This window comes from Oricola nitratireducens, from assembly GCF_014904745.1.
Taxonomy (GTDB): Bacteria; Pseudomonadota; Alphaproteobacteria; order Rhizobiales; family Rhizobiaceae; genus Oricola; species Oricola nitratireducens.
In genome coordinates this window covers 1-112781 of the sequence record NZ_JACZCS010000011.1, presented here as the reverse complement: position 1 = coordinate 112781, position 112781 = coordinate 1, and the positions used below count along the sequence as shown (strand labels likewise).

Genomic DNA, 112781 nt, shown 5'->3' with positions numbered 1-112781 from the left:
ATCCGGCCGATCCTGCCGGACACCGGCGAGGTCACCTGCGAGGCGAAGGTCGTCAGCCGCGGCCGCACCATCGGTGTTTCGGAGTGCCGCGTGGTCGATTCGCGCGGGCGCATGATGGCCTTCGGCACGGAAACCTGTTCGATCTTCCCGGCCACCCGGATGACGGAGCGGAAATAGGAGCGGTCGACGGCGCGAAAATGGCGGGCCGCAGCAAAATATGCCGCCGTTGCACAGCTCGTCATAGAGGCTTCATACGCGCCCCATAGGTCTGGTCGCGGCCATGCGCATTAAGGCGTTGGCCAGGGATTCTTTGGACAATGGGAGAATAGCCATGCGGAAGCTCCAAACCATGCTTCTTGCCGCCACCGCGCTATCGGCGCTGACAGCGGCCGCCAGTGCCGGTGACATCAAATTCGCGCCTGTCGATGCGCCGAAAGAAGACGCGGCCAAGCGTCTGGTCAATGTTTCGCCGACCGTCACGATCGACGGTAATGCGATCAAGACCCGGTATCATGTGATCGCCCGTTCCGGCGACAAGATCGGCGACGCCGAGTTCGGTGTTCTGACGGACGCCTCGGGCGCCGCATTGCGCGATGGAGACGGCAAACCGATCGTTTCCAACGATGCCGATTTCACCTCGTTCCTGCCGGTCGGCGGCAAGCTGTTCTCGCTGACGCATTTCGAATCGCGTCCTGCCGCGATGTATCTCTCCGAGCTGAAGCAGGATTCCGACGGCAACCTGACGCCGGTTTCCTCGCGCCCGGTCGATTTCACCTCCGTCGGCGGCCTTTGGGTTCCCTGCGCCGGATCCGTGACGCCGTGGAACACCCATCTCGGTTCCGAGGAGTATCCGCCGGATGCGCGTTCTGTCGAGGAAGCCACCTCGCTTGACGACATCGACGGCTATTACCAGCCGATGGTCCGCTACCAGGGCGTCAACGACAAGCTGATGACGCTTGACGTCTTCAAATCCGTGTTCAAGCCCTACAAATACGGCTTCCCGGTCGAGGTCGCCGTCAGCGAAGACGGGTCGACCAGCGTGGCGAAGCATTACGCGATGGGCCGCGTCGCCGTCGAACTCGCCTACATCATGCCCGACAACAAGACCGCCTACATCACCGACGACGGCACCAATACCGGCCTGTTCCGGTTCGTCGCCGACACGGCTGGCGATCTCTCCTCCGGCGAACTCTACGCCGCCAAATGGAATCAGACCTCGGGCGAGGGCGCGGGCGCTGCCGATATCGAGTGGATCGGCCTCGGCCATGCCTCCGACAGCGAAATCCGCACGGCTCTGGCGCTCGACGTCGGTTTCTCCGACATCTTCGAAACCGCGTCCTACAACGACGACGGCACCTGCCCGGAAGGTTTCATGTCGTCCAACGCAGAAGCACGGGCCGAATGTCTCAAGGTGAAGCCGGGCATGGAAGCCGTCGCATCGCGGCTTGAGACCCGCCGTTATGCCTCGATGCTGGGTGCGACGACCGAGTTCCGCAAGATGGAAGGCCTTGCCTTCGATCCGGAAGCAAACCGCATGTTCCTGGCGATGTCCGAAGTGTCCAAGGGCATGGAAGACGGCGCCAAGCAGGACAAGGGTGGCCGCAACGATGTCAGGCTCGCCCAGAACAAATGCGGCGCGGTTTACGAACTGTCGATGGACGGCGACTACCTCGTCACCAAGGCGTCGAGCTTCCTGGAAGGCACGCCGCAGAAGATCGAGGAAGGCGACTACGCCGGCAACACCTGCGCCATCGACGGCATCGCCAATCCGGACAACCTGACCTTCATTCCTGGCTACAATACGCTGATCGTGGCCGAGGATACCGGTTCGGGCCACCAGAACGACGCGACCTGGGCCGTCGACGCGACGTCGAAGGAAATGACCCGGATCACCACAACGCCTTATGGCGCCGAGAACACCTCGGTCGATTGGTGGCCGGATGTGAACGGCTTCGCCTACCTGACCACGGTCGTCCAGCATCCTTACGGAGAGTCCGACGAGGACAAGCTGCAGGACCCGGCCGAAGCGCGCGCCTATGTCGGCTATATCGGCCCGTTCCCGGCCGTGAAGACCTCGGCAATGGCGAAATAAGACCGGCTACCCGCCTGTCAGAAACGGAAACGCCGGGCGGATCGCCCGGCGTTTTTTCATGCAACGACCGCGGAGGGGCGGGCGACCGGGCGTTCCTTGATCGGCCAGTGGACGGCGGCCGCGAACAGGCCGAGCGCGACGCCGAGCCACCAGACGGAATCGTAGCTGCCGAACATGTCGTACATGAACCCGCCGAGCCAGACGCCGAGGAACGAGCCGATCTGGTGCGAGAAGAATACGATGCCGCCCAGCATGCCGAGATGGCGCGTGCCGAACATGATCGCGACGAGCGCGTTGGTCGGCGGCACGGTGGAAAGCCACAACAGCCCCATCACGCCGGAAAATATGATCACCGTGGTGCCGGTCTGCGGCGTCAGCAGGAAGACGGTCACGGCGATGGCCCGGCCGATATAGATCAGCGAGAGGAAGGCGGGCTTGGAATATTTCTGGCCGATCACGCCGGAGGCGAGCGACCCGATGATGTTGAAGAAGCCGATCAGCGCGATGCCGATGACGGCGTAGCGCGCATCGATGCCGATATCGCCGATATAGGCCGGAAAATGCGCGGTGATAAAGGCGACCTGGAAGCCGCAGACGAAGAAACCGGCGGTCAGCAGCAGATAGCTGTGGTGGCCGAAGGCCTCGCGCAGTGCCTCGCCGATCGACTGGTCGACCTCGGACTGCTTCTGGCTGCCGGACGACGAGTTGCCGCGCAGCGGTATGGCGAGGATCGGCACGATCAGCATCATCGCCGACATCACCAGCAGCGAATCCGACCAGCCAAGGCTGTCGATCAGCATCTGGCTGAAAGGCGCGAACAGGAACATGCCGGCCGATCCGGCAGCGGTGCCCATGCCGAAGGCGAAGGAGCGCTGTTCCGCCGTGACGTTGCGCGCAAAAGCGGCGAGGATGATGCCGAAGGAACCGGACGCGATGGCGAGGCCGATGAGCAAACCGCCGCCCAGATGCAGAAACCAGATGCTTTGCGGCGCGGCCATCAGGAAAAGGCCCGACGCATAAAGGATCGCCGAAAGCAGCAGCACGCGCCATGTGCCGTGCTTGTCGGCGAGTGCGCCGAAAAAGGGCTGGCCGACGCCCCACATCAGGTTCTGGATCGCCATGGCGAGGCCGAATTCGGAGCGCGACCATCCCGTGTCGGCCAGCATCGGCAGTTGGAAGAAGCCCATGGCCGAGCGCGGTCCGAAGGTCAGCGCCGCGATCAGGCAGCCGCTGGCGATAATCAGCCACGGAAATTCCGGTTCTCGTCTTGAAATGGCCAGCGTGCTCATCGTGATCCCCTCTGGAGTGCCTGAGAGAAATAAGCCGGAACGGTTTGAAGGCCAAGCGGGGCTTTGCGTCCGGTCGATCAATTCGGTTGAAGGCTGGTTTAACGCCGCTTCATCTTCGGCACCTGAGGGAGGGCGGCGCCTGACGCAGGTAATGCGGAAACAATATAGCAATCCGTGTAATGAACCGGTTAGGCTTTTTGCGACATAGAGAAGTGGGGCGGGGAAAATAGAGGGCGGCATGATCACATTACTTCTGATCGGCGCAATTGTTCTGGTGTTCTGGCTGCTCAGCGTCGACCGGCGCGGCAGGCGGCTTGAAGCCCAGGTCGCCGCGCTGCGAGCCGCCCTTCAGGATGTCGGCATCGCGGTTGCGGAAACGGCGCGCGTCCCGAGGCCGGACTTCCGCGCGGATTTCGGCAAGGCGGAAGAGCCGGAAGAGGGCAAAAAGTCCGCCGGCGCCGCCGTTCCGGAAGCGGAGCCCGTCGCCATGCAGTCTGCCGCGACGCCGCCGCCTTTGCCGGCGAAGGCACAGGAAGCGCCCGCCCGCCGGCGCAGCGCCGCGGATCTGGAAAAACTGGTCGGCGCGAACTGGACGGTCATCCTCGGCGGCATCGCGATCGCGCTCGGCGCGCTTTTCCTGGTGCGCTACTCCATCGAGGCGGGCCTGCTTGGCCCGGGTGCCCGGATAGCGGCGGGAACCCTGTTCTCGGCGGCGCTATTTGCGGTCGGCGAATGGCTGCGCCGGCGCGACATGGCGCTGAAACTGCCGGTCTTCGAGAGCGCCGACATTCCGGGCATCCTGACCGGCGCAGGCGCGATCGCCGCGTTCGGCACGCTTTACGCCGCGCACGCGCTCTACGGGTTCGTCGGGCCGGCGGTCGCCTTTGTCGGCCTGACGGCAATCGGCATTGCGAGCCTGTTGCTGTCGGCCATCCACGGGCCGAAACTGGCGGCCATCGGCCTGCTCGGCGCTTACGGCGCGCCGTTGCTCGTCTCGTCGACTACCCCGAATGCGCCCGCGCTTGCCGGGCATACGCTGGTCGTCACCGCCGCGATCATGACGGTGTCGCGCCTGCGCAACTGGCTGTGGCTGGCGGTGGGCGGGATCATCGGCAGCACGGCCTGGGCTTTCATGACGGCGGCGATCGAGGGCACGACGGCGGGCTTTGCCGGCGGGGCGTTGCTCGTGGGCCTCGCGATCATCCATGTAGCAACCTTCGGCTGGGAAAAAGCGGAACGCCCGGTACCGCTCGCCGACCGTCCACCGGATAGCCCTGCGGTGACCGCATTAGCGCTGGTGGCGCTCGCCTTTGCGATGCACAGCGCCAGCGCCTATGATTTTCCGGCGATGAGCGCGGGACTGGCTACGGGCCTGGTGATCGTCGCGGCAGCGGGCGTCTGGCCGTCCTTTTCGCTCGCCTCGGGCGCGGCGGCGTTCATCGTCGTGGCCGCCGCCGTTGCCATCGACCTGCCGCTGGCGCGCTATCCCGGACTGCTCGGCGACGCGGACTACCGCACGGCCTTCATGCCGGCCGATGCAGCCACCTATTTCCTCGCGCTCGGTTTCCTGGCCGTGCCCGTCGGCGGACTGGCCATCTGGGCCGCCCGCCGCGCCGCGGCCACGGCGCCGCGTATGGCCGGCAACCTCGCGATTTCGGCGTCCGTCATCGCCTTTTTGACGATCATCGTTGCCTATCTCCGGATTGCCCCGTTCGAAACGAAAGTGCTGTTCGGCGTCGCCGCGCTGGCATTGGCGCTGTTGTTCGTCCTGCTGACGGAACTCTTCACCCGCGCCCGTCCGGACGACTGGTCCGCGCCGGCCCCGGCGGCATTCGCGGTGACATCGGTCGCGCTGGTTTCCTTCGCGCTCGGCGTCACGCTGTCGAAGACCTGGATGCCGTTCGGTTTCGCCCTGACGGCGGCGGGCATTGCCTGGGTGTACCGGGCACGGCCGTTGCGCGCGCTGCCGTTCCTTGCGATCGCCGCAAGCCTGCTCGCCGCTCTCGGTCTGTGGGCGAGCGCGCCGTTCCCCGGCGAAGTGATCGGCACGACGCCGCTCCTGAACAGGCTCGTCGTGATCGCCGGCCTGCCGGCCACGGCGATCCTGCTCGCCGGCGAAATCCTGCGCCGCAATGGCGCTGAACGCACCGGCGCCGCAGTCACCGCGATCGGCCTCGCGCTGCTCGGCTTTTTTGTCGGGCTCGAATTGCGCCACTGGATCCACGGCGGCGAAATCGTCGGTCCGTTCCGGCTCGCCGACATGGCGGCGCAGACGATCGCCGCGCTCGGTTTCGCAATCGGGCTCCAGCGCGTCGCCCGCTACACGAAGGCGAACGTCTACGATGTCGCATCCCTGGTCGCCGGCGGATTGAGCGCGGCGATGATCGCGATCGGCCTGTTCGTCGTCCACAACCCGCTGCTGACCGGCTCGGGCGTCGGCGACGGCGCGGTCCTGAACGTGCTCCTGCCGGCCTATCTCGTCACCGGCGCGCTTGCCGGGGTCGTGGCGCTGATGGCGCGCCCGATCCGTCCGCGCTGGTACACGCTCGCCTATGCGCTCCTGGCGGGCCTGCTCGTCTTTGCCTATTTCACGATGATGACGCGCCACGCCTTCCAGGGCAGCCGGATCGGCATGTGGCACCGCACCTCCGACATGGAGTTCTGGACCTATTCGGCCGTCTGGCTGGTCCTCGGCGCGGCGCTGCTTCTGGCCGGCCTGTTCCTGAAATCGATGCCCTTGCGGCTGGCCTCGGCGGCGGTCATCGCGCTGACCATCTGCAAGGTCTTCCTGCTCGACATGACGGCGCTGACCGGCGCGCTGCGCGCCTTCTCCTTCATCGGGCTCGGGGTGTCGCTGCTGGCGATCGGCCGGTTCTACCAGCGTATCCTTGTCAGGACGGGGAATGCACCGCCAGCCGAGGCCGGTCCCCCGGAACTCCCCGAAAGTGATGCGGGAACCGGTGGCCCGGCGTGACACCGTTGTTTAACCGGTTCGTGGTTTGCTCCGGCCGGCGACCGGAGTGAGCATGACTGCACAATCGCGATATCGGGCCATGACCGGCCGGCCCGGCAAGACGTCGTTCCGCCTTTCCGAAATTCTCGGTGCGCTTAGCCATGCGCTCGACATCACCGAGGGCCAGCCGGAAGGCCATTGCCTTCGATGCTGCTGGATCGGCACGCATGTCGGCAAGGCGCTGGGGCTTGGTCCACGCGAACTCGGCGATCTCTATTTCACGCTTCTGCTCAAGGATCTCGGCTGCAGCAGCAATGCCGCGCGCATTTGCGAGCTCTATCTGACCGACGACCTAACATTCAAACACGATTTCAAGACCATCGACGGCAGCCTCGGCGCCGCCTTGCGCTTCGTCTTCGCGAAGACCGGGCTGGAATCCGGATTGAGCGAGCGGCTGCGCGCCATCGTCAACATCCTGCGCAACGGCGGTGAAATCTCGCGCGAACTGATCGAGACGCGCTGCCACCGCGGCGCGGACATCGCCGCCAAGCTCGGCTTCTCTGATGCGGTTCAGGACGGCATCCGCGCGCTCGACGAGCATTGGGACGGCTCCGGCAAGCCGGACCGTCTCCAGGCCGGAGCCATTCCGCAAAACGCCAATATCGCGCTTCTCGCGCAGGTGGTCGACGTCTTCCTCTCCGAGCAGGGCCGCGAGGCGGCGGTTGCGGAGGTGCAGGCCCGCGAGGGAACCTGGTTCGATCCCTATCTGGTGGAGACCTTCCTGCGGGTGCAGGACGACGAGGGCTTCTGGGCCGGTCTCGCCGCCGACGATCTCGCCGAACGTATCTACGCGATGGAGCCGGCGGTGCAGGAGATTACCGTCGACGAGGCCTATCTCGACGATGTGGCCTCTGCCTTCGCCGATGTCGTCGACGCGAAGAGCCCGTTTACCGCCAATCATTCCAGCCGCGTGACGCTTTATGCCGACATGATCGCCGAGGAACTGGGCCTCGAGCCGGCACACCGGCGCTGGCTTCGCCGCGCCGCGCTCCTGCACGATATCGGCAAGCTCGCCGTCAGCAATCAGGTGCTTGACAAGCCCGGCAAGCTCGACGACCGCGAATGGCAAGCCATCCGCGAACACCCCCGGCACAGCGAACGCATCCTCGAACGCGTCTCCGCCTTCGCGGACATCGCGCCGATTGCCGGCGCACATCACGAGCGGCTTGACGGCAGGGGTTATCCCTATGGTCTGAAAGGCGATGAAATCTGCCTCGAGACGCGAATCCTTACGGTCGCCGATGTGTTCGACGCACTGGCCGCCGAACGGCCTTATCGGGCGGCGATGCCGGTCGCGAAAGCGCTGGAGATCATCGAGGGGGATGTCGGGACGGCATTCGATCCCGATTGCGTCGCGGCGCTGAAGAAGGGGCTCGCGAAATTGGGACCGGCGGCCGGAACGGCGGAAATCGCCGCCTGAAAAATGTCTCCGGCGTTGCCGCCGGAGACCGGGTCGAAAATCAGGCCGCTGCGTGGTGCAGACGCTGTTCGAAAAGCGCGTTGTCGGTCAGGCGATGCAGGTTCTTCGCGACGGCAAGCACGCCGAGATCGACGAGCGGCTCGACGATGATCACCGTCATGTAGGCGAGGCCGAAGGAGGCGACCTGCGCCAGGTTCGCCGCGCCGAAACCGTGGCCGTAGATGGCCCAGAACGCCACCCATGCGACGATGCCGCCCTGATAGGTGGTCGAAAGCGCGAGCGCTTGGCGATAGGCGACATCCTTGTAGGCGATGTCGGCGGGAATGATGCGTTTCGCCAGCATGCCCATCGCGAACAGCGGCACGATCAGCGTCGTGACGTTCATGCCGTATTGCGGCAGGTCGAACGGCGCGAAGAACAGGCCCTGGATCAGAAGGCCGAGCGCGAGCCCGATCGCGGCAGGTCCGCCGCCGAAGATCAGATAGAGCGTCGAGCCGAGAATCAGGTGGACTTCCGACACGCCGACCGGATGGTGCGGCAGCACCTGGAAGAAGCAGAAGACGAGCGCCGTCGTCATCACCGAGCGTGCGGCAAGCGATGCGACGCCACCGTTGCGGATCGTGTCGGCCGCCATCTTGCCCGCCAGTCCGACGGAGCCTGCGGCGGTTGCGTAGCTGAGGACAATCTTGGCGCCGTCGACGACGCCGGGTTCGATATGCATGGTCAGTTCCTTCCTGCACCCATCGTGCATTTGGAGGGCGGCGCGCCAAAGCGGCCGCCATTGCGGTTTTCCCGGGCAGGTCTCCTGACTCGCGCTTCGACGCCGTCACCCGCCTTCCCAGGTCAAACCCAGTGGCACAATGGATGCGGCTCACGCTCACAGTTGCGTGGGCAGTCACGGATCGGGCCCCCTTCGGGTCGTCCCTACCGTGTTCCCTTTTAATCCAGAAGGCTTGGCCTTCATGGAACCTGGGACTCGAACTGTAGACAAGGGCGCGCACGGATACAATCGCCGTTGCGGCCAAATTTGACGTCAGGCCGACATCGGCCGGAGCGGCGATCAGATGCTCTTAAGACTGACCCGCTTGTGGACGTCCTCGGCGGTTTCCACGCGTTCCGAGTACCGGTCGGTCAGATAGCCCGATATGTCGCGGGTCAGCAGCGTGAACTTCATCAGTTCCTCCATGACGTCGACGACGCGGTTGTAATAGGGCGACGGTTTCATCCGCCCGGCGTCGTCGAATTCCAGCCATGCCTTGGCGATCGAGGACTGGTTGGGAATGGTGATCATGCGCATCCAGCGCCCGAGAATGCGCATCTGGTTGACCGCATTGAAGCTTTGTGACCCGCCGCAGACCTGCATCACCGCGAGCGTGCGTCCCTGGGTCGGCCGTATGCCGCCGATCGGCGACAGTGGAAGCCAGTCGATCTGCGCCTTCATGATGCCGGTCATCGCGCCGTGGCGTTCCGGCGAACACCAGACATGCGCCTCCGACCACAGCGATAATTCGCGCAATTCCTGCACCTTCGGGTGGTCGGGCTCGGTCGAGTCGGGCAGCGGAAGGCCGTCCGGATCGAATATCCGCACCTCCGCGCCGAGCCGGTCGAGCACGCGCGCGGCCTCGTAGGTCACGAGCCTGCTATAGGAGCGCTCGCGCAGCGAGCCGTATAGCATCAGCACGCGCGGCTTGTGTTTGGACGGCGCGGTGTTGAACAGCGCTGCGTTGTCGATGTCGTGCAGGAGGTCGTCTGCCAGGTTCGGCAGGCTTGAATCGTCTTTCCAGTCCATGCGGCCTTCTAGCTTGCGTATGACGCGGCGAGGTCCGTCGCGCCTTCCATGGCGCCGATCGTGTTGAGCGCGGTTTTGAGATCCTTCGGGTTCATCTCCTCGAAGGGCAGGGTCATCAGCGCGCGGATGCGCGCCTCGAGCAGGCGGTAGGTCTCGGCGAAGGCCGCGCGGCGTTCCTCGGGCGCGTCGCCCTTGCCTGCGGGGTCGGGAATGCCCCAATGCGCCTGCACCGGCGCGCCCGGCCAGAACGGACAGGTCTCGCCGGCGGCATTGTCGCAGACCGTGATGACGATATCCATTTTCGGCGCGTCCGGTCCCTCGAATTCCGACCAGGACTTGGAACGGAAGCGGCCCGTGTCGTGGCCGTATTCCTTCAACAGCGCGAGCCCGTCCGGATTGGGCGTCCCGCGCGGCGTCGAGCCGGCGGAAAACGCGTTCACGCGGCCTTCGCCGAGCTTCGCCAGAATTGCCTCGCCGAGGATCGACCGCGCGGAATTGGCGGTGCACAGAATGAGAATGTTCTTCATGAAACTCACGAATGTGTTTGAAGGGATTCGACTTTCCGGCCGATATCGTCGAGTTGTCTTTGAAGCGCGAGGCTGTCGAGCGAAGCGATCGGCAGGCTCGTGAACACCGAGATGCGGTTCTTGAGCATGCGGAACGTGTCGGAGAAGGCGAGGCGTTTTTCGGCCTCGTTGCCTTCGACCGCGGCCGGATCCGGCACGCCCCAGTGGGCTGTCATCGGCTGGCCAGGCCAGACGGGGCAGGCTTCCGCGGCGGCCTGGTCGCAGACCGTGAAGACGAAATCCATCGCCGGCGCGCCGGGGATGGCGAATTCGTCCCAGCTCTTGGAGCGCGCGAAGGACGTGTCGAAATTGAGGTTTTCGAGCAGTGCCAGCGTATAGGGGTGGACCTCGCCCTTCGGGTGCGACCCGGCCGACCAGGCCTTGAACCGGCCCATTCCCTCGCGGTTGAGGATCGCTTCGGCCAGAACCGAGCGGGCGGAGTTTCCGGTGCACAGAAACAGCACGTTATACACTTTGTCAGCCATGCGGAGCCTCCCTAGCAAGCGCAGACGATTTCATCCAAAACCGGTTGGCAAAGCTGCGGATTGCCGCCGCAGCAGTCTTCCATCAGAAAGGCGAGCAGGCCGCGCATCCCGTCGAAATCGGCGAAATAGCGGATGACTCGGCCCTCGCGTTCGCTGCGCACCATGCCGGCGCGCGCCAGAACGGCGAGATTGGCCGACATCGTGTTTTGCCGGACGCCGAGCGTCTCGGCGATGTCGCCCGCGGCCATGCCGGCTTCGCCCTGTTTCACCAGCAAACGGAAGACATCCAGCCGCGTTTCCTGGGCCAGCGCGTGCAGCGCGTCGATTACATGTGACTTATCCATAATTCAAGAATTATTGATATATTGAAGAATGTCAATATCGGCGCAACAAACTGTCGCGTTACACGTTTCGTCTTGGTATCTCCGCAGAGTGGGATTAATCTTGACAATGCCAAGAAACGGGTTCCGGAAAGGGAAACTGGCATGACGATACACGCAGCCGGAAACGTTGCCGCGCCGAACGCGACGGAGATCGGCAGGCTGGCCGAAACGCAGCGGCGCTTCTTCCGCACCGGCGCAACCCGCGATCTCGATTTCCGCCGGCGCCAGCTTCGCACTCTGCGCGCCATGCTCGTATCCCACGAGACCGACATTCTGGAAGCGCTGCGCCGCGATCTCGGCCGCCCGCCCGCCGAAGCCTATTCCAGCGAGATCGCGGTCGTGCTGATCGAGATCGACACCGCGCTGAGGCGGCTTGCCGGCTGGGCGCGGCCGAAACGCGCGCGCAGCCCCCGGCTGCTGTTTCCGGCGTCGAGCCATGTCGTTCCCGAGCCGTTCGGCAGCGTCCTGGTCATCGGGCCGTGGAACTATCCGCTGCAGTTGGTTCTCGCTCCCGTCGTTGCGGCGATCGCGGCGGGCAACTGCGCCGTCGTCAAGCCGTCGGAACTGGCGCCCGCTACCTCCACTCTCCTCGCCGGCATGATCCGCAAGACCTTCGATCCGAACATTCTGGCGGTCGTCGAGGGCGGGATCGAACCGACACAGGCGTTGCTCGGTCAGGATTTCGACTATTTGTTTTTCACTGGCGGCACGAAGATCGGCAAGATCGTCATGGCGGCGGCTGCCGAACATCTGACGCCCGTGACCCTCGAACTCGGCGGCAAGAACCCCTGCATCGTCGCCGCCGATACCGACATGAAGACGGCGGCGCGGCGCATCGCCTGGGGCAAGTATTTCAATGCCGGCCAGACCTGCATCTCACCCGACTTCCTCCTTGTCGAGCGATCCGCCGAGGCGGCGTTCCTCGGCGCGCTCAGGGCGGCGCTCACGGAATTTTACGGCGCCGATCCGGCGAAGAGCGCGGACTATGCCCGCATCGTCAACGAACGCCATTTCGATCGCCTCGCGTCGTTTCTGGACCGGGGCAGGGTGGTCGCCGGCGGCGAGATCGACCGGGCGCAACGCTACTTTGCGCCGACCGTGATCGCCGATATTGGCTGGGACGACCCGGTCATGGCGGACGAGATCTTCGGCCCCGTTCTGCCGGTTGTCGTCTATGACGATCTCGATGCGGAGATCGCCAGGCTGCAGGAGCGGCCGAAACCACTCGCCCTCTACATCTTCACGGCGGACGGGAACCGCGCCGACAAGGTGCTCCACGGGGTGTCGTCGGGTGGGGCCAGCGTCAACGACATTTTCGCCCAGTTGCTCAATCTGGAACTGCCCTTCGGTGGCGTCGGCGACAGCGGCATGGGCGCCTATCACGGCAAGGCCGGCTTCGACACGTTCTCGCATCGCCGGGCGATCGTCCGGCGCGGGACATGGCTCGATCTGAAGCTGAAATACCCGCCCTACAAGACGTCGCTCGCTGTGTTCAAAAAGCTTTTGCCGCGCATCATGTAGCCGTTACGGCCACTGCAACACCAGCGCGGCGACGGCGAGATAGCGCAATGTCTTGGCGGCCGCGACCAGGGCCAGGAACGAGGGCAGGGGTTCGCGCAGCACGCCCGCGATGAGCGTCAGCGCATCGCCGCCGAACGGCATCCAGCTCAACAGCAGGCTCCAGCGGCCCCATCGGGAGTACCAGCGTGTCGCCCGCGCGAGCTGTGCCTCGCTCGCCGGAAACCAGCGGCGGTGCCGGAATTTCTCGATGCCACGGCCGAGCACCCAGTTGACGACCGCGCCCAGCGTGTTGCCGAGGCTTGCGGCGGCGAGCAGCGCCCAGACGGGGTGTTCCCCGCCGAGCAGCAGCGCCGACAGGCCAAGTTCGGATTGAGCCGGGAAGATCGTTGCGGCCAAAAAGGCGATCGCGAACAAGCCTGCATAGGCGCCGAATGCCGTCATGCCGGCGGCCGCGCCCGCAACCGCTCGAAAGTGCCGGATTTCGCTCTGGAACCCTCGATCGCCGGCATGTATACAACCCAAAAATCCATTACCTGCCAGCGTGATCGCATTGTTTGAAGTCTTTTCCGTAACCGGTCCGATCTATATCACCATTGCGGTCGGATATCTCTCCACGCGATTTGGTCTTTTTGCCGCTGGCGACATGCGGACGCTGGGGCGCTACGTGCTCTATCTGGCGTTGCCGGCGCTGCTGTTCCGGGCCCTGTCGCAAAAACCTGTCGCCGAAATCGTCAATCCTGCATACATCGCCGCCTATCTCGGCGGAACGGTGACGATGGTGTTGCTGGGCTATCTCGTCGTCCGCAAGGTGTTGGGGCAGGACCGCTCCGCCGCCACCTTCTCCGCCATGGGCATGTCGTGCCCGAACAGCGGTTTCGTCGGTTTTCCGATCATCCTGCTGACCTTTCCGCCGATCGCGGGCAACGTGCTGGCGCTCAACATGTTCGTGGAGAACATTTTCATCGTGCCGCTGCTGCTGATGCTGGCCGAGCGCGCCAAGGGGCAGGAAGGCCATCCTGTCGCCGTTCTCGGATCGGCGTTCGGCCGCCTTGTGATGAATCCCATCGTCATCGGCCTCGCGGCCGGTCTGGTGGTTTCGCTGAGCGGGTTGCACCTGCCGGCACCGGTCGTCAGGTCGGTCGACCTGTTCGCTTCTTCGAGCGCCGCCGTATCGCTTTTCGTCATCGGCGGCATGCTGGTCGGGCTGCCGGTGAGCGGGCTTGCCGACCGCATCGTCCCGATCGTCATCGGCAAGCTTCTTGTCCATCCCTTGATTCTCGTTGCGGCGATCCTGGTCGTTCCGCATTTGGGATTCGCACCGATTGAATCGCCGCTGCGCGAGGCTTTGGTGCTGTCGGCGGCGATGCCGATTTTCGGCGTCTATCCCATCTTCGCCCAGAAATACGGCGAGGAGGGCGTGGCTGCGGTGGCGTTGCTTGCGACGACGCTTTTCTCCTTTTTCACGGTCAGCCTGTTGCTATGGATGCTCCCGGCGGTTACCGGGTAGGCGGCTTCCCCCGAAAGGGTGGCTGCTGATCGGCAATCGATATCGGGCTCCTGGAAAATACCGGTAATGAGTGAGCAGGTTGAAGAGCCGTCCGGCGTGTCTCGCTACATCGCGCCGGTGGCGAAGGCGGCAGCCGCGATGGCTGTGTTTGTCGTCGCCATCTACGCGCTTCACCGGTTCTCGCGCGAGGTCAACTGGAGCGACGTCAAGACCGATCTGTCGGCGCAGTCCTGGGACAGCATCCTTCTCGCGGTCGCGGCGACGGGGCTCAGTTATCTGGCGATGGCGTTTTACGACGTGCTTGGAACCGCGACGGCGGCGCCCGGCAAGGTCCCGCCGCGCATCGCCTTCCTTGCCGGATCCACCGGCTATGCCGTCACCAACCTGCTCGGATTCTCGTGGTTGACCGGCGGCGCTGTGCGTTACCGCCTGTATTCCTCCTATGGTCTCGATCTCGTCGATATCGCCCAGGTGATCGCCAATGTGTGGCTGAGCTTCTGGCTCGGCCTGATGACGATCGTCGCGGCACTGTTCCTGTTCCATCCGTCCGGGCTTAGCGCCGCATTCCAGATGACACCCCAATTCGAGCGCGTCGCCGGAGTCCTGCTGGTGATCGCGATTGCGGTGTTTTTCGTCTGGCTCGGCCGCAAGGGACGCAGGATCCACGTCCGTTCCTACCAATTGCGGTTTCCGACCGGCTTCGTCGCCGCGTCGCAGACCGTGGTCGCCATCATCGACGTGCTCGGCGCGGCCCTGTGCCTCTATGTGCTGCTTCCGGGCGACTTGACCGGCAATTTCGCGCTCTTCTTCGTGGTGTTCGTCTCCGCGATGGGGCTCGGCGTCGCCAGCCATTCTCCGGGCGGCGTCGGTGTCTTCGAGGCGACGATCATCGGCGGCCTCGGCGCCATCGGCCGGCCCGACATGCTGGCCGGCCTCGTCCTGTTCCGGATGGTCTACTACGTGCTGCCCTTCGTGGTCGCCGCGGCCGTTCTCGCCAGCGCGTCGGTCTATGCGATGGGCCGCAAGCACCGCGACGCGCTGCCGACGCTGCGCCGCGCGCTGATGCCGGTGATGCCGGCAATCGCGGCCGGCGTGGTGCTTCTTGCCGGCGCGCTGCTCCTCGTTTCCGGCAGTCTGCCCGGCGAAACGAACCGCCTGCTCGACCTGCGTGATCTCGTGCCGCTGCCGTTCATCGAGGCGTCGCACCTGCTGGCGAGTATCGCCGGGTTGCTGCTGATCATCGTCGCCCACGGGCTTTACCTGCGCAGCTTTCGCGCCTGGCTGGTGGCGATCGGCCTGCTGTCGCTCGGGCTTGTCACGTCGCTTACCAAGGGGCTCGACTGGGAGGAGGCGGTGACGATGGCCGCCGCGCTCGCATTGCTGGCGTCCTTCCGCGCCGCCTTCTATCGCTACAAACATGCGATCTTCCAGCTGGAATGGCATTGGGCGCTGGCAAGCGCTCTGTTCCTGGCGGTGTCGATATGGGTCGGCTTCTTCGCCTATTCCAAGGTGCCCTACAGCAACGACCTGTTGTGGCAATTCACGCTGCATGGCGATGCGCCCCGCTTCCTGCGCGCCGCCCTGGCGACCAGCGTGATCTTCCTCGCGATCGGCCTGAATTCCTTCCTGAAGGCGTCGCCGAAACTGGGCGCCGGCGAGCCGGTTCCGCAGCGCGTGCGCGAGCTGATCGCCGCGTCTCCCGACACCGAGGCTGCCATCGCGCTGACCGGCGACAAGCGGTTCATGCTGTCGGATGACGGCAATGCCTTCATCTCCTATGCCGATGGCGGCACGACGCTGATATCCAAGGGCGATCCGGTCGGCGACGAGCAATCGGGCACCCAGCTTGCCTGGAAGCTGCGCGAACATGCGGACCGTCTCGGCAAGAAGTGCGCGTTCTACGCTGTCGGCGAGAAATATCTTCCCGTCTATCTCGACATGGGCATGTCGATCCTCAAGATCGGCGAGGTCGCGCGCGTCGATCTGCGGCGTTTCACGCTCGATGGCGCATCCAGGGCCAACATGCGCAACGCCCTGCACCGTGCGGAGCGCGAGGGCTATGTCTTCGCCGTCCTGCCCGCAGCGGAAATCGTCCATCGTCTGCCCGAACTGCGCCGGGTTTCCGACGCCTGGCTGGCGGAGAGACAGGGCCGCGAGAAAGGCTTTGCGCTTGGTGCGTTTTCCGAGGATTATCTCGTGCGGTTCGATCACGCGGTCCTGCAGAAGGGCGAGGGCGGAGAGATCGTCGCCTTCGCCAACATCCTGACCGGTGCCGGCCATCACGAGGCTTCGGTGGACCTGATGCGCTTCGATCCCGGCGGGCCGCGCTACGCGATGGACGCGCTGTTCGCCCATTTGATGCTGTGGGCGAAGGCGGAAGGCTATGGCTGGTTCTCGCTCGGCGCGGCGCCGCTATCCGGGCTGAGCGACCACCCTTTGTCGCCACTGTGGAGCCGGCTCGGCAGCTACATATACCGCTATGGCGACAATCTGTATCATTTCGAGGGATTGAGGGCATTCAAGCAGCGTTTCGATCCCGTCTGGACGGCGAATTATCTCGCATGTCCCGGCGGCTTCGACGCGCCGCGCGTGCTGCTCGAGGTCAACGGGCTGATATCGGGCGGCATGCGCGGCCTGGTGGACTAGGGAAGATGCGATGATCCGCAATTACACAGACCATGCAGCCAACGAACGCACCTTCCTCGCATGGGTGCGCACCGCCGTCGCCATCGTCGGTTTCGGATTGGCGGTCGCACGGTTCGGAAACACGGTGACGCCGGTGTGGTCGGAGGTCGGGCTGTTGGTTTCCGGCACGGCGCTCGTATTGGTCGCCTATGCCCGCATGCTCGTCGTGCGGCGCCGCATCGACCGACAGGAAGAGCTTGATGACGCCTCGACCGGCCCGGACATGCTGCTCGTGCTTTTGATCGCGGCGCTCTTCGTGATGATCGCCATGTTCGTCGCCAATATCGGCTGACACGTTCGTCCGGTCAGTCCTCCGGCGCCGCGTTCATGTCGATCGGCCCGGCGACCAGCGTGCGCGGGCCGGGGCCTTCCGCCGCGCGCATGTCGTTGCGGTTGTAGATCACGCAACGGTCGAGCGAGAGGCAGCCGCAACCGATACATGTGCCGAGATTGTCGCGCAGCCGCTGCAGGCGCGCCAACCGCTCGTCCAGCAATTTCGACCATTGCGCCGAAATCGCCTCCCAGTCCTCGCGTGTCGCGATCCGGTCCTCGGGAAGCGCCGACAGCGCCTCGGCGATCTCTTTCAGCGGAATGCCGAGTTCCTGCGCGAAGCGGATGATGGAAAGCCGGCGCACCGCGGCGCGGCTGTAGCGGCGCTGGTTGCCGCGTGTGCGCGAGGCTTTGACGAGTCCCTGCCTCTCGTAGAAATGCAGCGTCGATACCGGCAGTCCGGTGCGTTCGGAAACCTGGCCGACCGTCCATTCGAGTGGAGCCATGATGAAAGCGCCCTGTTGACCTCAACAATAGTTGAGGTTGTATCACCTGCGCCATCGCAAGTCACGCCGTCCGAACTGATTGCGACAAATGACTGAAAACGATGGAGAAAATTATGACAGTCTGGTTGTGCAAGACATGTTTCAATGAGGTTGCGCCGTCTGCCGAACCGCCGGAAACCTGTCGGATCTGTTCCGACGAACGCCAGCATGTTCCGCCGGCAGGTCAGGAATGGATCTCGATTGCGGATTTCGCCGCCACGCACCGCAACGACCTTCGCGACCAGGAGCCGGGGCTGCTTGGCATCGGCGTAGAACCGCAGGCGGGTATCGGTCAGCGCGCACTGCTGATCGAACATCCCGACGGCGGCGTGTTGTGGGATGGCGTGCCGCTGCTCAGCGAGGAGGCGATCGACGAGATCAACCGGCGTGGCGGCGTGCGCGCCATGGTGATGTCGCATCCCCACCTCTACGGGGCGGCGGTCAGCAATTCGATCAGCCTCGGCAACGTGCCGATCTTCATCCCGGTGGCCGATCGCGACTGGATCGCGCGCCCGCACGAGAATATCCGCGTTTTCGCCGGTGACCGGCTGGACCTCGGCCACGGCGTCACGGCGCATGTCACCGGCGGCCATTTCGACGGCTCGGCGTTCCTCCATTGGCGCGATGGCGCGGAAGGAAAGGGCGCGCTTCTGACCGGAGACACTATCATGGTCACGCCGGGCGGCAGGCGCGTCAGTTTCATGTGGTCTATGCCGGGCCTGATCCAGCTTCCGCCCGCCCATATCCGGCGCATTGTCGCCATGACCGAACCGCTCGCCTATGACCGAATTTATGGCGGCTGGTGGGATTCGAAGGTGGAAAACGACGCGAAGGCCGCCGTCGCGCGCTCCGAACGCCGCATCCGCAAGATCCTCTGTGCGCCGCCGCTCGCGCTCGCGGCCACGTGACCGGCCCTTCGGTTTTTACGCGCAAGGGATTGAATTCGCGCCGCATTGCCTGCAACAAGGATCGGGCATGCGGCCGCCACATTGAGAGGCTATGCCGAAGCCCAGAGGAGACCGCCCGCAAGGCGCAAAGACAGGGCGCCGCGAGGCGAGGCCCGACGGGAAACACGACATGAGCCAGTCCCCCCAGACATCCGGCGGAACCGGAAAAACTGCCATCCAGAGCGCCGCCGAGCGTTTTGGCGTCATCGAGCGCCCCCTGCTGGAATGGACGCCGGAGATCGCGGAAGAGACCGAGCACCTCTACCAGAAGGTCAAGGACCACATCCCGCGCATCGAGTGGCCCGTTTACGCGCCCTATATCTCGGCGATCAACCGCCTGAAGAAAGAGCGCAACGCGGTCATTCTGGCGCACAACTACCAGACGCCGGAGATCTATCACTGCGTCGCCGATATCGTCGGCGACTCGCTGCAGCTCGCCAAGGAGGCGACCAAGGTCGACGCCGAGATCATCATCCAGTGCGGCGTCCACTTCATGGCCGAGACCTCGAAGTTGCTCAATCCGGACAAGACCATTCTGATCCCGGACATGAAGGCCGGCTGCAGCCTGGCGGATTCGATCACCGGCGCCGATATTCGTCTGCTGCGCGAGCGTTATCCCGGCGTGCCGGTCGTCACCTATGTCAACACCTCCGCCGAGGTGAAGGCCGAGACCGACATCTGCTGCACCTCGTCCAACGCGGTGCAGGTCGTCGAATCCTTCGGCGTCGACAGGGTGCTGTGCATTCCCGACGAATATCTGGCGCTCAACGTCGCCGCCCAGACCAAGGTGAAGATCCTGACCTGGAAGGGCCATTGCGAGGTGCATGAGCGCTTCACGGCGGAAGAACTGCTCGCCTACAAGGAAGCCGATCCGCAGATCGAGATCGTCGCCCATCCCGAATGCCCGCGCGAGGTCGTCGAGATCGCCGATTACACCGGCTCGACATCGGGCATGATCAACTATGTGAAGGACCGGAAGCCGCCGAAGGTGCTGCTGGTGACCGAATGCTCCATGGCCTCGAACATCGAATCCGAAGTGCCGGAGGTGCAGTTCGTCAAGCCGTGCAACCTGTGCCCCCACATGAAGCGGATCACGCTGCCGAAGATCCTCGACTCGCTGTGCGAGATGAAGGAGGAGATCCTCGTCGATCCCGCCATCGCCGACCGCGCGCGCCTTGCCGTCGAGCGCATGGTGAACCTGAAGCACTGAGGAAACAGCGAGCGGCGGCTGTCTGCGCAGCCGTCTGCTTCACTCGGCCAGTTCGAACGGCAATTCGAAATCGCCGCTTTTGTCCGAGTGCTGGTCGCGCACGTGGAATTTCGCGACATATTCCCCGGCCGGCAGACCCGAGAGACTGACGGTCAGCTGCATCTGGAATTCGCGGTTGTGATAGCGCACCGGCAGGGTGATGGCGAGGAAATCGTCCTTGGAGAACAGCTCCTTGCCGTCCGGGTCGGTCAGGATGAAATCCGAGACGAGGCCGATTTCGTTTCCGCCGATCGAATGCTTCCCATAGCCGAAGCCGATCGGTTCGGCATAGATCACCAGCGGTTCGCCGGGCTTGAAGACGCTGGAGTCGCGCGGCCGGTAGATACCGAAACCGTCGGAATCTTCGACGAAGAGCACCTTGCGGAAAACCAGCGGCGATGCCGACCAGATCTCTCCCATCGCCTTGTCCAGCGCCGTCACGGCGCCGATCGGGTCTCCCTGGCCGAGCAGGCGTTCCGCCTCTTGTGCGTAATCCGTGATCGGGCCGGCGCGGCTGCCGGCGGCGGAGATCGCCAGGAAAAGAAGGGAGACGGCGAAGGTGCCTGCGCGCATGTGATTTCTCCTCGGAACCGGTTCCGTAACGGAATCAGTTTCCTGTTTGCGCCGGAAATGGTCAACATGGCCGCTTGGGCGGCAAGCTGCGGTCTTTCGGGGAGCCTTTCAGGCGGGAACAGCCGCGGGGACTAGCGCAATTCCACCGGAACAGCGTAAGGGGAAGATGTTTGAAATGACGTCCGCGGCCGAACCGCCGGGCGGACGGTGAGGGGAACAGACCGAATTGAACAAGACGGATAACAGCGTGCTCATCATCGGCGGCGGGCTTGCCGGGCTTTTCTGCGCGCTGAAACTGGCGCCGAAGGCCGTGACGGTGATCACCGCGGCGCCGATCGGGCGCGGCGCCTCGTCGGCCTGGGCGCAGGCCGGCATCGCCGCCGCGGTCGGGCCCGGCGACACGATCGAGAAACATGTCGCCGACACCATTGCCGCCGGCGACGGCATCGTCGACGAGGCGGTCGCCCGCATGATGGCCTCGCAGGCCTCCGACCGCATCCATGATCTGCTCGACTACGGCGTGCCCTTCGACCGCGATCTGGAAGGCCGTCTACAGGTCAGCCGCGAGGCGGCGCATTCGGAGAGCCGCATCGTGCGTGTGCGCGGCGACATGGCCGGCCGCGCCATCATGCAGGCGCTGGTCGAAACCGTGAAGAAGACGCCGTCGATCCGCGTCCTTGGCGGCTATGTCGTCGAAAGGCTGCTGGTCGAGGACGGCCGCGTCGTCGGCCTGCAGGCGCTCGGCAATGGCGAGGGCGAGGAGAACATCCTGACCCTGCGCGGCTCGCAGGTGGTGATCGCTGCCGGCGGCATCGGCCATCTCTACGAAGTGACGACCAATCCGGCCGAGGCGCGCGGCGGCGGCGTCGGCATGGCGGCGCGCGCCGGCGCCCGCATGGCCGATCTCGAATTCGTCCAGTTCCATCCGACCGCTATCAATGTCGGCAAGGACCCGGCGCCGCTGGCGACCGAAGCCCTGCGCGGGCACGGCGCGACGCTGCTCAACAAGGACGGCGAGCGCTTCATGCTGCCGATCCATCCCGACGCGGAACTGGCCCCGCGCGATGTCGTAGCGCGCGGCATCTTCGCCGAGGTGCAGGCCGGACGCGGCGCGTTTCTCGATTGCACCAGGGCTGTCGGCGAGACATTCGCCGAGGAATTCCCGACCGTCTACGGATATTGCCGGGAGGCCGGCATCGATCCGGTGACGCAGCCGATCCCGGTCATTCCCGCTGCGCATTACTTCATGGGCGGCATCTGGACCGATCTCGACGGCCGCACGTCGTTGCCCGGCCTGTGGGCTTGCGGCGAGGTGACTTCGACTGGCGCCCATGGCGCGAACCGGCTGGCGTCCAACTCGCTTCTGGAGGCGGTCGTCTTTTCCGCCCGCATCGCCGACGCCCTCGGCGGCGAGGACCTCTGGGACGCGCCGGCAGACTGGTCGGAGGGCTCGATGGAGAGCGGCCGCCAGAAGCCGCGCCCTGACAGCGACCAGATGAAACTCCTGCGCCACACGATGAGTTCCGATCTCGGCGTTCTGCGCAATAAGGCCGGCATGCGCGAGGCGCTGCGCACCATCCTGCGCCTGGAGCGCGAGGCCGACACCGAGCGGTTCCTCAACGTGTTGGCGGCGGCGAAGCTGATCGCGGTCTGCGCGCTCAACCGCACCGAAAGTCGCGGCGGCCATTTCCGCACCGACTTCCCGGCCGAGGACGAGGCCTGGCGCCGCCGCACCTTCACCACGCTCGACCAGGCCGAAAAGACGATTCCCGCCCTGCTGGAGGAATGAGACCCATGCCCGTTGCCGCCCTGCCGCCGAGCCTGCCACGCCTGATGGTAGAGGACGCCGTGCGCGCCGCGCTCCTTGAGGATCTCGGACGTGCCGGCGACATAACGACGAACGCGACCATTGCTCCCGACGCCACGGCGACAGCGCTGCTCGCCTCGCGCGAGGATGGCGTGATCGCCGGGCTCGGGCTTGCCGAGACCGCTTTCAAGCTGATGGATCCGTCGATTGCCTTCGAGGCAAGGCTGTCGGATTGCGACACGGTCAAGCCGGGCGACGTGGTCGCCGCGATCAGCGGCAATGCCCGCGCCATTCTCTCCGCCGAACGCGTCGCGCTCAATTTCCTGATGCACATGTCCGGCATCGCCACCTACACGGCGCGCTTTGCCCGCGAGATCGCGCATACCCATGCGAAGGTTACCTGCACGCGCAAGACCATTCCCGGCCATCGCAGCTTCGAGAAATATGCCGTGCGTTGCGGCGGCGGCTCCAACCACCGCTTCGGCCTCGACGACGCGATCCTGATCAAGGACAACCACATCGCTGTTTCCGGCGGCGTCGCGAAAGCGGTTCAAGCCGCGCGCGCCTATGCCGGCCACCTGGTCAGGATCGAGGTCGAGGTCGATACGATAGAACAGTTGCACGAGGCGCTGACGGCGGCGCCCGACGCGGTCCTGCTCGACAACATGACCAACGACCAGCTGCGCGAGGCCGTCGCCCTCAACAAGGCCGACAATGGCGGCCGCGTGAAGCTGGAGGCATCGGGCAATGTCCGTTTCGAGACGATCGGGGAGATCGCCGAGACCGGCGTCGACTACATCTCGACCTCGAAGATCACCATGGCCGCCCCGACGCTCGATGTCGGTCTCGATATCCGGCTCGGCTGATCTGCCTTACGCGGTCACCTCGTAGAGATGCACGTCGCGCTGCGGGAAGGGGATCGAAAGCCCCTCGGCGTCGAAACGCTGCTTGGCGAGCCTGATCAGGTCGCGTGACGTCGTCCACCAGTCCGGCGTGGCGATCCAGACGCGGCAGGTGACCTCGACCGCGCTGTCGCCGAGATTGGACACGTAGATGAACGGTTCCGGATCGGCGAGCACCTTGTCGTGGTCGCGGGCCAACGCCTCGAAGGCCGCAAACGCCTTGTCGATGTCGTCCTTGTATGCGATGCCGACGACGAGATCGAAACGCCGCTTCGGCTTGCGCGAGAAATTCGTCACCGTGCTGCCCCAGACATCGGAATTCGGCGCGAGCAGGTAAAGCCCGTCCAGCGTCTCGAACTCCGTCGCGAAGAGGCCGATTTCCTTGACCACGCCCTTGGCGTTGCTGGTCTCGACATAGTCGCCGACCTGGAACGGCCGCAGGAACAGAAGCATGATCCCGGCCGCGATGTTCTGCAGTGTTCCCTGCAGCGCGAGGCCGATGGCGAGGCCGGCGGCGCCCAGCGCCGCGATGATCGACGCGGTCTGGACGCCGAACTGCGTCAGCACCATCACGAAAACGAGGATGAGGACCGTGTAGCGCGCGCCCTTGGCGATGAACAGGTTCAGCGTCTCGTCGCTGTTGCGCAGCCGTTTCAGGGCCGTATAAACCCAGTGCCGCACGATGCCGGCGACGATGAAGCCGATGACCAGGATCAGCAGCGCGCCGATGACGGAGAAGGCGTATTCGATGATAAGGCGGCTGGCCGCGTCCCATATGACGCCGGCCGCGTCGTTGACGCTGCCCACCGCGCCTTTCACGATCTGGTCGGTATTCTCCATTCGGACCCCCTTTGCCTGTTAAATTGAACACACCGGATACTACGCATATCCGCCCGCTTTGGTTCCCCAAGTTTTCGTTTGTATCCCTCCCGGCTTGGTCGCCGGCCTGCGCTATGGTTTTCTGCGCGCCGGTCATTGGGAAAAACGAGGTTTGCATGTCCTTTGTCGAAACGTACAGAAAAGCCGTCGACCCGAGCGAGTGCGATATTCTCGGCCATATGAACGTATCCCGGTATTTCGCCGCCTGCAGCGACGCAATGTTCTCGCTTCAAACCACGCTCGGTCTCGGGCTGAGCAACATCACCGGCGGGAAGAGGATGTCCTTCGCCGTCGTGCACACCGAAGCCGACTTCCGCTCCGAGGTGCTCGCCGGCGAGGTGATCGCGATGCGCACCGCCGTCGAGGAGATCGGCAACAAGTCGATGCTTTTCCGGCACCGCCTCTACCGGGCCGAACAGGAGGTACTTTCGTTCGAGGCGCTGTTTCGCTGTGTGCTGCTCGATCTCGAAACCCGGAAAGCCGCGCCGATCCCCGACGACATCCGCGAGAAAGCCGAACGCCTGCGTGCGGGATAACGCTCCCTCTTTCCGCCCGTAACTTGCCGGATTACCCGCTTCGCGGGATACTGGGACGAGGTCCCGGCTTTCCCGAAAACGGAATGGCGCCGGGGGGAGGAAGCGCGATGATTTTCGTTGCGGCAAGCAAGGATGGCGGCGAAATCCGCTATCGCGACACCAAACGGTATTTGTGGTGGCTCTCGGTCCTGTCGCCGGGCATACCCGGCGTTTCCGCGCTCCTGCTCTGGCACACCGGAAACCTGTTCTGGGCGGCATTCCCGCTATTGTTCATCTTCGGCCTGGTGCCGGCACTCGATTTCCTGTTCGGCGAGGATACCAACAACCCGCCGGAGGAGGTCGTCGAGGAACTGTCGAATGACGGCTACTACCGCTTCCTGCTCTTCGTCTCCGTGCCGGTGCTCTGGTTCAGTTTCCTTGCCAGCGCCGCGGTCGCGGCCTCGCTGGACCTGCCTGTCTGGGCGTATCTTCTCATGGCGTTCGGCGCCGGAGCGGTGTCCGGCGGCGGGCTCACCGTCGGCCATGAACTCGGCCACAAGGCGAATGCGCTCGACCGGTTCGGCGCCAAACTGGCCTGCGCGCTGACCGCCTACAGCCATTTCTGCATCGAGCACAATCGCGGCCATCATCTCCATGTCGCGACGCCGGACGACCCGGCCTCGGCGCGACTCGGCGAAAGCGTCTTCCGCTTCGCATTGCGCGAAATCCCGGGCGCGGCGGTGCGCGGCTGGGCGCTGGAGCGGGCGCGGCTGCAGAAGAAGGGTTTTCCGTTCTGGCATTGGCGTAACGACATCCTGCAGGGCTATGCGATCACGCTCGCCGCCGCGGTTATGCTGACTGCGCTGTTCGGCTGGGCGGTGGTGCCGTTCCTGGTGATCCACCACGTCTTCGGCTGGCTGCAGCTGACGCAGGCCAACTATGTCGAACATTACGGCCTGAAGCGGCAGAGGCGCGCCGACGGACGCTACGAGCCCTGCGCACCGCGCCATTCCTGGAATACCAACCACATCGTGTCGAACCTGATGCTGTTTCACCTGCAGCGCCATTCCGACCATCACGCCAATCCGATGCGGCCCTATCAGGCATTGCGCAATTTCGATGAATTGCCGCGCCTGCCGAGCGGCTATCCCGGCTGCTTCATGCTGGCCGCGATTCCGCCGCTGTGGCGCATGGTGATGGACCCGAAGGTGATGCGCTGGGCCGGCGGAAAGCTCGAAAACGCTAATGTCATGCCCGGTCTCGAAAGCCGGTATGCGGCGAAATTCGCCAGCTAGTCGTCGCTGCCCGGCGTCAGCGACAGCCGGAACGGCACCCCCTCGAAGGCGTCCTCGCCGCGTCCGATCGACCGGATCGCGTCGACCATGCGGCCCTGCCGGCCGAGCACCGCGTCGGCGATCTCGATCAGCTTCGGATTGGGCGTCGCCGACGGCGCGCGCCAGCGCAAATCATGCGCCAGTTCGCGTTCATCGAGCTCCGGATTGAGCGCCAGCGCGATCATGTAGGCCGAAGCCGTCGAGCGCGAGATGCCGGCAAAACAATGCACGATCATCGGGTCCGCCTGGTCCCAGTCCCGGCCGAAATCGAGGATCGCGCGCACATGTTCCTCGCCCGGCAGCGTCATGCCTTCCATCGGCATCGCGATGTCGTTGAAGCCGAGGAACAGATGCTGCTCCTCGGCGATCTCCTGCGGACGTTCCACCGGCGTTCCCGCATTGATGACGGTCAGCATCCGCTTCGCTCCGGTCGAGGCGGCGGTGGCATGGATATGGGCGAGCGGGCAGACGACGATATACGGCATGGTCAGGCTTTCCTTTTGCGCGGCGCGCGTTCCGCCTCGAAATCGGCTTCGACTTCGGCGAAGCGGGCGAGGAACATCTCCTGCACCTCGGACGCCGGAAGCGGCGTCAGGTCGAGCCCGTCGGGCGAAAAGCCGCGCGGTCGTCCGAAATAGGTGACGGCTTCCTTCTCCGAGAAGCCGGCAAGAAGCGTAGCCTCGAAAAATGCGGAAATCTGGTCGGCGCGCTTGATCTGCGCATGCATCGCTTTCGAGGGATGCGGCGGCAGGCCGAAACGGATGTGGATCGCGGCCTCGAGGCGGGATTCCACGGCCTTGTAGTTTCCGCCGAGCACCTTCTTGAAGGGCGAGATCATGTCGCCGATCACATATTCCGGCGCGTCGTGCAGCAGCGCCGCGAGGCGAAGCTGTGCCGTGCAGGACGGAACGATCCGGGCCACGATTTCCTCGACGAGGAGCGAATGCTGCGCCACTGAGTAGGCGTGGTCGCCGCCGGTCTGGCCGTTCCAGCGCGCCACGCGCGCGATCCCGTGCGCGATGTCAGAGATCTCGATGTCGAGCGGCGAAGGATCGAGCAGGTCGAGCCGGCGGCCGGATAGCATGCGCTGCCATGCGCGCGACGGCGCGCCCTCGCGGTCAGGCATGGTCAGTCTCCCTCATGGCCGGCTTCCTCCGGCCAGCGATAGCCGACATTGTCCGGCAGCGACAAGGTGACGGTCTGTCCGGCGGCCGTGATCGGCTGGCCGGCGTCCATGGCATCTTTTGCCCGGTCGAGACGCACCAGCGCGAGCGCCTGGCCGCCGGACACGCTGCCGAGCGCGCCGACGGTCTTGCCGCCCGCTTCGAGCGGCGTTCCGGGCTGGGGCAGGGGCGCTTCGCCGGCCGCGATCGCAAGACGACGGCGCGCCGTGCCGCGGTGCTGCATGCGCGAAACGACTTCCTGGCCGACATAGCAGCCCTTGCGGAAATCGACGCCGCTGTTCTGGTCATAGGAAATGTCGTGCGGGAAGGCGTCGCCCGGCTCGAAATCCGGGCCGCTTTCGGCAACGCCATGCGCGATGCGCAGCGCCGTCCAGCCTTGCGCGTCATCCTCGCCGGCAGGCGCCTCGCCGTAATGGCGCAACACGCGGAGATCGTCGGGGAACCGGCTGTCGGCGATGGTTCGGCCGCCCGCCGGCATTGAATCTTTTTGCCAGGATATTGCCGCAAGCGATTCTTCCGACTCGGCAATTTCGACCTTGGCGCGCAGCTTGTACATGGTCAGCCGGCGCGTGAAATCGCCGGCGAGGTTGGAGCGGATGTCGATCAAAAATCCGCCCGCGCCGTCCCGGAAGACCAGGAAATCGAACATGATCTTGCCCTGCGGCGTCAGCAGCGCCCCGGCGCGGGCCATGTCGACGGGAATCGTCGTCACGTCGCAGGTGACGAGATTCTGCAGAAAATGTTCCGCGTCCTCGCCGGTGACGGAAATCAGGCTTCGGCCGGATGGAAAATGAACGGGCATGGCACCAGATTCGCTTCGCGCGCTTGCTTTCGGGGTGAGTGCTACGTAATCCCGGCGCAACGGCGCGGCAAGGGACGGACTGGCATGAATGAAACTTTCGATCTCATCCTGAAGAACGGAACCGTGGTCAATCACGACGGTCAGGGCCGCCGCGATATCGGCGTGCGCGACGGTCGCATCGCATTTATCGGCGCGCTGTCCGGCGCCGATGCCGGCGAGGTGATCGATTGCACCGGCCTGCATGTGCTGCCGGGCGTCGTCGACAGCCAGGTCCATTTCCGCGAGCCTGGCCTCGAGCACAAGGAAGATCTGGAGACCGGATCGCGCGCCGCGGTGCTTGGCGGCGTCACCGCCGTCTTCGAGATGCCCAACACCAATCCGCTGACGACCAGCGAGGAAGCGCTTGCCGACAAGGTTGCCCGCGCGACGCACCGCATGCATTGCGATTTCGCCTTCTGGGTCGGCGGTACGCGCGAAAACGCCGATATCGTCGGTGAACTGGAGCGCCTGCCGGGTGCTGCGGGCATCAAGGTCTTCATGGGATCGTCGACCGGAAGCCTGCTCGTCGAGGACGACGAGGGCGTCGCCTCGGTTCTGCGCAACACGCGTCGCCGCGCCGCGTTCCATTCCGAGGACGAATACCGGCTGCGCGAGCGGGCGGGGCTCCGCGTCGAGGACGATCCGTCCTCGCATCCGGTCTGGCGCGACGAGGTCGCGGCCATGATGTGCACGGAACGTCTGGTGCGCATCGCCCGCGAGACCCGCGCCCGGATCCATGTCCTGCATATCTCGACGGCCGAGGAGATCGCCTTCCTCCAGCAGCACAAGGATGTCGCGACCGCCGAGGCGACGCCGCACCACCTGACGCTGACGGCGGACGATTACGCCCGTCTCGGTACGTTGATCCAGATGAACCCGCCGGTGCGCGCGCCGCGCCACCGCGACGGCATCTGGCACGGCGTCGCCCAGGGCGTCATCGACGTGCTTGGCTCCGACCATGCGCCGCATACGCTCGACGAGAAGGCGAAACCCTATCCAGCGTCCCCCTCCGGCATGACCGGCGTCCAGACGCTGGTGCCGATCATGCTCGATCACGTCAATGCCGGGAAACTGACGCTGGAGCGCTTCGTCGACATGTCCTCGCACGGCCCGAACCGCATCTTCGGCATGGCCCGCAAGGGCCGTATCGCCGCCGGCTATGACGCCGATTTCACCATCGTCGACATGAAGCGGCGCGAAACCATCCGCAACGAACAGGCCGGATCGAAAGCGGGCTGGACACCCTATGACGGCAGGCAAGTCACCGGCTGGCCGGTCGGCACCGTCATTCGCGGCAGGCGGGTGATGTGGGAGGCGGAAATCGTCACGCCCGCGACGGGCGAACCGGTTCTATTCTCCGAAGCTCTGCCCGCCTGAAGCACGCCGGCGCAGTTCCTCGGCAAGCGTCCTGAGACGCTTTTCGGCTTCGGCCGTTACGCCGCCGCGCGCGTGATCGGCGCGCAGCGCCTTTTCGACCTCGTCGATCATCCGTTCCAGGCTCGGCCGGTCGCCCTCGCGCGCATGATGGCCGAACAGGTCGATCCAGTTGTCGGTGATGTGACCGGCGTCCATCAACCGGTCGAACAGCCCGTGCGGATTGCGCCCGCCGAACAGGATGCCGAAAGCCGCCACGACAAAGGAAACCGGGCTCAGCACGAAATCGCGCAAGCCGTCGGCGAACAGTTTGACCTGAAAGATGATGAGACGGCGCAACAGCGCACCGCGCGATAGTCCACCCAAGGCTGTGCCTTCGGCAACCGGCCGGTAAATCTGCGTCTGGCTGGTCATGGTCACTCCCCGCATGGTCCGCCTGGGTTACATATCGGGATGGATCCGCCGGAATCCAAGACCTGCGGCACTGAACTCAGTCGCCGGCGACGAAGAAGCGCCAGCGTCCGTCGGGCGTGATCCCGACGCGGTAGAAGACATAGGCGCCGAAGGAGCGCATGTCCTCGTAGTCGCCCGCGGTGACGAGCTTGAACAGCTCCACGCGCTGTTTCGGCGTCAGGTCGTCGAGCGAGGTCGCGACGAAATAGGGCCAGACGAACATCTCGTTCGGCGTGCCGGGATCGTAGATCGCGTAACCGGCCTCCATCACTTCCAGCAGGATGGCAAGAATCTCGTATCCCTCCGGGTCGCCCGAAAGCGCGCGGATATATTCGATCGGATCGCCGTCATAGCCGCCGAGCGAAAGCTGGGTCGTGTTCGCGCCGACACCGATCAGCGGCCTGAGCGCCTCGTAATCGGCGTCGCGCGCGGCCTTCATGATCATTTCGCGCATCTCTTGCACGGGCGCCGGCAGGTCCTCGACCTTGCCGCCGATGACCGGTTCCGCGGTCTGGATGGTGCCGGCGCCGCCGGGCACGGCGAGCGGATTTTCCGGATCCTGCGCGATCGGCCGCTGGAACGGTTCCGGCAACGGCACCAGGCTGGGCCCCGGGCCGGTCGTGTCGCCGGAGTCCTGCGCGAGCGCGGATTGCGGCAGGGCCATGGCGGAGAAAAGCGCGGCGGTCAGGGCGAAACGGAACAGTGACGCGAGCGGGCCGGGACAACGGCGCGGCTGAAAACATCCGACTGACCGTCTGGCACGCACCGTCATTTCATCCCCCGGGGGCGCTTTTCGAAATCTCTTACTGAACAATTCGGTCCGGCGTGAACTCTCCGCACAGGATGCGTTCGCGCAGCGTGTCGACCAGCGCAAGCGCGGCGTCCTCGCCATGGGCGCGGATCATCTCTTCGAGCGCGGTGGCGATCGCCGCATCGGCGAGGATGTCGGATTCGATCCCCTCCATTGCGCCGTCGGCCCACGCTTCGCTGTGGAACTCCAGCGCCGCGATCCGTTTCTCGCGCTCGATGATCTCATCCATCTCGTTTATCGTTACATTCATCGTGCTCAATTGGATCACGCCATTTTGGTACACTGCATTTACACGCTGTTAACATATCAGCACCGCTCCGCGAAACAAAAGCGGCAACGGGGAAAACCGTTAACGAAAGATTAAGGCCGCTTCACGTTTTCTTATTCGCCGTAGCGGCTGTTGATTTCCCGCGTCAGGTTTACGCCCTCGGCCATGTAGTGCCCCGCGGCCTCGAGCGCCTGGTCCGTGCAGGTGGTGTAGACGCTGTCGAAAGTGCGATAGCCGCGGTTGAAACTCGCGATCAGCCGGGCGCGCCGCAACGGTTCCGGATTTTCGATCGTCAGCAGCTGCTGCATCTGATCGCGCCACTGGTTCGATTCCTCACCGCACAGATTGCGCAGGTAGTGGATCGAGCCGAGGACTTCGGCAAGCCTGGTGAGTTTGGCGTCGTAGGGCACGTTGGAAGCGCCCTGCGCCGCAGACGCGGCGGGGAGAAGGATCGTCGCGATCACGGCGATCGCGTGCAAATTTGCCTTTCCTCTGGACAAGTCCGGCCGCCTCCAGCGGTTCGCGGCCCTGTTTGCCGGGCCGTTCGGTTCGGCTTGCGTGTTAGCCGATTTTGCGGCGGCCCGCAAAGCCCTTGCGGTGTTCGCTTCAGGTCGCGGCCGCGATCTCGCGCGCCACCGCAAGCGTCGTCTCGGTGATATCGAGCGAAGCCATGTCGGCAAGCGAAAACCATCCCGCTTCAGCCGCGTCGTCGCCGGCGTCCGGATCGCCCGAGACGGTCGCGCGATGAACGGCGAGCACGAAATGATGCGGCGGCTCGTCCCCGCTGTCGTTGCCGATGATTTCCAGCAGGGTGTGAAAACAGACGTCACGCGCCTCGAGTCCGGTTTCTTCGAAAAGTTCGCGCCGCACCGCCTGTTCCAGTGTTTCGCCGAAATCCAGCCGTCCGCCCGGAAACGCCCACAGGTCCTTTGCCGGCGGCCGGCCGCGCAGTACCAACAGGAATTCCCCGGTTTCGGGGTTTCGCGCCGCCACCGATACGGCGATAAGGGGTGTAGGTTTTGGCTTCGTCATAATGCTCGTCGCGGTCCTGCTGCGGTTCGCTTGTAGCATTGCAGCCTGTCGACGTTGAGGGGACCAGAGGGATGAATGTGAAACATTTGACGGTGGTTACGCTCGTCATTGGCGCGGCGCTGGCGCTGTCGAACTGCCAGACGCTGAACGAGGACCAGTGTTCGGTCACCGACTGGCGGACCTTGGGTGGCACGGACGGGGCCGCCGGGCGCGCGCAGGACTATGTCGCCCGCCATCAGGAGGCCTGCACGAAATACGGCATTCCGGTCGATGTCCCGGCCTGGCGGTCGGGCTGGCAGGAGGGGATCCGCCGTTACTGCACGCCCTATAACGGGCTCGAAGTCGGCCGTCGCGGTTCGTCCTATGCCAACTCGTGCCCCGCCGATCTGGCGGTTTCCTTCCGCGAGGCCTACGACACCGGCCACCAAGTCTGGTCGGCGCGCATCGAACGCGATCGCATCCAGCGCGAGCTCGACGACGCAATCACTGAAGTGGCTAGGGCGGCGCCGGAAAACCGGTCTCTCGCGCAACTGAAAGTCGAACTGAAGCGCAACGAATTGTTCTCCGCGCAGAACCGTCTCAACGATGCCGATCGGGCAGCCGATTTCTATCGGCTCCGGCTGCAGTCCAACGGCTGATGTGCGGGCGCTTCTCATTGCTGCAGTCGCCCGAGGAGGTGGAGGCCTTCTTCGCGCTCGACGGGCTGGAGGCGTTTCCGCCGCGCTACAACATCGCGCCGACGCAGCCGATCCTGACGGTCACCGCCGCGCCGCCGCGCGAACCGGGTTCGAACCGGCCCGACCGCGAGGCGCATCTGGCGCGCTGGGGTCTGCTGCCCTCCTGGGTCAAGGATCCGAAGGATTTCCCGCTGCTGATCAACGCGCGTTCGGAGACGGCGGCGGAAAAGGCGTCGTTCCGCGCCGCCATGCGCCACCGCCGGGCGCTCATCCCGGCCTCCGGCTTCTATGAATGGAAGCGCGACAAGGCGACCGGCCGGTCGCAGGCCTACTGGATCCGGCCGGCGGATGGCGGCGTCATCGCCTTCGGCGGATTGGCGGAAACCTGGATGTCGACCGATGGCAGCGAACTCGACACCGCGGCGATCCTGACCACGGCATCGTCGCCCGCCATCGCCTTCATTCATGACCGCATGCCCGTGACGATCATGCCGGAGGATTTTGCCCGCTGGCTCGATTGCCGCACCCTGGAGCCGCGCGACGTCAGGGATCTGCTCGCGCCCGCGCCGGACGGCTTCTTCGAGGCCATTCCGGTCTCAGACAAGGTCAACAAGGTTGCCAACACGACGCCTGACGTGCAGGACCGCGTCGAGCCGAAGGGCTTTGCCGTGCCCGGCGATACGGCTAAACCGGACGCCACCGAAGAATCGCCCGGCAAATCGCCCGAGGGCGGCCAGATGAAGCTGTTCTGAACCGTCCCATGTTCGTTTCACCGATTCTCACCGCCGGTGCGTCCGGCTTCTTTCTCGGCGCGTCGCTGATTATCGCCATCGGCGCGCAGAACGCCTTCATCCTGCGCCAGGGATTGTTGCGCGAGCATGTCTTCGTCCTGTGCCTGATCTGCTCGCTGTCGGATGCGGCGCTGATCGCGGCCGGTGTCGGCGGTTTCGGGTCCCTGGTCGCGGCCAGCGAAACCGCGATCCGTCTGGTGACCTGGGCGGGCGCCGCCTTTCTGGCGATCTACGGCACGATCGCGCTGGCGCGGGCATGGAAGCCGTCCGCGCTGAAGGCGGCAAGAGACGGCCGGACCTCGCTCGCAAGCGCGGTGGCGACCTGCCTTTCCTTCACCTTCCTCAACCCGCATGTCTATCTGGACACGGTCGTCCTCGTCGGCGGCATTTCGGCGGGCTATGCGGGCATGGCGCGCGCCGTGTTCGGCGCCGGCGCCGTCGCCGCATCCTTCGTCTGGTTCTTCGCGCTCGGATATGGTGCCAGGCTGCTGCAGCCGCTGTTTGCCAAACCCGCGGCCTGGCGCGTCCTCGATCTGGCGATCGCCGGCGTGATGTACGCACTCGCCTTCAGCCTGGCGGCGCGGGCAATGAACTAGCCCCGGGCTCAACCGCCCAATCCCCCTGGTCCGCGGTTCATGGATTGCTGGCCTGGCCGACGGTGAAGAAACCGTCCGCCAGACAACGCCCGGGGCCTACCTTTCGCAAGGTAAGCTATCATAACGCGGGACGGCATTTTGATCGCCGCGCATTTATGCGAAAATTGGGATTGATTGATGACAACGCATGCGGGAGAGCAATCTGCGGGGCACGAATGGGTTGCCTTTGGCCCGAAGCCTTGCAATGGACAGGCGCGATGACGAAGAGAGCCGCGCGATGACCGATAAACCCGTCCTGACCCTCTACAATACGCTGACACGGCGGAAAGAGCCGTTCGTGCCGATCGATGCGAACAATGTGCGCATGTATGTCTGCGGCCCGACGGTCTACGACTTCGCCCATATCGGCAATGCGCGCCCGGCGATCGTCTTCGACGTGCTGTTCCGGCTGCTCCGCCACATCTACGGGCCGGATCACGTCACCTATGTGCGCAACATCACCGACGTCGATGACAAGATCAACGCGCGTGCGCTGCGCGACTATGGCGATGAGATCGATGCCGGCCGCATGAGCCTCAACGCGGCGATCCGCGCCGTCACCGAGAAGACGCTTGCGCAGTATCTCGAAGACGTCACCGAACTCGGTTGCCTCGAACCGACGTTCCAGCCGCGCGCCACCGAGCACATCGACGGCATGATCGCCATGATCCGCACGCTGATCGCGCGCGGCCATGCTTATGTCGCCAAGGGGAACGAGGGCAGGGAGGTGCTGTTCGACGTCACCTCGATGCCGGCCTATGGCGGCCTGTCGAAGCGCAATCTCGACGAGCAGCAGGCAGGGGCGCGCATCGCGGTCGAGGCGCATAAGAAGAACCCGGCCGATTTCGTGCTGTGGAAGGAGTCCGACCCCGACGAGCCCGGCTGGGACGGCAAGTTCGGGACGCCGGAGGGCGAGGTAACGATCCACGGCCGTCCCGGCTGGCACATCGAGTGCTCGGTGATGAGCGAGTATCACCTGGGCAAGGTCTTCGACATCCATGGCGGCGGGCTCGACCTGATCTTCCCGCATCACGAAAACGAGATAGCCCAGTCCTGCTGCGCGCACGGAACGACGCGCATGGCCAATGTCTGGATGCACAACGGCTTCCTGCAGGTCGAGGGCAGGAAGATGTCCAAGTCGGAGGGCAATTTCTTCACCATTCACGAATTGATGCACACTGAGAATTTCGGCGGACGCAAATGGCCGGGCGAGGTGCTGCGCCTCGCCATGCTGATGACGCATTATCGCGAGCCCATCGATTTCAGCGTCAGGCGGCTGGAGGAGGCGGAGGCAAAAGCCGAAACTTGGTGGTCAATAATCTCCGATCTCGATTTGTCAGCTGTAAAACGGTCTCCAAGCCCAGAGCTCGTTTCTTTATTGGCCAATGACCTCGATACACCGGGTGCGATTGCGTTCCTGTCCAGATCAGAGAGTGCTGCCCGTGGGGAAAAAACTACGCGGGCGCAATTCGCTGCTGACATCTCGTTTATCGGATGCTCATTGGACTTCGTGCAGCAAAGATATGATCTTACTGACGATGAGTATGCGCGAGCGGGCGGCTTTCCGGACATGGCGTCCGTACGTCGAAAGTTGGGCGATTTCCTAAAAGAGAACGCCCTTGCGAGTCTTGGAATTGACGCGGAGAAAGTTCAAGGGTCGATCGACGAGCGCCTTGCCTTCATCGCCGACAAGAACTGGGCCGAGGCCGACCGCATCCGCGATGAACTGCTTTCTGAAGGAATCCAGCTAAAGGATTCGAAAGACCCCGAAACCGGCGAACGCGTCACGACCTGGGAAGTGAAACGCTAGGCCGGCCGCCGCGCTCCGGAACATCTGCTCGCTGCGATGTGCCAGGCGCAGGCGATGGTGCCGGCGTCTTCCCTCCTCCTTGTGGGGAGGGATGAAGGGTGGGGGTCGTCGCGAAGCGACAAACGAAAAACCTTTTGGAATTCAGCTCGCCGGCATGGCGGCGAGCAGGTTTACAATAGAAACTTGTCCACCGCGTCACTCGCTGTCCTAGCCTCGGGGCATGGAAACCGGCGACATGGCGAAACGGGATGACGTTCGACTGGGAAAGCGCGATCGAAAGGAACTTCGAGGCGATCGAACGCATCGTGGCGGGCCTTTATGCGCTCGCCGGGATCACCTCGCTCCGCCCCTTCGTCGACACGCTGCCGCGTCATCTGCGCATCCGAATTCTTTCCGTCCTGCGCCCCGCCGAATTCGCCGCGCGGCGGCTCATCGCGATGGCGGCTTGCACGCGCGGCTTCGCGCTCCCGGCGGTTCGGGAAGGCAAGGTTCCGCCCGTTTGCGGCAAGCCGGCAGGCGCGAAACCGGAGCCTTCGGGCGGCGATTCGTGCCGGACCGCGGCATTTCGGCTGTTCGACCCCCTCAAACGTTACGCCGAGCCCTGGCTGACGCCGGAGGAGATCGCCGCCCTCGGCGGTCCTCATGCCTCTCCATGCGCGGCGTCGGCGTTCCCGCCGGACGAAGCGGTCGACGCCCGCGCGCTCTGCCGGCGCATCGCCGCACTGCGCCACGCCCTGGAGGATCTGGACGGCTATGCCCGGCGGCTGGCCCGCTGGCGGGCGAGGCGGCATCTCGAAACCTGCCGTCCGAAGCGCTGGATGCCGATGCGTCCGGGCCGGCCGCCCGGATGGGCGAAACGCCCGAAGACCGCCATTGCGGAAGTGCTGAACGAGTGCCATTTCCTAGCGCTGGACGCATGGGCCGGTCCTGACCCGCCATGAGCCTTCGCCATGCGGGCATTCGCCTTCGGGGCCTGTCTTCTGTCAGGAGACGGGGCGAAACCGTATGTTCGCGGTTGACCTACCGCGCGTTCTATCCAATCCATTCGATTGGAAACAGGAATTATGGAGAGGAGGCCGGCCCATGACGTCACTGTCCGGCGGCTGCCAGTGCGGCGCGGTGCGGTTCCGCATCCACGGCGCACCCGGGGAATCGTCCGTCTGCTATTGCCGGATGTGCCAGAAGGCGTCGGCGAGCCACGCCCTGATCCTCGTTTCGGTACGCGACAACCGCGTCGAGTGGACGCGCGGCGCGCCGTCATGGTTCCGCTCGTCCAGCGCCGCGCGGCGCGGCTTCTGCTCGGCCTGCGGCACGCCGCTCGCCTACGAGGCGCCCGACGGGCTGGCGCTTTCGGTCGTCGCGCTCGACGATCCCGAAACCTGCCCGCCGACGATCGCCTATGGCGTCGAGGGCAAGCTTTCCTTCTGCGATTCCATCCCGTCGCTCCCCGGGCGCCACACGCTCGAGGATGCCGAAGCCGTCGATTTCCTGAAGACGCTGGTCAATTACCAGCACCCGGACCGTGACACGGATGTCTGGCCGGACGAATGAAGGGGAACTGGGCGGATCGGACATCACTCTCCCCCCTTGCGGGGGAGATGTCCCGAAGGGACAGAGGGGGGTACTCATGACGCAGTCGCACGTTCCGGTACCGCCACTGAATCGCGCCAACGCGAAGCGCATGCGAAAGAACATGACCGACGCGGAACGCAAGCTCTGGCACGAACTCCGCGCGCATCGGCTGATGGGATTGGGATTTCGCCGCCAATATCCGATCCGCAACTACATTGCCGACTTCGCCTGTCCTGCGCGTCGTCTGATCGTTGAGATCGACGGTTCGCACCATGCGGACGATGGAACTGCGGCACGTGACCTGTCGCGTACGAAGACGCTGGAATCAGACGGCTGGACGGTCTTGCGCTTCTGGAATGACGATGTTCTCAGGGATATCGACAATGTATGCCAGCATATCGTGACCGTAGCCTGCCCGGAGGAATTCGATGACCGGACGTAGCCAGGACCCCCCTCTGTCTGCGGCGCAGACATCTCCCCCACAAGAGGGGAGAGAGAGTGGAGCCATCACCGGCGGCTGCCAGTGCGGCGCGGTGCGCTATCGCGTCGAGACGGAGCTGACCAATCCGCATCTCTGCCACTGCCGCATGTGCCAGAAGGCGGCGGGTAACTATTTCATGCCGCTCGCCGGCGCGCCGCGCGAGAAAATCGTCGTCACCCGGGGCGAGCCCGGCTGGTTCCATTCCTCCGACATCGTCCGGCGCGGCTTCTGCCGCGATTGCGGCACGCCGCTGTTCTTCGATCCGGTTGACAGCGGGCATCTGCTGGTCACCCTCGGCGGCCTCGACGATCCGGCGCGCTACAAGCCGGTCTCGGAGGATTCGGTGGAATCGCGGCTGCCTTTCGTCGCCGAATGGGCCGGTACGCGCCAGAAGGTGACCGGGGACGATTTTTCCGCCGACGAGATCAGGGCGATCCGGGACAGCAACCACCAGCATCCCGACCACGATACGGATGTATGGCCGAGGGAGGACGCAGATGACTGACATAATCGCCGGCGGCTGCCAGTGCGGCGCGGTCCGCTACCGTTGCGAGGAACTGGGGCGTGCCTCGATCTGCCATTGCCGCATGTGCCAGAAGGCCTTCGGCGCGTTCTACGGCCCGCTGGTGACCGCGAAGGGACTCGAATGGACGCGCGGCGCGCCGTCCTGGTTCCAGTCGTCCAACAAGGTCCGGCGCGGCTTCTGCGCGCAATGCGGCACGCCGCTCGCCTATGACTGGGGCGGCGACGTCGAAATCTCCATTGGCTCGCTCGACGACCCGGAACTGGCGCCGCCGGAGATCCAGGTCAATCCGGCCGACAAGCTGTCCTATGTCGATGCGCTGCACACGCTGCCGGTGCGCCGCGCGCCCGACAATTCGGAGGTCGCCGAATTCATGGCCGGCATCGAAAGCCACCAGCACCCGGATCGCGACACCGATGTCTGGCCGCCGGCCTGACGGGACGTTTCGCCGCGTGGCGAACCCGCATTGCGGCGCCGATATATCCTGCAATCCGAAAAAGAGGGGATCTCGAAATGATCGACCACATGGGAATCAGCGTAACGGACTACGACGCTGCCACGGCATTCTACGACAGGGCGCTGGCGCCCTTGGGCGCCTCTCTGGTGATGACGGTTCCGCCGGAATTCACCGGCGGCGTGAAAGTCGGCGGCTACGGTCGCGAGCGGCCGGTTTTCTGGCTGCATGAGGGCGAGAAACAGACCCCGCCGGTCCACGTCGCGTTCACGGCGGAAAGCCGGGCCGATGTCGACGCGTTCCATGCCGCCGCGATCGCCGCCGGCGGCGAGGACAATGGCGCGCCGGGACTGCGGCCGCACTACCACGAGAACTACTACGGCGCCTTCGTGCGCGATCCCGACGGCCACAATATCGAGGCCGTCTGCCACAAGCCCGAATAGGAAAGCCCGATGGCCGAGCGCAATCCGCAGACGCAGATGCCGAAATGGCTGCTTTACGGCCTGATCGGCAAGGGCGTTCTGGTCGTTGCCGTCGTCCTCGGCGTGCTGTACTACGCCGGGATTTTCTAGAAGGACCCGAGGCGCCATGGGCCTGCACACGCTTTATCCGGCCATCGAACCCTATGCGACCGGCCATCTCGACGTCGGCGACGGGCACGCCATCTATTGGGAGCGCTGCGGCACGCCGGGCGCCAGGCCGGCCGTATTCCTGCATGGCGGGCCGGGCGGCGGCATTTCGCCCAGCCACCGCTCCCTGTTCGATCCGGAACGCTACGATGTCCTGCTGTTCGACCAGCGCGGCTGCGGGCAATCGACCCCGCATGCGGGGTTGGAGGCCAACACGACCTGGCATCTCGTCGCCGACATCGAGCGGCTGCGCGAGATGGCCGGTGTCGAGAAATGGCAGGTCTTCGGCGGCTCCTGGGGCTCGACGCTGGCGCTCTCCTATGCCGAGACGCATCCCGGCCGCGTCAGCGAGCTGATCCTGCGCGGCGTCTACACGCTGACGAAGCCGGAACTCGACTGGCTCTACCAGTTCGGCGTCTCGGAGATGTTTCCGGACAAGTGGGAAGCCTTTGTCGCGCCGATTCCCGAAAACGAGCGCCACGAGATGATGGCGGCCTATTACCGCCGCCTGACGAGCGACGACCGCGCCACCCGCATCGCGGCGGCGAAGGCCTGGAGCACCTGGGAAGGCGGCGTCATCACGCTTCTGCCCGATCCGCAGCTCGACAATGACTTCGCGCAGGACGCTTTCGCGGAGGCTTTCGCCCGCATCGAATGCCATTATTTCGTCCATGCCGGCTGGCTGGAGGAAGGCCAGTTGATCCGCGACGCGCATCGTTTGCGCGAAATTCCGGGTGTCATCGTGCATGGGCGTTATGATATGCCCTGTCCGGCGAAATACGCCTGGGCCTTGCACAAGGCGTGGCCGCAGGCGGAATTCCATCTGATCGAGGGGGCGGGGCACGCCTATTCCGAGCCGGGCATCCTCGACCGGCTGATCCGCGCGACGGACAAATTCGCCGAAAAGTGACAAGGCCCGAAAAAGGGCCGCGACGGGTAGGAACATGACACGCGAACGCATCTATCTCTTCGACACGACATTGCGTGACGGGCAGCAGACGCCCGGCATCGACTTTTCGGTCGAGGACAAGATCGCGATCGCCCGGATGCTGGACGAATTCGGCATCGATTACGTCGAGGGCGGCTATCCCGGCGCCAATCCGACCGACACCGCCTTCTTCGAGCGCAAGCGCACGGCGGACGCCAAATTCGTCGCCTTCGGCATGACCAAGCGGGCCGGGGTCTCGGTCTCCAACGATCCGGGCGTCGCCGCGCTCAACGCCTCGAAGTCGGACGCGGTCTGCTATGTCGCCAAGAGCTGGGATTATCACGTCCGTGTCGCGCTCGGCTGCACCAATGAGGAAAACCTCGAATCGATCCGCCAGTCGGTCGAGGCGACGGTCGCCGCCGGCAAGGAGGCGCTGGTCGACTGCGAGCATTTCTTCGACGGCTACAAGGCCAATCCGGATTACGCGCTCGCCTGCGCGAAGACGGCGCTCGACGCGGGCGCGCGCTGGATCGTGCTCTGCGATACCAATGGCGGCACCCAGCCGCACGAGGTCCGCGACATTGTCTCCACGGTAATCGCCTCGGGCGTGCCCGGCGACCGGCTCGGCATCCATGCCCATAACGACACCGAACAGGCCGTCGCCAACTCGCTCGCCGCTATCGACGCCGGCGTGCGCCAGGTCCAGGGCACGCTGAACGGCATCGGCGAGCGCTGCGGCAACGCCAACATCGTCACGCTGATCGGCACGCTGTCCCTGAAGCCGGCATGGGCCGGCCGTTTCGAGACCGGCATCGATGCCGAAAGGTTGGAAGGCCTGACGCGGCTCTCGCGCTGGTTCGACGAGTTGCTGAACCGGTCCCCGGCCACGCAGGCGCCCTATGTCGGCCTCTCGGCCTTCGCCACCAAGGCCGGCATTCATGCCTCGGCGCTCGCCAAGGATCCCGCGACCTACGAGCATGTCGAGCCGGAAAAGGTCGGCAATGTCCGCCACATCATGGTCTCCGACCAGGGCGGCAAGTCGAACTTCATCTCCGAATTGAACCGTCGCGGCGTCACCGTTGCCAAGGACGATCCGCGTCTCGACACGCTGATCTCCATCGTCAAGGAACGCGAGGCGGCGGGCTACGCCTATGAAGGCGCCGATGCGAGCTTCGAACTCCTGGCGCGCCGCACGCTCGGCGAGGTGCCGGACTTCTTCGAGGTCGTCTCGTTCCGCTCGATGGTGGAACGCCGCCACAACGCCGTCGGCAAGGTGATCACGGTCGCCGAGGCGGTCGTGAAGGTGAGCGTCGACGGCGAGGAACGCATGTCGGTTGCCGAGAGCGCGAACGGCCCGGTCAACGCGCTCGACATGGCGCTCAGGAAGGATCTCGGCAAATACCAGGCCGAGATCGCAGACCTGGAACTCGTCGACTACAAGGTGCGTATCCTCAATGGCGGCACCGAGGCGGTGACGCGCGTGTTGATCGAGAGCGCCGACGCGTCGGGCATGCGCTGGTGGACGGTCGGCGTGTCGGAAAACATCATCGACGCCTCCTTCGAGGCGCTGATGGATTCCATCACCTTCAAGCTCCTGAAGAACCGCGGCCACGCCGGCCTGGCGGCGGCGGAGTAACCGGCCGCCGCCACCGCCGATTGTTGCGGTGACAATCCTCCATTTGCCGGAAATTTGTGCCCGGTGTAGTGACCGGCCATGTCCGAAACTGCTGTAAAGAATTCTCCTTCCGCGCATTCGCAGCAACGCGAACCGCTCGCAGGCTTCGCCTATGCGCTCGGCGCCTACCTTCTGTGGGGCGGGCTGCCGTTCTACATGAAGGCCGTCGCCCATATCCCGGCCTACGAGGTCGTCGCGCACCGCGTGATCTGGTCGGTGCCGGTCGCCGGCGTCATCCTGATCGCGCTGCGCCGCACCGCCGATTTGCGCGCCGCCTTCCGTTCGCCGCGCACGCTGGCGCTGGCCGCGCTGACGGCGGGACTGATCTCGATCAACTGGGGCGTCTATGTCTGGGCGGTCGCCGCGGGACACACGGTCGAGGCGGCGCTCGGCTATTACATCAACCCGCTCGTCAATGTCGTGCTTGGCGCGGTCTTCCTCGGCGAGCGTTTCAACCGCCTGCAGGCGACCGCGATTGCCTGCGCGGTCGTCGCCGTCGCCATCCTGACGATGAAGGCCGGCGGTCTACCCTGGGTGTCGCTGGTGCTGGCCTTCTCCTTCGGCTTCTACGGCTTTTTCCGCAAAACGCTGCCGATCGGCCCGACCCAGGGCTTCATGCTCGAGGTGACGCTGTTGTCGATCCCGGCGATCGCGATCATCGCTTGGCTGGCCGCGCACGGTCAAAGCCATTTCGGCCCGACCGGGATCGGCGATATCGGCCTGCTGCTGCTGGCCGGTCCGGTGACGGCCTTGCCGCTGATCCTTTACGCCTTCGGCGCCAAGGCGCTGCGCTACACCACAATCGGCATCGTGCAGTATCTGACGCCGACGATGATCTTCCTCGCCGCCGTGTTCGCGTTCGGCGAGCCGTTCTCGCACTGGCAGCTGATCGCCTTCATCTTCATCTGGTCGGCGCTGGCGCTTTACACGCTCTCGTTGTTCCGCCGTTAGAACTTTGCCGAGAAGTTGGCCTTGATCGTTCCGCCCCGTACGGTGGCGCCGACCTCGCCATGGAAGTCGAGGGAGAGCGCGGCGTTCTGCGAAACGGCGAAATCGATGCCGGCCTCGACAATCATGGAATCGCGGTCAACCGGCACGCCGGCGATGCCGAACGCCGCGCCGCCGCCGGCTAAGCGCATGGATGTTTCCGGCGTCACGTCGCCAAAGGCGTGACGCCAGGCAAGGCCGCCATGCAGCCTGGCGTTGGCGCCGATGGCGTCCGTCGCATCGGTTTCCGCGCGCATCCCGAGCGTGGTGATGCCCAGTGTCTGCGAGGTCGAGGCCGCCGTCAGCGCCGCGCTGCCGCCGATTTCGCTGAAACCGTCCGAATGCTGGTGGACGAGGGCGAGCCCGGCATAGGGCTCAAGGCGGGTGCCGTCATGCGTGAAGTCGCGGCCGATCTCGCCGAAGGCTTGCGCCGTGGAGGCGTTGTAGCTGGCGGAAAGCGTCTCGCTGAGCGCGCCGATGGAGACCGCGCGCTTCGTGACGATCCGGTGCAGCGCATAGGCCGCGCCGAACCGGTAGGAAAATGCGCCGCTCTGCCTGCCGGCATAGGCGCCGAGGTGGTAGCTGTCGGCAGATCCGGATGAAGCCGCGGCATCGAAGGAAGTCGCGCCGAACCCGGTGACGAAGCCCCCGCGCCAGTCGGTTCCGAAAGCCCAATCGAGGCCCGCGAAAATGCCGCCGAGATGGCGATCGAAGGCGGAAGCGTTGCCATCGCTGTCGCGCTTGCCGAATGCGCCATAGGCCGTGCCCCATGCGCCGGCGCCGTCGTCGAACGCCGCGCGCAGCCGGTCGTTGGCTGCATCGCGCACGAAACGGCTGTCGTCGATGAACATGCCGTTCGCCGAGGCGTGGATCTCGCCGGACAGCGCGTCATAGGCGTCGCGGGCCCGCGCCGCGTTCAGTCCCAGTACGGCAGTATAGACGGCGCTGCCGGTACCGAGGCTCTCGACGCCACTGGCGACCGCGATCTGGTTCGGCGTCGCAGCAACCGAAGCGAAATCGAAATCGTTGCGCAGGAGCGTCAGGGTGACGTTGTTGGCATCATAGACGAGCGTCGCGTCAAGGAAGGCGAAGCTGTCACTGACAGAGCCGAAGGTTCCGGTGACGGCGGTATCGGCGGTGAGGATCGTATAGGTGGTGAAGGGCGCATAGGTCGCACCCGTGTCGGTGCCGTTTTCCGCCGACACGCTCACCGTGGCGCCGCTGTCGATGGTCACCGTGCCGGTGGCGTGCAAAAGGTCGGAGTGACCCGCGCTGTCGACTTCCACGGCAAATGTCGAGCCGGAAGCGAAGTCGGCGTCGCCGGACACGGTCAGCGTGCCGATGGAATTGCCCGGCGCGACGGTGGCGCCGGAATTCGCTGTCACGGAACCGACTGTACCAGAGCCTCCGAGCGTGCCGCTATCGAGCAGAACGTCGCCTGTGCTGCCGTTGACGGCCAGCGTTCCGGCGGTGATCGTCGTACCGCCGGTATAGGTGTTGGCGCCGGTCAGGGTCAGGGTGCCGGCGCCGGATTTGGCGAGGCTGCCCGTGCCCGAAATCGTGCCGGAATAGCCGGTGTTGGCAGATTGCGCCACGATCAGTTCCGCGCTGCCCAGATCGACGATTCCGCCGGTGCCGGAGAGCGACGAGGCTGTCAGGTCGAAGCCGTGGAGGTCGAGCGTGCCGCCATTGACAGTGAAACCGGTATTGGCGGCGAACGCACTGGCGCTCCCCGCCTGAAGCGTGCCCCCGGATACGGTCGTGCCGCCGGAATAGGTGTTGGCGCCGGTCAGGACAAGCGTGCCGGCCCCGGATTGGGTGACAGAGCCGGTTCCGGAGATGACACTGCCATAACCGATCGCATCGTTGCGATTGAAGATCAGCGCGGCGTTGTTGGCGACGTTTCCCGACAAGCTGCCCGCGGTTCCGCCGTCGCCGATTTGCAACGTGCCGCCGGAAATCGTCGTGCCGCCGGTATGGCTGCTGGTTCCCGTCAAGATAAGGGTGCCGGCGCCGGACTTGGTGAGCGTGCCCGCACCGGAGATGACACCGCCATAGGACGAGGCGTCGGAGCGGTTGAAGATCAGGACGCTGTTGTTCGTGACATCGCCGGTCAGGCTGCCCGTGGTGCCGCCGTCGCCGATCTGCAGCGTGCCGCCGGAAATCGTCGTGCCGCCGGTATGGGTGTTGCCGCCGGTCAGAATCGTCGTGCCGGACAGCACATCGACTGATCCGGCGCCGCTGACGTCGGCGGCGAAGACGTAGTCCGTGTCCGTGTGGTTGAAGACGATGACACCGGTGCCTGCACCGAAGGAGACCGTATCGGCGTCGAGCGTTCCGGCGGCGATGGCCGCATCGGCCGAGGCCGCGCCGATGTTCAGCGTGCCGGTCGCGCCGGAATTGCCTGCGATGGTCACCGTGGCGCCGGCGCTCACCGCGCCGCCATCCGAAATCGTCAGTGTGCCATCACCGGCATATCCGACGTAAAGCGGGCCGTTGACTGTCCACGTGGAGTCCGTGCCGGTGACGTCGACTGTTCCATTGCTGCCCGCAACGGCGCTCACATATCCGATGCCGGTCGTGTTGACCGTGCCGCCGTCGGAAATCGTCAGCGTGCCCTCGCCGGAGCCTCCGACCACGAGGGCGTTGCCGGTTGTCCAGATCGAACCCGCGCCGGTGACGGTGACCGTTCCTGTTGCGGTATCGACATTGCCCACATGTCCGGTGTCCATCGTGTTGACCGCGCCGCCGTTGGAAATCGTCAGCGTACCATCGCCGGTGAACCCGACGGAGAGGTCATAGCGGACGGTCAACGCGGAACTCGCACCGGTGACGGTGACCGTCCCTTTGCCTGTTTCGCTAACGCCAAAATATGCGGTGCTGCTCGTCACAGTGCCGCCGGCGGAAATCGAAAGCGTGCCCGTGCCGGTGGCGCCTACCTGAAGGGAGCCCGTGACGGCCAGCGGACTGGCCAGCGTGCCGCCGCCCGTGCCGATCACGGTCTCGTCCGTGCCGTCGATGATCTCGTCGGCCAGCGCCGCCGTCAGGAAGAAACCGCCCGCGAGCGCGGTTGCCGAAAGGAGAATTGCGCGCCGCCGGGTCGAATATCGGCAACGGCGCCCGCGAGCGAGAAAACCAACGTGTGTCATGTGTCATGAAAGCCCGCGAACCGCGGCGGCCGTGGCTTTTCTTCCCCTATAAAGAATTCACGCCGGGTATGATCCGGCCGGCCACACCATAGGGTTGTGGGGGCGGCGCGCTATCCGTTTTCCGCAAAGGCGGCGGGTGCGACGGATTTGCATGCGCGTCAGGAGGCGAGGGTCGCCGACGGGGATTCGCCAAAGAACATTTTGTAGTCCCGGGCGAAGCGGCCGAGATGCAGGAAACCGAACCGCATTGCGGTTTCGGTGACGGTCGTCGTTTGCGCGTGCGCCTTGCGCAGCGCCTCGCGAGCGCGATTGAGCCGCACCCGCCGCAGATAGGCTGTCGGCGGCAGGCCCGCATAATCGAGAAAGGCGTATTGAAGCGTGCGCTCCGAGACGTCGAGTTCGCGGCAGATCTCGATGATGCTGGGCAGATGGCCTTCCTCGAGGTGCCCTTCGATGAAGGCGCTCGCCGATCGAGCGATACGCGTGGCCCGGCGGCGGGTTGACGAGGAGGCATCGCGCCCGCAATTCGGCGGCAAGGCGGTGGCAACCTGAAGCACGGTCTCGAACAGGGCTGTTCGCAACGCCTCCGCTTGCGGCACGTTTCCGGTCTGGCTGCCGGCGATCCGGAACCACTGGTCGATGGCCGCCCACAGGGCCACCTTCTGCGATGTTTGCACCCAGGTCAGCTGTCGTGGCGCCGTTTCCCAGCCGCCGGGATCGAGTATCCGGGCGGCCCGCAGGAAATCGTCCTGATTGAAACTGACATAGGCGGTTTCGATTCCGGAGGGAACATGGACGTCGAATTCGGTGTTTTCCGGCAGGAAGAACACCGATTGATCGTTGTTCTCGAGGATCTCGGAGAAGCGGACGGTGGGGATGCGCGACAGCGAGATGGTGCACAGGCCTTTGGGCATGATCCCGAGTTTCTGCACCGTCGCGTGCTGGTGCTCGCGCACGAGCCGCTGGGCGCCAAGGTCGAGGATGTCCATTCGCCCGACCCGGTCGCCGTTGGTGAGCTGGTAGCATTCCATCGGAACCCAGAACTGCAGTCTGGCCTGAACGCTGGCGTCCTCGGCAACGACCGACCGGAAGCTCGGTTGGGCGTCGTCGCTGTTGCCCTCTGCGGCAAAGGCGCCGCTTGCCCGATCCGTTGTCATGGCTCCCCGCTTGTGGTCCCGGTATCGTCAAATGACTTGCCGGGCTCCGGCCCAGCATAGAGAGTATCGGCCGGAGACGGAAAGCCCTGCAATTTTTGGTTGATTTCGGCGCCGGCATACGAGCGGAGACCGAAATGGTCTCGCGTTCGCAGCAATGCTAGTCGCGGCCGCCCATCCGGCGTACGAAGAGCAGGATCGCCGCCGAGGCGCATCCCGACAGGAGGACGGCGAGCCAGAAGCCTTCCGACTCTCCCGCGAACGGAATCCCCTGCAGGTTCATGCCGAAAAGGCCGGTGATGATCGTCGCCGGCATCAGGACGGCGGTCAGCACGGACAACAGGTAGAGCAACGCGTTGGTGCGTTCGGACAGTCGCGCCATGATCTCCTCCTGCAATTGCCGCCCGCGCGCCTGCAATTGCTCGCTGTCGTGCAGCAGCGCATAGGCGCGTTCGGCAAATTCCTCGCTGTCGATGTCGGGTAATTGCGTGCGGCTGGATTCAAGGTTGCGAAACAGGCTCGCCAGCATGAACAGATGCCGGTGGATGACGTTGGCGCGCCGCCGCAAAGGCGTCAGCCGCTCCCGTTCGCCCGCCCAGTGGTCGCCGATGATCCTGTCCTCGATCGAATCGACCTCGTGGAAGAGTCGGGTCATCTGGGAAGCAAGGAATTCCAGAAGGCGCGTGATCACCGCGTCGATGACCGCGCCCGGTGTGACAAAGGCGCGTTTGCGCGCCTCCATTTCTCCGCGAATGTCGTCGATCGTCTGGAGCGGCCGCCGGCGGGCGGTGATCAGCAATGTCCCGTCATAAGCGAACCGGAAAACGCCGAGGTCGGGAGCATCCGAGTAATGCATATGCCGGATGTCGGGAAGCGCACCGAATACCCAGCCATGTTCGTGTTCGACGAAGACATGCTCGTCTTGGTCGAGCAAGCAGTCCCGCACGTCGTCTGGCAGTTGCTTCATCGCGTTGATGTAGGAGCGCGCGCGCGCGTCGGTCAGGGCGAAGCCGATCCATTCCCATGTGGCGTCTGTGCGGTCGGCCGAGCGAAAGCCGTCTGCGCCGATGGAATATTCGTAAAGCAGCCCGGCGGCGTCGAACTCGTCCAGGGAGAGGGTCATCTTGTCGGCGGACATTGAACCCTCGCTTCCGCGATTACATCCGCTCGATGATTTTTTCGTCGCCTTCGCCATGTTCGCGGGCGGCGAGGATGGCGGGCACGATTTCCTGCGCCGAATTGACGACGAGCGGTTGCACGCGGTGGCCGGTGTGGATGAAGCCTGCGTCGCGCATGTGGTCGATCAGCATCGACAGCGGATCCCAGAAGCCGTTGATGTTTGCGAGCACGATCGGCTTGGTATGCCGGCCGAGCTGCGCCCAGGTCATGATCTCGATGACCTCTTCCAGCGTCCCGATGCCGCCGGGAAGCGTCACGAAGGCGTCCGCTTCCTCGAACATGCGGTGCTTTCGCTCATGCATGTCCTCGGTGACGACGAGTTCGTCGAGCACGCCGAGCGCCTTTTCGGTGGCTTCCTTGTTCATCAGGAAGCGTGGGATGATGCCGATCACCTTGCCGCCGGCTTCTATCGTGCCATCGGCAACCGCGCCCATGATGCCCTTGGTGCCGCCGCCATAGACGAGGCGCAGCCCGGCTTCGCCGATCGCGCGGCCGAGAATCCGGCCGGAATCGAGATAGTCGGGATCGTTGCCCGGAGACGAGCCGCAATAGACGCAAATGGAGGTGAGAGGATTCGTTGTCATGCCTCCTTTTGCCATGCCGGTAAACTCCGTCAAGAGTTGTGTGCAAAAGCGACGCTCCCGCGCCAGGGGCTTGACAAGGGTTGTTGAGCCCATTGACCCGCCGGTGCTATGAAAGACCTGACAATAAGGGTGGCTTTTCATGAACAAGAACAAAATTGCGGTTTGGGTATTCGTTGCCGTCGTAGCGATCGTTGGCATCGCGAGCGCGCCGGGCGTCTCCAACCGCATCAATGACTGGCTCGGAAAGGATACCGGCCCGGCTGTGACCGAAACTCAGCCCGCCGGTGGCGAGACCGCCGCTTCCGCGCAGCAGCAGGCTGCCGCCCCCGGAACCGGCACGGATGAGTCCGCGGCAACGACGTCGACGGAAGCCCGGCCGACGGCAACGGAACCCGCTGCGCAGACGCCCGCCGCCGAAGGGGAAGCGCCGGCCCAGGAAATGGCTTCGGTTCCGGAGAACCGCGCCGTCGAAGCCTCGCAGGTCCCGCCTGTCACCATACCGAGCTTCGGCCTTCTGCGTGTCGAGCCCGATGGATCGACCGTGATCGCCGGGCAGGCCGGCGCCAACGCCGACATCGAAATCCTTTCCGGCACCAAGAAGATCGCCAGTGCGCATGCCGCTTCGAACGGCGATTTCGTCGCCGTGCTTGATACGCCGCTTGCGCCGGGCGATTACGAACTGGTGCTGCGGTCGACCGAAGCCAATGGCGATGTCGCGATGTCGAAGGAAACAGCGATCATTTCCGTCCCGGAAAAGGGCCATGAGGGCGAACTTCTCGCGCTCGTCGAGCAACCGGGTGAAGCGTCGCGGCTGATCAATGTGCCGAAGCCGGAGGAACCCGGCGGGAACGCGGAAGCGCAGGCGGGCCAGTCCGCCGAACAGCCGGCCTCGGCCGCTTCGGGGGAAACCGAGGTCGCGTCCGCTCCGGCGACGGATGCCGCGAAAACGCCCGGGGAAGCCGGCGAGAAGCCCGCGGACATCCGCATCGAGGCCGTCGAAATCGACGCCGGAACGATCTTCGTCGCCGGCGCCGCCAAACCCGGCGCGCAGGTCCGCGTCTATGCCAACGAGATTCTGCTCGGCGACACGACCGCCGGCCCCAACGGCCGCTTCCTGGTCGAGGTCAAGCGAGATCTGCCGGTCGGCGATTACATCATCCGTGCCGATGTGATCGATCCCGCGACCGGCGACGTGGTCGCACGCGCCGCCGTGCCCTTCACGCGCAGCGAGGGCGAGCATCTGGCCGCCGTCGCCAGCGATACGCCGGTTTCGGGCGAAACGCCGCCTGCGTCGTCGGGCACGTCAGGCGGAACGGCGGGCGAGGGGCAGCAAAGCGCGGCATCGTCGGTTCCCGGGTCGGCGACAGCCTTGCCGGATGGGCCTCCGAAAGTGCCCGAAGGGATCACTGTGACCGGCCATCTGCGGCGCACGAATTCCTCCGTGATCATCCGGCGGGGCGATACGCTGTGGCATATCTCGCGCCGGATCTACGGCAAGGGGATCCGCTATACGACGATTTATCTGGCCAATCAGGACCAGATCAAGGATCCCGACATGATCTGGCCGGGTCAGATCTTCGCGCTTCCGGAAAAATCCGGCGGCTGACGCGTGAGCCGCAGGAAATTATTTCCGTGCATGCATTGCGATTGGAACAAGATCATCGTATATCGCCGATGAACGATGAAGAGGCGCGCAATGCCGACGGAGAAAATCGCTGAACGGCTCGCCGCCCTGTCGCATCCCGCCCGGCTCGCGATCCTGAACCATCTTTCGCGTAACGAGGGATGCGCCTGCCGCGACGTCGTCGACAGCCTGCCGCTGGCGCAGTCGACCGTGTCGCAACACCTCAAGGTCCTGCTCGAAGCGGGCCTGATCAGTCACGAGCGCAACATGCCGCGTTCGACCTATCGGCTGAACCGCGAGGCGCTGCGCAGCGTTTCGCGCGAACTGAACACTATTGTCGACCGGTGCTGCGCCGAAGGCTGCTGCGCGCCGGAAAAAAACTGATTGGAATTATCCTTGGCTAACAAGACCGTTTCCGCGGACCGCGGATCCACGCTGCAAACCATCCGGAATCTCTGGCCCTATATGTGGCCGGCCGAGCGGCCCGACCTGAAGATGCGTGTCGTCTATGCGACGTTTTTCCTGGTCTCCGCGAAATTCGTCCTGATGCTGGTGCCGTATGCCTTCAAATGGGCGACAAACGCGCTCGACGGCAAGTTGACCGCGGCAGAGTGGATTCCGGCCGCGCTTCTGGCGCCGGTCATGCTTGTCGTTGCCTACAACGTTTTCCGCATCATCCAGCAGGGCCTGAACCAGCTGCGCGACGCGCTGTTTGCCAGCGTCGGCCAGCACGCGGTGCGCCAGCTCGCCTACCGGACCTTCGTGCACATGCACAATCTGTCGCTGCGCTTTCACCTGGAGCGCCGCACTGGCGGGCTGTCGCGCATCATCGAGCGCGGCACCAAGGGTATCGAGACGATCGTGCGCTTCACGATCCTCAATACCGCGCCGACGATCATCGAATTCGCGCTGACCGCCGTCATTTTCGGTTTCACCTATGGCTGGCAGTATGTCGCGGTAACCGGCGTGACGATCTACCTCTATGCGTGGTTCACCATCCGGGCGAGCGACTGGCGCATCCAGATTCGCCGCGACATGAATAATTCCGACACGGATGCCAACACCAAGGCCGTCGACTCGCTGCTGAACTTCGAGACGGTGAAATATTTCGGCAACGAGGAAATGGAATCCCGCCGCTTCGACGAGTCGATGGCGGGATACGAGCGGGCCGCGACTCGCGTCTGGACGTCGCTCGGCTGGCTTAACTTCGGGCAGGGCGTCATCTTCGGTATCGGCATGCTGATCATGATGGGCATGTCGGCGCGTGCGGTTCAGGTCGGCGAGCAGACGATCGGCGATTTCGTTTTCATCAACGCCATGCTGATGCAGCTTTCCATCCCGCTCAATTTCATCGGCTTCATCTATCGCGAAATCCGCCAGGGCCTGACCGATATCGAGCAGATGTTCGACCTTCTCGACGTTGATGAGGAGGTGAAGGACAAGCCCGGCGCGGCAGATCTCGTGGTGAGTGACGGGACGGTGAAGTTCGACGACGTGCATTTCGCCTACGATCCGCAGCGCCAGATCCTAAAGGGGATCAGCTTCGAGGTCCCGGCCGGCAAGTCGGTGGCGATCGTCGGCCCGTCCGGCGCGGGCAAATCCACGATTTCGCGGCTGCTTTACCGCTTCTATGACGTGCAGCAGGGCGCGATCACCATCGACGGGCAGGATGTCCGCGACGTGACGCAGAAATCGGTGCGCGCGGTGATCGGAATGGTGCCGCAGGATACGGTGCTGTTCAACGACACCATCCGCTACAACATACGCTACGGGCGCCCGGATGCGACCGACAAGGAAGTCGAGAAGGCGGCCGAGATGGCGCAGATCGGCGATTTCATCCGCTCATTGCCGGAAGGCTTCGAAACCATGGTCGGCGAACGCGGACTGAAGCTGTCCGGCGGCGAAAAGCAGCGCGTCGCCATCGCCCGCACGATCCTCAAGGCGCCGCCGATCCAGGTGCTCGACGAAGCGACGTCGGCGCTCGACACGGCGACCGAGCAGGAAATCCAGCAGGCGCTCGACTTCGTCTCCAAGGGCCGCACGACGCTGGTCATCGCTCACCGCCTGTCGACGGTGATCGGCTGTGACGAGATTATCGTGCTGCGTGACGGCCTGATCGCCGAGCGGGGCACCCATGCCTCGCTGATGGCGATGATGGACGGTCTTTACGCGTCTATGTGGGCGCGCCAGTCGGAGGCCATCGAGGCGGAGAAGAAGCTTCGCGAAGCCCAGGAAACCGACGAAATGGGCGTCATCGTGCGCAAGCGCCCGTGGGATCCTGAAGCCAGCCCCGCGCTTGCCGAGACCGATAGCGGCGTCAGTGCGTCAACGGCGCGTGACGGTAGCGCGCGCGGATTTACCAGCGGGTCCTAGCCGCTGAATGCCGCGATCGCTAGGATCAGGGCCGCGACGGCCGATCCTGTCGCCGTCATGCCGATTTTCGCCATGACCGGCCCCATCCTGGCGGGATCGCGACGCGACGCGGTTAGCGTGAAATATTGCGCGGTCAGCGAGGCCGCCGTCAGCACGACGACGGCGAGCATCTTCAGCCAGAAGGCGGTGCCGAGCCCGGCCCAGCCGCCCTTGTCGGCATAGATCATGTAGACGCCGGTCAACCACAACAACACGATCGCGCCGAAGGCGATGCGTCCCAGCGTCTTCTGCACGCCGCGCAGCACCGGCACGGCGTCGCGCGGCGCGCCTTTCGCCCGGATGCCGATCAGCGCCGCGGCGGCGCCGCCGCCGATACCGACGCTGAAGCACAGGAAATGGATGATCTTGGCGAGTATCAGCATGCGCGGAGTGAAGCACACCGCGCATCTATTCGGAAGCGGGAAAGGATCCGCGGCGATTATTCCTCGAGGCTCGCCTCCGCTTTCTCGTTGACGAGATTGCGCTCTGCCGCCTTGCGGGACCGGAAATTCTCTGCATGACGGCTGTCCAGGTCGTCCTTCAGGACCTCGCGCGCCTTGGCGAAGATCTCCTCTTCCTCCTCGTCCATGTGGTGCTCGTAGTCGTGCTTCAGAGTCTTGAATCGCGTCAGCCAGCCGGAATTGTCGAAGCCCATGGAATTCAGCTCTTCCATGATGTTGTCCATTTCCTTGTGCTCGGACACCGAATGGCGGGCGTCGTCCTGTGCGCCCGGCTTTTCCATCAGCTTGGCGTAGAAGGTTTCTTCCTCCGCGGCCGCATGCGCCTTCACGTCGTAATAAAACGCGTTCCAGAGCTTTTCGCGCTCCTCGCTGTCGCCATGCGTCCCGGCGAGCCTGTCCAGCAGGTCGCGGTGTTTCGCATGGTCCTCGCGGATTTCCTCGTAGATCGTCGTCATGGCGGTGACCTCCTTTCGATGACGACTTGTCAACGCTTTGCAGGGCGCTTGGTTGCACGTGATCGCACGCCACGCATTGCAACGCCGCGGTCAACGGCATAGATGGTTCACCCTAACCGTCGAAGGAGATGCGGCTTGAGCCTTGCCGATACGATCAGGAACACAATGGTGCCCGTTCATCGCGAGGGATGGCCGTTCGTCGCCGCCTTTGCCGCCGGTGCCATTCTGCTCGGATGGCTGTGGGATCCGCTGTTCTATGTCGGCGTCGCACTGACCGCGTGGTGCGCCTATTTCTTCCGCGATCCGCCACGCGTGACGCCGCTCGACGACGACCTCGTGATCAGCCCGGCCGACGGCAAGGTTTCGGCGGTCGGCCCCGCGGCCCCGCCGCAGGAACTCGGGCTCGGCGACGAACCGCGTACCCGCATCTCGATCTTCATGGATGTCTTCTCGGTGCACATCAATCGCGCCCCGGTCCGCGGCGAAGTGACGGAAATCGCCTACCGGCCCGGCAAGTTCCTCAACGCCGACCTCGACAAGGCGAGCACCGAAAACGAGCGCAACGGCCTCGTCATCGACAGCCCGCACGGACCGGTCGGCGTCGTGCAGGTTGCCGGTCTCGTCGCGCGGCGCATCCTGTGCTGGTCGAAGACCGGTGATGAATTGACCGCCGGCGAGCGTTTCGGCCTGATCCGCTTCGGCTCGCGCGTCGACCTTTATCTGCCCGAGGGCGCCGTGCCGCGTGTCGCGCTCGGTCAGACGGCCGTCGCGGGAGAGACCGTCATTGCCGATTATCGCGCCGATGCCGCAACGGCACCGAGCCGGACGAGTTGAGGTCGCCGATGGAGATCGAAGGTCCGTTTCCTCCTTTCGAGCCCCATGGTCCGGGCGAAAACGGGGATTTGCCGAATAACAACAACAAGCGCTTGCGTGACATTCCGCTGCGCGTCGTTCTGCCCAACATCATCACTGTGCTCGCTATTTGCGCCGGCATGACGGGCGTACGGCTGGCCTACGAACTGCGCTTCGACGACGCCGTCTACATGGTTCTGCTGGCGGCTTTCCTCGACGGTGTGGACGGCCGTGTCGCGCGCCTCGTCAAGGGCACGTCGAAATTCGGCGCCCAGATGGATTCGCTTGCCGACATCGTGAATTTCGGCGTCGCACCGGCGCTCGTGCTCTACGCCTTTGTGCTCGACCAGGCGAGTTCGCTCGGCTGGATCGCCGCACTTCTCTACGCGATCGCCTGCGGCCTGCGCCTGGCGCGCTTCAACGTGATGCTGGAGAACAAGGACCGGCCGCAATGGCAGGGTGCCTATTTCACCGGGGTTCCCGCGCCGGCGGGCGCGTTTCTGGTACTGCTGCCGGTCTATCTCGGCTTCCTCGGCATCGCGCCGGATTTCTACTACGCGACCGTCGTCTCTTTCTACACTGTTGCGGTGGCGTTCCTGCTGGTGTCGAACCTCCCGGTCTGGTCCGGCAAGTCGCTTGGCGCCCGCATTCCGCGGGTTGCCGTCATGCCGCTGATTCTCGGCGTCGTGTTCTATGTCGCTATGTTCGCGACCTTCACATGGGAGACGCTGACGCTGTCTGTGCTGGGATATCTTTTCTTCCTGCCGTTCAGCCTGCGCATGTGGCGCAGGCAGGCCGCCGCGCACGCGGCTGCGGCGCGCAGCAACGGCGACTGACCCTCAGGCCGCTTCCTTGTCCTTCTTGTCCTTGATCCCGAGCTTCTTCTCGACCCATTTCCTGGTCGTCTCGTAGTCCGTCTTGCCGGAGCCGAGCACCGGAATGTCGGGGAAGGGGACGATTTCGGAGGGAACCATCAGTTCGGTGGCGCCGCTGCGCTTGCCGTATTCGACGATTTCCTTCTTGTCGGGATGCGCTTTCGTCGTGGCGAGGACGATACGCTCGCCCTTGCGCCGGTCGGGCACCGAGACGGCCGCATGGTGGTCTTCCGGCCACAGGGCCTGAACGAGCATTTCCACTGCGCCGAGCGATACCATCTCGCCCGCGATCTTGGCGAAGCGCTTGGCTCTTCCGCGCACGGCGATGAAGCCGTCGCGGTCGATGGCGACGATATCGCCGGAATCGTGCCAGCCGTCGGAAAGCGGCTGCAGTTCGCCGGGACGGTCGGCCTTCATGTAGCCCAGCATGACGTTCGGTCCCTTGATCCACAGCCGTCCGCCTTCATCGATGCCTTCCACCGGTTCCAGCCGGATAGAGATCCCCGGGAATAGCCTCCCGACCGACTCGCCTTGTTCATGGGTCGAAGTGTTCGCCGCGACGACCGGCGAGGCTTCGGTCAGGCCGTAGCCCTCCAGCACCTTGCAGCCGAAGCGTTCCGCATAGAGTTCGCGCGTATGCGGCTTGACCGCCTCGGCTCCCGCGACGACGAAGCGCAGGCTTTCGAAGTCGGTGTTCTTGGCCGTGCGGGCATATCCCATCAGGAAGGTGTCGGTGCCGAACATGATCGACGGGCGCACTTTGGCGGCGGCCGCCGGAATGAGTTTGTAATGCAGCGGCGAGGGATAGAGGAACAGCCGGACGCCGTAGAGCAACGGCAGCACGGTGCCGCCCGTCAGCCCGAAAGAGTGAAATACGGGCAGGACATTGAAAAGCGTATCCTCAACGGAGATGGAGAACCGCGATTCCGCCTGCGCCGCGTTGACGTGAATGTTGCGGTGCGACAGCACGACGCCCTTCGGCGTGCCTTCCGAGCCGGAAGTGAACAGGATCACCGCCGGATCCTCTGCGTCGACCGGCACCAGCGGGCGTTTCCATTGCAGCGCGGCGGAGAGCTTCTCCAGCGTCGTCACCGTTTCGCGTAAGTCTTCCAGCCAGACGATTTTCGTGCCGTTCGCCTCGATCGCATCGGCGATGTGCTGCAGTTCGGCCTTCTCGATGAACGCGTGGGAGGACAGTACCGTGCGGATTTTCGCTGTGTTGATCGCCGAGACGATATTGGCCGGCCCGGCCGAGTAGTTGAGCATGGCGGCAACGCGGCCGGCCGTCTGCAGCGCAAGGAAGGTCACCACCACCCCGTTCGCATTGGGCAGGAGAATACCCATCGTTTCGCCGCGATTCGACATGGCGACGAAGCGTTTTCCGAGTACGCGGGCGCCGATCAGCATCAGCTTGTAGGTGAGGGAGCCGGTAACGGCGTCCTCGAGGATCGTCCGCCCCGGTCCGTAGGTCTTCGCGGCCTCGACAAAGGCACGGAACAGGCCCAGCGACAGATCGGCCGTGTCGATACGCGCCAGCGCCATGCGGTCGAACAGGACATTGGCGGGCGTGACGAAATTGCGTCCGGCTTTTTCGATCAGCGCGTCGATGCGTTCGGCGGGCAGCGCGTGCACGCTCAGCGCGGGAAAGCGATGGCGCGGCGCCTTGGAGGCGGGCGTGAAGGAAGACGGCAGGAAACGGCCGTTTTTCAGGTGCAGCGGAACGATCCGGGCATTCGACTTGCGCGCCAGCAGCGTCACGGCGCGATAAAGCCGGAACCGGACGGGATCGGGCTCGACATCCTCGGGGAAATAGACCGCGAGCCGGCCGTTACCCTTCAGGTGGCGCACGAGCCGCCGGTTGGCGATCATGTGCTCCTTGTCGAAGACGACCGATCTGGCGAGCGACCGGAAGGTCTGGACCAGCCAGGAGCCGGCGGATGCCGGATCGAGGACATGCAGTGTGTCGTCGGGAAGGAGGGCCATGTAGATTGCGGGATCGAGCTTCGACTGCTCGCAAATCGCATAGATCACCGGGCCATCCGCCCTGCGCGGGCGGCGCAGGCGGTGGGTGTCGATCCGGTAGATGACCTTCAACGGCGCGAAATACAGGGCCTGCCGGAAATAGACGCCAGTGGCATTCATTTCCAACAGGGCGACGGTTACCAGTCCGGTGACCAAAACGGCCACGCATGCGGCGACGACCAATGCCATAAGCTCCTCCCGGATTTCTCCGTGCGGCTCTTTCTGCCCGCTTTGCTAAAAGGATAGCGGCTGGCGGACTTCGGTCAATCGGAAAAGAATACCGGCCCTATGCGCATTCGCGCAGGCAGGGGATGAATGGCTTGTAGCGTTCCCAGGTTCCGATGGAGGAGGTGAACATGGGTTTGCGGACCTGTCCGGCGCTCGCGGTGCGCACGATGCGCCGTGTTTTGTGGAATTCGAGGCATTTCTGTTCGAATTCCAGTCCGAGCCTGTCGAGCAGGCCGCGTATTCCGGTATCCGGATTGCGGACCAGCGACTCGTAGTTCACTTCGATGATGTCGTCGCCGAACAATCCTTTCCAATGGTCCATCAGGCGTTCGTACAGGCCGTGATATTCTCCCAGGACCTCCAGGTTGTAGCTGAAATGGTGTCCTCCGGACGGGAAAAACGTCTTGAACAGCGAGATGCAGGTGTCGCGCGGATCGCGCGTGCAATGGATGATGCGGGCGTTCGGGAAAACGAGCCGGATCATCCCGATGAGCATGAAGTTCGCGGGCAGCTTGTCGGTGTGGAACTGCCCGGCATCGATCCGTTGGCGAGCATTCGACATGTAATCGTCGGCGATGCGTTCCGCATCGGCTTTGGTCATGTCGGGTGCAGCGGACGGAAAGCCGCGTGGATCGATCTGGCTCATCGCGGAGAATACGGATCGCGGAAAATGCGCCAGTTCGCCCGTGCCGGTAATTTGCGAATGGCTCGCCAGTATCTGTTCCACCAGCGTCGTGCCCGAACGCGGCATGCCGAGAATGAAGATCGGGCGGTCGTCGGGATCGCCGAAACCGCTGCGTTCGGCGAAAAAGCGTTTGTTGAACACCGATATGAGCTGCTGGAACTCTGCCCGGGTTTGCTCGATGGAATATTGCAGTTGCCGGCTGCGGATCGCGTTGCCTTCCTGATAGTAGTCGAACGCCGCGCCGAAATCCTCGTTCAGGTCCTCGATCTTGCCGAGCGCGAAGCTCAGGAGCATTCTTTGCTCGCTCTCCTTCTGCGACCGCTTATAGGCCATGCGCATACGGTCTTGCTGCGTCTCGGTCGCAGTATCCGCGATCATGGAGAAGGACAACATGGCGTTTGCGTGATCCGGATCGAGCCGCATCGCGGTATCGTAATGTTCCTTGGCGCGGTCTATGTCGCCGATGTCGCGAAGTGCCTGTGCCAAGCCGTAATGCGCCTCCGTGAGATTTGGCTGCGAAGCCAGTGCCTGCTTGTAGTGGCGAGTGGCCTGCTCGACCTGGCCGACCGCGAGCAGCGCATTCGCCGTGTTGGCATGCAACTGGGTATTTCTGGGACTGATCTCGAGCGCGGACCGGTAAAGGCGCAACGCCTCGTCCGTATTATTGCGCCGCATTTCGAGCTGGGCGAGATTGTTATAAGCCTCGATGGCGCCGGGATTGAGCCGTATTGCGGCGTGAAAGGCTTCGGCCGCCTCGTTCGTCCTGCCAGTCGCTGAAAGGGCGGAGCCGAAATTCGCCTGCGCCACGCCGTTTTCGGGATTGCCGCGAACCGCCTTTTCAAGCGCCGCGGCTGCCCGGGCAGGATTGCCGCGCTGCAGGTACATGACACCAACCATGTGATTGGCTTCCGAGTGACCGGCGTCCTGGGCAAGGATTTCGTTGCAGGCAGCTTCCGCGTCCGAGAGGCGACCTGCCCGCATGAAGCCGACGGCTTTGCGAAGCTGGTCGAGATGCGGATCGATAGGTGTTCCGGTTTTTCTGGCAGTGACTTTGGTAAGTTTTGCGCGCTTGCGTTTCTCGTACCGATTCACCGGGAACTCCAAAAAAAGAGGCCCCTCCCAGAACAAGCTTTTCATTCCATAGTATAAAACGTCAATGCCCGTGCGATCACAAAATTGCGATTAATGGCGCAAAATTCATTATCTGAATTGCATAATTTCGGAGCGTGGCCGCTCAGTCACACCATTCGAGGGTGCGGACCTTCCACAGCTTGCCGGTCTCCGTGATATCTGGCCCTGCCAGCGGAACGATCTTGGCTGCCACGTCTTCGGCGGAGGGGAGCGTTTCCGGGTTTTCGCCCGGCATTGCCTGGGCGCGCATGCGTGTGCGCGTCGCGCCCGGCTCGACGCTGTTGACCCGCAGCGGCGAATTCACGGCCTCGGCGGCCCAGGTGCCCGCCAGCGCCTCGACCGCCGCCTTTGATGCGGAATAGGGACCCCAGAACGCCCGGTGGTTGCGCGCCACGCCCGACGACATCAGGATCGCACGGCCGGCATCCGACTTGCGCAAGAGCGGATCGGTCGTGCGGATCATCCGCCATGTCGCGGTGACGTTTATCGTCATCACCTGTTCGAACGCCTTGGCCTGAACGTGGCCGATCGGCGAGATCGGGCCGAGAATGGCGGCATTGGCGACGAGGATATCGAGCTTGCCCCAGCGGTCGTTGATGGCGCCGCCGAGCCGGTCGATACCGTCGAAATCCGTCAGGTCGAGCGGCACGAGCGTTGCCTGGCCGCCCTTGGCACGAATGTCGTCGTCGAGTTCCTCGAGTGCGCCGGCGGTGCGCGCCACCGCGATGACGTGCGCGCCAAGCCCGGCCATCTGCAGGGCGATCTCGCGGCCGATGCCGCGCGATGCGCCGGTCACGAGAGCGAGGCGGCCGGAAAGGTCGGGTGTCATGTCCATCGAAAGGCTCTTTTTGGATCAGTTGCTGCCGGCAAGGATCGACAGCTGGCGCACATTGTCGGTGCCGTCGCGGTCGAGCAGGAGGGTCGGATAGGCTCCGGTGAAGCAGGCATCGCAGAACTGTGGCTGTTCGGCGTCGCGCACCGCTTCGCCGACGGCTCGGTAAAGCCCGTCGATGGACAGGAAACCGAGCGAATCGACGCGGATGAAATCCGCCATGTCCTCGACATTCATCCGCGAGGCGAGGAGTTTGTTCGTCTCCGGAGTGTCGACGCCGTAATAGCAGGACGACACCGTCGGCGGCGAGGCGATGCGCATATGCACTTCCTTGGCGCCGGCTTCGCGAACCATTTGCACGATCTTCTGGCTGGTCGTGCCGCGCACGATCGAATCGTCGACGAGGATCACGCGCTTGCCCTCGAGAGAGAGGCGGTTGGCGTTGTGCTTCAGCTTCACGCCCATGTGGCGGATCGAATCGGTCGGCTGGATGAAGGTGCGCCCGACATAGTGGTTGCGGATGATACCGAGTTCGAAAGGCAGCTTCGCTTCCTGGGCATATCCGATCGCGGCCGGCACGCCGGAATCGGGAACCGGCACGACGATGTCGGCTTCCACCGGCTTCTCCCTGGCCAGTTCCACGCCGATGTTCTTGCGCGCCTCGTAGACGTTCTTGCCTTCGACATAACTGTCAGGGCGCGCGAAATAGACATATTCGAAAATACAGAAACGCCCCTTCTGCTGCTCGAAGGGGAAATGGCTTTCCAGCCCCTTGTCGGTAATGACGACGACTTCGCCGGGTTTCACGTCGCGGACGAAACGCGCGCCCATGATATCGAGCGCACAGGTTTCCGAGGCGAGGATCCACGAGCCCTCGAGGTCTCCCAGCACAAGCGGGCGGATGCCGAGCGGGTCGCGGGCGCCGAGCATCTTCTTCGGGGAAAGTGCGACGAAGGAATACGCGCCTTCCAGCTTCTTCAGGCCGTCGATGAATTTGGCGAGAAGGTCCTTTTCGGGACTGACGGCAACGAGATGCAGCAGCGTTTCCGTATCCGAGGTCGACGAGAAGATCGCTCCCGCGCGCTGCAACTCGCGCTGCACGGTCATCGCGTTGGTGACATTGCCGTTATGCGCGACGGCAAGGCCGCCCGATTCAAGTTCGGCGAACAATGGCTGAACGTTGCGCAGGCCGGAATCTCCGGTTGTCGGATAGCGCGTATGTCCGATGGCGCGGTCGCCGCTGAGCCGGGCGATGACCGACGGCTTGGTGAAGTTGTCGCCGATCAGGCCGACATGGCGTTCGGCGTGAAACTGCGAACCGTCGAATGTGACGATACCGGCCGCGTCCTGTCCGCGATGCTGCAGCGCGTGCAGGCCGAGCGCCACGAAGGACGCCGCGTCGGAACGGCCGAAAATGCCGAACACGCCGCACTCGTCGTGGAAATGGTCGTCGGCCTCGGCCTCGATTGTGTTGATCACGTTCATGAAGCCGAACTGTCCGCGTTGTCCGAACCGCCGCCGGGCAGGATACCGTCGATATCCTCGGGCAACATGTTGACCAGGCTTTGGGCCAGCGAGTCCAGGAAGGGTTTCGATTTTGCGCCGTCGATCCAGGCGATTTCGCGCCCGCCGACGAAGAAGCCGAGGAACCAGACCGCGACGGCGGCGATCAGGACGCCGCGTGCGGCGCCGAAAACGAAACCGAGTGTGCGGTCGAGCGGCCCGATCCGGCTGTCGATGATTAGATCGGCGATGCGCATGGTAATGAAAGTTACCACGATGAGAACCACCAGGAAAATGACGCCGCCAGCGACGAGCTGGGCGATCAGTTCGTGATCGACATAGGGCTGCACCAGCGGGGCGGCCCGCTTGTAGAACAGGAAGGCGACGACTGCCGCTGCGCCCCACGACACGATCGAGAGCACCTCGCGTGAAAAGCCGCGGACCATGGCAAGAACCGCCGAAACGAGCGTGAGACCCAGCAACAGGCCGTCAAGCAGGGTAATGGGCATGAAATAGTGTCTCCGAAGAAGGCGTGACAGAAGCTTTCATCGCCTGCATTGTCGTGTCCCTGGCGGAACGCACCGCCTCAAAACTCATCGTTGTCGCGCTCGCGCGTCAACAGCTTGCCGCCTGCGATGCGGGCCACGAGGTCGGGCAGATCCGCGATCTCCGCGGAAGTCTTCCTGCTGGCCTCGGAAACATCCTGGCTGCCTTTCGGCATGACGGCTGACTTGAACCCCAGCTTTTCGGCCTCTTTCAGACGTTGCGCGGCATGCGCCACCGGCCTGATCGCACCCGACAGGCTGACTTCGCCGAAATAGACGCAATCGGGCGGCAGGGCAAGACCGGCAAGCGACGACACCAGCGCCGCCGCCACGGCGACGTCGGCCGCCGGCTCGGTGATGCGATAGCCGCCCGCCACATTGAGATAGACGTCGTGCTGCCCGAGCCGCACGCCGCAATGGGCTTCGAGCACGGCGATGATCATCGACAGACGCGCCGAATCCCATCCGACGACGGCCCGGCGCGGCGTGCCGAGCGAGGAGGGCGCGACGAGCGCCTGGATTTCGACAAGGACCGGCCGGGTGCCCTCCATGCCCGCGAAAACCGCCGCGCCCGGCGCGCTTTCGTTGCGCTCGCCGAGGAACAGTTCCGACGGATTGGAAACCTCGCGCAGTCCGTCCGACGTCATTTCGAAGACGCCGATCTCGTCGGTCGGGCCGAAGCGGTTCTTGACCGTGCGCAGGATGCGGTAGTGGTGGCCGCCTTCGCCCTCGAAATAAAGCACGGCATCCACCATGTGCTCGAGCACGCGCGGTCCGGCGATCTGGCCGTCCTTGGTGACATGGCCGACAAGCACGATCGCGGCGCCCGTCGATTTCGCGTAGCGGATCATCGACTGGGCGGCGGCGCGCACTTGCGTCACCGTGCCGGGCGCCGATTCCGCCGAGTCGGTCCAAAGGGTCTGCACGGAATCGAGGATCACGAGGTCGGGACGCTGCCGTTCCATCGACAGCGTCGCCAGGATGTCCTCGATATTGGTCTCGGCGGCGAGCTTGACGTCGGTGTCGGCCGCATTGAGACGCTGCGCGCGCAGCCGCACCTGCGCTACCGCCTCTTCGCCGGAGACATAGATGACGCTGTGGCCCTTGCGCGCCAGCGCGGAAGCGGCCTGCATCAGCAGCGTCGACTTGCCGATGCCCGGGTCGCCGCCGACCAGCAGCGCCGAACCGCGCACGATGCCGCCGCCGGTCACCCGGTCGAGTTCGGAAATGCCCGACAGGATGCGCGGCGCGTCCTCGATCTCGCCCGACAGCGTGGTCAGCGCGACCGCGCGGCCCTTGTTCTTCGGCTGACGGCCCGGGCCGCCGCCGATCCCGCCGGTCGGATCCTCCTCGACGATGGTGTTCCATTCGCCGCAGGCGTCGCATTTGCCCGCCCAGCGCGAGTGCACCGTGCCGCAGTTCTGGCAGATGAATTGTGTGCGGGCCTTGGCCAAGAATGGACTTTCGAAGAATCAGCTTTCGTCGGCTTGCAGATACCGCCGCTCATAGCGCGCGCCGAGATTGGTGAGAAGCTCGTAACCGATGGTTCCGGCGGCCGCTGCCGCCTCATCCAAAGGAATATTCGGTCCGATCAACTCGATCCAGCCGTCATCCAGTCCGCCGTCGGGCACGTCGGTAACGTCGAAAAGCATCAGATCCATGGTGATGCGGCCGAGAAGCGGCACCCGGCACCCGCCGATGCAACCGTGCTGGCCATGCGGAACCGCCTCGCGCAGCGCCACCCCGGCGCCCGATCCCGCGCGCGGATAACCATCGCCATAGCCGACCGAAACCACGGCGATCGCGGTGTCGCGCTCCAGCGTTTGCGTCGCGCCGTAGGAGACGGTTTCGCCCTTTCTTGCATGCCGTACCTGGACGATCCGGGTTTCCAGCGTCACGACGGGCCGCATCGGATTGGGGGCGCCCGCGGTCGGCCGGCCGCCGAAAATGGAGATGCCCGGACGTGTCAGGTCATGCGCGTAACCGGCGTCGAGGAAGATGCCGGCGGAGTTGGCGAGGCTTGATTCCGTATCTTCGAAAACATCCACAACGCGTTGAAACGATTCCCTTTGCAACCTGTTGAGAGGATGACCCGGCTCCTCGGCGCAGGCCAGATGGCTCATCACCAGTACGGGCGAGACGAGATGTTCGGCCCTGTTGCGCGCGCGGAAGGCGAGCGCTTCCTCGACAGTCAGGCCAAGCCGGTTCATTCCGGTATCGACCATGATGGCGCAAGGGCTGCGCAGACCCCGTTCGAGGCAGTGTCGGCTCCACAATTCGATCTGTTCTAGGCTGTTGAGGACCGGAATCAGGCCCGCCTCTATCATCGTCGCCGCCGACATTTCGTGCACGCCGTTCAGGATGTAGATGTCGGCTTTCGGCGCGATCCGGCGCACCGCGATGCCTTCCTCCGGCAGGGCGACGAAAAACGCCTCGCAACCCGCTTCGAGAAGAGCCGGAACGACATGCACCGTGCCAAGACCGTAGGCATCGGCCTTGACCACGGCGGAGCACTTGGCGGTGCCGGACCGGCCCGAAAGGTCGCGCCAGTTGGCGACGAGCGCGGAAAGGTCGACCGTCAACCGGCCTCCGGCAAGCCTCGGATCCGCGCCTGTCTGGTGGAGTTTCATGCCCATTCAGATCCGCCCGGCGGGGCAGGAAGCCGCGTGTGTTTTTCCGGACCGCATGCGCGGCCTACTCGAACCGTTCCGGAAGGTGGTCGTCATAGGCGAGGTCGGAGAAGCGAGTGAATTCGGCGTGGAAGGCTAGCGGAACGGAACCCGTCGGCCCGTGACGCTGTTTGGCGATGATGACTTCCGCCTTGCCCATGGCCTCCGCCATGTCGCCTTCCCACTTGATGTATTCCTCGGTGCCGGGCTTCGGTTCCTTGTTCTTGAGGTAGTACTCCTCGCGATAGACGAACATCACGACGTCGGCGTCCTGCTCGATCGAGCCCGATTCACGCAGGTCCGAGAGCTGCGGGCGCTTGTCGTCGCGGCTTTCGACCTGGCGCGACAGCTGCGACAGCGCGATGATCGGCACGTTCAGCTCCTTGGCGAGCGCCTTCAGGCCGGTGGTGATCTCGGTGATTTCCTGCACGCGGTTCTGCGCCGATTTCGACGACGAGCCGGTCATCAGCTGCACATAGTCGATCACCATGACGTCGAGGCCGCGCTGGCGCTTCAGCCGCCGTGCGCGGGCGGCGAGCTGGGCGATCGAGATGCCGCCGGTCTGGTCGATATAGAGCGGAATTTTCTGCATCATGTTGGAGCAGGCGACCAGTTTCTCGAAATCCGCCTCGTTGATCTCGCCGCGGCGGATTTTCGACGACGAGATTTCCGTCTGCTCGGAGATGATGCGGGTGGCGAGCTGTTCCGACGACATTTCCAGCGAATAGAAGCCGACCACGCCGCCATCGACCGCCTTGATCGAGCCGTCCGCCTGCTGTTCGCCGCGGAACGCGTTGGCGATATTGAAGGCAATGTTCGTGGCAAGCGACGTCTTGCCCATGCCGGGGCGTCCGGCAAGGATGATCAGGTCCGATGACTGCAGCCCGCCCATGCGTGCGTCGAGCGAGTGCATGCCGGTGGAAACGCCGGACAGGTGCCCGTCGCGCTGGAAGGCGGCGTTCGCCATGTCGATGGCGATTCGCACCGCTTCGGTGAACGGCTGGAAGCCGCCGTCGTAGCGGCCTGTTTCCGCCAGTTCGAACAGGCGCCTTTCGGCATCCTCGATCTGGTGTTGCGGCGCCATCTCCACCGGTGCGTCATAGGCGATGTTGACCATGTCCTCACCGATGCCTATTAGCGCGCGCCTTGTGGCGAGATCGTAGATCGCCCGGCCGTAATCCTCCGCGTTGATGATCGTCACGGCCTCGGCGGCGAGACGGGCGAGATATTGCGCGACGGTGATCTCGCCGAGCTTTTCGTCGGCGGGCAGGAAGGTCTTGATCGTCACCGGATTGGAGATCTTGCCCATGCGGATCTGGTCGGCGGCGACCGCATAGATCTGCCGGTGCAGCGGCTCGTAGAAATGCTCCGGCTTCAGGAAGTCCGAAACGCGGTAAAAGGCGTCGTTGTTGACGAGAATGGCGCCGAGCAGAGCCTGTTCGGCTTCGATGTTGTTCGGCGCTTCGCGGTAGAGTTCGCTGCCCTGGTTGCCGTCGTCGAATTTTAGGGCTGCGTCAGCCATTACCGTCTCCTTGTTGCGGGCTCACCTATAGCCCGGGACCGCCGCGAAGCGACACCGCAATATGTTTCACGCCCGTGATTCACAGCCGGTGCATAAACACGCGAATATTTTTTTTCTGCTTGACGATTCTAAATGATTCGCGGCCGTTTTGGCGATTACTCGGCCGCTTTCATTCCGCCCGCTTGCATGCCGCCTTCACGGTCGGAATCGGTAATGTAGGCGCGGGTGCGCGGAATCGAAAGCTTGTCGCGGGCAAGCTGGAGCTGGAACACCACCATGTCCTGGTAGCGGAAGGCCGCCTCGGATGCTGCGAGGTAGAATTCCCACATCCGCGCGAAGCGCTCGTCATAGAGCGCGACGGCTTCGCCGCGCCGCGCCATGAACCGTTCGCGCCAGTGTTTCAGCGTCTCGGCGTAGTGGTCGGTCAAGATCTCGACGTCGGTGACATGCAGCCCGGACGGTTCGACGGCATGCATGATTTCCGAGAGGGCAGGGATGTAGCCGCCCGGGAAGATGTATTTGTGGATGAAGGCCGAGGTGACGTCCGGCGGGCCGGTGCGCCCGATCGTGTGCAGCACCATGACGCCGTCATCCTCGAGCAGCGAAAACGCCTTCTGGAAATATTCCGCATAGTGGTTGATGCCGACATGCTCGAACATGCCGACGGAAACGATGCGGTCGAACGTGCCTGTCACGTCCCGGTAGTCGATCAGGTCGAAGCGGGCGCGGTCGGCAAGGTTGGCGGCCGCCGCGCGCTCGCGCGACAGCGCCAGCTGTTCGTCGGAGAGCGTCACGCCGCGCACATCGGCGCCGTAGTCGCGCGCCAGCGTCAGCCCCAGCCCGCCCCAGCCGGAACCGATGTCGAGCACCCGCATGCCGGGCTGCAGCAGCATTTTCGCGGCAATATGGCGTTTCTTGGCATATTGCGCTTCGTCGAGACCGATATCCGGCCGTTCGAAATAGGCGCAGGAATATTGCCGGTCGTCATCGAGGAACAGGTCGTAGAGCGCGCGCGAAAGGTCGTAGTGGTGCTTGACGTTGGACCGCGCGCGTCGCTTCGGATTGAACTGGTGCAGCCGCCGCATCAGGAAACGCAGCTTGTCGGTCGGCACGATCGGGTGAATTTCCTGGCTGGGCGCCGAGGTCTGGCCGGAATAGCACACCCGCAAAAAACCGGCGGGGTCGCCCTGCAGGAATACGAGGTCTCCGTCCATGAAGGCTTCGGGCACGCCCGGATCCGGCGTCAGCGCGATGCGCCGGACCGCCGACCACGTGTTGATCTTGACATGAACAGGTGCACCGGTCCCGTCACCGTAGTAGCGGGTTTCGTCATTCGGATAGGTGATCGTCAGAGATCCGTGAAGACCCAACCCATCCAAAAACCGATGCAAGAACCCCAGGATTGCTGCCGGCATTGTCTTCGTCTTCGTCCACAAACTAAGACTATTGGACGAGATTTTACCCCCCGGAGTCAAGACGGCTCCGGTCGCGGGGACCGGAGCCGTCGAACGGCCGACAATCGGGAGCCGTTATTCCGTTCAGGAAGCGGCTTCTTCCTCGCCGGCTTCCTCGGCAGTTTCTTCGGCGGTTTCCTCAAAGACTTCCTCTGCGTCCGGATCGAAGGTCTGGAGCTGGGCTTCCTCGTCGATACCGTAGATCGCATCGGCCGATGTCAGGTCTTCGCCGGCGGCCTGGCGTTCTGCCTCATCGGCCGTACGCGCGATGTTCAGCGTCACCTTGGTCTCGACTTCCGGGTGCAACACGATGTCGACTTCGTGCAGGCCGATCGCCTTGATCGGGTTCTTCAGGTCGACCTGGTTGCGCGAGACCTGGAAGCCGTCGGCGGTCAGCAGGTCGGCGATGTCGCGGGTCGAGACGGAGCCGTAGAGCTGGCCGGTTTCGCCGGCCGAACGCACGACGGTGATGGTCTTGCCGTTGAGGCCGGATGCGATCTCTTCGGCGGCCGTCTTGCGTTCCGCGTTGCGGGCCTCGATCTGGCTGCGTTCGGCTTCGAAACGGGCGCGGTTGGCGGCGTTGGCGCGCAGCGCCCGGCCGGTCGGCAGCAGATAGTTGCGTGCAAAGCCGTCCTTGACGGCGACTTCGTCGCCGATCTGGCCGAGTTTGGCGATACGCTCAAGCAGAATGACTTGCATTGGTTTGGTCCTTTCAGTTCAGTCGGTTTTTCTGGGTGTCAGGTTGGAGGGTTGCGCCGGCGTGAGCAGGATGTGACGTCCTGCTCCGAACACGCCCGCGATGAAGAAGATCAGGACGGTGAAGCCGATGAATGCGATGCTCAGATAGGCGATTGTCAGAATCGCGAAGCGGCCGGGCATGTTGCGCGTGCGGGCATGCAGCATCGCAAATCCGGCCATCGTGAAACCGGCACCAAGCGCGCCTGCGAAAGTTCCTCCGGCGTGGCCGAGGCCGCCGGGCGCGAGGCTGATCAGCACCGCGGCGAGAAAGGCGAATGTCGCGATGCGCGGCATGCGCAGCGCCATCGGCCAGTCTTCCCTGGGCCGCTGGACAAGGTGCGCGCGCTGCGCGATGGCGACGGCGATGTAGATCGACAGCGTCAGCGTCAGCATCCAGAAGAACGGCTGGATGACGGGAACCGCAGTCTGCAGGAAGCTGCGCAGGTTGTCCTCGGCGGCGGGCGAAAACGCGACTTCCGGATTGGTCTCGTGAAGCCGGGCGACCAGTTCCGACGCCAGCTGTCCCGCGACCTCGGGTCCGAAGCCGATTGCCGCGCCGAGCGAGACATAGGCGAGCCCGGTCATCAGCGCGACGGCAAACAGCACGTCGGCGAGCGGATACCAGGCGAGCTTGCCCTTCGGGCCGCCGATTTCCTCCGCCGGGCGGGCGAGATTGAGCCAGAAGGCCATGGCGCAGGCCGGCGCGGCGATGGCGAGCGCGACCAGAACGGCAACCAGGCCGTTGGCGAAGACAAGCGTCCCGGCAAGAGCGATAACGGCGCCGATCAGCGCCGATTTCAGCCCGAAGCCGAGGCCGGCCACCATCAGCGGCACGGGCGAGATGAAGAAAAGAATGATCGAGAGCGCCGAACCGCTGGCAAGCCCGAGGCAAAGCATGGCTGTCGTCGCGCCTGCGAGCGCGCCGAGTCCTATGGCTTGCGGTGTCAGTCTTGCAGTCATTTACACGCTGTCCTGCCGGTTCAAGCAGTTAGAGGCGGAATTCGGTGCGCGCCCCAACTCGGGATTTTTCATTTCGCGCCCGTACCCGAAGCGGGCGCGTTGTCGAATGCCGGGACGCTGGCGCGTCCCGGCGTCCGGAATTTACTTCACCACGTAGGGAAGGAGGCCCAGGAAACGGGCGCGCTTGATGGCTTTCGCCAGTTCGCGCTGCTTCTTCTGGCTGACCGCCGTGATGCGGGACGGAACGATCTTGCCGCGCTCGGAGATGTAGCGCTGCAGCAGGCGAACGTCCTTGTAGTCGATCGCCGGAGCGTTGGCGCCGGAGAACGGGCAGGTCTTGCGGCGGCGATGGAACGGGCGGCGTGTCGGGATCTGGTTGATGTCGACCATTATGCGTCTCCGGTACGTGCTTCGCTGCGGTCTTCGCGGTCACGGCGCGGCGGGCGGTCGTCGCGATCGCCACGCGGCGGACGGTCGTCACGGTCGCGGCGCGGACGGTCGTCGCGGTCGCCGCGCGGGCGGTCGTCACGGTCGCTGCGCTTCATCATGGCCGAGGGGCCTTCTTCCAGCGCGTCGACGCGGATCGTCATGTAGCGCAGGATGTCTTCGTGAATGCGCATCTGGCGTTCCATTTCCTGGACGGCGTCTGCCGGCGCGTCGATGTTCATCAGCGCGAAATGGGCCTTGCGGTTCTTGTTGATGCGGAACTGGAGCGACTTCAGCCCCCAGCTTTCCACCTTGTCCACCTTGCCGCCGCGTTCTTCAAGAATGCCCTTGAAGTGTGCCACAAGCTCTTCAGCCTGCTGGGACGTGATGTCCTGGCGTGCAAGGAACACGTGCTCGTAATAAGCCATTGTTGCTTGCCTTTCGTTTCTCTTTCATCGGCCGTTCAGCGGCTAAGCCTCTGCGACTGTCCCGAACCTCTTCAAGAGAGGGAGAGAAAGGCGCTTCGAACTTGACGGGTCGAGAGCGGAGACACCGGAGGCGCAGGCGTCTAAGCCTGACTATGGTAAAAGACCACCCTCCGTTCAGCCCCCAGCTGACCGGCAGATTGCGCGCTTATACAGATTTTGGCGTCGCGCGCAAGCTTTCAGAGCCAGCAGGCAAACAGCGCGAACAGATACGCGGCATATCCGAACAGCAGCATCAGTGCGAAACGCCGCCCGATCGCGTTGCCGGCGATCAGCATGGCCGCGAAGACGAGACTGACGCCGAGCATGACCGGCGCGTCGAAATGGCGGAAATTGTCGGCGACGCGGACTGGCGTGATGATCGATGTCAGGCCGAGGATGCCGAAGATGTTGAAGATGTTGGAGCCGACGATATTGCCGATGGCGATGTCGGAATGACGCCGGAACGCGGCCACGAGCGAGGTCGCCAGCTCCGGCAGGCTCGTGCCGACGGCGACGATCGTCAGGCCAATGATGGCTTCGGGGATGCCGAAGGTGCGCGCGATGCCGGTCGCGCCGCGCACCAGCGCTTCGGCGCCGCCGAAGAGCACGGCAAGCCCGACAACGATGAAAATGCCGGTCATCAGGCCGGAAATGTCCGGGATTTCCTCGAACGCGCCATCGTCTCCGGCCTTGCGCCCGGCGACATAGGACGCGGTGAGATAGATCGCCAGGACGCCGAGCATCAGGATGCCGCTCAGGGCAGCGATCCGGTCGAAATGCACGAGCACAAGCGTCACGATCGCCGCTGCGACCATCACGACCGCGTCGCGTTTGACGGTGTCGTTCCAGTTTCGCATTGGCGCGATCATCGCCGACAGGCCGATGATCAGCAGGATATTGGCGATGTTGGAGCCGACGACATTGCCGAGCGCGATATCGGCCTGCCCGGCGAGCGCCGCGCGCGCCGAGACCAGCAATTCCGGCATCGAGGTGCCGAAACCGACCACTGTCAGCGAGATCATCAGCGTCGGCAGGCCGAGACGGGCGGCCAGCGCGACGGCTCCGCGCACCAGCCATTCGCCGCCCGCGAAAAGCGCGACCAGCCCCACGGTCACGAGGCCGATATCTGTCAGCATTCCATGCCTCGGTTCAGTTGTTGGCCGGATCCCGTTCGGCGCTGATCGCCATAACAAGGATTTTCCAGCACAAGTAAAGAACCGGGGGCGCCAGCGCCGCCGTCAGGACGGCAAACCCGGTCAGGCCGAAATGTAGATATCCGCCGACCGCCCAGACCACTGCTCCTGCCGCGATCAGGATCTGGGAGGACAGGAACAGGAAAAGCCCGGCGATGCCGATCACCATGGCAGGCGTCAGCGGCATTTTTCGGGAATTGTCGTTCGAGGGGAGAGGTGATTGCCTGGAGAGCGCCGCGTTTTGCGACATGTCCGTTACTCGTCTGAGCCACCACGCGGGGCTGTGCGCGATATCAGATTTGAGTGCTTGGCCATGCTTTCAAGCCCGTCTTCACCACCGTCGAAAATATTTTTTGCCCCTGCGCCCGTGCGGCTAGCCCGCTGCGCGCCCCGCGGCGCGGCCCGAAAAGATGCAGCCGCCGAGAAACGTGCCCTCCAGCGCGTTGTAGCCGTGATAGCCGCCGCCGCCGAAGCCGGCCGCTTCGCCGGCCGCGTAAAGTCCCGCGACCGGTTCTCCGCGGGGTCCGAGCGTCTGCGAGGACAGGTTCGTGTGTAGCCCTCCGAGCGTCTTGCGGGTGACGATGTGCAGGCGCACGGCGATCAGCGGTCCGTTGGTCCGATCGAGGAACCGGTGCGGCTTCGCGGTGCGGATGAGCTTGTCGCCGAGATAGTTGCGTGCCGCATGGATGGCGATGATCTGGGCGTCTTTGGAAAAGGGATTGTCGATCTGCGCGTCGCGGGCCTCGATCTCGGAGCGGATCTTCGCCGGATCGATCAGGTGCTCGCCCGCCAACTGGTTCATGCCGGCGACGAGTTCTTCCAGCGAGTCGCGCACGATGAAATCCTCGCCATGCTGTTTGAAGGCTTCGACCGCCTCGGTCGCGCCCTTGCCAAGCCGCGATTTCAGCACTTCGCGCCACTTGCCGGAGGTGAAATCGGGATTCTGCTCCGACCCGGACAGCGCGAACTCCTTTTCGATCACCTTCTGCGTCAGGATGAACCAGGAATGGTCATGGCCGGTTGTCCGCAAATGCTTCAGCGTCGACAGCGTATCGAAGCCGGGTAGGCACGGGGCGGGCAGGCGGTTGCCCAACGCGTCGAACCACAGCGACGACGGGCCTGGCAGGATGCGGATGCCGTGGTTCGGCCAGATCGGCGCCCAGTTCTTCACGCCCTCGGTATAGTGCCACATCCGGTCTTCGTTGATCGTGGCGGCGCCCGCATCGCGGGCGATGCCGATCATCCTGCCGTCCACATGTGCCGGGACGCCGCTGATCATGTGCTCCGGCGGTGTGCCGAGCCGGTCACGCGGCCAGGCTTTGCGCACGAGGTCGAGATTGGCGCCGATCCCGCCGGAGGTGACGATCACGTTCGCCGCCTCGAATCGGAAGTCGCCGGTGACGTCGCGGTTGCTTTCCTCGCCGCGTTCGACTGTGGCGGGCGCAAGCGTCTCGCCGCTGACGCCGGATATGAGCCCGGCCTTTTTCTCGATCGTCGAGACGCGGTGGCGGAAGGCGAAAGTGACGAGCCCGGCGGCCTCGTGTACGCGCACACGGGAGATAAAGGGTGCCAGAACGCCGGGCCCGGTGCCCCAGGTGATGTGGAAACGCGGCACCGAATTGCCGTGGCCGGACGCAAATGCTCCGCCGCGTTCCGCCCAGCCGACGACGGGAAACCATTTCATGCCCATCGCGGAGAGCCATGGCCGCATCTCGCCGGCTGCGAAATCGAGATAGGCGTCCGCCCATTGCCGCGGCCAGTGATCTTCCTCCCGGTCGAACTGCGCCGATCCGATCCAGTCGATCCGTGCAAGCTCGCGGCTGTCGCGGATGCGCATGCGCCGCTGCTCCGGCGTATCGATCATGAACAGTCCGCCCAGCGACCAGAACGCCTGGCCGCCGAGGAATTGTTCGCCTTCCTGGTCGAGGACGAGGACGCGTCTGCCCCGGTCGCCAAGCTCCGCAGCTGCCGCCAGCCCGGCAAGGCCGGCGCCGACGACGATGACGTCATGAGAAGTGTCCAAGCCTGCCTCCCGTGTCTCCCCAGGTCGGGCATGATACAGTCGGCGGACGGCGGCGCAATCGCGATTGCGGGCGCCGCGGTGGCGTCAAGGCCTTGACAGGGGCGGACGCATTTACCAAACCGTCGCGACTTTGAACGAGGCCGTTATGACGACAGCATTCACATTTCCGGGGCAGGGCAGCCAGGCCGTTGGCATGGGCAAGGAACTCGCAGACGCCTTTCCCGAGGCGCGCGACGTCTTTGGCGAGGTCGACGAGGCGCTGGGCGAGAAACTCTCCGCCGTGATGTGGGAAGGCCCGGAGGAGACGCTGACGCTGACCGCCAACGCACAGCCGGCGCTGATGGCGGTATCGGTCGCGGTCGTGCGCGTTCTGGAGGCCCGGGGCTACGATCTCGCGGCAAAGGCGTCCTATCTCGCCGGCCATTCGCTCGGCGAATACTCCGCCCATTGTGCGGCGGGCACCTTCTCGCTCGCCGATACCGCGCGCCTGTTGCGCATCCGCGGCAACGCCATGCAGGCGGCCGTTCCCGTCGGCGAGGGCGCGATGGCCGCGATCATCGGGCTCGAGAACGATGATGTGGAATTCGTCTGCGAGGCGGCGGCCGGCGAAACCGGCGGCGTCTGCCAGATCGCCAACGACAATGGCGGCGGCCAGCTCGTCATTTCCGGCGGCAAGGCGGCCGTCGAACGTGCCGCCGCCCTTGCGTCCGACAAGGGCGCCAAGCGCGCCCTGATGCTGCCCGTTTCCGCGCCGTTTCATTCCGCGCTGATGGCCCCGGCCGCCGAAGCGATGCGCGAGGCCTTGTCGCAGGTGACGATCAACACGCCGCGCGTTCCCGTCATCGCCAACGTCACGGTCGCGCCGGTCAGCGCGCCGGCCGATATCGTCGCCCGGCTGGTCGAGCAGGTTACCGGGCAGGTGCGCTGGCGCGAAACCGTCGAGTGGTTCGCGGGAAGCGGCGTCACCACGCTCGTCGAGGCCGGGTCGGGAAAGGTGCTGACCGGCCTGGCGCGGCGTATCGACAAGGCGCTTGCCGGCGTTGCCATCAACGGCCCCGCCGATATAGAAGCGTTTCTTCAGGCGAATGCCTGATCCGAAAACCGGAAGGACGACGACATGTTTGAACTGACGGGCCGCAAAGCCCTGGTAACAGGCGCATCCGGCGGCATCGGCGAGGCGATCGCGCGCACGCTCCATGCCCAGGGCGCCATCGTCGGACTTCATGGCACGCGCCGCGAAAAGCTGGAATCGCTTGCCGGCGATCTCGGCGACCGGGTGCATGTCTTCCCGGCCGATCTGACCGACCGCGCCGCCGTCAAGGCGCTCGGCGAAACGGCGGAATCGACGCTGGACGGCGTGGATATCCTGGTCAACAACGCCGGTATCACCAAGGACGGGCTGTTCGTTCGCATGTCGGACGAGGACTGGGATGCGGTGCTTGAAGTCAACCTGACCTCGGTCTTCCATCTGACCCGCCAGCTCACGCATCCGATGATGCGTCGCCGCTACGGCCGCATCGTCAACATTACCTCCGTCGTCGGCGTGACCGGCAATCCCGGCCAGGCCAACTATTGCGCCTCGAAGGCTGGCATGATCGGGTTTTCCAAGTCGCTTGCCCAGGAGATCGCCTCGCGCAACGTCACCGTGAACTGCGTCGCGCCGGGCTTCATAGAAAGCGCGATGACCGACAAGCTGAACGACAAGCAGAAAGAGGCGATCATGGGGGCAATTCCCATGAAGCGCATGGGAACAGGCGCCGAGGTGGCGGCATCGGTGGCGTTTCTGGCCGCCGGGGAAGCCGCATACATCACGGGTCAAACGATCCACGTAAATGGTGGAATGGCAATGATTTAAGGGCCTTTGGCGGCCTTGCCGGGTGAACAAAGTTGTCGCAAAGAACGTCTTGCGACTTGATTAGCCCGAACCTTGAAGATAACCACAATCTGAAAACTCCAAAGTCGAGGGAATCCGACATGAGCGACATCGCAGAACGGGTCAAAAAGATCGTTGTTGAACATTTGGGCGTCGATGCCGAGAAGGTGAACGAGGGCGCAAGCTTTATCGATGACCTCGGCGCCGACAGCCTTGACACCGTCGAACTGGTGATGGCGTTCGAAGAAGAGTTCGGCGTGGAAATCCCGGACGACGCTGCCGAGACCATTCTGACGGTCGGCGACGCCGTGAAGTTCATTGAAAAAGCCAACGCGTAACCCGCGTCGCTTCACAATCGCGCCGGCATTCGTGCCGGCGTTTTCAGGTGCATTGTCATGACTTTGCGGCGCGTTGTCGTTACCGGCATCGGCATGGTGTCTCCTTTGGGCGCCAGTGCCGAGCACACTTGGACACGGATCCTTGCCGGCGAGAGCGGCGCGGTCCGTGTGACGGATTTTGACGTCAGCGACCTTCCGGCGCAGATCGCCTGCCGTCTTCCTTTCGGGGATGGCAGCGACGGCACCTTCAATGCCGACGACTGGATGGAGCCGAAGGAACAGCGCAAGGTCGATCCCTTCATCGTCTATGCGATGGCGGCTGCCGACCAGGCGCTCGACGACGCCGATTGGCATCCGGAGACGGATGAAGACCAGTGCGCGACCGGCGTTCTTGTCGGTTCGGGCATCGGCGGTATCGAGGGCATTGTCGAGGCCGGTTACACGCTGCGCGATCGCGGGCCGCGGCGCGTTTCGCCGTTTTTCATTCCGGGCCGCCTCATCAATCTGGCCAGCGGCCAGGTTTCGATCCGCCACAAGCTGCGCGGCCCGAACCATTCCGTCGTCACCGCCTGTTCCACCGGGGCGCACGCCATCGGCGACGCCAGCCGCCTGATCGCGTTCGGCGATGCCGACGTGATGGTGGCCGGAGGCACGGAATCGCCGATCAGCCGCATATCACTGGCCGGTTTCGCCGCCTGCAAGGCGCTGTCGACGGACCGCAACGACGATCCCAAGGCGGCATCGCGCCCCTATGACCGCGACCGCGACGGTTTCGTCATGGGCGAGGGCGCCGGCATCGTCGTTCTAGAAGAGCTGGAACACGCCAAGGCGCGCGGTGCGAAGATCTATGCCGAAGTGATCGGCTACGGCCTGTCGGGCGACGCCTATCACATCACCGCGCCGTCCGAGGACGGCGAGGGTGCGGAGCGCTGTATGCGCGTCGCGCTGAAGCGGGCCGGGCTCGAGGCCTCCGACATCGATTACATCAACGCCCACGGCACATCGACGATGGCCGACACGATCGAACTCGGCGCCGTCGAGCGCGTCGTCGGCAATGCCGCCGCCAGGATTTCGATGTCGTCGACCAAATCGTCGATCGGCCACCTTCTCGGTGCGGCCGGCGCAGTCGAAGCGATTTTCTGCATGCTGGCGATCCGCGACAACGTCGCCCCGCCAACGCTGAACCTCGACAATCCGGACGTGGAAACGGCCATCGACCTCGTGCCGCATGTGAAGCGCGAACGCGAAATCAATGTTGCCTTGTCCAATTCTTTCGGATTTGGTGGAACGAATGCCTCGCTGGTTCTGCGCCGCTACGGTGCCTGATTCCGGCTGCAAGGTTTCGCCATAATCTTTTCTCAACGGTATCCGCTTCCGGCATGCGGCTTTCCTGCCGGACCGGAAAACCGGTATATGGCTGACATGCCCGATTTTCGCGCATTTGCGTGCGAACCGGACACCGAAAACAGGGTTTCGATGTGAGCACCGAGCACCATTTTGGACGTAGGCCATCATCTCAGGACAGTGCTGGTAAGTCCCGCGCGTCGCGTGTCGAGCGCCTGATTCCGCAGTCTCCGCGCCAGGCGCTGCGCACCGAGGCGGCCGTCGGCCCGCCGCCGCGCCGTCGCGCCAGGGCCGCGCGCAGCCAGGTGGTCGTGTTTTTCAATTTCCTCCTGACGCTGGTCATTCTCTCGATGATCGCCGTCGGCGGCGCGGTCTATTACGGCAAGACCCGCTTCGAGGAGCCGGGACCGATGGCGATTGCCGTCACCCAGAACGTGCGTCCGGGATCGAGCATCGGCCAGATCGCGCTCAGCCTTGAGAGCCGCGGCATCATCACCAATGCCCGCATCTTCGAAGCCGGCGTGCGCGTCTACGGCCATGAGAATGACTTGAAAGCCGGCGAGTACGAGTTCAAGGCGAATGCCTCCATGAAGGATATCATGGACATTCTCGTTTCCGGCCGATCGATCCTGCATCCGTTGACCATTGTCGAAGGGATGACCGTGACGCAGGCCCTCAAGCGCATCGCAGCGAACGAGTTCCTGACCGGCGACATGCCGTCGGAAGTGCCGCCTGAAGGCATGCTGGCCGCCGATACGCAGAAATTCTCCCGGGGCACTTCCCGCACCGAGATCATTGAAGCCATGGCGGCGCAACAGCGCGCGATGGTCGAGGAAATATGGGCGAACCGCAGCCTCGGTCTGCCGTTGAAGGACATAAACGAGTTCGTCACGCTCGCCTCCATCGTCGAGAAGGAAACCGGCGTTCCGAACGAGCGTTCGCGCGTTGCCGGCGTCTTCATCAACCGGCTGAAGAAGGGCATGAAGCTGCAATCCGATCCGACGATCATCTACGGATTGTTCGGCGGCGACGGCAAACCGGCGGACCGGCCGATCTACCGTTCCGACCTCGACAAGCCGACGCCCTACAACACATACCAGATAACCGGGCTTCCACCCGGTCCGATCGCCATTCCCGGCCGCGCGGCGCTCGAGGCGGTTGCCAATCCGTCGGTCACCGACGATCTCTATTTCGTCGCCGACGGAACCGGCGGGCACGTTTTCTCGAAGACGCTTGAAGAGCACAACGACAATGTGCGGCGTTGGCGCGAGGTCGAAAAGCAGCGTGCCGAGGAAGCCGCGAAGGCTGCCGAGGAAGCGGCAAAGACGGGCGAGGACGGCGCCGCGGAACAGCCGGCCGGGAACTGACGCGCGGATGTTCGGGGGGCATACATGACGGCAGTGCAAAGCATGACCGGTTTCGCCAGTGCAGCGCGCAGCGTTGCCGGTCTCGAAGTGAACTGCGATATCCGTTCCGTCAACAACAAGGGCCTCGACGTGCGCCTGCGCGTGCCGGCCGGGATGGAAGCGCTCGAACCGGCGGTCAAGAAGCTGGTCGGCGAGCACCTCGCGCGCGGAAGCATCCAGATTACATTGTCGGTGAAATCGGCCGCCGAAAGCGCAGCCGCGGCGATCGACGAGGCGCGGTTCCGCGCGCTTGCGGACGCCGCCACACGGCTGGCGCGCGAAAGCGGCGTGGCACCGCCCTCCACCGACGGGCTGCTCGCTGTGCGCGGCGTCGTCATGTCCGACGATCCGGAGGGCCACCTCGACATGGAGACCGCCGGTGAGGCCTGTCTTGGCACGATCGGCGATGCGCTCGCCGCGCTTGTCGCGGCCAGACGCCAGGAAGGCGAGGCGCTGCGCACGATCCTGTCGTCGCATGTGGAAACGATCGCGGCGCTGACGCAAAAGGCCGAAACCGATCCGGCCAGCCAGCCCGCAGCCATCGGCGCGCGGCTGAAGGAACAGGTCGCGGCGCTTCTCGACGGGTCGTCCTCGTTCGACGAGGCGCGCCTTCACGCCGAGGCGGCCCTTCTTGCCACCAAGGCCGATATCCGCGAGGAGATCGACCGCCTCAAGGCGCATGTCGATTCGGCGCGTGCCATGCTGCGCGACGGCGGCCCGGTCGGCCGCAAGCTCGACTTCCTCGCGCAGGAATTCAATCGCGAAACCAACACCATCTGCTCGAAATCGGCGTCCGCGGCGCTGACGGCGACCGGTCTCGACATGAAGGCCGTGATCGACCAGTTCCGCGAGCAGGTCCAGAACCTCCAATAGGCGCGCCATGACGACCGACAAGAAGAACCCGACCCTTGCTTCCGACCGGATCCAGCGCCGCGGGCTGATGCTCGTGCTGTCCTCGCCGTCCGGCGCCGGCAAGTCGACCATCGCGCGCAACCTGCTTGAGACCGACAACGGGCTGGAGCTTTCCGTCAGCGTGACGACGCGCGCGCGCCGCGCCAGCGAGATCGACGGCGTCCATTATCATTTCCTCAGCCAGCGCGAATTCGAACGGCTGCGCGACAGCGACGACCTGCTCGAATGGGCCGAAGTGCACGGCAATTTCTACGGATCGCCGCGCGAGCCCGTTGAGCGCGCCATGGCCGAAGGCAGGGACATTCTGTTCGACATCGACTGGCAGGGCGCCCACCAGCTTGCCGAGAAGATGCGCACGGACGTGGTTTCGATCTTCATCCTGCCGCCCTCCATGGCGGAACTGAAGGTGCGCCTGCACCGCCGCGCCGAGGACAATGAGGAAACCATCGCCAAGCGGCTCAAGAACGCCGCCGCAGAGATCGAGCAATGGCGCTCCTACGACTATGTTATCGTCAACGATGATCTCGACCGCGCCTATGATGCCGTTCTGGCGATCGTGAAGGCAGAGCGGCTCAGGCGCGACCGCCGGCCGGGCCTGTTCGATTTCGTCACCGGCCTCCTGGAAGAAGATATCTAGGCGCCATAGGCCGGAACGTTCCGGGGGCGATTGCCGGACGCAGGGAGACGCAACGCGAGGAAATCGCCATGGCTCACGAAGACCAGCACCTGTCGCAGCTCGGCCAGTCCGTCGGTATCCCGGAATCGCCGGAGAAAGCCGAGCTGGAGCGCGTGCCCAATCCGCATCCCGACACGAACTATGTCGCGCGCTTCACCGTGCCGGAATTCACCTCGATCTGCCCGGTGACCGGCCAGCCGGACTTCGCCCATCTCGTCATCGATTATGTACCGGACCAGTGGCTGGTCGAATCGAAGTCGCTGAAACTGTTTCTGACCTCGTTCCGCAACCACGGCGCGTTCCACGAGGATTGCACGGTCCACATCGGCAAGCGGCTTGTCGACCTGCTCGAACCGCGCTGGTTCCGGATCGGCGGCTATTGGTATCCGCGTGGCGGCATTCCGATCGACGTGTTCTGGCAGTACGGCACGCTGCCCGACGGCGTCTGGGCACCGGATCAGGGCGTCGCGCCCTATCGCGGTCGCGGATAGTCGATCCGCACCCCGGTTGTGCCGTCCGGATTCTGGAAAAAATCCGGCGCTACGGCGGCAAAATGTGGCGTGTAAAGCCCTCGAAAAAATACCTTTTTGTAAATTGTAAGCAGCACCTCCGCGAGGCACATTCCAGCCCGGAACCGGGGCAGGCCGCCGACACCCGCAAGGGCAGCGCAACAACGGCCGGTCCGGACGGTTTCGTAGCGGACCTGCCAATCAGGAGGGCAGGCCGTCAATCCATCAGGAGTGCTGAAATGCGCAATCTTATTGTCCCGACCGCTGTCGCGGCCGTTGTACTGACGTCGTCCATGGCCATGGCCGCCGACCACGTTAGCGGCAAGATAAAGTCGTTCGATTTGAAGGCGGATACAATCACGCTCGACAACGGGACAGTCTACACGTTGCCGAATGGCTTCAAGAACCCGGGCCTGAAAGACGGCAAGAAGGTTCAGATCACGTGGTCCATGATGAAGGGCAAACATGCCGCCAGCGCGGTGAAAATGCTGAACTGACGCGGTTTCCCTTCATCAGAAAGCGGAGGTCTTCCCCTCGGACCTCCGCTTTTCCATGTCTGGCCTTGCGTTGTCTGCCTCCCGCTCAGCCGGCTGCGGGCCGGGCGTTTGCCAGCCGGCAGAATTCCTCGATCGAAAGCGTTTCTGCGCGCCGCGCGCCATCGATGCCGGCGGCGTCTAGAAGTGCCTGGCCGCCCAGCGGTTTCAGGCTCTGGCGCAGCATCTTGCGGCGCTGGCCGAAGGCGTGCTGGGTCACCAGCGAAAGCCGTTTTCCGTCCACGGAGATCGGTTCGGCGCGTGGTTCGATATGAATCACGGAGGACGTGACCTTCGGCGGCGGCCAGAAGGCCTGCGGCGGCACGTCGAACTGGATCCGCGCGACCGTGCGCCAGCCGGCGAGCACCCCCAGCCGGCCATAGGCGCCGTCTCCGGGCGCGGCGACGATCCGTTCGGCCACCTCGCGCTGGAACATCAGCGTCAGCGACTGGTAATAGGGCGGCCAAGGGTTGGCTTCGAGCCAGTTGACCAGCAATTGCGTGCCGACATTGTAGGGCAGGTTGGCGACGATCTTGACCGGCTCCCCGCCGGCAAGCGCCGCGAAATCCGTCTTCAGCGCATCGCCTTCGATGATGTCGAGACGCCCGGGATAATATGCGCCGATCTCCGCCAGCGCCGGCAGGCAGCGCGCGTCGCGCTCGATGACGATGACTTTCTTTGCGCCATGCATCAGCAGCGCCCGCGTCAATCCGCCCGGGCCGGGACCGACCTCAATCACGGTGCATGCGCCGAGATCGCCAGCGGCGCGGGCAATCCGGCCGGTCAGGTTGAGATCGAGCAGGAAGTTCTGGCCGAGTGCCTTTTTAGTGGCGAGGCCGTGCTTCTCGATCACCGCGCGTAGCGGCGGCAATCCGTCGATGGCGGTCTTTTCGGCGCTGTCGTCCGTCACGTGGCTTTGGCCCGTCGGCTGTGTTCCGCCATCTCGGCGGCCATGCGCAGGGCGGCGATGAAACTGTCGGGCAGGGCCTTGCCGGTCCCGGCGATCTCGAAGGCCGTGCCGTGGTCCGGCGAGGTGCGGATGAATGGCAGGCCGAGCGTCACGTTCACGCTGTCGTCGAAACCGAGCGCCTTGGCGGGGATCAGCGCCTGGTCGTGATACATGCAGATGGCGGCGTCGTAGGTCGCGCGGGCCCGGTCGTGGAACATCGTGTCGGCGGGTAGAGGCCCGCGCGCGTCGATGCCGAGGCGGCGCAATTCGTCGACCGCCGGGCGAACGATGTCCGCGTCCTCGTGGCCGAGCGCGCCGCCTTCGCCGGCATGCGGATTGAGCCCCGCCACCGCGAGGCGCGGATTGGCGACCCCGAACCGGGCGGCAAGATCCCGAGCGACGATGCGGCAGGTATCGACGATCAGTTGCGTTGTCAGGTCCGAGAACACCTTCGACAGCGGAATATGGATCGTGACGGGCACCGCGCGCAGTTTCGGGCCGGCGAGCATCATGACCGGCATGGCCTCCCGCCCGGTGCGGCGTTCGGCCAGGGCCCCGAGATATTCGGTATGGCCGGGATATTCGAACCCGGCCTCGTAAAGCGGCTTCTTGGCGATCGGCGCGGTCACGATTCCGGCGGCCAGCCCGTCGAAGGCATCGGCAACCGCGCGGTCGATCGATTCGATGATGCCGGGCGCGTTGGCCGCGTCGGGGGCGCCGGTGGCGGCCGAAAACGAATGGCGAAGCGGCACGACGGGCAGGCAATCTTCAAACAGGTCCGCCGCCGTTTCCGGTGTGCAGGCCGCGACGGCCGCGTCAATCCCCAGAAGCGCGGCGCGGGCGCGCAGCTGTTCGGTGTCGGCGATCACATAGAAAGCCGGCAGCGCGAAGTCGCCGCGCTGGCGCCAGCTTTCCAGGATGATGTCGGGGCCGATGCCGGCCGGGTCGCCGATCGTGACCGCGAGGGGAAGGGCGTTCGCCATGATCGTGCCGGCCCCTTCAGGCTGAAATCAACGACGCTCGATGCGGGCGTTTTCGCGCAGCGTTTTCAGCATTTCTTCGCCTTTGCCGCCACTGCCGTTCTTGAGCTCCTCGGTGGAGAATTCCAGCTGTGCCACGCGGTCGTCGGACACACTGCGGGCATCGCAGACGATCAGGAATTCCACACCTTTGTCGGTATCCTTTATTCGCGTCGTCTGTCCGGCCTGCAGGCCCGAGACTTCCTTTTTCCATGTTTCCGGAAGCCGCAATTCAAGGATGCGGCCGAGGTCGCGAACCGTCACGTCGCGCAACTGGGTCGCCAACTCGATGGTGTTCTTGCACCCATCGACCCGGCCGCGCATTTTGTTTGCTTCGGAGCGGCGGCGCGCGAGTTCTGCCCCGCGGCGCGATGCCGGCACCACGAATATCACCTGTTGTAGCGTATATTCTGTCGATGTCGGCTTCTTGCCGCCTTGCTCCAGCATCTTGGCGACGGCGTCCTGCTCGTTCATGAGGCCGCCGCTCGCGCGCGATTGCGCCGCGACGAGCTGGTTCCATCCGATTTGCAGGCGGATGAATTCCTTGAAGTGTTTCGGCGTCACGCCGGCCTGGTTGAGGATCTGCGTCAGCTGGCTCGCCGACATCTTGTTGTTTCTGGCGAAATTCGCATAGGCGGCATTCACCTGGCTGTCCGGGATGCGGTAGCCGGCGCGCGTGACGGCTTCACGCTTGAGCGCCTCGTCGATCAGCTCCTTGGTTGCCTCTTCGGTGAGATTGCCCTTGCGGCGCTGCAACTGGAGGAAAGCCTTGCGCCGCGCAATGTCGTAGGACGTCACCGCCTGGTTGTTGACGACGACCTTGATGTCGGAAGCGTTGGCCGCAGGCGCGGGCGCGACAATCGCTGCGGGTACGGCGAGTGCAAGCGCCATGCAGACCGCCAACATCCGCCCTCTGAAATTTGTTGTCCACATCCCGCCCGTCATGTCATGTCCGCCATGTTGTCTGCTTGTATCGTTTGTTGCCGGATGACCGGTCCTGTGCCCCGCGTTGCCCGATATCTTGGGCGAAAGCGTGACGCTGGGCCAGCCTGCGGCATTTCCGCTTTGGCCCTTATCGCTCTAATAGCCGTCGAATTCGGCTGAACTCGACCCGAAATCGCCCAGCGTGCGAAACGCAAGTCTGAATCCGATCGAATTCGACAATGCATCGGTGCTGCTGCGCGACTGTTGAAACAGCAGTCCGAAGGCAAAACAGTCGTCGTCATAAGCCAGACCGATACCGTTCCGTGCCAACCGTTTGTTGGTGATGTCATAGGTCGCGTTGCCCGTGATCCGCCAGGATTCGGTAAACCGGAGCGATGCGCGGCCGTTCACCTCGTGCCGGTCGGTACTGAAGCCGTAGGTCGGTTGCGCCTGAATGAAGGCGTAGCCGCCCGATGCCGACAGGTCATCCGAGCGGTAACCGATCTCGGTCTCCGCGCGACGCACCTCGAAGGTCTTTTCGTCGAAGCGTGCACGCACCGCGCCGCTGACGGCATTCTGGTAGGATGCGCCGAACATGCCGACGAAGTCGGAGACATCGGTCTCGAGGCCGGAGTCGGCGCCGACATTCAGCATGTCCGCGCTGGCGAAGGAGTTGGTGCCGCCCAGATGATAGGACTGGCCGAACGCGCCGAACAGCGACCAGCCATTGTCGAAGCTGCCGGTATAGCGAATGCCGAGATTGGCGCGGTGGCCGCCCTCGATGCGGTCATAGCCGGAGAACTTGTCGCGCTCGAACAGGTTCGTCGTGTCGAAAACGAAACTCTGCGCATCCTCGTTGGGGAGCAGCCCGGCAGCGGGCTCGTTCAGCCGCGCGAAAACCTGCGCGATCGGCTCGAACACATGTGTCGAATGCGCGGCCGCGAACAGGAACGGCCAGCGCATTTCCACGCCCGCCGTCACCATGCCGCGCGTCGCGGTCGTATCGGTGGCAAGCGCCGCGCCCGTCGATGAAAACGGACCCGTCGTTGCGGTGTTGATGTAATTGACGTCGCCTTGCGCCGCCAGGATCGGCGTCACCGCCAGCCCGCCAGGCGCGATGAGGGTGCGTTTCCATTCGGTCTCGGCGGTAAACCGGGCGTTTTCGCCATCGAGGCCGCGTGTGGCGAAGTTCGTATCGCCGAAAACGCCGCGCATGTCGGCCATGTCGCGCGAAATGCCGCGCATATTGACGTTGAAGGCCAGTTCGCCGCCGGCGACGGGTTCCGATGCGATCGTTTCGTAGTCGAGGCTGGGCAGGACCCAGGGCTGGGCCTCATCACGACCTGTTCCGTCGGCCGCCACTTCCTGCACATCGTACTTCATCGCCCGCAGGTCGAAGAAGTTCCGGTCGTTGAGGCCGGTCAGATAGAACTCGTTGCGCTGCACGTAATCCGAAAAGCCGACGATCTCGTAGGTACGCGAGAAATTCTTGTCGGTTTGCGCCAGCACGTTCCAGCCGAAGGTCCAACGCGGATTGATGTCGAAATGGCCGGTCGTACCGATCATGCCGCGATCGACATGGGTGCGGTCCTGTTCGCCGACCGGAAAGGCATCGGGCGTCATCTGGTGAATGCCCGCCATTTTCAGCGTGTAGATGCCGTTTGACAGCCGATGGCGGAATTCGGCCTCGCCAAGGAAACCCTGCTCGGTCAGGCCGGTGCCAGTCAGGGTCACGTCGTAATTGGGCGCAAGCGCGATGAAATAGGGGATCGACAGGCCGAAACCGAGCTGGTCGGAAAAGCGCGCCTTCGGCATCAGGAAACCGGTCTTGCGCTTCACCGTCGGATCGGCGGTCGTGAAGACCGGGAAACGCGCCAGCGGCATGCCGAGGAACTCGAAGGACGCGCGCTCGAAACGGATCGTCTTTTCCTTGCCGTTCCAGATGATCCTTTGTGCCTTGATTTGCCAGATCGGCGGCTTTTCGGGATGTTCACGGCAGGGTTCGCAAGCCGTGTAGATGCCATTGTTGAAGGTCGTCGTCTCGCCGTTTTCGCGCACCGCGCTTTCGGCCGCGAAACGCGCTTTTTCCGGCGTAACGATCCTGAGCGCGTTGACGAAACCGTCGCGGAAATCGTCGGTCACGTCGAATTCGTCGGCGAAGGCCTTGGTCCCGTCCGGCTGCACGATTTCGACATTGCCGATGGCGATGAGGCGGTTGGTCTTCTGGTTGTAGACGAGGCGGTCGGCGACCATGCGCGTGCCGCCGTAATCGACCTGCACGCCGCCGACCGCGGCGACCGTCCGCCGGTCATTGTCGTAGACGAGTTCGTCGGCCTGCAGCAGCAGCGGCGCATCGGACTGGACTTCGGTCAGGCCGGCAATGGAGTCATTCGTCTGGGCGAGCGCCTGCGGCGAGCCGGCCATACTGGCGACGACGGCCCCGATGGCGAGGCTGCTTGCCAATGATTTCAAGTGTTTGGACAACACCCGCCCGCCGACTCCGTTCACTACCCGTCCTCCCGGTCAAGCAAATACGCGACCCCGAAAAGAGACGCAACCGCTACCGGTAACCATGCCGCCACCACGGGAGGAATCACTCCGGCGCTTCCGAAGGATTTGGCGATGGCGGTCACGACATAAAGCATGAACCCCGCCCCCAGACCAGCCAAAATCATCCCGCCGGACTGGCCAAATCGAATGAACCGCAGCGAAACCGTCGCCGCAATCAGCGCCATTGCGACCAGCATCAGCGGAAGCGCCATCAGCGAATGGTACTGCATCCGGAACGGATTCGCCGATACGCCGAAAGAACGGGCGGCATCTATCTGTTTTCCAAGCGAAAAAAACGGGATCATTTCCGCCGGGATGATCGCCTGGTTGACGACCGCGGGATTGAGCATGGTCGGTATGACCATGCTTTCCTGGCGTTTCGCGGCTTCGCCGGCCTTGCTGATCTCGGCATCGCTGAGGATCCATTCGCCCGTGCCGAGGCGCGCGCTCGCCGCGTCGATTCGTCGGCGCATCGCCCCTTGCGGATCGATATCGAGGAAAACCACATTGAAAAGCGTGGTGCCCAGGCGCGAAACCCGGTCGGCCCCGATCAGCATCGAACCGCCGTCCTCCTGTGCCTGCCGAAGCCAGGGACGTTTTTGCGAGATCAGCGACTGCGTCGGCCGCGAGCGCCACTCTCCCTCGACCGCTTCGGCCCGCGAATATCCGTTGGCTGCCACCGGATTGAGGACGGTGACGCCGAGAACGCCGATGATGAATGCGGCGGCCATCACCGGGAACAGGAACTGCCAGGCCGAGATGCCCACCGAACGCGCCACCACGAGTTCGTATTTTCGGTTGAGCAGCATCAGCGTCGTCATCGTTGCGAACAGCACCGTGAAGGGCAGCGCGAGCTGGACGATGAACGGAACGCGCATCGCCGAAAGCGCCAGCGCCGCCGAGACGGAATATTGCGGCAGCCCGCTGGTCCGGTTCGACAATTCCGAGAAGTCGATCAGGTAGGTAACGGTGGCCACGCCGAGCGAGAAGAACAGGATCATCCGTACCGACTGGAAGAAGAAATAGGCTTGTAGCGTCCGTCCCATCGCGTCACACCGTCCTTGCGCGGGCCGCGCGGATGCGCAGTTGCCGGACATGATCGGCGAACCGTTCATAGGCGGCGGCGACACGATCGGGAACGGCGATCGTGATGCCGTATCGGTACATCAGCGCGCTGATCACGATGGCCACAACCGGAACCGCATAGAAGAGCCACCACAAATCGCCATCCAGCCGGTTGACGTTGAAGACCGCATAGGCCGCCCAGCGGTAGACCAGCGTTGCGCCGATCGTCAGGACAAAGGCGTTGAACCGGGTCTGGCGGTGCGACCGGGTCTGGCCGGCGACGACGAGCGCCACGTAGGCGAACAGGATCGGGTAGAGCCAGTCCGTCATCCGCCGGTGGAACTCGCCATAAAGCCAGCCGGGCTTGCTCTGGAACAGCCAGTCGTTGGGATCCGGATCGATCAGATCCGCCGTCTCGCGTTCCTGCGGGAAATAGTACAGCGCGTCCGTGGCGGATGCGAACTGCGACAGGCTTATCGCATAGGAATTGAAGCGGATGATCGACAGCGAATTGTCATCCAGGTTCTTGCGCTGGATCTGGCCGTTGGTCATCACCATCACGTCGTTGCCATCCACTTTGCCGACGGCGCCCGACTGGGCGTAGTAGAGAAGCGCGAGATGTTCGTCGCGCGTGTCGGAAACCATGATGCCGGAAAGCGCATTTCCGGGCAGGCGCCGGTCGACATAGATCGTCAGGTCATCGTCGATCTTGGTGAACACGCCTTCCTGGATGAGGCTTGTCAAAAGGTCCGTTCGCGACGAGACGAGCAGGTCGCGCAGGCTTCTGTTGGCGCGCGGCTCGATGAAATGGTTGGAAACGAAGACAAACAGGCTGGCGAGAATGGCGACGAGCAGGACCGGCCTTGCGATCATCTGGCGCGAAACGCCCGAGGCCGACATGACGGCGAGTTCGGAGTCCGCGTTCATCGTCGTGAAAACCTGGACCGTGCCGATGACCACCGCGATCGGCAGCACGAGGGCGGCCAGCTGCGGCGTCAGCACGGCGGCCAGCTTCAAAAAGGTGAACATGGATTGGCCGGAAGCCGTGGCGACATCGATGCGGGTCAGCACCTGACTCACCCACACGACGGCGAGAACCGCAAAAAACGACGCAAGCGTAATGACGGAAATCCGGCGAAATATGTAACGCTGTAGCGTATTCAATACCCACCTCTTGGGATCGCCGGATTGGGCGCTGAAACCTGCATCCGCCCGCATTTCGTAAAATTACACGGCGGCGGACAATGGAATATTAACAATATCGATCCGCGTGCTAAGCTTTCGCGAAAGGACGTGGTTAACATTGCGTTGTCACGCCCGCAGGGCCTTGCTATCGCCACCCGGAACGCCAAAATCAAGATGCCGGTTCTCGATTTCGTCACCGGATTCGCGAGTTCACGGCTTCTTTTCAAACCGACAGGACATCCATGACCGTTCTTCCCACCATTTCATTCGCAAAAGTCGCAGCCCCCAAAAAGGGAACTGCCGTTCTCCTGGCCGTAAAGGATGGCAAGACGCCGGCGCTCGCCTCCGAGATCGATCCGTCCGGTGTTCTGGACAAGGCGCTCAAGGTTTCGAAATTCGGCGGCAAGGCAAAGTCGGTGGTCGACGTAGTCGCGCCGGCCGGCTCGCCGGCGGATCGCATCCTGGTTGCGGGTCTCGGCGTGGCCGAAAAGATCAAGATGACCGACTGGGCGGCGTTGGGCGGCCAGATACGCGCCAAGACGGGCTCGGAGAAGAATCTTTCCGTATTGCTCGAATGCGAGGGCCTCGAAATCTCGCCGGAAGCCGCGGCCGCGTTCGCCCAAGGCCTTGTCCTGCGCGCCTACGACTTCGACAAGTACAAGACCAAGAAGGACGACGAGGATAATGCCGATAAGAACGTCGCCCAGAAGGTAACGCTGATGGTCGACAATCCGTCTGCGGCGAAGAAGGCATGGGACACCGCCGAAGCGGTGGCGCGCGGCGTCATGCTGGCGCGTGACCTGGTCAACGAACCGGCCAACATCCTCGGCCCGGTGGAATTCGCCTCCCGCGCGGAGGCGCTCTCCGCCCTCGGCGTGGAAATCGACATCCTCACCGAAAAGGAAATGAAGAAACTCGGCATGGGCGCGCTTCTCGGCGTCGCCCAGGGCTCGGTTCGTCCGCCCCGCCTTGTCGTCATGAAATGGAACGGCGGCAAGGCGAAGGACAAGCCGGTCGCCTTCATCGGCAAGGGCGTGGTTTTCGATACCGGCGGCATCTCGATCAAGCCGGCCGGCGGCATGGAGGACATGAAGGGCGACATGGGCGGCGCTGCGGCCGTGACCGGGCTGATGCACACGCTCGCCGCGCGCAAGGCCAAGGCCAACGTGATCGGCATCATCGGCCTGGTCGAGAACATGCCCGACGGCAATGCTCAGCGCCCCGGCGATATCGTTACGTCGATGTCGGGCCAGACGATCGAGGTCATCAACACGGATGCGGAAGGCCGGCTCGTTCTCGGTGACGCACTCTGGTACTGCAAGGAGACCTTCAAGCCGAAATTCATGATCAATCTGGCGACGCTGACCGGCGCCATCATGATCGCGCTCGGCCAGCATCATGCAGGCCTGTTCTCCAACGATGACGAACTCGCCGGCAACCTGGCGTCGGCGGCCGAGGCCACGGGCGAACCGGTCTGGCGCATGCCAATGGGTCCGGAATACGACAAGCTGATCGACTCGAAATTCGCCGACATGAAGAATGTTGGCGGCCGTTTCGGCGGAGCGATTACCGCCGCGCAGTTCCTCAAGCGCTTCGTCGGCGATGTGCCTTGGGTCCATCTCGATGTCGCGGGAACGGCCATGTCCTCGCCGTCGACGGACATCAACCAGTCATGGGGATCGGGATACGGCGTGCGTCTGCTCGACCGGCTCGTCGCCGATCACTACGAGGGCTGATCCGGCGCCGATGTCCGAGGTCTTCTTCTACCACATGACCGAAACGACCCTCGACGAGGCGCTGCCGGGCCTCGTCGAGAAGTCGATCGGGCGGGGTTGGCGCGCCGTCATCCAGACCGGCGGAGCGCAGAAGCGGGACTTTCTCGACGGCTATCTGTGGACCTACCGGGCGGACAGCTTCGTCGCCCATGCCTGCGATGCTGACGAACGGCCGGCGGACCAGCCGGTGTTCCTGACCGTCCATCCCGAAAATCCGAATGGCGCGCAGATCCGCTTCCTGGTCGATGGCGCTGCGCCGCCGGACGATCTCTCCGGCTACGACCGGGTCGTGCTGATGTTCGACGGCCTCGATGATCAGGCCTTGTCGGAGGCGCGCGGGCACTGGAAGGCGCTCAAGGGCGGCGGCCACACGCTCGCCTATTACAAGCAGAACTCGGGCGGCGGATGGGAGCGCGCGGCATGACGGCGGAAAATGGCAACGGGGAAGGCGAGACGCTTCCCGAGCGCAAGGCGTTCTTCAAGGACATCTACCGCCGCGCCGATGGCGATCCCGGCATGGTGCCATGGGCGGATCTGGCCGCGAAGGCGAAGCTCCACGAATGGCTGGTGCGACATCCGGGCAACGAAGACCTTGCCGCGATCGACATCGCCTGCGGCCTCGGCGACAATGCCGAGGCGCTGGCGGTAGCCGGCTACGCGACGACGGCCTTCGACCTGTCCGATCATGCCATTCGCTGGGCGCGCAAACGGTTTCCGCACTCGCCGGTGGACTACCGGAGCGCCGACCTGTTCAACCTGCCGGAGGCCTGGCGGGAGCATTTCGATCTCGTCAACGAGTGCTACACGCTGCAATCGATGGCGCCCGGCACGCTGCCGGAAACGGCGGCGGCGGTCGCCAGCCTCGTCAAGCCCGGCGGCACCTTGCTGGTCTATGCGCGCTGGCGCGAGGACGGCGCCGAGGTCAACGGTCCGCCATGGCCGCTGGAGAAATCGGCGCTGCATGTTTTCGCGGGCCTCGGCTTCGCGCTCGAACACGAGGACCTGTTCACGGTCAACCGTCCCGGCCGGACGATCCCCCATTCCTTCGCGATCTGGCGCAAGGCGAAATCCGGTTAGGGCGCCAGCATGCGGTTTCTCGGTTTCATCATCCTCGCGGCCGGTCTCGTTGCGGCCTTCGGGCAGGACTATCTGGATATCGGCCTGCCGGCCGGCGAATACCAGCCCTTCGGCTTCGTGATGATCGCTGTCGGCGGTGTCATGTTCCTGCTCGGCGGCCGCCGCAAGCGCAAGGCGCGCCGCGGGAAAGCCGCCGGGGAAGCGGGCAAGACGGTCTCCAAAACCTCGAGCATCGGATACCGCCAGCCGGAACCGGAGCCCGAACCGGAAAAACGCAAGCCCGACATCGTCTGGGGCCGCGACGGCGACGACGACTGACCGGTCAGGCCCCCGTCATCGCGTCCTCGTATTGCGCCGACAACTCCATCCACTCCTCTTCCCAGGCGGCGATGCGGCTTTCCAGGTCGGAGCGCTTTTTCGACAGCGCGACCATCTTGTCGGCGTCTTCGAGAACGGCCGGCGTCGCCATCTCGGCCTCGATAGCCAGAATCTCTTTCTGCGCTTTTTCGATCAAATGCTCGAAATCTTTGATCTTTTTCTTCATCGGGGCGAATTCCTGACGGCGCGCGGCCGCCAGCTTGCGCTTTTCCTTGCCCGACAGGGCCGGGCCGCCCTGTTCGGCGCCGTTCGACCCGTTTCCGGATTTCGCAGGACCCTTGAGGATCAGCCGCCGATAGGCGTCGAGATCGTCGTCATAGGCTTCGACGGCCCCGTCATGCACCAGCCACAGCCGCTCGACGCAGGCCTCGATCAGGTGGCGGTCATGGCTGATCAGGATCACCGCGCCGCGATAGTCGTTCAGCGCCTCGGCGAGCGCCGCGCGGCTGTCGATGTCGAGGTGGTTGGTCGGCTCGTCGAGGATCAGCAGATGCGGCGCGTCGAAAGTGACCAGGCCGATCAGCAGCCGGGCGCGTTCACCGCCCGACAGGTCCCTTGCCTTGGTGTTCATCCGGTCGCCGCCAAGGCCCATCTGGGCGACCCGCGCGCGCACCTTCGATTCCGGTGCTTCGGTCATCAGGGCGCGCACGTGGTCGTAGGGCGTGTGTTCCGGCACGAGGTCGTCGAGCTGGTGCTGGGCGAACATCGCGATCCGGAGCTTGTCGGCGCGCGTGATCCGCCCGCCCATCGGCTGGAGCCGGTTGGCGACGAGCTTGGCGAAGGTCGACTTGCCGTTGCCGTTCGCGCCGAGCAGCGCGATGCGGTCGTCCGCGTCGATTCGCAGGTTCATGTGCTGCAGGATCGGCGTCCCTTCGACATAGCCGGCGCTTGCGCCTTCCATGTTGATGATCGGGGAGGCGGGCTGGCGTTCGGGCGAGGGCAGCCGGATCGGCTGCACGTCGCTGTCGATGGCGACGTCGACCTCGGCCATGCGCTGCAGCGCCTTCAGGCGGCTCTGCGCCTGGCGCGCCTTGGATGCCTTGGCACGGAACCGTTCGACGAAGGCTTCCATGTGCTTGCGCTTGGCGGCCTGCTTCTCCGCCATTTTCGTCATCTGCATCAGCCGCTCGGAGCGGGCGCGGGCGAACTGGTCGTAATTACCGCGGTAGAAGGTCAGCTTGCGCTGTTCCAGGTGCAGGATCGCGTTGGTGGTCGAGTTCAGCAGGTCGCGGTCGTGGCTGATGATCACCACGGTGTGCGGATAGCGCTGGACGTAGTTTTCCAGCCACAGCGTGCCTTCGAGATCGAGATAGTTCGTCGGCTCGTCGAGCAGTAGCAGGTCGGGCGCGGAAAACAGCACCGCGGCGAGCGCGACGCGCATCCGCCAGCCGCCCGAAAAGGCAGAGCAGGGGCGTTGCTGCGCTTCCGCATCGAAGCCGAGCCCGTGCAGGATCGCGCCGGCGCGCGCTTCCGCCGAGTGGGCCTCGATATCAGCCAGCCGGATGTGGATGGCAGCGATGCGGTGAGGATCTGTGGCGGTCTCGGCTTCGGCCATGAGCGCGGTCCGCTCGGTGTCGGCGGCAAGCACCACCTCGAGCAGCGTCTGTTCGGTGCCGGGCGCTTCCTGCGCGACCTGGCCGATGCGCAGCCCCTTCGGCAGTTCGATCGAACCGCCTTCGGGCGACAGGTCGCCGGTAATGAGCTTGAACAGCGTCGTCTTGCCGGTGCCGTTGCGGCCGACAAGGCCGACTTTCATACCCTCCGGAATAACAGCTGTCGCGTCCTCGAACAGAGGCCGGCCCATCATGCGGAAGGTGAGATCGGTGATTTGAAGCATGCCGGGCTTGTGGCCGAAAGCCGGCGGAATCGCAAGCGGGAGGGCGCTTAAAAACAACACCTCAGCGAACGGCGCTACCCACCCTTCACAGACCTCAGTAGCGCCAGGGCCTGATTTTCCGTAACCGCAGAGACGTAGTACCAGCGGCCCTTCTTCTTGCGGAAGGCGCTGTTCTCGCGGTGTTCGGTGACCCTGCCGCCGTCCAGCGAACGCGCGATGAACAGCACCATGCCGCGCGTGTCATCCGGGCCGCCGGCCTCGGTGCGCAGGATTTCCAGTCCAATCCATTGCTTGGTCTCGGCCCATTCGGCCAGCCCCGCCACATCGAGGCTCTTCTGCAGCTTCGGCCACAGGGTTTCCTTCAGATAGGCGATGTCGCGGCGCACGAACGCCGAATAGCGCGAGCGCATCAGCTCTTCAGCCGTCTCTGGCTGTTCCTTGCGCGACAGGAAGCGGCCGCAACAGGCCTCTAAGGTCTTGCCGGACTGGCAGGGGCAGGTGGTCATGGAAGGTCTGCGATCCGATCAAACAGTCATGCCGGGCTTGTGGCCGACAGCCGGCGGAATCGCAATCCGTTCCGGGTGCTATCGAAAAGATTGCGGGCGATGCGCGGTACCGGGCGGCCGCCGCGTCAGCCGAATTCCGCGCCTTCATCGGAGCGCAGGAAATAGATCAGGTCGAGCGCCGGCGGTTCGTGGCCGAGCACCGACAGGATCATGTGCGCATGGCCGCGGTGGTGCGTCTGGTGGTTGAAGAAATGGGCAAGCGCCGGCGCCAGCGGCTGCGTGACCTCCTTCGGATTGGTGACCGGCGTGTAGGAAAACAATCCGTCGAGAGCGTCCTCGTCCAGCGTGTCGATCCATTCGGCGATGCGGTCGTCCATTGCGCCGCGTTCTTCTTTCAGCTCAGCGAAATGCGGATGCGGCAGGTCGCTCAGCACCGTATGCGTCTGGCCGGTTCCGGTGAAGCGGTTCATCCAGATCCGGTCGGCCACCAGCACATGGTTGAGCGTCCCGCACATCGAGCCGAAAAAGGCGCGCACGTCGCGCTCCCATTCCTCGTCGGAAAGGTATTCGGCCGCGTCGTAGAGCCGTTCGTTCGCCCAGCGGTTATAGGCCGCGAACATGCGGTAGTGCTGCAATCCGTTCATTGTTCGAATCCCGTTTTTTCGGGGCGATGGTGCGATGGCGCGCGCCCCTTGGCAAGCCACGCGCGGACAGCTATAGACCGCCCGGATTTCATCATTTCTCCCCCCATTACGACCAAGAGGACAGTCACATGGCCATCGAACGCACCTTTTCCATGATCAAGCCGGACGCCACCAAGCGCAACCTGACCGGCGCGATCACCCAGAAGCTGGAGGAAGCCGGCCTTCGCGTCGTCGCGTCCCGCCGCGTCTGGATGAGCCAGCGTCAGGCCGAAGCCTTCTACGCCGTCCACAAGGAACGCCCCTTCTTCGGCGAACTGACCGAGTTCATGTCGTCCGGCCCGACGGTGGTTCAGGTTCTCGAAGGCGAGAACGCGATCGCCAAGAACCGCGAAGTCATGGGCGCGACCAATCCGGCCGACGCCGCCGAAGGCACGATCCGCAAGCGTTTCGCCAACTCCATCGGCGAAAATTCCGTGCACGGCTCCGACGCGCCGGAAACCGCTGCGGAGGAAATCGCCTTCTGGTTCGCCGGCTGCGACATCGTCGGCTAAACAGCCCAAAGAGCTTCAGATTGTGAAAAACCGGGCCTTCGAGCCCGGTTTTTTCGTTCTCGTTGACCGCGTGGCGCCCTGGGGAATTACCCCAGCATCGTTTTCACTGCGCCGAGCAGGAATTCGTCCTGATAGTGCGCTGCGGCGAAGGAGAGGCCCACGGGGCAGCCGTCGACTGTCAGAAGCGGCGCGGTGACTTCCGGCAGGCGCGCGACGCCAGAGAAGGCCGTAATCGTCATCGTCCGATCGTAGAAATCAATCACCGCTTCGAGGGAGTTCAGTGAGCCTTTCTGTGGCGCGATGACCGGAGTGGTTGGAAAGCAGATGACGACCCCGGGCTCGAGAAAGCTGTTGATTGCCTCAAAGAGCCGCTCGCAGCGGTCGAGACTGTCCAAAGCCGCGATACGGTCGAAGGCCAGAACATTCCCATAGGCCATGGAGAAGGTGAATCCGAGCTCGGGATTATGCGCTTCGATCCAATTCCCGACAGTGCTTTGGAATTCGGCCGTTTGCAGATCCCGCAGCGCGTTTTCGTTGCATTCTCTCAGAGAGGCGCCGGCATCGGCAATCTGCGAGAAGCGGACCGGTTCCGGTGTGATGCCGGTGCGGTCGGCAATCCGCGTCAATGCTGCCTGCACGGCTGTCCGGACAGCCTCATCCGCCACCTCCAGCGCATCGGTCAGGACCAGAATCTGCCGCAGGGGTCTTGCCGGCGCTTTGCCGCTTCGCAAGAGCATGCGCGTGGCCATGTCGAGGTGTTCGCGCCGCGCGGCCAACACTCCCACGGTGCTCACGCTGGGCATAAAGGGCAGGACCCCCGCCTCGGAAATCCGGTGCAGCGAAGGCCGTATCCCCCAGAGACCGCACAAGCTCGCCGGAACGCGGATCGAGCCGCCCGAATCCGTGCCGATCGAGAAATCCGCCAGACCGGCCGCGACGGAGGCAGCAGATCCGCTCGATGAGCCGCCCGGGATGCGGTCGGGGGCTTTTGCGTTGCGCGGAGTGCCGTAAAACTGGCTTTCCCCGTCAAGGCTGTAGGTAAATTCATCCGCGACAACCTTGCCGATGCATCGGGCGCCTGCTGCAAGCAGTTGATCGACGCAGAGCGCGTTGTGTTTCGGCGCCGGATGTGCGTCCCGCCAGGCGGGGCTGCCATAGGACGTCTTGTGTCCCGCTATGTCGATATTGTCCTTGACGGTGAAGCCAAGCCCGTCGAGCGGCCCCGATCTGTGAGGAGGAAGGTCGAGATGTTCGACAAACGCGCCGGTGTGATCGGGCTCTGACAATCGAGTCATGTCGTGTTCCGTTTGCATGTGCTGGCGAGGGGGCGGAAGTCGACGGATAATCGTCGAAGTCCGGCTTCAAGTCCGCAACGTCAGTTCCTCGAACCAGGCGCGGGCATGGTCGGGCAGGGGCTCGGACTTGCGCGTCGTTCCGTTTGTCAGCACGACGATCGAGTCGGCGAATGACCGGCAAACGCCATCCAGGAACACCCCCTGCCTGAATGAGACAGACGAGTTGCCGATCCGGGTAACGCCCGTTCCGATCGCCACCTCGCCGGGCCATGTCATTTCCGCCAGGTAGTCGATCGTGATCCGTACCAGCGAGAAATGGCAGCCGTCCGGAGGCATCCGCTTGTCTGGATCGTAAAGGACCGGTACCCGCCCGGCCTCGAACATCGTCGAATAGACCGCGTTGTTGACGTGGCCCGCCTGGTCCATGTCGTTGTAGCGCAGTGTCTGGACCGTGCGCGCGGGGTAGGCGTCGAGCGGCAGGCTGGCGATGGTATCCTTCATGCTGTTCTCCGGCTGTCTGGCATCCGTCACCGCCTAGCGCATTGTGCGGTGCGACAAAATGGCTTCACCGGCAATTAACACAGACTTGCTGCAATTGGGCGTGTAGGATTTTTGTACGCATATATTGGGGTGAGATGGCCAATCGGGACTATACACGCGGGGAACGCATCGCCGACGGCATCATTCATGTTGTCGGGATAGCCGCGAGCACGGTCGCCGTCATCATGCTTCTCGTTTCCGCGATACCGACCCTCGACGTGTTTTCCACCACCGCGCTCGCTATCTACGGCGTGACGGTCGTCACGCTCTTCTCGGTATCCGCGTCCTACCACATGGTCACCCATGAGACATGGAAGCCGATCCTGAGGCAGTTCGATCAGGCGGCGATTTTCTTCAAGATTGCAGGGACTTACACGCCTTTGGTGATTCTGATCGGCGGCGCTTTCGCCTATGGCGTTCTCGCTTTCGTGTGGATTACGGCGATCCTCGGCGCCGCTGCCAAGATCTTCGTGGCGCACAAGCTCGAGGGCATCACGGTTGGAATCTTCCTGGTGCTCGGATGGGCGAGCCTGACGCTCGCCTGGCCTATCTTCTCCACGCTGCCGGTATCCGCGTCGATGCTGATCCTCGCCGGCGGCCTGCTCTATTCGGTCGGCGTGATCTTCCACCAGTGGAACGGGCTGAAATACCAGAATGCGATCTGGCATGCATTCGTGCTTGCCGCGTCGGCCTGCCATTTCACCGCGGTCGCCGCCGGAACGTTCACGCTCGCCTGATAAAAAACGCATCAGCCCTCTGGACAAATGCCGCCGGGTGCAGAAAATCGCGGTCCTGTTGATGGGGTCGTAGCTCAGTCGGGAGAGCGCGTCGTTCGCAATGACGAGGTCAGGGGTTCGATTCCCCTCGGCTCCACCATCAATCCCTGAAAAATGCGAGATCGCGGCGCCTCTACCAGCGCTCCGCCGCCTTGTCGTCGGCGTCCTTCGCCTCCACCCATTCGCCCGTCGTTCCGTCCTTGCGGTGTTCCTTCTTCCAGAAGGGCGCCCGGGTTTTCAGGAAATCCATGAGGAAACTCGCTGCGTCGAAGGCGGCCTGGCGATGCGCCGACGAGGCGACGACGAGGACGATGTTCTCGCCCGGTGCGATCTTTCCGAAACGGTGGATCACCGTCAGCCCCGTGACCGGCCAGCGCTCGGCGGCCTGCTTCGCGATGCGGGTGATCTCGGCCTCCGCCATGCCCGGATAATGTTCCAGTTCCAGTGCGGCAAGCGTCCCGCCTTCGTCGCGGCAGAGCCCGGCAAAGGTGACGACCGCGCCGACATCCGACCGGCCCTGCGTCAGCCGGGCGCTTTCGGCGGCGATGTCGAAATCTTCCCGCTGGACGCGGATGACGGGGTCCGTCGCCGTCACCTCAGCCTCCGGTCATCGGCGGGAACAGCGCGATCTCGCGCGGGCTCCCGATCGGCTCGTCGTGATCGACATGTTCCTGGTCGACGGCGATGCGGATCGCGTTGTCGACGGCGAGCGCGGCCTCGTAGTTTTCGCCGCGCGTCTTCATCCACGACAGCAGGTCGGCGCCGGTCTTGACCGTTTCCGGCAGGTCGATTTGTTCCTCGCCGACGCCGATGCGCTCGCGCACCCAAGCGAAATAGACCAGTTTCGTCATCACTCATCCTCGATCACATGCTTCAGTCCGGAGCGGAAATAGTCCCAGCCGGTATAGAGGGTCACGATCGCCGAAATCCACAGCAGCACATGGCCCGTTTCGGTGACATAAGGCATGACCTTGTCACCGGCGGGGCCGACGAGCAGGAAGCCGATGGCGACGAGCTGGATCGCCGTCTTCCATTTGGCGAGCCATGTGACCGGCACCGAGACTTCCAGCGAGGCGAGATATTCGCGCAGGCCCGAGACCAGGATTTCGCGGCACAGGATGATGACGCCCGCCCACAGGCTCCAGCCGGCGATCGAACGGTCGGCGGCGAGCAGCAACAGCACGACGGAGACGACCAGCTTGTCGGCGATCGGATCCAGCATCCGGCCGATATTGGAGGTCTGTTTCCACTTGCGCGCGAGATAGCCGTCGAAGAAGTCGGTCAGGCTCGCGGCGGTAAAGATGCCGAACGCCAGCCAGCGCGCGAAATCACTGGATTGCAGCCGCCCTTCCAGGAAGAAACACGCGACGATCAACGGCACCGCGAGAATGCGGGCGTAGGTGAGGATGTTCGGCAGATTGTAAGCGCTGCGGGCCATGACTTTGTGAGAAGCACCGGAAGCCCCGGCGGTCAAGGGCTTATCCTGACTGATGGAAATGATCGTAGATCTGGCGCGCCATCGCTTCGGAGATGCCTTCGACCTTCTCCAGGTCGTCGAGCGCCGCGCGCGCAACGCCTTTTGCGGTTCCGAAATGGTGCAGCAGCGCACGTTTGCGCGCCGGTCCGATACCGCCGATCTCGTCGAGCGGGTTCTTCACCATCTCCTTCTTGCGCCGCGCCCGGTGCGAGCCGATGGCGAAGCGGTGCGCCTCGTCGCGCAAGCGCTGGATGAAATAGAGCACGGGATCGCGCGGCGGCAGGGTGAAATCCGCCTTGCCGGGGATGAAGAAGCGCTCGCGCCCGGCGTCCCGGTCGACGCCCTTGGCGACGCCGACGACGTCGACCGACTTGTCGACGCCGAGTTCCCGGAGGATTTTCATGACGGCGTTGATCTGGCCGAGGCCGCCGTCGATCAGCAGCAGATCCGGCCATGCGGGGATCGCGTCGCTTTCCTCGGCCTCGGTTTCCGCCGACCGGTCGGGGATGCCTTCCTCCTTGACCAGCCGCGAGAAGCGGCGCTCCATCACCTCGCGCATCATCGCGAAGTCGTCGCCCGGCGTCGCACTCTCCGACTTGATGTTGAACTTGCGGTACTGGTTCTTGGCGAAGCCTTCCGGCCCGGCGACGATCATCGCGCCGACGGCGTTGGTGCCCATGATGTGAGAATTGTCATAGACCTCGATGCGCCGCGGCACGCGCGTCAGCTGCAGCGCCTCGGCCGCGCCGGCCATCAGCTTGGCATGCGACGAAGTCTCGGCGAGCCGCCGTCCGAGCGCCTCCTTCGCATTGGTCAGCGCATGGTCCATCAGGTCGCGCCGCTCGCCGCGCTGCGGTTTCGCCACCGCGACCTTGCGCCCCGCCTTCAGTGACAGCGCCGCGGCGAGCAGATCCGCCTCGGCGACCGTTTCCGAGGTGAGGACGAGTTTCGGCACCGGCTTGTTGTCGTAGAACTGCGAAATGAACGCGCCGAGCACCTCGTCGGCTTCGAGCGCCGTATCGGCCTTCGGGAAATAGGCGCGGTTGCCCCAGTTCTGGCCGGTGCGGAAGAAGAACACCTGGATGCAGGTCATCCCGCCCTGCTGCTGGATGGCGAAGATATCCGCCTCGTCGACGGTCTGCGGATTGATGCCCTGGTGGCTCTGGATCGCCGTCAGGGCGGCGATGCGGTCGCGATAGACGGCGGCGCGCTCGAAATCGAGATTTTCGGCCGCCTGCTGCATCGTCTTCGACATCGCGGCCTGGATCGCCTGGCTGCGCCCCGACAGGAACGCCTTGGCCTCGTCGACCAGTTCGGCATAGTCCGCGGTGGAGATCTCCCCGGTGCACGGGCCGGAACAGCGCTTGATCTGGTAAAGCAGGCAGGGCCGCGTCCGGCTCTCGTAGACGCTGTCGGTGCAGGTACGCAGCAGGAAGGCGCGCTGCAGCGCGTTGATGGTGCGCCCGACCGCGCCCGCCGATGCGAACGGGCCGAAATAGTCGCCCTTTTTCGATTGCGCGCCGCGATGCTTGAAAATGCCCGGCGCCTCGTGGTCGCCGGTGAGCAGGATATAGGGAAACGACTTGTCGTCGCGCATCAGCACGTTGAAGCGCGGGCGTAGCCGCTTGATCAGGTTCGCCTCGAGCAGCAGCGCCTCGGTCTCGGTGCGCGTGGTGACGAATTCCATTGCCGCCGTCAGCCCGATCATCCGCGTGATGCGGTTGGAGTGGCCGCGGCCCTGCGCGTAGTTCGTCACGCGTTTCTTCAGGCTCGACGCCTTGCCGACATAGAGCACGTCGCCCTCGGCGTTGAACATGCGGTAGACGCCCGGCGCGTTCGGCAGCCGTTTCACATAGGCTTTGATGAGCTCCGCGCCGCTGAGGTCTTCGGCAAGATTGTCCGCCGTGTCCCAGACGAGATCCTTGCCGAGCGCGGCCACGACGGGGTCGTCGCCGCCGTCCAGTTCGGCTTCGGCAATCTTGTCTGCGTCGGGAATCGGTTTCGCGGTCATTTCTGCATATCATCTGTGTCGCGACGCGGCATCAAGCCCGCGGCGCATTAGGGCGGTGCGCAAGTCACGCCTTGCTGACAGATGGTGCTATTCGGCAATGCCCGCAACGTCCGGCGTTTCCCAGGCCAGATGCTGGCCGCCGTCCAGCGCGATCATCTGGCCGGTGATCGACCGGTTTTCCCACAGGTAGCGGACGGTGGCGCCGAATTCGCTCAGGTCCGGTCCGTGGCCGAGCAGCACGGCTTCGGTCTGCTTGCGGAAATCCTCCTCGCTCTGGCGCGCGCTCTTCATGGTCGGCCCGGGACCGATCGCGTTGACGCGGATGCGCGGCGCGAGCGCCTGCGCCATCGTTTGCGTCATCGTCCATGCGGCGCCCTTGGAGAGCGTGTAGGAGAAGAAATGCGGCGTCGGGTGCCAGACGCGCTGGTCGATCATGTTGACGATCAGGCCGACGCGTCCCTCCGGCAGATTTGCCGCGAACGCCTGCGCGAGAAAGGCCGGCGCTTTCAGGTGGACCGCGAAATGCCGGTCCCAGACGTCCGCGTCGAGATCGCCGATTTCGTCGCGTTCGAAGGCCGAGGCATTGTTGACCAGAAGGTTGACCGGGCCGGCCAGTTCCGACGCCTGCGCGATCAGTCCGGAGACCGCTTCGAGGTCGCAGAGATCGGCGCGCACCGCGACGGCCTCGCGGCCCCTTGCGCGCAGTTCCGCCGCGAATGCCTCGGCTTCGGCGATCGAGCGGTTGGCATGGATGACGACGCCGAAGCCGTTTTCCGACAGGTCTTCGGCGATCGCCCGGCCGATCCGCTTTGCCGCGCCGGTAATCAGCGCCACGCCTTTTGTCTGCACGAGAAACCTCCGCCTTTTCAGAACACCGACACGATATAGGCCAGATAGGCCGCAAACATAGCAGTGCCGAGAATGCGGCCTGTCGTGAAGCGGATGAAACAGATGACGGCAAGTGCGGTAGCCGTCGCCAGCATGATCCACATGTCGCGGTCGATCATGATGGATGAGACCGGAACCGGGACGATCAGCCCGGTGATGCCCATGATCGCGGCGATGTTGAAGATGTTCGAGCCGATGATGTTGCCGAGCGCGACGTCGGCGTTCTTGCGCCAGGCGGCGGCCAACGTCGTCGCCAGTTCCGGCAGCGACGTGCCGACGGCGACGATGGTCAGGCCGATCGCCGCCTGCGAGACGCCGAAGGTCTCGGCGAGCCCCGACGCCCCCCCGACGGTCAGGTGCGCGGCGAGCGGCAGGCCGATGAGCCCGCCGGCCAGCGACAGCGCGATCTTGGCCGGCGCGTGCGGCATCTCGCCCAGTTCGGCGTGATAGTCTTCCGGCTCTTCCTCGTCGATATGGGCCCGCGCCCGCAGGATCTGGGCGAGGATGAACAGCAGCAGGCCGACGAACAGCCCGGCCGCCTCGACGCGCTGCAATATGCCGTCGCTGATCATCCACATGAAGGCGACCGTGAAGACGAGCATCACCGCGACATTGCGCGCCAGCCCGTGCTGGTTGGCGTGGATCGGCGCGAACAGCGCCGGAATGCCCATGACGAGGAGAATGTTTGCGATGTTTGAGCCGACGACATTGCCCACCGCGATGTCGGGCGCCCCGGAAAGTGCGGATTGCAGCGAAACCATCAGTTCGGGCGCCGACGTACCGAAGGCGACGATGGTCAGCCCGATGATCAGCGGCGGGATGCCGAGGTTTTCCGCCAGCCCGGCCGCGCCTTTGACGAGAAAATCGCCGGCGAACACGAGAAGGACGAGGCCGGCGACGAGCATAAGGGCATCAAAAAGCATGTGCATCCGCAATCGGGGGAAATCGTCCCCTCTATATAGGCGTTGTCTGCGTGAAAAAAGGTGAGCCCTCGGGCTGTTGCGGAAAAAACACACCTGCGGGCCTTCATTTTTCGGCCACTGAATCTCCTCATTCCGGCAACGCAAACGCCGCATTCGGGAACCAAATCTGGAACCGGGAGTTTGGGGCACAGACGTGCTCGCCGAACGGCGCTCCGCGCGAGAGCACGTATTCAGGAATCTGAAGGAGAATGAAATGCGTATTTTGACGAAACTTGCCGGTGGCATCGCGATTGCGGCGATGGCCGGAAATGCGGCGCTCGCGGCCGATGCCGTGGAGGCCCCGCCTCAACCGCCGATGGCGGCTCCGGTACAGGTGACGACACCGGCTGCCACGTGGTCGGGCATCTATGTGGGTGCTTTCGCCGGCTACAACTGGGGTAATTTCGACGTGACCACCATCGGCGACATCAATGCCGACGGCTGGAGCGGCGGCGCCTTTGCCGGCTACAACTGGCAGACCGGTCCGCTGGTCCTCGGTGCTGAACTCGACGCCGGGTATTCCGGCGCCAGCGGTACGCTGGGCGGTGTCGAAGCCAAGCAGACCGGCTTCGGTTCGCTTCGCGGTCGCGTCGGCTATGCCTTCGATCCGCTGATGATCTACGGCACCGGCGGTCTCGCGATCACCGGCGCGGAACTGAACGACGGCACGGTCAAGGACAGCAATACGCTCGTCGGCTGGACGGTCGGCGCCGGCGCCGAGGCGCTGTTGACCGACAATGTCTTCGGCCGTCTCGAGTACCGCTATACGGATTATGGCTCCAAGGACTTTACCCTGGGCGCCGGAACCGTGTCCTCGGGCTTTACCGAGCATACGGTCAATGCCGGTATCGGCGTGAAGTTCTGACCGTTAGGCAATCGGACAACAAGAAGCCCGCGCGGAGCGATCCGCGCGGGCTTTTTATATCCGCGTCAGCCCTGCGGGCGCAGTGTCGCGTAGTCCTCGAAGGTTTTCGCGAACCGGTCCTCGAACCGCTTCAGTTTCGGCCGGCCGCGCCGCCAGTTCATATCCGCGAAACGCAGGTCGAGATAGCCGATCATCGCCGCGACGGCGAATTGCCCGCCATGCAGCCTGGTCGTCACCCGTGGCGGGTTTTCGTTCAGCCAGTCGAGCCCGCGCGCGACCTTGCGCGCCTGGAGGTCGAGCCAGGGCTGGTGAACCTTTTCGGCCGGCCGGAACCGCTTTTCATAGACCTGCGCGAGGAGGCAATCGGCGATGCCGTCGCCAAGCGCTTCGAGGCGCTCGGCCTCCATGCGTTTCCGCGTGTTGCGCGGGAACAGCTTGCGCCCGCTCATCCGGTCGAGTTCCTGCATGATGGCCCGGCTGTCGAACAGCGCCGTGCCGTCGTCGAGGATCAGCGTCGGGATCTTGCCGAGCGGGTTGTTGCCGACTAGCAGCGCCGGCTCGTCGTTTGTGTTCACCGTCTCCGCCTCGATCGGCAGGCCGAGCCACGTGGCCGCCATGCGGACCTTGGCGCTGTAGGGGGATGCGGGAGAAAAAAGCAGGCGGGCCATGGAATGTCTTTCTGTCTGGCGTGGTCTATCGGGCAGGGGGCATGACGGCGGTTTTCCTGTCGCAGGCGTCGCCGTCGACTTCCGGGCAGGATGTGAAACCGGTGAGATCGCGTGTCATGCAGATGCGGACGTCGCGAAGGTAGCGGCGGTCGCAGGTGACTGCAATCGCGTTGCCGTGCATACCGGGATTGACGGCTTTAAAGGCTGTCTCGACGCTATCCGGGTTGATGGAGCGGATGTTCTTCGCCGCCCGGTAATCGCCGGGTATCGCCACCGCCTCGAAGGCCATGCGCGTCAGCTTGAAATAGTCTTTCTGGGACAGGCCGGAACAGGTCCCGTGCGTTTTCCATTCGTGACGGATCAGCCCCGTCGAGGGCATGATGTCGAGCATCGAATCCGACAATGACCGCGGCACGCCGAGCGGCTGATCCGTCGGGCAGTCGCTCGGATAGCCTTTCTCGAATTGCGGCCACAGCCCGTGCACGACGAAGCCATGGCTGCGCGACGCGCCGCATTGCTGCGTGTTGGCGTGTTTGCCCTCCGAGGCGCAATAGCTCGGCGACCAGGACAGCGCGAGGACGAGGAAGTCGAAACCGCTGCCTTGGGGAACTGTCGGCCTCTCGGCCGCGGCGTTGCCAGCCGCCGGCGCGGCGCTATCGTCCTCGCAGGCGACGAGCGTCAATACAATCGCCACCAGGGCGCCGGTCAGGGCTGGCGGCGTGCGCACCATCGATCAGGTGAGGATGTGCCTAGCGCAGGACGCGGCAATAACCGTCATGCACGTTCCAGCGGTCGAGGCCGGACAGGCAGAACTCGACATTGTCGCCGAAGACGCCGGCAAAGCCTTCGCCATATTCGATCAGGTACCACAGCGTGCGGGTCTCTCCGTCAGACGTCGCGGCGGTAGCCTGACAATAGAGCCGGTCCACCGAACTGATGTCCTCTTCCATCGGCTCGTAGCGGTTTTCGCGGAAGTTCGAAATCGAGACGATCGACAGGCCCGGCTGATGGTGCACCTCGCGCGCCTGGATGCCGAACCGGCGCTCGATCGACGCCAAATGGCCGGCCTCGGCGCAAAGCGAATCCGGCTGGGCGGCGACATAGGGCCCCGGCGCGACCAGATCGGCGGCCTGCGAGGCGGTTACCGGAGCCGCCGCCAAAATCGTTGCGGCCAGAATTCCGCGTGTGGCAGATGAAACTCGGCTGGACATCGGGTGCTCCTTTTCCGCAATCGCGTGTTGCAAGCTGATTACCTTATTCGCGGACCGCAGTCACCCCGCTTCCTATGGCACGGATGCCACAGTCGGGCGGTTTTTACTCGCCGGCCAGCCAGTTGATCGAGTAGCTGCCGGCCCCTTTTTTGAATTCGAGCACGGAAACGAGCCAGGGCAGGATGGTGCGCAACTCGTTTTCCAGCGTGTAGGGCGGGTTGACGACGATCATCCCCGAACCGTCGAAGCGTATGTCGGCGCCGGACGAGCGCACTTCCAGCGTCGTGTCGAGAATGCGCGGGATCTTCGCCGCCCGCAGTTCCTCGCGGAATTCGCTGATGCCCTTGCGGTGCTTGACCGGATACCACAGCAGAAAGGTGCCCGAGGCGAAGCGCTTGTGGCCTTCTTTCAGCGCGGTCAGGATGTTGAAGAACTCGTGATAGACCTCGAACGGCGGATCGACGAGCACGATGCCGCGGCGCTCCTTGGGCGGCAGGTGCGACTTGATGCCGAGCCAGCCGTCGAGTTCGTTCACCCGGACCTGGTAGTCGCCGGCGAAATGCGAATGCAGGACCTCGTAGTCCTCCGGATGCAGTTCCAGCGCAGTCAGGCGGTCCTGTTTGCGAAACAGCTCGCGCGCGATCATCGGCGAGCCGGGATAGAGCGCGATGCCGCCGGCCGGATTGAGCGCGCGCACGCTGTCGAGATAGGGTGCGATCAGCTCGCGCACGTCGGCCGGCGCCTTCTCGGCCTTATCCAGCACCTTGCCGATGCCGGTCTTCCATTCGCCGGTCTTCTGCGCCTGTTCCGACGACAGGTCGTAGACGCCGAGGCCGGCATGGGTGTCGAGCACGCGGAAGGCGGCGTCCTTCTTCTGCATGTATTTGATGACGCGGGTCAGCACGATGTGCTTGAACACATCGGCGAAATTGCCGGCGTGGAAAATGTGGCGGTAATTCATTCCGCTGCTCCTATCGCGCTCTTGCGCTTGCCGCTAGTGTCCTTGCCATGAATATCGCACCGAAAATCGAGACATTCCGTTCAACCTGCCCGCATGACTGCCCGTCCTGCTGCGCGCTCGATGTCGAGGTCGAGGATGGCGCGCGGATCGGCCGGGTTCGCGGCGCGAAGGACAACAGCTACACCGCCGGCGTCGTCTGCGCCAAGGTCGCCCGCTACGCCGAGCGCATCCATCATCCGGATCGCCTGCTTCATCCGCTGGTCCGCAAGGGCGCCAAGGGCGCCGGCGAATGGCAGCGCGCTTCCTGGGATGCCGCGCTCGATCTGGTCGCCGAACGCTTTGTGGCGGCGGAGCGGGAACACGGTTCGGAGACGGTCTGGCCCTATTTCTTCGCCGGCACGATGGGCCAGGTGCAGCGCGACGGCATCAACCGCCTGCGCCACGCCAAACGCTACTCGAACCAGTTCGACACGATCTGCACCAACATGGCCTGGACGGGCTATGTCATGGGCACCGGCAGGCTCGCCGGGCCGGATCCGCGCGAGATGGCGCTGGCCGATTGCGTCGTCATCTGGGGCACCAATCCGGTCGCCACGCAGGTCAATGTGATGACGCACGCGATCAAGGCGCGCAAGGATCGCGGCGCGAAGATTGTCGCCATCGACATCTACGCCAACGACACCATCGCCCAGGCCGACATCGGGCTGGTCCTGAAGCCCGGAACCGACGCGGCGCTCGCCTGCGCGGTAATGCATGTCGCCTTCCGCGACGGCTATGCCGACCGGGACTACATGGCGAAATATGCCGACGATCCGGCCGGCCTCGAAGCGCATCTGGCGACGCGCGGGCCGCAATGGGCGGCCGCGATCACCGGGCTCTCTGTCGAGGAGATCGAGGCCTTCGCCAAACTGGTCGGAACGACGAAACGCACCTTCTTCCGCCTCGGCTACGGTTTCACCCGCAACCGCAATGGCACGGTCTCGATGCACGCCGCCGCCTGCGTGCCGACCGTACTTGGCTCCTGGCAGCATGAGGGCGGCGGCGCGTTCCACAACAACGGCGCGATCTACAGGCTCGACAAGAGCGAGATCATGGGCACGGCCTATGCCGATCCGGATATCCGCTGGCTCGACCAGTCGAAGATCGGCCGCGTGCTGACGGGAGACGCCGAGGCCCTACAGGACGGACCGCCAGTGACCGCCATGCTGATCCAGAACACCAATCCGGCCAATGTGATGCCGGAACAGGCGCTGGTGCGGCGGGGGCTGGCGCGCGAAGACCTGTTCACCGTCGTGCACGAGCAGTTCATGACCGAGACGGCGGACCTCGCCGACGTCGTGCTGCCGGCGACGATGTTCCTCGAGCATGACGACATCTACAAGGGCGGCGGCCACCAGCACATCATGCTCGGGCCGAAACTGATCGACGGGCCGGGCGAGACGCGGCCGAACCACTTCGTCTTCGAGCAACTGGGCAAGCGCCTCGGCGTCGATCACATGGCCGGCTTCGGCCGGACCGAGCAAGAACTGATCGACGCGATGCTCGCCGCCGGCGGCTATGGCGAGACCTTCGCCAGCCTGAAGCAAAAGGGCTGGCTGGATATCCAGCCGGATTTCGACACGGCGCACTACATCGGCGGTTTCGGCCATCCCGACGGCAAGTTCCGTTTCTCTCCCGACTGGATGGCGGGGCCGTCACCCAACAGCCCGCCGAAATCGATGGGGCCGCAGGGCCCCGCCGGCGCGCTTCCGGCCTTTCCCGACCATGTCGAACTCACAGAAGCCCCTGACGCCGGGCATCCGTTCCGGCTCGCCACGTCGCCGGCGCGCTCCTTCCTCAATTCCACCTTCTCCGAGACGCCCGGCTCGGTGAAGAAGGAGGGCAGGCCGCAGGTGATGATCCATACCGACGATGCGGCGGCGCTCGGCCTTGAGGACGGCGCGGCGGTTGCGCTCGGCAACACGCGCGGCGAGGTGCATCTGCATCTGAAGGTCTCGGACCGCCCGATGCGCGGCACGCTGGTCGCCGAGGGCCTGTGGCCGAACAGGGCGCATCTGAACGGCTGCGGCATCAACACGCTGACCGGAGCCGACAGCGTCGCGCCCTATGGCGGCGCCGCAGTGCATGACGCGAGGGTCTGGGTGAGGGCGCTTTAGCCCTTACGCCTCTGCGGGAATCTGCACCTTCGCGCCCTCTGCGATGGTGCGCGGCGAGCCGTTCAGCTTCTCGATGGCAAAGCCCGCGGCGGCCTTGTATTTCGCCATGAACTCCGCGCGTTCCTCTGCCGGGATCACGTCGTCGATATTGTCGAACTCGCCGCCACAGCGCTCGTCGACCATGTTCAAAAGCCCGAACGGGCCGGCGCCGCGATTGCGCAGGATCAGTTCGGAAACCGGGCCGCACAGCTTCTCGTCATAGGCGGCGAGCGCCTCGCTCGTCACGCCGTGCTCCAGCAGGCACGTGCCGAGCACGCGCGCGTCGATAATCGCCTGGCTCGCGCCGTTCGAGCCCGTCGGATACATGGCATGCGCCGCGTCGCCCATCAGCGCGACATTGCCGTCGCGCCATGTCGGAACCGGGTCGCGGTCGATCATCGGGTTCTCGTAGGCGATGTCGGCGCCGCGCAGCAGCGCCGGCACGTCCAGCCAGTCCCAGGTCCAGCCGTCGAAATGGTGGACGAACTCCTCGAGTTCGACCTGGCGGAACCAGCCGCTGTTCTTCCAGCCTTCGGTGTTGTCCAGCGTCACCTCGGCGATCCAGTTTATCGTGGCGAGCCCGGTCTCCGGATCGGGATGCGAGATCGGGTAGATCACCATGCGCTGGCGATGCGTGCCGAGTCCGACGAAGGACGAGCCGGTGCGGATCGGTTTCGCCTGCGTCGTGCCGCGCCACATGATCGCGCCGCCCCAGTGGATCGGCGGCTGGTCCGGATGCATCTGCGCACGTACGGCGGAGTGGATGCCGTCGGCGCCGATCAGCAGCGTGCCGGTTTCGCGCGAGGTCGTACCGTCGGCGTGCGCGATGATCGCGGTCACCGTGCCGTCGGCATTGTTCTCGTAGCCGGTCACCCGGCAGCCGAGCCGCACCGCGTCCGCCCCGGCCCGCTCGACGAATGTGTCGTAGAGCAGCACGTGGAACAGGCCCCGATGCACCGCATATTGCGGCCAGTTGTAGCCGGCCAGCAGGCCGCGCGGCTCGGAATAGATGTCGTTGCCATTGAGCCCGACCAGCGCCCATTCCTTCGCGGGCACGCCGACTGTGTCGAGGTCATCCGGTCCGATGCCGAGATCGTGGAGTTCGCGAACGGCATTGGGCTGGATGTTGATGCCGACGCCGAGCGGCCGCAGTTCCCTGACGGATTCGAACACGACGCAGGGCACGCCGATCTGGTGCAACGTCAGCGCCGTGGCGAGCCCGCCAATGCCGCCGCCGGCAATCATCACAAGGGGTTTGGCCATCATCTGCTCCTCCGCAAGGCCCGCGGTTCATAGCAAGAATTGCCGATATCTCAACGCCGGCGGTGCAGTTTTATGGAAAACCGGCCAAACCGGGCGATGCGGACAGAAACATCTCCGTGACGAAGTGCATCTGCGTGGGAATGGCTTGATGCGTCCGGGGTCTCATGGACGAAAAACGCGACGCCCGCATTGAGTGGACGTCGCGTTGCTGTAGGTAGTTTACGGCAAATGGAAAGCCTCAGTCCTCGTCATGCTCTCCTGGCGCGGACACGTGCTTTGCGACATAGGCCTTCTCGCCCATGCGGGCGATGAGGTCGAGCTGGAGCTCCAGCCAGGCCATGTGGCCCTCCTCGTCGAGGACAATCTTCTCGAACAGCACGCGCGACCCGACGTCGCCGTCCTCATACGCCTGGCGTGCCGCTTGCGTGTAGAATTCGATCGCCTCCTTCTCGTCGGCCAGGTCCGACTCGAACATGTCGGCCAGCGACTGCGCGCGTGCCGGCGGCTTGGCGAGGCAGAGTTCCGGATCGCCCTTCAGGAACATGATGCGCTCGATATAGGCGTCGGAGTGGCCGAGTTCCTCCTGCATCTCCTCGCGCATCTTGCCGGCGAGGCGGTCGATGCCCCAGTCGTCGAGCACGTGCGCGTGCAGCTGGTACTGATGCGCAGCGCTGAGTTCCATGCTCAGGGCTTTCTGCAGGTTCTTCAGTGTTTCCTTGTGCGCCATGATGGCTTCTCCTTTGACGTGGTTGACCGGCCGCGAAGCTTTACTTGAACCGGTTGAGCGGGATTTTCAAATAGGCGGTGCCGTTGTTTTCGGCTTCCGGCAGCCGGCCGCCCCTTGTGTTCACCTGCAATGCGGCGAGCATCAGTTTAGGCAGCGGTAATGTCGCGTCGTGCCTGTCGCGCAGGGAGACATAATCCGCCTCGCTTTTACCGCCCCTCAGGTGGATGTTCTGGCGCTTCTGTTCGCCGACCGTGGACTCGCAACGGGGATCGCGCCCGTCCGGCCGGTAGTCGTGGCCGACGAAAATGCGGGTCTCCTCGGGCAACGACAGGATCGCCTGCAGGCTGTTGTAAAGCGCAGAGGAATCGCCGCCGGGAAAGTCGGCCCGGCTGGTGCCGCTGTCCGGCATCATCAATGTGTCGTGCACGAAGGCGGCATTGCCGGCGACATAGGTGATCGAGGCCATGGTGTGTCCCGGCGAGAACATCACCCGCACCGGCACGGTACCGACCGCGAACTCCTCGCCGTCGGCGAAAAGGCGGTCCCACTGGCTGCCGTCGGTCGGGAAATCGTCCGGCAGATTGTATATATCCTTCCACAATTTCTGGACCTTGATGACATGCTCGCCGATGCCGGTCGGCGCGCCGAGCTTTTCCTTCATATAGGACGCGGCTGTGAAATGATCGGCATGCGGATGGGTGTCGAGGATCCAGACGATCTCGATCCCGGCGTCGGCGACGTAACGCAGGATTTCGTCGGCGCTGTCGGTGGTCGTCGAGGCCGACATCGGGTCGAAATTGAGTACGGGATCGACGATCGCACCCTTCATGGTCTGCGGATCGTGAAAAACAT

General features: G+C 64.2%; 115 protein-coding genes, 1 tRNA gene and 1 riboswitch (1 of these 117 running past the window's edge). Of the genes, 52 read left to right on the top strand and 64 right to left on the bottom strand.

The genetic code is table 11. The features are described from left to right. A protein-coding gene (locus tag IG169_RS07885) for a hotdog fold thioesterase (RefSeq protein WP_193175631.1) crosses the window boundary here: on the top strand, positions 1-177 show its 3' portion. It extends 351 nt beyond the left edge of the window; 177 of the gene's 528 nt are visible here — the last part of the coding sequence; its start codon lies beyond the left edge, outside the window; its stop codon occupies positions 175-177. A gap of 154 nt (positions 178-331) precedes the next feature. Further along, positions 332-2092, top strand: coding sequence for a PhoX family protein (locus IG169_RS07880; protein WP_193175630.1), 1761 nt, complete (start codon positions 332-334; stop codon positions 2090-2092). Between the two features lie 56 nt (positions 2093-2148). On the opposite strand, the gene IG169_RS07875 is transcribed toward IG169_RS07880, so the two are convergent. Beyond that, a complete protein-coding gene (locus IG169_RS07875; protein ID WP_193175629.1) occupies positions 2149-3381 on the bottom strand; it encodes an MFS transporter in 1233 nt (410 codons plus the stop codon). Between the two features lie 238 nt (positions 3382-3619). Between IG169_RS07875 and IG169_RS07870 the strand changes: the two genes are divergently transcribed. Continuing rightward, a complete protein-coding gene (locus tag IG169_RS07870) occupies positions 3620-6355 on the top strand; it encodes a DUF2339 domain-containing protein (protein ID WP_193175628.1) in 2736 nt (911 codons plus the stop codon). Positions 6356-6434: 79 nt separating this feature from the next. Continuing rightward, positions 6435-7814 carry an HD-GYP domain-containing protein gene (locus IG169_RS07865; RefSeq protein ID WP_193175627.1) on the top strand — a complete coding sequence of 460 codons (1380 nt, stop codon included), beginning with the start codon at positions 6435-6437 and terminating at the stop codon, positions 7812-7814. A 40-nt stretch (positions 7815-7854) separates the two neighbouring features. Here the strand turns inward: IG169_RS07865 and IG169_RS07860 are convergent, their stop codons facing one another. From IG169_RS07860 to IG169_RS07840, 5 genes are all read right to left on the bottom strand, one after another. Beyond that, a complete protein-coding gene (locus IG169_RS07860) occupies positions 7855-8535 on the bottom strand; it encodes an energy-coupling factor ABC transporter permease (RefSeq protein WP_193175626.1) in 681 nt (226 codons plus the stop codon). A gap of 57 nt (positions 8536-8592) precedes the next feature. After that, positions 8593-8802: riboswitch (cobalamin riboswitch) on the bottom strand. A gap of 72 nt (positions 8803-8874) precedes the next feature. Beyond that, the gene (arsH, locus tag IG169_RS07855) at positions 8875-9603 is read right to left on the bottom strand and encodes an arsenical resistance protein ArsH (RefSeq protein ID WP_193175625.1); all 729 of its coding nucleotides are present in this window, start codon (positions 9601-9603) and stop codon (positions 8875-8877) included. Positions 9604-9611: 8 nt separating this feature from the next. After that, positions 9612-10130: an arsenate reductase ArsC gene (locus IG169_RS07850; protein ID WP_193175624.1), complete on the bottom strand. Its 519-nt coding sequence runs from the start codon at positions 10128-10130 to the stop codon at positions 9612-9614. 5 nt (positions 10131-10135) lie between these two features. Continuing rightward, positions 10136-10654: an arsenate reductase ArsC gene (locus IG169_RS07845; protein ID WP_193175623.1), complete on the bottom strand. Its 519-nt coding sequence runs from the start codon at positions 10652-10654 to the stop codon at positions 10136-10138. Positions 10655-10665: 11 nt separating this feature from the next. Continuing rightward, positions 10666-10998 carry an ArsR/SmtB family transcription factor gene (locus tag IG169_RS07840; protein WP_193175622.1) on the bottom strand — a complete coding sequence of 111 codons (333 nt, stop codon included), beginning with the start codon at positions 10996-10998 and terminating at the stop codon, positions 10666-10668. 141 nt (positions 10999-11139) lie between these two features. Between IG169_RS07840 and IG169_RS07835 the strand changes: the two genes are divergently transcribed. Then, positions 11140-12558, top strand: a complete 1419-nt coding sequence (locus tag IG169_RS07835) for an aldehyde dehydrogenase (protein WP_193175621.1) — start codon at positions 11140-11142, stop codon at positions 12556-12558. 3 nt (positions 12559-12561) lie between these two features. Here IG169_RS07835 and IG169_RS07830 read toward each other — a convergent pair whose 3' ends face one another. Then, positions 12562-12999, bottom strand: coding sequence for a YqaA family protein (locus IG169_RS07830; RefSeq protein ID WP_193175620.1), 438 nt, complete (start codon positions 12997-12999; stop codon positions 12562-12564). A 109-nt stretch (positions 13000-13108) separates the two neighbouring features. On the opposite strand from IG169_RS07830, the gene IG169_RS07825 reads away from it, so the two are divergent. From IG169_RS07825 to IG169_RS07815, 3 genes are all read left to right on the top strand, one after another. Beyond that, positions 13109-14065, top strand: coding sequence for an AEC family transporter (locus IG169_RS07825; RefSeq protein ID WP_193175619.1), 957 nt, complete (start codon positions 13109-13111; stop codon positions 14063-14065). A gap of 66 nt (positions 14066-14131) precedes the next feature. Then, positions 14132-16711, top strand: a complete 2580-nt coding sequence (gene mprF / locus IG169_RS07820) for a bifunctional lysylphosphatidylglycerol flippase/synthetase MprF (protein ID WP_193175618.1) — start codon at positions 14132-14134, stop codon at positions 16709-16711. A gap of 10 nt (positions 16712-16721) precedes the next feature. Next, on the top strand, positions 16722-17042 hold the full coding sequence (locus IG169_RS07815; protein WP_193175617.1) for a YidH family protein: 321 nt from the start codon (positions 16722-16724) through the stop codon (positions 17040-17042). Positions 17043-17055: 13 nt separating this feature from the next. Here IG169_RS07815 and soxR read toward each other — a convergent pair whose 3' ends face one another. Continuing rightward, positions 17056-17526: a redox-sensitive transcriptional activator SoxR gene (gene soxR / locus IG169_RS07810; RefSeq protein WP_193175616.1), complete on the bottom strand. Its 471-nt coding sequence runs from the start codon at positions 17524-17526 to the stop codon at positions 17056-17058. A 113-nt stretch (positions 17527-17639) separates the two neighbouring features. Between soxR and IG169_RS07805 the strand changes: the two genes are divergently transcribed. Further along, positions 17640-18473: an MBL fold metallo-hydrolase gene (locus tag IG169_RS07805; protein ID WP_193175615.1), complete on the top strand. Its 834-nt coding sequence runs from the start codon at positions 17640-17642 to the stop codon at positions 18471-18473. 169 nt (positions 18474-18642) lie between these two features. After that, a complete protein-coding gene (nadA, locus tag IG169_RS07800) occupies positions 18643-19722 on the top strand; it encodes a quinolinate synthase NadA (RefSeq protein WP_193175614.1) in 1080 nt (359 codons plus the stop codon). Between the two features lie 39 nt (positions 19723-19761). On the opposite strand, the gene IG169_RS07795 is transcribed toward nadA, so the two are convergent. Further along, complete coding sequence (locus tag IG169_RS07795) at positions 19762-20334, bottom strand: hypothetical protein (RefSeq protein WP_193175613.1); 573 nt, start codon at positions 20332-20334, stop codon at positions 19762-19764. Between the two features lie 226 nt (positions 20335-20560). On the opposite strand from IG169_RS07795, the gene IG169_RS07790 reads away from it, so the two are divergent. Both IG169_RS07790 and nadC read left to right on the top strand, forming a co-directional pair. Continuing rightward, positions 20561-22123, top strand: a complete 1563-nt coding sequence (locus IG169_RS07790) for an L-aspartate oxidase (protein ID WP_193175612.1) — start codon at positions 20561-20563, stop codon at positions 22121-22123. A gap of 5 nt (positions 22124-22128) precedes the next feature. Beyond that, positions 22129-23007: a carboxylating nicotinate-nucleotide diphosphorylase gene (gene nadC / locus IG169_RS07785; RefSeq protein ID WP_210325910.1), complete on the top strand. Its 879-nt coding sequence runs from the start codon at positions 22129-22131 to the stop codon at positions 23005-23007. 6 nt (positions 23008-23013) lie between these two features. On the opposite strand, the gene IG169_RS07780 is transcribed toward nadC, so the two are convergent. Next, the gene (locus IG169_RS07780) at positions 23014-23883 is read right to left on the bottom strand and encodes a mechanosensitive ion channel family protein (RefSeq protein WP_193175611.1); all 870 of its coding nucleotides are present in this window, start codon (positions 23881-23883) and stop codon (positions 23014-23016) included. Between the two features lie 155 nt (positions 23884-24038). Between IG169_RS07780 and IG169_RS07775 the strand changes: the two genes are divergently transcribed. After that, on the top strand, positions 24039-24458 hold the full coding sequence (locus IG169_RS07775) for an acyl-CoA thioesterase (protein WP_193175610.1): 420 nt from the start codon (positions 24039-24041) through the stop codon (positions 24456-24458). Positions 24459-24565: 107 nt separating this feature from the next. Beyond that, complete coding sequence (locus IG169_RS07770; protein WP_193175609.1) at positions 24566-25732, top strand: alkane 1-monooxygenase; 1167 nt, start codon at positions 24566-24568, stop codon at positions 25730-25732. Here the strand turns inward: IG169_RS07770 and IG169_RS07765 are convergent. From IG169_RS07765 to ygfZ, 3 genes are read right to left on the bottom strand one after another with little or no spacing between them, the layout of a single operon-like run. Then, positions 25729-26256 (bottom strand): tyrosine phosphatase family protein, encoded by a 528-nt coding sequence (locus IG169_RS07765; protein WP_193175608.1) that lies wholly within the window; start codon positions 26254-26256, stop codon positions 25729-25731. The two genes, IG169_RS07770 and IG169_RS07765, sit on opposite strands and share 4 nt — an antisense overlap. Before the next feature lie 2 nt (positions 26257-26258). After that, the gene (locus IG169_RS07760; protein ID WP_193175607.1) at positions 26259-26897 is read right to left on the bottom strand and encodes an HD domain-containing protein; all 639 of its coding nucleotides are present in this window, start codon (positions 26895-26897) and stop codon (positions 26259-26261) included. Positions 26898-26899: 2 nt separating this feature from the next. Continuing rightward, positions 26900-27757, bottom strand: a complete 858-nt coding sequence (gene ygfZ, locus IG169_RS07755) for a CAF17-like 4Fe-4S cluster assembly/insertion protein YgfZ (RefSeq protein WP_193175606.1) — start codon at positions 27755-27757, stop codon at positions 26900-26902. 84 nt (positions 27758-27841) lie between these two features. Here ygfZ and IG169_RS07750 point away from each other — a divergent pair, with 84 nt between their 5' ends. After that, positions 27842-29173: a dihydroorotase gene (locus IG169_RS07750; RefSeq protein ID WP_193175605.1), complete on the top strand. Its 1332-nt coding sequence runs from the start codon at positions 27842-27844 to the stop codon at positions 29171-29173. Here the strand turns inward: IG169_RS07750 and IG169_RS07745 are convergent. The 5 genes from IG169_RS07745 to IG169_RS07725 all read right to left on the bottom strand — a co-directional run bounded on the left by IG169_RS07745 (position 29147) and on the right by IG169_RS07725 (position 31734). Next, a complete protein-coding gene (locus IG169_RS07745) occupies positions 29147-29584 on the bottom strand; it encodes a hypothetical protein (RefSeq protein WP_193175604.1) in 438 nt (145 codons plus the stop codon). The two genes, IG169_RS07750 and IG169_RS07745, sit on opposite strands and share 27 nt — an antisense overlap. A 76-nt stretch (positions 29585-29660) precedes the next feature. Beyond that, positions 29661-30395 carry a hypothetical protein gene (locus IG169_RS07740; protein ID WP_193175603.1) on the bottom strand — a complete coding sequence of 245 codons (735 nt, stop codon included), beginning with the start codon at positions 30393-30395 and terminating at the stop codon, positions 29661-29663. 31 nt (positions 30396-30426) lie between these two features. Then, positions 30427-30684, bottom strand: a complete 258-nt coding sequence (locus IG169_RS07735; protein WP_193175602.1) for a hypothetical protein — start codon at positions 30682-30684, stop codon at positions 30427-30429. A 131-nt stretch (positions 30685-30815) separates the two neighbouring features. Continuing rightward, positions 30816-31181: a TIGR02301 family protein gene (locus IG169_RS07730; RefSeq protein ID WP_193175601.1), complete on the bottom strand. Its 366-nt coding sequence runs from the start codon at positions 31179-31181 to the stop codon at positions 30816-30818. Positions 31182-31308: 127 nt separating this feature from the next. Beyond that, positions 31309-31734, bottom strand: a complete 426-nt coding sequence (locus IG169_RS07725; RefSeq protein WP_193175600.1) for an NUDIX hydrolase — start codon at positions 31732-31734, stop codon at positions 31309-31311. 71 nt (positions 31735-31805) lie between these two features. Here IG169_RS07725 and IG169_RS07720 point away from each other — a divergent pair, with 71 nt between their 5' ends. From IG169_RS07720 to rarD, 13 genes are all read left to right on the top strand, one after another. Then, positions 31806-32372, top strand: coding sequence for a DUF2799 domain-containing protein (locus IG169_RS07720; RefSeq protein WP_193175599.1), 567 nt, complete (start codon positions 31806-31808; stop codon positions 32370-32372). Continuing rightward, positions 32372-33163, top strand: coding sequence for an SOS response-associated peptidase (locus IG169_RS07715; RefSeq protein ID WP_193175598.1), 792 nt, complete (start codon positions 32372-32374; stop codon positions 33161-33163). The genes IG169_RS07720 and IG169_RS07715 overlap by 1 nt, the downstream gene beginning before the upstream one ends. A 23-nt stretch (positions 33164-33186) precedes the next feature. After that, positions 33187-33798, top strand: a complete 612-nt coding sequence (locus IG169_RS07710; protein ID WP_428982241.1) for a LysE/ArgO family amino acid transporter — start codon at positions 33187-33189, stop codon at positions 33796-33798. Between the two features lie 277 nt (positions 33799-34075). Next, positions 34076-35647, top strand: a complete 1572-nt coding sequence (cysS, locus tag IG169_RS07705; RefSeq protein WP_193175596.1) for a cysteine--tRNA ligase — start codon at positions 34076-34078, stop codon at positions 35645-35647. A 248-nt stretch (positions 35648-35895) separates the two neighbouring features. Continuing rightward, the gene (locus IG169_RS07700) at positions 35896-36588 is read left to right on the top strand and encodes a hypothetical protein (RefSeq protein WP_193175595.1); all 693 of its coding nucleotides are present in this window, start codon (positions 35896-35898) and stop codon (positions 36586-36588) included. Positions 36589-36730: 142 nt separating this feature from the next. Continuing rightward, positions 36731-37198 (top strand): GFA family protein, encoded by a 468-nt coding sequence (locus IG169_RS07695; protein ID WP_193175594.1) that lies wholly within the window; start codon positions 36731-36733, stop codon positions 37196-37198. 142 nt (positions 37199-37340) lie between these two features. Continuing rightward, positions 37341-37661, top strand: coding sequence for an endonuclease domain-containing protein (locus IG169_RS07690; protein WP_246717235.1), 321 nt, complete (start codon positions 37341-37343; stop codon positions 37659-37661). After that, on the top strand, positions 37648-38205 hold the full coding sequence (locus IG169_RS07685) for a GFA family protein (protein WP_193175592.1): 558 nt from the start codon (positions 37648-37650) through the stop codon (positions 38203-38205). The genes IG169_RS07690 and IG169_RS07685 overlap by 14 nt, the downstream gene beginning before the upstream one ends. Further along, positions 38198-38659, top strand: coding sequence for a GFA family protein (locus IG169_RS07680; RefSeq protein WP_193175591.1), 462 nt, complete (start codon positions 38198-38200; stop codon positions 38657-38659). The genes IG169_RS07685 and IG169_RS07680 overlap by 8 nt, the downstream gene beginning before the upstream one ends. Before the next feature lie 77 nt (positions 38660-38736). Beyond that, entirely contained in the window at positions 38737-39120 is a 384-nt protein-coding gene (locus IG169_RS07675) for a VOC family protein (RefSeq protein WP_193175590.1), read from the top strand. A 145-nt stretch (positions 39121-39265) separates the two neighbouring features. Further along, on the top strand, positions 39266-40216 hold the full coding sequence (gene pip, locus IG169_RS07670) for a prolyl aminopeptidase (protein WP_193175589.1): 951 nt from the start codon (positions 39266-39268) through the stop codon (positions 40214-40216). Between the two features lie 34 nt (positions 40217-40250). Further along, positions 40251-41870, top strand: coding sequence for a citramalate synthase (gene cimA, locus IG169_RS07665; RefSeq protein ID WP_193175588.1), 1620 nt, complete (start codon positions 40251-40253; stop codon positions 41868-41870). 78 nt (positions 41871-41948) lie between these two features. Next, a complete protein-coding gene (gene rarD, locus IG169_RS07660; RefSeq protein ID WP_193175587.1) occupies positions 41949-42860 on the top strand; it encodes an EamA family transporter RarD in 912 nt (303 codons plus the stop codon). Here rarD and IG169_RS07655 read toward each other — a convergent pair. The 4 genes from IG169_RS07655 to IG169_RS07640 form a co-directional block, all read right to left on the bottom strand. Then, a complete protein-coding gene (locus IG169_RS07655; protein ID WP_193175586.1) occupies positions 42857-46045 on the bottom strand; it encodes an autotransporter outer membrane beta-barrel domain-containing protein in 3189 nt (1062 codons plus the stop codon). The two genes, rarD and IG169_RS07655, sit on opposite strands and share 4 nt — an antisense overlap. A 158-nt stretch (positions 46046-46203) precedes the next feature. Further along, complete coding sequence (locus IG169_RS07650) at positions 46204-47202, bottom strand: helix-turn-helix domain-containing protein (protein ID WP_193175585.1); 999 nt, start codon at positions 47200-47202, stop codon at positions 46204-46206. A 157-nt stretch (positions 47203-47359) separates the two neighbouring features. After that, the gene (locus tag IG169_RS07645; protein WP_193175584.1) at positions 47360-48337 is read right to left on the bottom strand and encodes a CorA family divalent cation transporter; all 978 of its coding nucleotides are present in this window, start codon (positions 48335-48337) and stop codon (positions 47360-47362) included. A gap of 19 nt (positions 48338-48356) precedes the next feature. Next, positions 48357-48962 (bottom strand): LOG family protein, encoded by a 606-nt coding sequence (locus tag IG169_RS07640; RefSeq protein WP_193175583.1) that lies wholly within the window; start codon positions 48960-48962, stop codon positions 48357-48359. Positions 48963-49101: 139 nt separating this feature from the next. Here IG169_RS07640 and IG169_RS07635 point away from each other — a divergent pair, with 139 nt between their 5' ends. From IG169_RS07635 to IG169_RS07625, 3 genes are all read left to right on the top strand, one after another. Beyond that, on the top strand, positions 49102-50568 hold the full coding sequence (locus IG169_RS07635) for a LysM peptidoglycan-binding domain-containing protein (protein WP_193175582.1): 1467 nt from the start codon (positions 49102-49104) through the stop codon (positions 50566-50568). A gap of 90 nt (positions 50569-50658) precedes the next feature. After that, entirely contained in the window at positions 50659-50970 is a 312-nt protein-coding gene (locus IG169_RS07630) for an ArsR/SmtB family transcription factor (protein WP_246717234.1), read from the top strand. A gap of 12 nt (positions 50971-50982) precedes the next feature. Next, a complete protein-coding gene (locus tag IG169_RS07625; protein WP_246717231.1) occupies positions 50983-52959 on the top strand; it encodes an ABCB family ABC transporter ATP-binding protein/permease in 1977 nt (658 codons plus the stop codon). Here IG169_RS07625 and IG169_RS07620 read toward each other — a convergent pair. After that, on the bottom strand, positions 52956-53381 hold the full coding sequence (locus IG169_RS07620) for a hypothetical protein (protein ID WP_193175580.1): 426 nt from the start codon (positions 53379-53381) through the stop codon (positions 52956-52958). The genes IG169_RS07625 and IG169_RS07620 overlap by 4 nt on opposite strands. 56 nt (positions 53382-53437) lie before the next feature. Next, positions 53438-53914 (bottom strand): hemerythrin domain-containing protein, encoded by a 477-nt coding sequence (locus IG169_RS07615; protein WP_193175579.1) that lies wholly within the window; start codon positions 53912-53914, stop codon positions 53438-53440. Positions 53915-54049: 135 nt separating this feature from the next. On the opposite strand from IG169_RS07615, the gene IG169_RS07610 reads away from it, so the two are divergent. Both IG169_RS07610 and pssA read left to right on the top strand, forming a co-directional pair. Beyond that, entirely contained in the window at positions 54050-54748 is a 699-nt protein-coding gene (locus IG169_RS07610) for a phosphatidylserine decarboxylase (protein WP_193175578.1), read from the top strand. A 14-nt stretch (positions 54749-54762) separates the two neighbouring features. Further along, positions 54763-55602, top strand: coding sequence for a CDP-diacylglycerol--serine O-phosphatidyltransferase (pssA, locus tag IG169_RS07605; protein ID WP_193175696.1), 840 nt, complete (start codon positions 54763-54765; stop codon positions 55600-55602). A gap of 3 nt (positions 55603-55605) precedes the next feature. On the opposite strand, the gene IG169_RS07600 is transcribed toward pssA, so the two are convergent. The 16 genes from IG169_RS07600 to IG169_RS07525 form a co-directional block, all read right to left on the bottom strand. After that, positions 55606-57852, bottom strand: coding sequence for an AMP-binding protein (locus IG169_RS07600; protein WP_246717230.1), 2247 nt, complete (start codon positions 57850-57852; stop codon positions 55606-55608). A gap of 97 nt (positions 57853-57949) precedes the next feature. Beyond that, complete coding sequence (locus tag IG169_RS07595) at positions 57950-59668, bottom strand: sulfotransferase (RefSeq protein ID WP_193175577.1); 1719 nt, start codon at positions 59666-59668, stop codon at positions 57950-57952. 142 nt (positions 59669-59810) lie between these two features. Beyond that, positions 59811-60536 (bottom strand): SDR family NAD(P)-dependent oxidoreductase, encoded by a 726-nt coding sequence (locus IG169_RS07590; RefSeq protein WP_193175694.1) that lies wholly within the window; start codon positions 60534-60536, stop codon positions 59811-59813. Between the two features lie 24 nt (positions 60537-60560). Next, positions 60561-62024, bottom strand: coding sequence for an amidophosphoribosyltransferase (purF, locus tag IG169_RS07585; protein WP_193175576.1), 1464 nt, complete (start codon positions 62022-62024; stop codon positions 60561-60563). Beyond that, positions 62021-62551: a CvpA family protein gene (locus IG169_RS07580; RefSeq protein WP_193175575.1), complete on the bottom strand. Its 531-nt coding sequence runs from the start codon at positions 62549-62551 to the stop codon at positions 62021-62023. Before IG169_RS07580 ends, purF begins: the two co-directional genes overlap by 4 nt. A 77-nt stretch (positions 62552-62628) precedes the next feature. Then, positions 62629-64041 (bottom strand): DNA repair protein RadA, encoded by a 1413-nt coding sequence (gene radA, locus IG169_RS07575; protein ID WP_193175574.1) that lies wholly within the window; start codon positions 64039-64041, stop codon positions 62629-62631. A gap of 18 nt (positions 64042-64059) precedes the next feature. Beyond that, a complete protein-coding gene (alr, locus tag IG169_RS07570) occupies positions 64060-65223 on the bottom strand; it encodes an alanine racemase (RefSeq protein ID WP_246717224.1) in 1164 nt (387 codons plus the stop codon). A 58-nt stretch (positions 65224-65281) separates the two neighbouring features. Continuing rightward, the gene (locus IG169_RS07565; protein WP_193175573.1) at positions 65282-66778 is read right to left on the bottom strand and encodes a replicative DNA helicase; all 1497 of its coding nucleotides are present in this window, start codon (positions 66776-66778) and stop codon (positions 65282-65284) included. Positions 66779-66933: 155 nt separating this feature from the next. Then, a complete protein-coding gene (locus IG169_RS07560; protein ID WP_246717223.1) occupies positions 66934-68148 on the bottom strand; it encodes an SAM-dependent methyltransferase in 1215 nt (404 codons plus the stop codon). Positions 68149-68316: 168 nt separating this feature from the next. Next, positions 68317-68931, bottom strand: a complete 615-nt coding sequence (gene rplI, locus IG169_RS07555; protein ID WP_193175571.1) for a 50S ribosomal protein L9 — start codon at positions 68929-68931, stop codon at positions 68317-68319. 18 nt (positions 68932-68949) lie between these two features. Then, positions 68950-69930: a DUF2232 domain-containing protein gene (locus IG169_RS07550; protein WP_193175570.1), complete on the bottom strand. Its 981-nt coding sequence runs from the start codon at positions 69928-69930 to the stop codon at positions 68950-68952. A 141-nt stretch (positions 69931-70071) separates the two neighbouring features. Beyond that, the gene (gene rpsR / locus IG169_RS07545) at positions 70072-70320 is read right to left on the bottom strand and encodes a 30S ribosomal protein S18 (protein WP_193175569.1); all 249 of its coding nucleotides are present in this window, start codon (positions 70318-70320) and stop codon (positions 70072-70074) included. Continuing rightward, positions 70320-70784 (bottom strand): 30S ribosomal protein S6, encoded by a 465-nt coding sequence (rpsF, locus tag IG169_RS07540; protein WP_193175568.1) that lies wholly within the window; start codon positions 70782-70784, stop codon positions 70320-70322. Before rpsF ends, rpsR begins: the two co-directional genes overlap by 1 nt. 236 nt (positions 70785-71020) lie before the next feature. After that, positions 71021-71959 (bottom strand): calcium/sodium antiporter, encoded by a 939-nt coding sequence (locus IG169_RS07535; RefSeq protein WP_193175567.1) that lies wholly within the window; start codon positions 71957-71959, stop codon positions 71021-71023. A gap of 13 nt (positions 71960-71972) precedes the next feature. Further along, entirely contained in the window at positions 71973-72266 is a 294-nt protein-coding gene (locus IG169_RS07530) for a hypothetical protein (RefSeq protein ID WP_193175566.1), read from the bottom strand. 123 nt (positions 72267-72389) lie between these two features. Then, on the bottom strand, positions 72390-74039 hold the full coding sequence (locus IG169_RS07525) for an FAD-binding dehydrogenase (protein ID WP_193175565.1): 1650 nt from the start codon (positions 74037-74039) through the stop codon (positions 72390-72392). A gap of 145 nt (positions 74040-74184) precedes the next feature. On the opposite strand from IG169_RS07525, the gene fabD reads away from it, so the two are divergent. From fabD to IG169_RS24010, 9 genes are all read left to right on the top strand, one after another. After that, a complete protein-coding gene (fabD, locus tag IG169_RS07520) occupies positions 74185-75132 on the top strand; it encodes an ACP S-malonyltransferase (protein ID WP_193175564.1) in 948 nt (315 codons plus the stop codon). Positions 75133-75156: 24 nt separating this feature from the next. Next, positions 75157-75894: a 3-oxoacyl-[acyl-carrier-protein] reductase gene (fabG, locus tag IG169_RS07515; RefSeq protein WP_193175563.1), complete on the top strand. Its 738-nt coding sequence runs from the start codon at positions 75157-75159 to the stop codon at positions 75892-75894. 119 nt (positions 75895-76013) lie between these two features. Then, positions 76014-76250 carry an acyl carrier protein gene (locus tag IG169_RS07510; RefSeq protein WP_175276319.1) on the top strand — a complete coding sequence of 79 codons (237 nt, stop codon included), beginning with the start codon at positions 76014-76016 and terminating at the stop codon, positions 76248-76250. A gap of 63 nt (positions 76251-76313) precedes the next feature. Further along, positions 76314-77576, top strand: coding sequence for a beta-ketoacyl-ACP synthase II (gene fabF, locus IG169_RS07505; RefSeq protein WP_193175692.1), 1263 nt, complete (start codon positions 76314-76316; stop codon positions 77574-77576). 152 nt (positions 77577-77728) lie between these two features. Further along, positions 77729-78961, top strand: coding sequence for an endolytic transglycosylase MltG (mltG, locus tag IG169_RS07500; protein WP_193175562.1), 1233 nt, complete (start codon positions 77729-77731; stop codon positions 78959-78961). A 24-nt stretch (positions 78962-78985) separates the two neighbouring features. Beyond that, positions 78986-79873 carry a YicC/YloC family endoribonuclease gene (locus IG169_RS07495; protein ID WP_246717222.1) on the top strand — a complete coding sequence of 296 codons (888 nt, stop codon included), beginning with the start codon at positions 78986-78988 and terminating at the stop codon, positions 79871-79873. A gap of 7 nt (positions 79874-79880) precedes the next feature. Next, positions 79881-80549, top strand: a complete 669-nt coding sequence (gmk, locus tag IG169_RS07490) for a guanylate kinase (protein ID WP_246717221.1) — start codon at positions 79881-79883, stop codon at positions 80547-80549. 68 nt (positions 80550-80617) lie between these two features. Further along, positions 80618-81079 (top strand): preQ(1) synthase, encoded by a 462-nt coding sequence (gene queF / locus IG169_RS07485; protein ID WP_193175561.1) that lies wholly within the window; start codon positions 80618-80620, stop codon positions 81077-81079. A gap of 62 nt (positions 81080-81141) precedes the next feature. Next, the gene (locus tag IG169_RS24010; RefSeq protein WP_246717220.1) at positions 81142-81594 is read left to right on the top strand and encodes a DUF1344 domain-containing protein; all 453 of its coding nucleotides are present in this window, start codon (positions 81142-81144) and stop codon (positions 81592-81594) included. Positions 81595-81679: 85 nt separating this feature from the next. Here the strand turns inward: IG169_RS24010 and rsmA are convergent, their stop codons facing one another. From rsmA to IG169_RS07450, 6 genes are all read right to left on the bottom strand, one after another. Next, positions 81680-82540, bottom strand: coding sequence for a 16S rRNA (adenine(1518)-N(6)/adenine(1519)-N(6))-dimethyltransferase RsmA (gene rsmA / locus IG169_RS07475; RefSeq protein WP_193175560.1), 861 nt, complete (start codon positions 82538-82540; stop codon positions 81680-81682). Continuing rightward, entirely contained in the window at positions 82537-83562 is a 1026-nt protein-coding gene (gene pdxA / locus IG169_RS07470; protein WP_193175559.1) for a 4-hydroxythreonine-4-phosphate dehydrogenase PdxA, read from the bottom strand. Before pdxA ends, rsmA begins: the two co-directional genes overlap by 4 nt. A gap of 27 nt (positions 83563-83589) precedes the next feature. Continuing rightward, on the bottom strand, positions 83590-84489 hold the full coding sequence (locus tag IG169_RS07465; protein ID WP_246717218.1) for a SurA N-terminal domain-containing protein: 900 nt from the start codon (positions 84487-84489) through the stop codon (positions 83590-83592). 189 nt (positions 84490-84678) lie between these two features. Further along, positions 84679-87030 carry an LPS-assembly protein LptD gene (locus IG169_RS07460; RefSeq protein ID WP_343225616.1) on the bottom strand — a complete coding sequence of 784 codons (2352 nt, stop codon included), beginning with the start codon at positions 87028-87030 and terminating at the stop codon, positions 84679-84681. Then, complete coding sequence (lptG, locus tag IG169_RS07455) at positions 87030-88118, bottom strand: LPS export ABC transporter permease LptG (protein WP_193175557.1); 1089 nt, start codon at positions 88116-88118, stop codon at positions 87030-87032. The genes IG169_RS07460 and lptG overlap by 1 nt, the downstream gene beginning before the upstream one ends. A 4-nt stretch (positions 88119-88122) precedes the next feature. Further along, entirely contained in the window at positions 88123-89301 is a 1179-nt protein-coding gene (locus tag IG169_RS07450) for an LptF/LptG family permease (protein WP_193175556.1), read from the bottom strand. Between the two features lie 24 nt (positions 89302-89325). Here IG169_RS07450 and IG169_RS07445 point away from each other — a divergent pair, with 24 nt between their 5' ends. The 5 genes from IG169_RS07445 to IG169_RS07425 are packed head-to-tail and all read left to right on the top strand — an operon-like array spanning position 89326 to position 92492. Further along, entirely contained in the window at positions 89326-89568 is a 243-nt protein-coding gene (locus IG169_RS07445; RefSeq protein ID WP_193175555.1) for a hypothetical protein, read from the top strand. Beyond that, on the top strand, positions 89565-91058 hold the full coding sequence (locus tag IG169_RS07440; protein ID WP_193175554.1) for a leucyl aminopeptidase: 1494 nt from the start codon (positions 89565-89567) through the stop codon (positions 91056-91058). Before IG169_RS07445 ends, IG169_RS07440 begins: the two co-directional genes overlap by 4 nt. A gap of 10 nt (positions 91059-91068) precedes the next feature. Continuing rightward, positions 91069-91521 (top strand): DNA polymerase III subunit chi, encoded by a 453-nt coding sequence (locus IG169_RS07435; protein WP_193175553.1) that lies wholly within the window; start codon positions 91069-91071, stop codon positions 91519-91521. Beyond that, positions 91518-92174 carry a class I SAM-dependent methyltransferase gene (locus IG169_RS07430; protein ID WP_193175552.1) on the top strand — a complete coding sequence of 219 codons (657 nt, stop codon included), beginning with the start codon at positions 91518-91520 and terminating at the stop codon, positions 92172-92174. The genes IG169_RS07435 and IG169_RS07430 overlap by 4 nt, the downstream gene beginning before the upstream one ends. A gap of 9 nt (positions 92175-92183) precedes the next feature. Then, positions 92184-92492 carry a hypothetical protein gene (locus tag IG169_RS07425; protein ID WP_193175551.1) on the top strand — a complete coding sequence of 103 codons (309 nt, stop codon included), beginning with the start codon at positions 92184-92186 and terminating at the stop codon, positions 92490-92492. A 4-nt stretch (positions 92493-92496) separates the two neighbouring features. Here IG169_RS07425 and IG169_RS07420 read toward each other — a convergent pair whose 3' ends face one another. The 3 genes from IG169_RS07420 to IG169_RS07410 all read right to left on the bottom strand — a co-directional run bounded on the left by IG169_RS07420 (position 92497) and on the right by IG169_RS07410 (position 95539). After that, positions 92497-94389 (bottom strand): ABC-F family ATP-binding cassette domain-containing protein, encoded by a 1893-nt coding sequence (locus IG169_RS07420; protein WP_193175550.1) that lies wholly within the window; start codon positions 94387-94389, stop codon positions 92497-92499. A gap of 74 nt (positions 94390-94463) precedes the next feature. Next, positions 94464-94895, bottom strand: a complete 432-nt coding sequence (locus tag IG169_RS07415) for a YchJ family protein (protein ID WP_193175549.1) — start codon at positions 94893-94895, stop codon at positions 94464-94466. 125 nt (positions 94896-95020) lie between these two features. Next, positions 95021-95539, bottom strand: coding sequence for a DinB family protein (locus tag IG169_RS07410; RefSeq protein WP_193175548.1), 519 nt, complete (start codon positions 95537-95539; stop codon positions 95021-95023). Positions 95540-95667: 128 nt separating this feature from the next. Here IG169_RS07410 and ndk point away from each other — a divergent pair, with 128 nt between their 5' ends. Next, positions 95668-96090 (top strand): nucleoside-diphosphate kinase, encoded by a 423-nt coding sequence (gene ndk / locus IG169_RS07405; RefSeq protein WP_193175547.1) that lies wholly within the window; start codon positions 95668-95670, stop codon positions 96088-96090. Positions 96091-96176: 86 nt separating this feature from the next. Here the strand turns inward: ndk and IG169_RS07400 are convergent, their stop codons facing one another. Together IG169_RS07400 and IG169_RS07395 are read right to left on the bottom strand one after the other, a co-directional pair. After that, complete coding sequence (locus IG169_RS07400; RefSeq protein WP_193175546.1) at positions 96177-97385, bottom strand: amidase family protein; 1209 nt, start codon at positions 97383-97385, stop codon at positions 96177-96179. 66 nt (positions 97386-97451) lie between these two features. Further along, on the bottom strand, positions 97452-97886 hold the full coding sequence (locus IG169_RS07395; RefSeq protein ID WP_193175545.1) for an acyl-CoA thioesterase: 435 nt from the start codon (positions 97884-97886) through the stop codon (positions 97452-97454). A 134-nt stretch (positions 97887-98020) separates the two neighbouring features. On the opposite strand from IG169_RS07395, the gene trhA reads away from it, so the two are divergent. Both trhA and IG169_RS07385 read left to right on the top strand, forming a co-directional pair. Next, the gene (gene trhA / locus IG169_RS07390; protein WP_193175544.1) at positions 98021-98662 is read left to right on the top strand and encodes a PAQR family membrane homeostasis protein TrhA; all 642 of its coding nucleotides are present in this window, start codon (positions 98021-98023) and stop codon (positions 98660-98662) included. A gap of 63 nt (positions 98663-98725) precedes the next feature. Further along, positions 98726-98801, top strand: a tRNA-Ala gene (locus IG169_RS07385). A gap of 33 nt (positions 98802-98834) precedes the next feature. On the opposite strand, the gene IG169_RS07380 is transcribed toward IG169_RS07385, so the two are convergent. The 6 genes from IG169_RS07380 to IG169_RS07355 form a co-directional block, all read right to left on the bottom strand. After that, positions 98835-99296: a molybdenum cofactor biosynthesis protein MoaE gene (locus IG169_RS07380; RefSeq protein WP_193175543.1), complete on the bottom strand. Its 462-nt coding sequence runs from the start codon at positions 99294-99296 to the stop codon at positions 98835-98837. Between the two features lies 1 nt (position 99297). After that, the gene (gene moaD, locus IG169_RS07375) at positions 99298-99552 is read right to left on the bottom strand and encodes a molybdopterin converting factor subunit 1 (protein ID WP_193175542.1); all 255 of its coding nucleotides are present in this window, start codon (positions 99550-99552) and stop codon (positions 99298-99300) included. Continuing rightward, a complete protein-coding gene (gene pgsA, locus IG169_RS07370) occupies positions 99552-100139 on the bottom strand; it encodes a CDP-diacylglycerol--glycerol-3-phosphate 3-phosphatidyltransferase (protein ID WP_193175541.1) in 588 nt (195 codons plus the stop codon). The genes moaD and pgsA overlap by 1 nt, the downstream gene beginning before the upstream one ends. 40 nt (positions 100140-100179) lie before the next feature. Then, positions 100180-102189: an excinuclease ABC subunit UvrC gene (gene uvrC / locus IG169_RS07365; RefSeq protein WP_193175540.1), complete on the bottom strand. Its 2010-nt coding sequence runs from the start codon at positions 102187-102189 to the stop codon at positions 100180-100182. 87 nt (positions 102190-102276) lie between these two features. Further along, positions 102277-103038, bottom strand: coding sequence for an SDR family oxidoreductase (locus tag IG169_RS07360; protein ID WP_193175539.1), 762 nt, complete (start codon positions 103036-103038; stop codon positions 102277-102279). A gap of 17 nt (positions 103039-103055) precedes the next feature. Further along, a complete protein-coding gene (locus IG169_RS07355) occupies positions 103056-104000 on the bottom strand; it encodes a calcium/sodium antiporter (protein WP_193175538.1) in 945 nt (314 codons plus the stop codon). A gap of 253 nt (positions 104001-104253) precedes the next feature. Here IG169_RS07355 and IG169_RS07350 point away from each other — a divergent pair, with 253 nt between their 5' ends. Beyond that, the gene (locus IG169_RS07350) at positions 104254-104904 is read left to right on the top strand and encodes an outer membrane protein (protein ID WP_193175537.1); all 651 of its coding nucleotides are present in this window, start codon (positions 104254-104256) and stop codon (positions 104902-104904) included. Positions 104905-104969: 65 nt separating this feature from the next. Here IG169_RS07350 and IG169_RS07345 read toward each other — a convergent pair whose 3' ends face one another. The 4 genes from IG169_RS07345 to IG169_RS07330 form a co-directional block, all read right to left on the bottom strand. Next, entirely contained in the window at positions 104970-105572 is a 603-nt protein-coding gene (locus IG169_RS07345) for a glutathione S-transferase (protein ID WP_193175536.1), read from the bottom strand. Positions 105573-105597: 25 nt separating this feature from the next. Continuing rightward, positions 105598-106266, bottom strand: coding sequence for a ribonuclease T2 family protein (locus IG169_RS07340; RefSeq protein ID WP_343225612.1), 669 nt, complete (start codon positions 106264-106266; stop codon positions 105598-105600). A 55-nt stretch (positions 106267-106321) separates the two neighbouring features. Continuing rightward, the gene (locus IG169_RS07335) at positions 106322-106783 is read right to left on the bottom strand and encodes a hypothetical protein (RefSeq protein ID WP_193175534.1); all 462 of its coding nucleotides are present in this window, start codon (positions 106781-106783) and stop codon (positions 106322-106324) included. A 103-nt stretch (positions 106784-106886) separates the two neighbouring features. Further along, on the bottom strand, positions 106887-107744 hold the full coding sequence (locus tag IG169_RS07330) for a 23S rRNA (adenine(2030)-N(6))-methyltransferase RlmJ (RefSeq protein ID WP_193175533.1): 858 nt from the start codon (positions 107742-107744) through the stop codon (positions 106887-106889). Positions 107745-107791: 47 nt separating this feature from the next. On the opposite strand from IG169_RS07330, the gene IG169_RS07325 reads away from it, so the two are divergent. Further along, a complete protein-coding gene (locus tag IG169_RS07325) occupies positions 107792-109900 on the top strand; it encodes a molybdopterin-containing oxidoreductase family protein (protein ID WP_193175532.1) in 2109 nt (702 codons plus the stop codon). Between the two features lie 3 nt (positions 109901-109903). On the opposite strand, the gene IG169_RS07320 is transcribed toward IG169_RS07325, so the two are convergent. From IG169_RS07320 to IG169_RS07310, 3 genes are all read right to left on the bottom strand, one after another. Next, positions 109904-111202, bottom strand: a complete 1299-nt coding sequence (locus IG169_RS07320) for a flavin-dependent oxidoreductase (RefSeq protein ID WP_210325913.1) — start codon at positions 111200-111202, stop codon at positions 109904-109906. A 238-nt stretch (positions 111203-111440) separates the two neighbouring features. Next, positions 111441-111929, bottom strand: a complete 489-nt coding sequence (locus IG169_RS07315; protein WP_193175531.1) for a bacterioferritin — start codon at positions 111927-111929, stop codon at positions 111441-111443. A 40-nt stretch (positions 111930-111969) separates the two neighbouring features. Beyond that, on the bottom strand, positions 111970-112781 hold an 812-nt coding region (locus IG169_RS07310; protein ID WP_193175530.1), incomplete at its 5' end, for an MBL fold metallo-hydrolase.

What these genes read in the sequence shown, in the direction of transcription:
- IG169_RS07690 (WP_246717235.1), top strand. Translation starts at nt 37,341, where the DNA reads ATGACCGACGCGGAACGCAAGCTCTGGCACGAACTCCGCGCGCATCGG.
- IG169_RS24010 (WP_246717220.1), top strand. Translation starts at nt 81,142, where the DNA reads ATGTGGCGTGTAAAGCCCTCGAAAAAATACCTTTTTGTAAATTGTAAG.
- IG169_RS07840 (WP_193175622.1), bottom strand. Translation starts at nt 10,998, where the DNA reads ATGGATAAGTCACATGTAATCGACGCGCTGCACGCGCTGGCCCAGGAA.
- rpsF (WP_193175568.1), bottom strand. Translation starts at nt 70,784, where the DNA reads ATGGCTTATTACGAGCACGTGTTCCTTGCACGCCAGGACATCACGTCC.
- cimA (WP_193175588.1), top strand. Translation starts at nt 40,251, where the DNA reads ATGACACGCGAACGCATCTATCTCTTCGACACGACATTGCGTGACGGG.
- IG169_RS07580 (WP_193175575.1), bottom strand. Translation starts at nt 62,551, where the DNA reads ATGCCCATTACCCTGCTTGACGGCCTGTTGCTGGGTCTCACGCTCGTT.
- IG169_RS07860 (WP_193175626.1), bottom strand. Translation starts at nt 8,535, where the DNA reads ATGCATATCGAACCCGGCGTCGTCGACGGCGCCAAGATTGTCCTCAGC.
- gmk (WP_246717221.1), top strand. Translation starts at nt 79,881, where the DNA reads ATGACGACCGACAAGAAGAACCCGACCCTTGCTTCCGACCGGATCCAG.
- IG169_RS07430 (WP_193175552.1), top strand. Translation starts at nt 91,518, where the DNA reads ATGACGGCGGAAAATGGCAACGGGGAAGGCGAGACGCTTCCCGAGCGC.
- IG169_RS07400 (WP_193175546.1), bottom strand. Translation starts at nt 97,385, where the DNA reads ATGACTCGATTGTCAGAGCCCGATCACACCGGCGCGTTTGTCGAACAT.
- soxR (WP_193175616.1), bottom strand. Translation starts at nt 17,526, where the DNA reads ATGGCTCCACTCGAATGGACGGTCGGCCAGGTTTCCGAACGCACCGGA.
- IG169_RS07550 (WP_193175570.1), bottom strand. Translation starts at nt 69,930, where the DNA reads ATGACTGCAAGACTGACACCGCAAGCCATAGGACTCGGCGCGCTCGCA.
- rplI (WP_193175571.1), bottom strand. Translation starts at nt 68,931, where the DNA reads ATGCAAGTCATTCTGCTTGAGCGTATCGCCAAACTCGGCCAGATCGGC.
- IG169_RS07645 (WP_193175584.1), bottom strand. Translation starts at nt 48,337, where the DNA reads ATGTCCGCCGACAAGATGACCCTCTCCCTGGACGAGTTCGACGCCGCC.
- IG169_RS07465 (WP_246717218.1), bottom strand. Translation starts at nt 84,489, where the DNA reads ATGGCGCTTGCACTCGCCGTACCCGCAGCGATTGTCGCGCCCGCGCCT.
- IG169_RS07695 (WP_193175594.1), top strand. Translation starts at nt 36,731, where the DNA reads ATGACGTCACTGTCCGGCGGCTGCCAGTGCGGCGCGGTGCGGTTCCGC.
- IG169_RS07685 (WP_193175592.1), top strand. Translation starts at nt 37,648, where the DNA reads ATGACCGGACGTAGCCAGGACCCCCCTCTGTCTGCGGCGCAGACATCT.
- IG169_RS07680 (WP_193175591.1), top strand. Translation starts at nt 38,198, where the DNA reads ATGACTGACATAATCGCCGGCGGCTGCCAGTGCGGCGCGGTCCGCTAC.
- lptG (WP_193175557.1), bottom strand. Translation starts at nt 88,118, where the DNA reads ATGGGACGGACGCTACAAGCCTATTTCTTCTTCCAGTCGGTACGGATG.
- IG169_RS07835 (WP_193175621.1), top strand. Translation starts at nt 11,140, where the DNA reads ATGACGATACACGCAGCCGGAAACGTTGCCGCGCCGAACGCGACGGAG.
- IG169_RS07740 (WP_193175603.1), bottom strand. Translation starts at nt 30,395, where the DNA reads ATGACGGTGCGTGCCAGACGGTCAGTCGGATGTTTTCAGCCGCGCCGT.
- IG169_RS07565 (WP_193175573.1), bottom strand. Translation starts at nt 66,778, where the DNA reads ATGGCTGACGCAGCCCTAAAATTCGACGACGGCAACCAGGGCAGCGAA.
- purF (WP_193175576.1), bottom strand. Translation starts at nt 62,024, where the DNA reads ATGAACGTGATCAACACAATCGAGGCCGAGGCCGACGACCATTTCCAC.
- IG169_RS07620 (WP_193175580.1), bottom strand. Translation starts at nt 53,381, where the DNA reads ATGCTGATACTCGCCAAGATCATCCATTTCCTGTGCTTCAGCGTCGGT.
- IG169_RS07325 (WP_193175532.1), top strand. Translation starts at nt 107,792, where the DNA reads ATGAATATCGCACCGAAAATCGAGACATTCCGTTCAACCTGCCCGCAT.
- IG169_RS07330 (WP_193175533.1), bottom strand. Translation starts at nt 107,744, where the DNA reads ATGAATTACCGCCACATTTTCCACGCCGGCAATTTCGCCGATGTGTTC.
- IG169_RS07720 (WP_193175599.1), top strand. Translation starts at nt 31,806, where the DNA reads ATGAATGTGAAACATTTGACGGTGGTTACGCTCGTCATTGGCGCGGCG.
- IG169_RS07410 (WP_193175548.1), bottom strand. Translation starts at nt 95,539, where the DNA reads ATGAACGGATTGCAGCACTACCGCATGTTCGCGGCCTATAACCGCTGG.
- moaD (WP_193175542.1), bottom strand. Translation starts at nt 99,552, where the DNA reads ATGACGAAACTGGTCTATTTCGCTTGGGTGCGCGAGCGCATCGGCGTC.
- IG169_RS07335 (WP_193175534.1), bottom strand. Translation starts at nt 106,783, where the DNA reads ATGTCCAGCCGAGTTTCATCTGCCACACGCGGAATTCTGGCCGCAACG.
- rarD (WP_193175587.1), top strand. Translation starts at nt 41,949, where the DNA reads ATGTCCGAAACTGCTGTAAAGAATTCTCCTTCCGCGCATTCGCAGCAA.
- fabG (WP_193175563.1), top strand. Translation starts at nt 75,157, where the DNA reads ATGTTTGAACTGACGGGCCGCAAAGCCCTGGTAACAGGCGCATCCGGC.
- IG169_RS07320 (WP_210325913.1), bottom strand. Translation starts at nt 111,202, where the DNA reads ATGGCCAAACCCCTTGTGATGATTGCCGGCGGCGGCATTGGCGGGCTC.
- IG169_RS07770 (WP_193175609.1), top strand. Translation starts at nt 24,566, where the DNA reads ATGATTTTCGTTGCGGCAAGCAAGGATGGCGGCGAAATCCGCTATCGC.
- IG169_RS07345 (WP_193175536.1), bottom strand. Translation starts at nt 105,572, where the DNA reads ATGGCCCGCCTGCTTTTTTCTCCCGCATCCCCCTACAGCGCCAAGGTC.
- IG169_RS07870 (WP_193175628.1), top strand. Translation starts at nt 3,620, where the DNA reads ATGATCACATTACTTCTGATCGGCGCAATTGTTCTGGTGTTCTGGCTG.
- IG169_RS07735 (WP_193175602.1), bottom strand. Translation starts at nt 30,684, where the DNA reads ATGAATGTAACGATAAACGAGATGGATGAGATCATCGAGCGCGAGAAA.
- IG169_RS07775 (WP_193175610.1), top strand. Translation starts at nt 24,039, where the DNA reads ATGTCCTTTGTCGAAACGTACAGAAAAGCCGTCGACCCGAGCGAGTGC.
- IG169_RS07425 (WP_193175551.1), top strand. Translation starts at nt 92,184, where the DNA reads ATGCGGTTTCTCGGTTTCATCATCCTCGCGGCCGGTCTCGTTGCGGCC.
- IG169_RS07440 (WP_193175554.1), top strand. Translation starts at nt 89,565, where the DNA reads ATGACCGTTCTTCCCACCATTTCATTCGCAAAAGTCGCAGCCCCCAAA.
- trhA (WP_193175544.1), top strand. Translation starts at nt 98,021, where the DNA reads ATGGCCAATCGGGACTATACACGCGGGGAACGCATCGCCGACGGCATC.
- IG169_RS07630 (WP_246717234.1), top strand. Translation starts at nt 50,659, where the DNA reads ATGCCGACGGAGAAAATCGCTGAACGGCTCGCCGCCCTGTCGCATCCC.
- fabD (WP_193175564.1), top strand. Translation starts at nt 74,185, where the DNA reads ATGACGACAGCATTCACATTTCCGGGGCAGGGCAGCCAGGCCGTTGGC.
- IG169_RS07435 (WP_193175553.1), top strand. Translation starts at nt 91,069, where the DNA reads ATGTCCGAGGTCTTCTTCTACCACATGACCGAAACGACCCTCGACGAG.
- IG169_RS07750 (WP_193175605.1), top strand. Translation starts at nt 27,842, where the DNA reads ATGAATGAAACTTTCGATCTCATCCTGAAGAACGGAACCGTGGTCAAT.
- IG169_RS07850 (WP_193175624.1), bottom strand. Translation starts at nt 10,130, where the DNA reads ATGAAGAACATTCTCATTCTGTGCACCGCCAATTCCGCGCGGTCGATC.
- IG169_RS07350 (WP_193175537.1), top strand. Translation starts at nt 104,254, where the DNA reads ATGCGTATTTTGACGAAACTTGCCGGTGGCATCGCGATTGCGGCGATG.
- IG169_RS07715 (WP_193175598.1), top strand. Translation starts at nt 32,372, where the DNA reads ATGTGCGGGCGCTTCTCATTGCTGCAGTCGCCCGAGGAGGTGGAGGCC.
- queF (WP_193175561.1), top strand. Translation starts at nt 80,618, where the DNA reads ATGGCTCACGAAGACCAGCACCTGTCGCAGCTCGGCCAGTCCGTCGGT.
- IG169_RS07640 (WP_193175583.1), bottom strand. Translation starts at nt 48,962, where the DNA reads ATGACAACGAATCCTCTCACCTCCATTTGCGTCTATTGCGGCTCGTCT.
- IG169_RS07830 (WP_193175620.1), bottom strand. Translation starts at nt 12,999, where the DNA reads ATGACGGCATTCGGCGCCTATGCAGGCTTGTTCGCGATCGCCTTTTTG.
- IG169_RS07865 (WP_193175627.1), top strand. Translation starts at nt 6,435, where the DNA reads ATGACCGGCCGGCCCGGCAAGACGTCGTTCCGCCTTTCCGAAATTCTC.
- IG169_RS07420 (WP_193175550.1), bottom strand. Translation starts at nt 94,389, where the DNA reads ATGCTTCAAATCACCGATCTCACCTTCCGCATGATGGGCCGGCCTCTG.
- IG169_RS07635 (WP_193175582.1), top strand. Translation starts at nt 49,102, where the DNA reads ATGAACAAGAACAAAATTGCGGTTTGGGTATTCGTTGCCGTCGTAGCG.
- IG169_RS07760 (WP_193175607.1), bottom strand. Translation starts at nt 26,897, where the DNA reads ATGCCTGACCGCGAGGGCGCGCCGTCGCGCGCATGGCAGCGCATGCTA.
- IG169_RS07745 (WP_193175604.1), bottom strand. Translation starts at nt 29,584, where the DNA reads ATGACCAGCCAGACGCAGATTTACCGGCCGGTTGCCGAAGGCACAGCC.
- nadC (WP_210325910.1), top strand. Translation starts at nt 22,129, where the DNA reads ATGCCCGTTGCCGCCCTGCCGCCGAGCCTGCCACGCCTGATGGTAGAG.
- IG169_RS07880 (WP_193175630.1), top strand. Translation starts at nt 332, where the DNA reads ATGCGGAAGCTCCAAACCATGCTTCTTGCCGCCACCGCGCTATCGGCG.
- IG169_RS07395 (WP_193175545.1), bottom strand. Translation starts at nt 97,886, where the DNA reads ATGAAGGATACCATCGCCAGCCTGCCGCTCGACGCCTACCCCGCGCGC.
- IG169_RS07675 (WP_193175590.1), top strand. Translation starts at nt 38,737, where the DNA reads ATGATCGACCACATGGGAATCAGCGTAACGGACTACGACGCTGCCACG.
- IG169_RS07700 (WP_193175595.1), top strand. Translation starts at nt 35,896, where the DNA reads ATGACGTTCGACTGGGAAAGCGCGATCGAAAGGAACTTCGAGGCGATC.
- IG169_RS07600 (WP_246717230.1), bottom strand. Translation starts at nt 57,852, where the DNA reads ATGGCATTGGTCGTCGCCGCATGCGTGGCCGTTTTGGTCACCGGACTG.
- pgsA (WP_193175541.1), bottom strand. Translation starts at nt 100,139, where the DNA reads ATGGCCCGCAGCGCTTACAATCTGCCGAACATCCTCACCTACGCCCGC.
- mprF (WP_193175618.1), top strand. Translation starts at nt 14,132, where the DNA reads ATGAGTGAGCAGGTTGAAGAGCCGTCCGGCGTGTCTCGCTACATCGCG.
- IG169_RS07590 (WP_193175694.1), bottom strand. Translation starts at nt 60,536, where the DNA reads ATGACACCCGACCTTTCCGGCCGCCTCGCTCTCGTGACCGGCGCATCG.
- IG169_RS07510 (WP_175276319.1), top strand. Translation starts at nt 76,014, where the DNA reads ATGAGCGACATCGCAGAACGGGTCAAAAAGATCGTTGTTGAACATTTG.
- arsH (WP_193175625.1), bottom strand. Translation starts at nt 9,603, where the DNA reads ATGGACTGGAAAGACGATTCAAGCCTGCCGAACCTGGCAGACGACCTC.
- rpsR (WP_193175569.1), bottom strand. Translation starts at nt 70,320, where the DNA reads ATGGTCGACATCAACCAGATCCCGACACGCCGCCCGTTCCATCGCCGC.
- IG169_RS07530 (WP_193175566.1), bottom strand. Translation starts at nt 72,266, where the DNA reads ATGTCGCAAAACGCGGCGCTCTCCAGGCAATCACCTCTCCCCTCGAAC.
- alr (WP_246717224.1), bottom strand. Translation starts at nt 65,223, where the DNA reads ATGGGCATGAAACTCCACCAGACAGGCGCGGATCCGAGGCTTGCCGGA.
- ygfZ (WP_193175606.1), bottom strand. Translation starts at nt 27,757, where the DNA reads ATGCCCGTTCATTTTCCATCCGGCCGAAGCCTGATTTCCGTCACCGGC.
- IG169_RS07415 (WP_193175549.1), bottom strand. Translation starts at nt 94,895, where the DNA reads ATGACCACCTGCCCCTGCCAGTCCGGCAAGACCTTAGAGGCCTGTTGC.
- IG169_RS07780 (WP_193175611.1), bottom strand. Translation starts at nt 23,883, where the DNA reads ATGGAGAATACCGACCAGATCGTGAAAGGCGCGGTGGGCAGCGTCAAC.
- IG169_RS07795 (WP_193175613.1), bottom strand. Translation starts at nt 20,334, where the DNA reads ATGCGCGCAGGCACCTTCGCCGTCTCCCTTCTTTTCCTGGCGATCTCC.
- IG169_RS07845 (WP_193175623.1), bottom strand. Translation starts at nt 10,654, where the DNA reads ATGGCTGACAAAGTGTATAACGTGCTGTTTCTGTGCACCGGAAACTCC.
- cysS (WP_193175596.1), top strand. Translation starts at nt 34,076, where the DNA reads ATGACCGATAAACCCGTCCTGACCCTCTACAATACGCTGACACGGCGG.
- nadA (WP_193175614.1), top strand. Translation starts at nt 18,643, where the DNA reads ATGAGCCAGTCCCCCCAGACATCCGGCGGAACCGGAAAAACTGCCATC.
- IG169_RS07650 (WP_193175585.1), bottom strand. Translation starts at nt 47,202, where the DNA reads ATGACAACGGATCGGGCAAGCGGCGCCTTTGCCGCAGAGGGCAACAGC.
- IG169_RS07355 (WP_193175538.1), bottom strand. Translation starts at nt 104,000, where the DNA reads ATGCTTTTTGATGCCCTTATGCTCGTCGCCGGCCTCGTCCTTCTCGTG.
- IG169_RS07805 (WP_193175615.1), top strand. Translation starts at nt 17,640, where the DNA reads ATGACAGTCTGGTTGTGCAAGACATGTTTCAATGAGGTTGCGCCGTCT.
- IG169_RS07495 (WP_246717222.1), top strand. Translation starts at nt 78,986, where the DNA reads ATGACGGCAGTGCAAAGCATGACCGGTTTCGCCAGTGCAGCGCGCAGC.
- IG169_RS07655 (WP_193175586.1), bottom strand. Translation starts at nt 46,045, where the DNA reads ATGACACACGTTGGTTTTCTCGCTCGCGGGCGCCGTTGCCGATATTCG.
- IG169_RS07725 (WP_193175600.1), bottom strand. Translation starts at nt 31,734, where the DNA reads ATGACGAAGCCAAAACCTACACCCCTTATCGCCGTATCGGTGGCGGCG.
- IG169_RS07875 (WP_193175629.1), bottom strand. Translation starts at nt 3,381, where the DNA reads ATGAGCACGCTGGCCATTTCAAGACGAGAACCGGAATTTCCGTGGCTG.
- IG169_RS07315 (WP_193175531.1), bottom strand. Translation starts at nt 111,929, where the DNA reads ATGGCGCACAAGGAAACACTGAAGAACCTGCAGAAAGCCCTGAGCATG.
- uvrC (WP_193175540.1), bottom strand. Translation starts at nt 102,189, where the DNA reads ATGACCGCGAAACCGATTCCCGACGCAGACAAGATTGCCGAAGCCGAA.
- IG169_RS07815 (WP_193175617.1), top strand. Translation starts at nt 16,722, where the DNA reads ATGATCCGCAATTACACAGACCATGCAGCCAACGAACGCACCTTCCTC.
- IG169_RS07765 (WP_193175608.1), bottom strand. Translation starts at nt 26,256, where the DNA reads ATGCCGTATATCGTCGTCTGCCCGCTCGCCCATATCCATGCCACCGCC.
- pip (WP_193175589.1), top strand. Translation starts at nt 39,266, where the DNA reads ATGGGCCTGCACACGCTTTATCCGGCCATCGAACCCTATGCGACCGGC.
- ndk (WP_193175547.1), top strand. Translation starts at nt 95,668, where the DNA reads ATGGCCATCGAACGCACCTTTTCCATGATCAAGCCGGACGCCACCAAG.
- IG169_RS07615 (WP_193175579.1), bottom strand. Translation starts at nt 53,914, where the DNA reads ATGACGACGATCTACGAGGAAATCCGCGAGGACCATGCGAAACACCGC.
- IG169_RS07535 (WP_193175567.1), bottom strand. Translation starts at nt 71,959, where the DNA reads ATGCTGACAGATATCGGCCTCGTGACCGTGGGGCTGGTCGCGCTTTTC.
- pdxA (WP_193175559.1), bottom strand. Translation starts at nt 83,562, where the DNA reads ATGGCGAACGCCCTTCCCCTCGCGGTCACGATCGGCGACCCGGCCGGC.